Annotated in this window: 79 protein-coding genes, 1 tRNA gene and 4 pseudogenes; 34 read left to right on the top strand and 50 right to left on the bottom strand. The window is 57.8% G+C overall.

The genetic code is table 11. The features are described from left to right. Positions 1–244: 244 nt before the first annotated feature. From J2Y56_RS21440 to J2Y56_RS21425, 4 genes and pseudogenes are all read right to left on the bottom strand, one after another. On the bottom strand, positions 245–664 hold the full coding sequence (locus J2Y56_RS21440; protein ID WP_338010173.1) for an AraC family transcriptional regulator: 420 nt from the start codon (positions 662–664) through the stop codon (positions 245–247). 66 nt (positions 665–730) lie between these two features. Next, positions 731–1,009, bottom strand: a pseudogene (locus J2Y56_RS21435) (DUF4113 domain-containing protein); the annotation flags it as partial. Beyond that, positions 985–1,551, bottom strand: coding sequence for a transposase (locus J2Y56_RS21430; protein ID WP_310352534.1), 567 nt, complete (start codon positions 1,549–1,551; stop codon positions 985–987). The gene J2Y56_RS21430 and the pseudogene J2Y56_RS21435, both read right to left, overlap by 25 nt. A 947-nt stretch (positions 1,552–2,498) precedes the next feature. Then, positions 2,499–3,164, bottom strand: a pseudogene (locus J2Y56_RS21425) (DUF3833 family protein); the annotation flags it as partial. A gap of 135 nt (positions 3,165–3,299) precedes the next feature. On the opposite strand from J2Y56_RS21425, the gene J2Y56_RS21420 reads away from it, so the two are divergent. From J2Y56_RS21420 to J2Y56_RS21385, 8 genes and pseudogenes are all read left to right on the top strand, one after another. Then, positions 3,300–3,572 carry a heavy-metal-associated domain-containing protein gene (locus J2Y56_RS21420; RefSeq protein ID WP_007943079.1) on the top strand — a complete coding sequence of 91 codons (273 nt, stop codon included), beginning with the start codon at positions 3,300–3,302 and terminating at the stop codon, positions 3,570–3,572. A 264-nt stretch (positions 3,573–3,836) separates the two neighbouring features. Continuing rightward, positions 3,837–5,612: a copper resistance system multicopper oxidase gene (locus tag J2Y56_RS21415; RefSeq protein ID WP_007943077.1), complete on the top strand. Its 1,776-nt coding sequence runs from the start codon at positions 3,837–3,839 to the stop codon at positions 5,610–5,612. Positions 5,613–5,621: 9 nt separating this feature from the next. Further along, positions 5,622–6,530, top strand: a complete 909-nt coding sequence (locus J2Y56_RS21410) for a copper resistance protein B (RefSeq protein WP_405046877.1) — start codon at positions 5,622–5,624, stop codon at positions 6,528–6,530. A 77-nt stretch (positions 6,531–6,607) separates the two neighbouring features. Further along, a complete protein-coding gene (gene copC / locus J2Y56_RS21405) occupies positions 6,608–6,994 on the top strand; it encodes a copper homeostasis periplasmic binding protein CopC (protein ID WP_150778364.1) in 387 nt (128 codons plus the stop codon). Positions 6,995–6,997: 3 nt separating this feature from the next. Beyond that, positions 6,998–7,936: a copper homeostasis membrane protein CopD gene (gene copD / locus J2Y56_RS21400; protein WP_310352530.1), complete on the top strand. Its 939-nt coding sequence runs from the start codon at positions 6,998–7,000 to the stop codon at positions 7,934–7,936. An 82-nt stretch (positions 7,937–8,018) separates the two neighbouring features. After that, a complete protein-coding gene (locus J2Y56_RS21395) occupies positions 8,019–8,390 on the top strand; it encodes a hypothetical protein (protein ID WP_007943073.1) in 372 nt (123 codons plus the stop codon). A gap of 29 nt (positions 8,391–8,419) precedes the next feature. Beyond that, a pseudogene (locus tag J2Y56_RS21390) lies at positions 8,420–8,530 on the top strand (DUF1289 domain-containing protein); the annotation flags it as partial. 60 nt (positions 8,531–8,590) lie between these two features. Continuing rightward, the gene (locus tag J2Y56_RS21385; RefSeq protein ID WP_007943072.1) at positions 8,591–9,406 is read left to right on the top strand and encodes a DUF1206 domain-containing protein; all 816 of its coding nucleotides are present in this window, start codon (positions 8,591–8,593) and stop codon (positions 9,404–9,406) included. A gap of 49 nt (positions 9,407–9,455) precedes the next feature. Here the strand turns inward: J2Y56_RS21385 and J2Y56_RS28535 are convergent, their stop codons facing one another. Continuing rightward, the gene (locus J2Y56_RS28535) at positions 9,456–9,623 is read right to left on the bottom strand and encodes a hypothetical protein (protein ID WP_405046876.1); all 168 of its coding nucleotides are present in this window, start codon (positions 9,621–9,623) and stop codon (positions 9,456–9,458) included. A gap of 206 nt (positions 9,624–9,829) precedes the next feature. Between J2Y56_RS28535 and J2Y56_RS21375 the strand changes: the two genes are divergently transcribed. Then, on the top strand, positions 9,830–11,134 hold the full coding sequence (locus J2Y56_RS21375; protein WP_310352526.1) for an MFS transporter: 1,305 nt from the start codon (positions 9,830–9,832) through the stop codon (positions 11,132–11,134). Positions 11,135–11,196: 62 nt separating this feature from the next. Here the strand turns inward: J2Y56_RS21375 and J2Y56_RS21370 are convergent, their stop codons facing one another. The 3 genes from J2Y56_RS21370 to J2Y56_RS21360 form a co-directional block, all read right to left on the bottom strand. Continuing rightward, positions 11,197–11,637 (bottom strand): CBS domain-containing protein, encoded by a 441-nt coding sequence (locus tag J2Y56_RS21370; protein WP_150778368.1) that lies wholly within the window; start codon positions 11,635–11,637, stop codon positions 11,197–11,199. 420 nt (positions 11,638–12,057) lie between these two features. Continuing rightward, positions 12,058–13,365: a C4-dicarboxylate transporter DctA gene (gene dctA, locus J2Y56_RS21365; protein WP_007943069.1), complete on the bottom strand. Its 1,308-nt coding sequence runs from the start codon at positions 13,363–13,365 to the stop codon at positions 12,058–12,060. 102 nt (positions 13,366–13,467) lie between these two features. Further along, complete coding sequence (locus J2Y56_RS21360; protein WP_310352520.1) at positions 13,468–14,637, bottom strand: mandelate racemase/muconate lactonizing enzyme family protein; 1,170 nt, start codon at positions 14,635–14,637, stop codon at positions 13,468–13,470. A gap of 99 nt (positions 14,638–14,736) precedes the next feature. Here J2Y56_RS21360 and J2Y56_RS21355 point away from each other — a divergent pair, with 99 nt between their 5' ends. From J2Y56_RS21355 to leuD, 4 genes are all read left to right on the top strand, one after another. After that, a complete protein-coding gene (locus J2Y56_RS21355; protein WP_007943067.1) occupies positions 14,737–15,615 on the top strand; it encodes a LysR family transcriptional regulator in 879 nt (292 codons plus the stop codon). Positions 15,616–15,659: 44 nt separating this feature from the next. Beyond that, positions 15,660–16,409, top strand: a complete 750-nt coding sequence (locus tag J2Y56_RS21350; protein WP_310352517.1) for a sulfite exporter TauE/SafE family protein — start codon at positions 15,660–15,662, stop codon at positions 16,407–16,409. 149 nt (positions 16,410–16,558) lie between these two features. Beyond that, positions 16,559–17,980: a 3-isopropylmalate dehydratase large subunit gene (leuC, locus tag J2Y56_RS21345; protein ID WP_150778372.1), complete on the top strand. Its 1,422-nt coding sequence runs from the start codon at positions 16,559–16,561 to the stop codon at positions 17,978–17,980. Positions 17,981–17,983: 3 nt separating this feature from the next. Then, positions 17,984–18,592: a 3-isopropylmalate dehydratase small subunit gene (gene leuD, locus J2Y56_RS21340; protein WP_310334629.1), complete on the top strand. Its 609-nt coding sequence runs from the start codon at positions 17,984–17,986 to the stop codon at positions 18,590–18,592. Between the two features lie 49 nt (positions 18,593–18,641). On the opposite strand, the gene J2Y56_RS21335 is transcribed toward leuD, so the two are convergent. Next, positions 18,642–19,559: a LysR substrate-binding domain-containing protein gene (locus tag J2Y56_RS21335; protein WP_007943063.1), complete on the bottom strand. Its 918-nt coding sequence runs from the start codon at positions 19,557–19,559 to the stop codon at positions 18,642–18,644. Between the two features lie 129 nt (positions 19,560–19,688). Here J2Y56_RS21335 and J2Y56_RS21330 point away from each other — a divergent pair, with 129 nt between their 5' ends. Both J2Y56_RS21330 and J2Y56_RS21325 read left to right on the top strand, forming a co-directional pair. Then, positions 19,689–21,035: a 2-hydroxycarboxylate transporter family protein gene (locus J2Y56_RS21330; protein WP_007943060.1), complete on the top strand. Its 1,347-nt coding sequence runs from the start codon at positions 19,689–19,691 to the stop codon at positions 21,033–21,035. Positions 21,036–21,608: 573 nt separating this feature from the next. Then, positions 21,609–21,948: pseudogene (locus J2Y56_RS21325) on the top strand (SDR family oxidoreductase); the annotation flags it as partial. 115 nt (positions 21,949–22,063) lie between these two features. Here the strand turns inward: J2Y56_RS21325 and J2Y56_RS21320 are convergent. Then, a complete protein-coding gene (locus tag J2Y56_RS21320; RefSeq protein ID WP_007943058.1) occupies positions 22,064–22,495 on the bottom strand; it encodes a general stress protein in 432 nt (143 codons plus the stop codon). Between the two features lie 264 nt (positions 22,496–22,759). On the opposite strand from J2Y56_RS21320, the gene J2Y56_RS21315 reads away from it, so the two are divergent. After that, entirely contained in the window at positions 22,760–23,317 is a 558-nt protein-coding gene (locus J2Y56_RS21315) for an ATP-dependent Clp protease proteolytic subunit (RefSeq protein WP_007943057.1), read from the top strand. Positions 23,318–23,597: 280 nt separating this feature from the next. Here J2Y56_RS21315 and J2Y56_RS21310 read toward each other — a convergent pair whose 3' ends face one another. Together J2Y56_RS21310 and J2Y56_RS21305 are read right to left on the bottom strand one after the other, a co-directional pair. Continuing rightward, positions 23,598–23,855 (bottom strand): hypothetical protein, encoded by a 258-nt coding sequence (locus J2Y56_RS21310; RefSeq protein WP_007943056.1) that lies wholly within the window; start codon positions 23,853–23,855, stop codon positions 23,598–23,600. Further along, positions 23,852–25,486 (bottom strand): S8 family serine peptidase, encoded by a 1,635-nt coding sequence (locus J2Y56_RS21305; RefSeq protein ID WP_310334623.1) that lies wholly within the window; start codon positions 25,484–25,486, stop codon positions 23,852–23,854. Before J2Y56_RS21305 ends, J2Y56_RS21310 begins: the two co-directional genes overlap by 4 nt. Before the next feature lie 281 nt (positions 25,487–25,767). On the opposite strand from J2Y56_RS21305, the gene J2Y56_RS21300 reads away from it, so the two are divergent. Continuing rightward, a complete protein-coding gene (locus tag J2Y56_RS21300) occupies positions 25,768–31,383 on the top strand; it encodes a putative Ig domain-containing protein (protein ID WP_310352509.1) in 5,616 nt (1,871 codons plus the stop codon). Between the two features lie 74 nt (positions 31,384–31,457). On the opposite strand, the gene J2Y56_RS21295 is transcribed toward J2Y56_RS21300, so the two are convergent. Both J2Y56_RS21295 and J2Y56_RS21290 read right to left on the bottom strand, forming a co-directional pair. After that, positions 31,458–32,828 carry an HlyD family type I secretion periplasmic adaptor subunit gene (locus J2Y56_RS21295; protein WP_310334619.1) on the bottom strand — a complete coding sequence of 457 codons (1,371 nt, stop codon included), beginning with the start codon at positions 32,826–32,828 and terminating at the stop codon, positions 31,458–31,460. Next, positions 32,821–34,542, bottom strand: coding sequence for a type I secretion system permease/ATPase (locus J2Y56_RS21290; protein WP_310352507.1), 1,722 nt, complete (start codon positions 34,540–34,542; stop codon positions 32,821–32,823). Before J2Y56_RS21290 ends, J2Y56_RS21295 begins: the two co-directional genes overlap by 8 nt. 551 nt (positions 34,543–35,093) lie before the next feature. Between J2Y56_RS21290 and J2Y56_RS21285 the strand changes: the two genes are divergently transcribed. After that, positions 35,094–35,534 carry a hypothetical protein gene (locus tag J2Y56_RS21285; protein WP_007943044.1) on the top strand — a complete coding sequence of 147 codons (441 nt, stop codon included), beginning with the start codon at positions 35,094–35,096 and terminating at the stop codon, positions 35,532–35,534. A gap of 95 nt (positions 35,535–35,629) precedes the next feature. Here the strand turns inward: J2Y56_RS21285 and J2Y56_RS21280 are convergent, their stop codons facing one another. After that, complete coding sequence (locus J2Y56_RS21280) at positions 35,630–36,532, bottom strand: LysR substrate-binding domain-containing protein (protein WP_007943043.1); 903 nt, start codon at positions 36,530–36,532, stop codon at positions 35,630–35,632. A gap of 112 nt (positions 36,533–36,644) precedes the next feature. Here J2Y56_RS21280 and J2Y56_RS21275 point away from each other — a divergent pair, with 112 nt between their 5' ends. After that, positions 36,645–37,919 (top strand): glucarate dehydratase family protein, encoded by a 1,275-nt coding sequence (locus J2Y56_RS21275; RefSeq protein ID WP_007943041.1) that lies wholly within the window; start codon positions 36,645–36,647, stop codon positions 37,917–37,919. Positions 37,920–37,995: 76 nt separating this feature from the next. Here J2Y56_RS21275 and J2Y56_RS21270 read toward each other — a convergent pair whose 3' ends face one another. Both J2Y56_RS21270 and J2Y56_RS21265 read right to left on the bottom strand, forming a co-directional pair. Then, the gene (locus J2Y56_RS21270) at positions 37,996–38,211 is read right to left on the bottom strand and encodes a hypothetical protein (protein WP_007943040.1); all 216 of its coding nucleotides are present in this window, start codon (positions 38,209–38,211) and stop codon (positions 37,996–37,998) included. Positions 38,212–38,318: 107 nt separating this feature from the next. Further along, entirely contained in the window at positions 38,319–39,092 is a 774-nt protein-coding gene (locus tag J2Y56_RS21265; protein ID WP_310352503.1) for a ParA family protein, read from the bottom strand. 322 nt (positions 39,093–39,414) lie between these two features. Between J2Y56_RS21265 and J2Y56_RS21260 the strand changes: the two genes are divergently transcribed. Then, positions 39,415–40,752 (top strand): MFS transporter, encoded by a 1,338-nt coding sequence (locus J2Y56_RS21260; RefSeq protein WP_310352500.1) that lies wholly within the window; start codon positions 39,415–39,417, stop codon positions 40,750–40,752. Between the two features lie 232 nt (positions 40,753–40,984). On the opposite strand, the gene J2Y56_RS21255 is transcribed toward J2Y56_RS21260, so the two are convergent. Then, a complete protein-coding gene (locus J2Y56_RS21255; RefSeq protein WP_310352497.1) occupies positions 40,985–41,383 on the bottom strand; it encodes a hypothetical protein in 399 nt (132 codons plus the stop codon). Between the two features lie 333 nt (positions 41,384–41,716). On the opposite strand from J2Y56_RS21255, the gene J2Y56_RS21250 reads away from it, so the two are divergent. Beyond that, complete coding sequence (locus J2Y56_RS21250; protein ID WP_310352542.1) at positions 41,717–42,889, top strand: DUF1624 domain-containing protein; 1,173 nt, start codon at positions 41,717–41,719, stop codon at positions 42,887–42,889. A 170-nt stretch (positions 42,890–43,059) separates the two neighbouring features. On the opposite strand, the gene J2Y56_RS21245 is transcribed toward J2Y56_RS21250, so the two are convergent. Together J2Y56_RS21245 and J2Y56_RS21240 are read right to left on the bottom strand one after the other, a co-directional pair. Then, complete coding sequence (locus J2Y56_RS21245; protein WP_310352495.1) at positions 43,060–44,331, bottom strand: Rid family detoxifying hydrolase; 1,272 nt, start codon at positions 44,329–44,331, stop codon at positions 43,060–43,062. A 259-nt stretch (positions 44,332–44,590) separates the two neighbouring features. Further along, a complete protein-coding gene (locus J2Y56_RS21240) occupies positions 44,591–44,818 on the bottom strand; it encodes a DUF3079 domain-containing protein (RefSeq protein ID WP_007943032.1) in 228 nt (75 codons plus the stop codon). Positions 44,819–44,967: 149 nt separating this feature from the next. Here J2Y56_RS21240 and J2Y56_RS21235 point away from each other — a divergent pair, with 149 nt between their 5' ends. The 5 genes from J2Y56_RS21235 (at position 44,968) to J2Y56_RS21215 (ending at position 49,927) form a co-directional block, all read left to right on the top strand. Next, entirely contained in the window at positions 44,968–45,312 is a 345-nt protein-coding gene (locus tag J2Y56_RS21235; RefSeq protein ID WP_007943030.1) for a hypothetical protein, read from the top strand. A gap of 299 nt (positions 45,313–45,611) precedes the next feature. Beyond that, complete coding sequence (locus tag J2Y56_RS21230) at positions 45,612–46,277, top strand: hypothetical protein (protein ID WP_310352489.1); 666 nt, start codon at positions 45,612–45,614, stop codon at positions 46,275–46,277. Positions 46,278–46,689: 412 nt separating this feature from the next. Further along, the gene (gene acnB, locus J2Y56_RS21225) at positions 46,690–49,290 is read left to right on the top strand and encodes a bifunctional aconitate hydratase 2/2-methylisocitrate dehydratase (protein ID WP_310352488.1); all 2,601 of its coding nucleotides are present in this window, start codon (positions 46,690–46,692) and stop codon (positions 49,288–49,290) included. 178 nt (positions 49,291–49,468) lie between these two features. Then, a complete protein-coding gene (locus tag J2Y56_RS21220) occupies positions 49,469–49,726 on the top strand; it encodes a hypothetical protein (RefSeq protein WP_310334678.1) in 258 nt (85 codons plus the stop codon). A 24-nt stretch (positions 49,727–49,750) separates the two neighbouring features. Continuing rightward, complete coding sequence (locus tag J2Y56_RS21215; RefSeq protein ID WP_007943824.1) at positions 49,751–49,927, top strand: hypothetical protein; 177 nt, start codon at positions 49,751–49,753, stop codon at positions 49,925–49,927. A gap of 19 nt (positions 49,928–49,946) precedes the next feature. Here J2Y56_RS21215 and J2Y56_RS21210 read toward each other — a convergent pair whose 3' ends face one another. Next, a complete protein-coding gene (locus tag J2Y56_RS21210; RefSeq protein ID WP_310352485.1) occupies positions 49,947–50,222 on the bottom strand; it encodes a hypothetical protein in 276 nt (91 codons plus the stop codon). Positions 50,223–50,273: 51 nt separating this feature from the next. Further along, positions 50,274–51,056 (bottom strand): DUF72 domain-containing protein, encoded by a 783-nt coding sequence (locus J2Y56_RS21205; RefSeq protein WP_310334600.1) that lies wholly within the window; start codon positions 51,054–51,056, stop codon positions 50,274–50,276. A 173-nt stretch (positions 51,057–51,229) separates the two neighbouring features. Here J2Y56_RS21205 and J2Y56_RS21200 point away from each other — a divergent pair, with 173 nt between their 5' ends. Beyond that, positions 51,230–51,679, top strand: a complete 450-nt coding sequence (locus J2Y56_RS21200; protein ID WP_310352483.1) for a short chain dehydrogenase — start codon at positions 51,230–51,232, stop codon at positions 51,677–51,679. A gap of 37 nt (positions 51,680–51,716) precedes the next feature. Here J2Y56_RS21200 and J2Y56_RS21195 read toward each other — a convergent pair whose 3' ends face one another. From J2Y56_RS21195 to fdnG, 11 genes are all read right to left on the bottom strand, one after another. Next, entirely contained in the window at positions 51,717–53,063 is a 1,347-nt protein-coding gene (locus J2Y56_RS21195) for a glutamine synthetase family protein (protein WP_310352539.1), read from the bottom strand. A 23-nt stretch (positions 53,064–53,086) separates the two neighbouring features. Then, positions 53,087–53,644, bottom strand: a complete 558-nt coding sequence (locus J2Y56_RS21190) for a helix-turn-helix domain-containing protein (protein WP_007943819.1) — start codon at positions 53,642–53,644, stop codon at positions 53,087–53,089. Positions 53,645–53,786: 142 nt separating this feature from the next. Further along, a complete protein-coding gene (locus J2Y56_RS21185; protein ID WP_310352536.1) occupies positions 53,787–54,929 on the bottom strand; it encodes a patatin-like phospholipase family protein in 1,143 nt (380 codons plus the stop codon). Positions 54,930–55,667: 738 nt separating this feature from the next. Beyond that, positions 55,668–56,756, bottom strand: a complete 1,089-nt coding sequence (locus tag J2Y56_RS21180) for an AI-2E family transporter (RefSeq protein WP_007944952.1) — start codon at positions 56,754–56,756, stop codon at positions 55,668–55,670. A 162-nt stretch (positions 56,757–56,918) separates the two neighbouring features. Beyond that, positions 56,919–57,014 (bottom strand) — tRNA-Sec (locus J2Y56_RS21175). A 6-nt stretch (positions 57,015–57,020) separates the two neighbouring features. Further along, positions 57,021–58,928, bottom strand: coding sequence for a selenocysteine-specific translation elongation factor (selB, locus tag J2Y56_RS21170; protein WP_310352479.1), 1,908 nt, complete (start codon positions 58,926–58,928; stop codon positions 57,021–57,023). Further along, positions 58,925–60,346: an L-seryl-tRNA(Sec) selenium transferase gene (selA, locus tag J2Y56_RS21165; protein ID WP_310352477.1), complete on the bottom strand. Its 1,422-nt coding sequence runs from the start codon at positions 60,344–60,346 to the stop codon at positions 58,925–58,927. Before selA ends, selB begins: the two co-directional genes overlap by 4 nt. Positions 60,347–60,394: 48 nt before the next feature. Further along, positions 60,395–61,321 carry a formate dehydrogenase accessory protein FdhE gene (fdhE, locus tag J2Y56_RS21160; RefSeq protein ID WP_007944949.1) on the bottom strand — a complete coding sequence of 309 codons (927 nt, stop codon included), beginning with the start codon at positions 61,319–61,321 and terminating at the stop codon, positions 60,395–60,397. Between the two features lie 4 nt (positions 61,322–61,325). Then, positions 61,326–61,979, bottom strand: coding sequence for a formate dehydrogenase subunit gamma (locus J2Y56_RS21155; RefSeq protein ID WP_007944948.1), 654 nt, complete (start codon positions 61,977–61,979; stop codon positions 61,326–61,328). Further along, the gene (fdxH, locus tag J2Y56_RS21150) at positions 61,976–62,911 is read right to left on the bottom strand and encodes a formate dehydrogenase subunit beta (protein WP_310352473.1); all 936 of its coding nucleotides are present in this window, start codon (positions 62,909–62,911) and stop codon (positions 61,976–61,978) included. Before fdxH ends, J2Y56_RS21155 begins: the two co-directional genes overlap by 4 nt. Continuing rightward, a complete protein-coding gene (gene fdnG / locus J2Y56_RS21145) occupies positions 62,912–65,977 on the bottom strand; it encodes a formate dehydrogenase-N subunit alpha (protein WP_157214424.1) in 3,066 nt (1,021 codons plus the stop codon). 309 nt (positions 65,978–66,286) lie between these two features. Between fdnG and J2Y56_RS21140 the strand changes: the two genes are divergently transcribed. From J2Y56_RS21140 to J2Y56_RS21120, 5 genes are all read left to right on the top strand, one after another. Next, positions 66,287–67,441, top strand: coding sequence for a PatB family C-S lyase (locus J2Y56_RS21140; protein WP_310352470.1), 1,155 nt, complete (start codon positions 66,287–66,289; stop codon positions 67,439–67,441). Positions 67,442–67,667: 226 nt separating this feature from the next. Further along, on the top strand, positions 67,668–68,525 hold the full coding sequence (locus J2Y56_RS21135) for an SDR family oxidoreductase (protein WP_310352468.1): 858 nt from the start codon (positions 67,668–67,670) through the stop codon (positions 68,523–68,525). Between the two features lie 164 nt (positions 68,526–68,689). Then, complete coding sequence (locus tag J2Y56_RS21130; protein ID WP_007944942.1) at positions 68,690–70,027, top strand: sodium:proton antiporter; 1,338 nt, start codon at positions 68,690–68,692, stop codon at positions 70,025–70,027. Between the two features lie 130 nt (positions 70,028–70,157). Beyond that, complete coding sequence (locus J2Y56_RS21125; protein WP_007944941.1) at positions 70,158–70,451, top strand: hypothetical protein; 294 nt, start codon at positions 70,158–70,160, stop codon at positions 70,449–70,451. A 276-nt stretch (positions 70,452–70,727) separates the two neighbouring features. Next, a complete protein-coding gene (locus tag J2Y56_RS21120; protein WP_007944940.1) occupies positions 70,728–71,204 on the top strand; it encodes a hemerythrin domain-containing protein in 477 nt (158 codons plus the stop codon). Positions 71,205–71,283: 79 nt separating this feature from the next. Here J2Y56_RS21120 and J2Y56_RS21115 read toward each other — a convergent pair whose 3' ends face one another. From J2Y56_RS21115 to J2Y56_RS21100, 4 genes are all read right to left on the bottom strand, one after another. Further along, entirely contained in the window at positions 71,284–73,206 is a 1,923-nt protein-coding gene (locus tag J2Y56_RS21115; RefSeq protein ID WP_310352464.1) for a PAS domain S-box protein, read from the bottom strand. Positions 73,207–73,280: 74 nt separating this feature from the next. Beyond that, complete coding sequence (locus J2Y56_RS21110) at positions 73,281–74,180, bottom strand: zeta toxin family protein (RefSeq protein ID WP_310352462.1); 900 nt, start codon at positions 74,178–74,180, stop codon at positions 73,281–73,283. A 128-nt stretch (positions 74,181–74,308) separates the two neighbouring features. Next, positions 74,309–76,588, bottom strand: a complete 2,280-nt coding sequence (locus J2Y56_RS21105; protein ID WP_310352459.1) for an ATP-dependent DNA helicase — start codon at positions 76,586–76,588, stop codon at positions 74,309–74,311. Continuing rightward, positions 76,585–78,252 (bottom strand): VRR-NUC domain-containing protein, encoded by a 1,668-nt coding sequence (locus J2Y56_RS21100; protein ID WP_310352456.1) that lies wholly within the window; start codon positions 78,250–78,252, stop codon positions 76,585–76,587. The genes J2Y56_RS21105 and J2Y56_RS21100 overlap by 4 nt, the downstream gene beginning before the upstream one ends. A 170-nt stretch (positions 78,253–78,422) precedes the next feature. On the opposite strand from J2Y56_RS21100, the gene J2Y56_RS21095 reads away from it, so the two are divergent. Further along, positions 78,423–78,650 (top strand): YgdI/YgdR family lipoprotein, encoded by a 228-nt coding sequence (locus J2Y56_RS21095; protein WP_007944935.1) that lies wholly within the window; start codon positions 78,423–78,425, stop codon positions 78,648–78,650. Between the two features lie 128 nt (positions 78,651–78,778). On the opposite strand, the gene J2Y56_RS21090 is transcribed toward J2Y56_RS21095, so the two are convergent. From J2Y56_RS21090 to J2Y56_RS21030, 13 genes are all read right to left on the bottom strand, one after another. Continuing rightward, on the bottom strand, positions 78,779–80,467 hold the full coding sequence (locus tag J2Y56_RS21090; protein ID WP_310352455.1) for a polyurethanase: 1,689 nt from the start codon (positions 80,465–80,467) through the stop codon (positions 78,779–78,781). Between the two features lie 21 nt (positions 80,468–80,488). Then, a complete protein-coding gene (locus tag J2Y56_RS21085; protein WP_310352454.1) occupies positions 80,489–83,536 on the bottom strand; it encodes an autotransporter domain-containing protein in 3,048 nt (1,015 codons plus the stop codon). 184 nt (positions 83,537–83,720) lie between these two features. Then, positions 83,721–86,666: an autotransporter domain-containing protein gene (locus J2Y56_RS21080; RefSeq protein ID WP_310352452.1), complete on the bottom strand. Its 2,946-nt coding sequence runs from the start codon at positions 86,664–86,666 to the stop codon at positions 83,721–83,723. A 109-nt stretch (positions 86,667–86,775) separates the two neighbouring features. Continuing rightward, entirely contained in the window at positions 86,776–88,137 is a 1,362-nt protein-coding gene (locus J2Y56_RS21075; protein ID WP_310352450.1) for a TolC family outer membrane protein, read from the bottom strand. Between the two features lie 2 nt (positions 88,138–88,139). Beyond that, entirely contained in the window at positions 88,140–89,453 is a 1,314-nt protein-coding gene (locus J2Y56_RS21070) for an HlyD family type I secretion periplasmic adaptor subunit (protein WP_310334565.1), read from the bottom strand. Further along, the gene (locus J2Y56_RS21065; protein WP_310352447.1) at positions 89,450–91,225 is read right to left on the bottom strand and encodes a type I secretion system permease/ATPase; all 1,776 of its coding nucleotides are present in this window, start codon (positions 91,223–91,225) and stop codon (positions 89,450–89,452) included. The genes J2Y56_RS21070 and J2Y56_RS21065 overlap by 4 nt, the downstream gene beginning before the upstream one ends. A 152-nt stretch (positions 91,226–91,377) precedes the next feature. Then, a complete protein-coding gene (locus J2Y56_RS21060) occupies positions 91,378–91,791 on the bottom strand; it encodes an AprI/Inh family metalloprotease inhibitor (protein WP_310352446.1) in 414 nt (137 codons plus the stop codon). Positions 91,792–91,852: 61 nt separating this feature from the next. Further along, positions 91,853–93,310: a serralysin family metalloprotease gene (locus J2Y56_RS21055; RefSeq protein WP_310352444.1), complete on the bottom strand. Its 1,458-nt coding sequence runs from the start codon at positions 93,308–93,310 to the stop codon at positions 91,853–91,855. 401 nt (positions 93,311–93,711) lie between these two features. After that, complete coding sequence (locus J2Y56_RS21050; RefSeq protein WP_310352443.1) at positions 93,712–93,963, bottom strand: hypothetical protein; 252 nt, start codon at positions 93,961–93,963, stop codon at positions 93,712–93,714. 102 nt (positions 93,964–94,065) lie between these two features. After that, the gene (locus J2Y56_RS21045) at positions 94,066–95,151 is read right to left on the bottom strand and encodes a polyamine ABC transporter substrate-binding protein (protein ID WP_007946076.1); all 1,086 of its coding nucleotides are present in this window, start codon (positions 95,149–95,151) and stop codon (positions 94,066–94,068) included. Between the two features lie 47 nt (positions 95,152–95,198). After that, complete coding sequence (locus J2Y56_RS21040) at positions 95,199–95,540, bottom strand: cupin domain-containing protein (protein WP_007946075.1); 342 nt, start codon at positions 95,538–95,540, stop codon at positions 95,199–95,201. 30 nt (positions 95,541–95,570) lie between these two features. Continuing rightward, a complete protein-coding gene (locus tag J2Y56_RS21035) occupies positions 95,571–96,977 on the bottom strand; it encodes an FAD-binding oxidoreductase (RefSeq protein WP_007946074.1) in 1,407 nt (468 codons plus the stop codon). Between the two features lie 50 nt (positions 96,978–97,027). Further along, positions 97,028–97,843, bottom strand: coding sequence for a nuclear transport factor 2 family protein (locus J2Y56_RS21030; RefSeq protein ID WP_310352440.1), 816 nt, complete (start codon positions 97,841–97,843; stop codon positions 97,028–97,030). 241 nt (positions 97,844–98,084) lie between these two features. On the opposite strand from J2Y56_RS21030, the gene J2Y56_RS21025 reads away from it, so the two are divergent. Beyond that, positions 98,085–98,360, top strand: coding sequence for a DUF1652 domain-containing protein (locus tag J2Y56_RS21025; protein ID WP_027923219.1), 276 nt, complete (start codon positions 98,085–98,087; stop codon positions 98,358–98,360). The last annotated feature ends 127 nt before the right edge of the window (positions 98,361–98,487 follow it).

The raw sequence follows: 98,487 nt of genomic DNA, 5'->3' as shown, positions 1-98,487 counted from the left end.
TGCCTATCGCGAAAGGCTAAAATCGGCCAATTTCTGCCATTGGGGACAGACAAAAAAAAGGCCAGTTTCTGACTGTCCCCACCGGCCGCTTAGGGTCGTTTTCTGCCTCTCGCGACGGACAGGAAACGACCCAAAGGATCCGCTCAGAAGCGTCTTCGATCTCTGGACTATTTACATATCAATAGGGCTTATCGCCGATAATGGCCGCGCGCTCCATCATGCGATGGCAAGGCGGGCCAACGGATTAAAGCGGCAGTGTCGCCTTGCTCTCTCGGTAGGCGGCGGCCCAATCCGAGGGTGTCTTGCCGAACTGGCTGCGGAACCAGCGTGAAAAGTCACCGGCTGAGGAAAAGCCGAGGAGTTCGGCCACTTCGTACAATCGGCGTTTGCTGTTGGCCAAGTACTCTTCGGCGAGTTCAGCGCGCACAGCGTTGATGATCTTTGTGACGCTTTCTCCCTCGACCGCCAAGTGTCGGCTAAGGGTACGTCGATGCATGCCAAGATGCTGGGCAATCCCATCGACAGAACACAGTCCGCTGGGCAGCAGCATCTTGACGATCTGGCGTACCCGCTGCGCCGGCTCGTCGCGCTGGGTAGTCAATTGCATGTCCAGCGATCGCTTTATTTCGCGATGCAATGCTGGGTCAGCCGCAGGAATGGGCATGTCCAGATCGCGCCTTCGGCAAACGATGGCATTAAACTCCTGGGAAAACTCAATGGCTGTGCCCAGCACGATTTCCCGGCGCATCCCCCAATCAGGATCGGTCGGCACGCTCGCCAAGCGCAGTGTTCCCCTACCCCATCGCTCATTGATGGAATCCAGCACGCCCATGACTTTCTCAGTCGCGACCGATTGAGAGATGGAAAACAGGTCATCGGTGTACTCGCCTTTCTGGCAAAGGCTGAGCAGTAGCACCTCTGCTTTGCTGTACTTGAACCCTGGTTGGAACACACGATCAACAGCCTCTACCGCCGCCTACGTCATCAATCGAACATCATCAGTTGGGTAGCTTCGTCGACCCGGACTCGATCAATCACCTCACGGCCATATTTAGCCACCACATGAAAGAGGTCGTAGATCACTCGTGCGTTCGGGCAATGCTGGCGAACCTCCAGGTCAAACGCGGTGTTCATGTCCATCGCGACCGCTTCAATTTGAGCGCAACCTTGCGACCCCAGCTCTTCGAAGAACGGCCTGACTGCCGCTCGGCTGCGGCCTTCACCGATCCACAGCACTCGCCGGGTATCGGCATCCATGACAACGGTGGCGTAACGATGACCTTTGAATAACGCGAACTCGTCCATCACCAGGCGTGGTGGTTGCGCCTTGGGCAAAACACTCAACGCCACTTGCAAGGCTCGACGCTCCAGCAGTCGAACGCTATCCCAATGCAAACCAAACAGCTGAGCGACATGTAACGTGGGAAGGCGCTCGCAAGCTTGAATGACGGCATCGGCCAGACGGCGCGTCATCCGGGCATAGCGATCCAGCCAGCTGACGGCCTCCATACGTTTGCCGCAATCACGGCAACCGACACGTCTAAGCAACACGCTGAGGCGCACCACACGGCCGAGAATAGGCAAATCACGAATGACTCGTTGGCAGTACTAATGCGTGGTTGAACAAGGTTTTTGACAGCCGCCGCAGGATGGAAATCGGGTGGCCTGGGGTGTCAAATCAATCTGAAGGGCGTCGCCATCAGGCTTGATCGTGACGACAGAAAGCCCTCCAAAAAGGGAAGAAAAGTATTAATATCGGGCATAAGAACGCTGGTTTGTTAGATGTGTTTGCTCGCACGAACATCATCAACCAAATCGGCGTTTTTGTTTCTGTGTTTCGGGATTCCGTGAAGAACCTTATATGCGTTGTTGCTAAGCGCTGAAGGTGCATGCAGTACTAAATGTACTGTTTGCTCGCTGAAATTCCATGCTCAACTCGCCCCCATCTATCCGGCTTCGTCCGAACCGCCTATCCGAACGTACCGGGCTTCGTCATAGAAGTTCGATTAATTAACCAAACGCTGACACCTTCATGAAAGCGACAGACGTTAATCACTCGATAGCTAGTTTCAGCAATGCGAACTGCGGTTCTGTAAAACAAAATGCGACTTTCATGCAATCCAGGTCAAATAAAAATGCACTTCCCCCTAATGTTTCTGAAGTAAAAATGAGACTTTCAACATACAAAGTCGCATCATTACTCTCCGAAACAAAGAAAGCTAGAAATTTCAGTCAATTACAGTCGATCGCATTAATTCTCGATTGCCGCACCTAGAACTCCGAATTAACAAATTGAAAACTAGAGAACTAATTTTTTGAAAAAACGGTTTCCGTACTTTCGAGAAATTTTAGTTGTAGTCGGTCATTTATCGGTTTGGTCTCCCAAGCCACGTGTATCTACGTAGCATTAAAAGTCCGGAGAATCACCAGCCGATGATCGACGGGCTTTAGGTTGCTAGCCACAGAGCACAGAGCACAGAGCACAGAGACAGTGCTCACCCTCCCTCATTGGCTCCAGAGGTCATCGGCTTGGGCACATAGGCGGTGATGCCTGCATCGTGACAGGCCAGGATTTATTCGCTTTTGAAGTAACCTCGATTAGCCGACAACGTATCTGACGCCATCGCCTCGCGAGCCTGCTTGGCCATCGAGCTGAGTTGATCGCGGTCGGAACCGACGTTAGTCACCTCGTGCGCAACGATCAAATGGTGTTGAGTATCGACCGCTGTCTGCACGTTGTAGCCGACGATTCCTGTGCCGCGCGTCATCATGGAACGGGCGTCTGGATCGGTCAGTGAGACCTGTTTATCCGGCGATTCATTGAGCTGGATTTCGATCGCTTGAAGCTCCTTCATTTGAGTTTTGAGCTTGGCGATTTTCTCTTCCAGCCGCACTACGTCGTCCGCACGACCACGCCAACGCCCGGCACCGGCTGGCTGCAGCGTCCCGACGCGGCGCTGACGCGTGCCATCGCTGTAGAGAAAACGTTCGAGGATCAGCTGCTGGCCTTCTTCGCGGCTCTCGATTTGAACATGGAAACGCTTGACCACTTCACCCGAGCGATTCTGGAACAGACCCCGAGCCTGTACCGGCCTTGAGAAGAACGCCACGAGATCCAGCGTCGGTTGCTCTTGGGCGTATTGCTCCACGGCAACGCTTTGCACCTGCGCCGCATTGCGATTGTTTGGGCCATAGAACCTGCTTGACCTTACTACCGTGACAAGGTTGAGGATAAACCAAGGCCACAAAAAGCCGGATACATCAGTATCTCTACGACTATTTTTCGTGAGGAATCATCTATGAAATCCGTTGAGTTGCAAGTACAGGGCATGAGCTGCGGCTCTTGCGTCAAGCATGTAACCGAAGCGTTGCACGCACTCGATGGAGTCAGTGAAGTGGCCGTCGATCTGCAATCGGGTCGGGTGAAGGTCGGCGGTGATTCGGACTGCAATGTATTGCTTGCAGCCCTGGAAGAAGCTGGCTATCCCGCGCAGTCTTCGGCAAATGCCGTCCAAAAAGAGAAGAAAACCTCAGGTTGTGGCGGGAACGGCTGCGGTTGTTGCTGTCAGTAAGCGCTCTGTTTAAAACTGGAGAACCCCTGAAGACCAACCAGACAGGGCCTGTCGAAGCATCACAAGCCAATGGGTACTGCTCAAGCGCAGCACCAGTCGGGCTACCTTTTGCCAACCTTACGGAAATGTAATCACCGGCCTTCCGTTCATGTGGCATCTTGCGCGCTAGATAGCGGCTGGCACCGCACTCCTGAAGCGCACCCTGGCCGCACTGGGGCAGCGGATCCGCATTTGCCTGGATTCTGACTTATTGGAAACCCCTCCATGCATTCCAAAACATCAAGACGCACTTTCGTGAAAGCCTTGGCGGCAGGTGGGGTACTCGCGGGCTTTGGGCTGTGGCGCAACCCGGTGTGGGCCATTACCAGCCAGGGGCAGCCGAATGTGCTTGCCGATACTGATTTCGAGCTATCCATCGGTGAGATGGGGGTGAACTTCACGGGCACGCCCCGCACCGCCATGACCATCAACGGCAGCCTCCCAGGTCCGATACTGCGCTGGCGCGAAGGCGATACGGTGACGTTGCGGGTCAGGAACCGGCTCAAGGAAGACACCTCGATCCATTGGCACGGCATCATTCTGCCCGTGAATATGGACGGTGTACCGGGTCTGAGTTTTCACGGCATCGAACCGGGCGGCATGTACGTTTACTCGTTCAAGGTCAAACAGAACGGCACGTACTGGTATCACAGTCATTCCGGTTTCCAAGAGCAGGTCGGAGTTTATGGGCCTCTGGTCATCGATGCAAAAGCCCCCGAACCCTTCACCTACGACCGGGACTATGTGGTGATGCTCTCCGACTGGACTGATGAAGACCCTGAGCGGGTCATGAAAAAGCTCAAGAAACAATCCAGTTACTACAACATGCACAAGCGCACTGTCGGCGATTTCATTGATGACGTGAGCAAAAACGGTTGGTCTTCCACCGTCGCGGATCGAAAAATGTGGGCTGAAATGAAGATGAATCCCACGGATCTTGCCGACGTCAGCGGCGCCACTTACACCTACTTGCTCAATGGGCTGGCTCCCGACAGCAACTGGACAGGTATTTTCAGGCCTGGCGAACGGCTGCGTCTGAGATTTATCAATGGCTCGGCCATGAGCTACTTCGATGTGCGCATTCCTGGCCTGAAGATGACCGTCGTCGCAGCAGACGGGCAATACGTGAATCCGGTCAGCGTCGATGAGTTCCGCATTGCCGTAGCCGAAACCTTTGATGTAATTGTCGAACCCACCGGAAACGCATACACCTTGTTCGCCCAGTCGATGGATCGCACCGGTTTTGCAAGAGGTACGCTGGCTGTACATGAAGGGCTTTCGGCCCCTGTGCCGCCCTTGGATCCACGTCCGTTGATCACGATGAGCGACATGGGCATGGGTGATATGGCTGGCATGGATCACGGCAATATGACGGGCAAGGACCAGGACTCGATGCAAGGCATGGATCACAGCCAGATGCCAGACTCGACAAGCATGTCTGGCCACTCGATGCACAGCATGAACGGCACAGTTTCGATGGAGCCGCACCCGGCCTCGGAAGCGAATAACCCACTTATCGACATGCAGGCGATGAGCCCCACGCCGAAACTCAATGATCCGGGCATGGGACTGAGAAACAACGGTCGCCGGGTACTGACTTATGCAGACTTGAAGAGCACCTTCCCGGATCCCGATGGCCGGGAACCGAGCCGCACCATCACCCTGCACCTGACCGGACACATGGAAAAGTTCTCTTGGTCTTTTGACGGTGTCAAATTCGCGGATGCCGAGCCGCTCCATCTCAAATATGGAGAGCGCATCCGAGTAGTTCTAGTCAATGACACCATGATGATGCACCCCATTCATCTGCATGGCATGTGGAGTGACCTGGAGGATGAAAACGGTGATTTCATGGTTCGCAAGCACACCATTGACATGCCGCCAGGCAGCAAACGCAGCTACCGCGTGACTGCCGATGCTCTGGGGCGATGGGCGTACCACTGCCACCTGATGTATCACATGGAAATGGGCATGTTCCGCGAAGTCCGTGTGCAGGAGTAGGAGCCAGACATGAACTTTCAACGAACCGCTAAACCGATACTCGCCGGCTTGGGCATCCTGGGGATGGGGATCATGCCGCTTGCGTATGGGGAGAACGAGCCGATGCAAGGTATGGACGGCAAACAGATGCAGGACATGGATCATTCCCAAATGCAGGGTATGGATCACTCCCAAATGCAGGGAATGAAACCCGCCGCGCCCCAGCAAAACCGTACACCTATCCCGGCGCTCACTGATGCTGATCGCGCAGCGGTGTTTGAAAGCCATGCCGGCCATCAGATGCACGACCGCTCGATCAACTCGTTTTTCCTGATCGATCAACTCGAATGGCAAGACGCCAACGAGGGCAGCGCACTGCGTTGGGAAGCCAACGGTTGGATTGGCGGCGACACCGATCGTCTTTGGCTACGCAGCGAAGGTGAGCGAACCAACGGCGTGACTGAAAGCGCTGAGCTTCAAGCGCTCTGGGGGCACGCCATCAGCCCTTGGTGGGATGTGGTCAGTGGTGTGCGACAAGACTTCAAACCTGGCGCACCCCAGACTTGGGCTGCACTTGGGCTGCAAGGCATGACACTTTACAACTTCGAAACGCAAGCCACCGCCTACCTGGGCGAGGCAGGCCAGACCGCGCTGCGGCTAAAGGGCGAATACGACATTTTGCTGACCAACCGTTTGATTCTGCAGCCCACTGCTGAAATGAACCTCTATGGCAAAAACGATCCACAACGTGCCACAGGCTCCGGACTGTCTGACACAGAGGTTGGCCTGAGACTGCGTTATGAAATACGCCCCGAGTTCGCTCCTTACATCGGCGTAACCTGGAACCACGCCTACGGAAAAACAGCGGATTACCTCCTTGAAGAAGGTGAAGAGCGCAGCGATACACGTTTTGTCGCCGGTGTGCGGATGTGGTTCTAAAACTGAGAGATACGTGCATCCCAACGCAACTCAAACAAAAAACCCCGATCCACGGCTCAGGCCGTTAGGAGCTTTGCATGTCACCTCTGAAAACCCTCATCACTGTTGCTGCACTCAGCACCGGTCTGTTGTTGAGTGGTGTTGCCCAAGCGCATCCAAAATTGCTGTCCTCTACCCCAGCCGAAGGCACTGCGGTGGCTGCACCAGCAAAAATCGAATTGAATTTCTCAGAAAATCTCACCACCCAGTTTTCCGGCGCAAAACTGATCATGACCGAGATGCCGGGTATGTCAGCGCACTCCCCCATGGGTGTCAAAGCCAGTGTCGCGGGCAGCGCCGATCCGAAAATGATGGTCATCACCCCGGCAGCACCGCTTCCACCCGGCACCTACAAGGTTGAGTGGCGCGCCGTATCTTCCGATACACACCCAATCACAGGCGCCATGACCTTTAAAGTCAAATGACCCATGGATGATTCAATCTACATCAGCCTTCGCTTTGCGCTCTATATCGACTTGATGCTGCTCTTCGGGCTGGCCCTGTTTGGCCTGTATAGCCTCAAAGGAAAGGAGCGCGCAGACGGTGCCGTATTGAACTTTGGGTCGTTGCTGGTAGGAACGGCAGTTATCGGCATACTGTTATCGATGACGGCCATGCTGCTCATGGCCAAGACGATGAGTGGTGTGCCCAGCGTCATGGAGCTGCATTACCACATCCTGCAAATGATGCTGATGGAAACTGACGTCGGGTTGACCTGGATGGTTCGAATAGCGGCATTGACAGTGGTGGTCATCGCCGCCCCGCTCAATCGTCGGGCACCGGCATTGAGCCTCTGGCTGGTCTCACTATGCGGGGCCATCGCCTTGGCGACGCTGGCCTGGACAGGACATGGCGCTATGGATGAAGGCAGTCGACGCTACCTGCATTTCACCAGCGATATCGTTCATCTTCTGGGTGCCGGCAGTTGGTTGGGCGCGCTCGCCGCATTCGCGCTTTTATTGCGCGCAAATAACCTCACTGGCGATCTGCAGATACGATTGCTGGCTCGAACGCTGAGTGGTTTCGAATCAGCGGGGGCAATTATCGTCGCGACCCTGGCTGTCACCGGAATCATCAACTATCTGCTGGTTGTCGGGCCAGCATTCGAGACGTTGACCACTAGCACTTACGGGGCCCTGCTGTCTTTAAAGGTCTTCTTGTTTGCGGGGATGCTGGTATTTGCGGCGGTGAACCGCTTTCACCTGACCCCGCTGCTCGAGCGATCCATTCAGGCAGGTACTCACACCGTCGCCATCAACTCATTACGCCGCAGCATGATTCTAGAGTTCTCGGTCGCGGTTATCATTATGGGCCTGGTTTCCTGGCTCGGCACCCTCAGCCCAGAGATGGAGATGTCAGCTGAGTAGGGGCTCTCATTGAGTACCTTTGTTGTCTCCCTACACTCGGTGCAGAGTGCCTCCCATTTTTTGGTCTCCAAAGGAGCCCGCTATGCCCTTAGGTAAACGTGAACTTGCACGGATTGAGCGCCGTTTAATTACAACGCTTACCGATGCATGCGAGACAGCAAAAGGTGAGATCAAAGGCTTTACCTGGCTTACCCACACAGCAGATTTGAATGCGCTGCCTGAAACCTTGAAGGTGACCTGGGTATTCGAAACGCTAGCCGAAAAAAAGCTCGCCCAGGCTAACGCGAAGGCGCGGATCTTTGAGCTAACAGCGATCGCGCTAAACGAGGCAGGCGTTGATTGGGGCCCATCAGATCACACCGTCCGATTCGACTCTGAGGAGGAGTGCCAACGCATCCATGGTGGCGATTGGCAGAAACGCCTGGCGCAATCACGCGTGACCAAAGGTTTTTGACGATGGCTAAAGAAATCTAAAATCCATGCATTTCGGTTTGCCAGTTGAGCGGCGATCTTTGTGTGAGCTGCGGACGTAGCAAGGAAGACATCAGGAAGTGGAAACGCATGAAGCGGCCTGAGAAAATGGCCGCGGTGCAAATATCGAACCTCTCCCGAGGTGATAGGTCTGCTCCTGTATATCTCCTCGGAAATAATCCCATGTCTGCGCAACACACCCTTGTCGTACTCGCTCGGGGCGGATATGCCGCTCGAGGTGTTCTGTATCTGATCATAGGTATCTTCGCTCTCCTGGCGGCTCAAGACTCGACAAAACCGAAGGACAGTCACAAAAGCCTTGAGGCGTTGTTAAGCCAGCCATTCGGATATGTCCTGGTCGGGCTAGTGGTGGCTGGTTTGCTAGCCTTTGCCGGGTGGCGCGTGCTGCAAGCAATTGGCGATGTCGATCATCACGGTACGAAACTCAAGGGGTTGGTGATTCGTGCAGGTTTGTTGGCGGGAGGTTTGGTTAATGGCGCTCTTGCGTTTTTTGCATTGGGCCTACTCATCACCGGAGTTAGGAGTTCAGGCAGTTCCGGAGGTGGGGAGACAAAGGATTTACTGGCGCATCTTTTGTCTTGGGATCATTCAAACGTGTTGGTTTACCTCGTGGCGCTCGTCCCACTAGGCGTAGGTATTGCTCACATCATCAAGGGATGGAAGGCTTCGTTCGAGAAGTACTTTGAGGCTGACGAAGACGTGATGCGCTATATACGCCCGGTGTCTCGGATTGGACTCATAGCCCGAGGTGTGGTGTTTATTGAGATAGCGCTGCTACTGGCGATCAGCGGCTCCCGTTATAAAGCCATGGATCCTCCTGGCATGAAGGAAGCCCTCGATGCTCTCCAGAACCTGCCAGCCGGAGGTTTGATTCTGATGGTAATGGCTTTGGGGTTGATTGCCTTTTCGGCTTACTGCTTTTCCGAAGCCGCTTGGCGCAAAATAAACATGGATGTGCCTGGGGTACCGACATCATAGTCGCTACGTGATGCTGGTGTAGGTTGCCGGTAACACGCCGAGGCGGTCATCAACCCCTGATCGAAAACGCCCATGAGCTCCACCAGAACTTTGCAATCGCTGAGGTGAGAAGGAGCGCCGGCATCATTCCGTTCCCTGCGGTGGATCGGTCTGCAACTCTCGCTAATCGCATCGTCCCCCTGCCCCATCGTCCATTGATGGCATCCAAAACGCCCATCACTTTCTCAGTCGCTTCATGCTGAGAGATCGAAAAGAGATCTTCGGTGTACTCGCCCTTTTCAACGGAACGTCCCGCTAGAAGCTATTGCTGAATCTTTATCACAGGCCTGCGCACTACTCGATGGGTAATCAATCCAGGCACCGTGCACTAAAGTGAAACCATACCCACAAGGAATAAATAAAAATGACGAATGTAACAATAGTGTGAGCATTTCCAGTCCTCGCGCCGCCCGGGCGATCAATGCGCTGCCCGGCGAATTGCTCCCTGCATTCGCCGGTTTTGCTTTGTTCCTGTGCCTGTTCGGTGGTTATTTCATGTTGCGGCCCATTCGCGATGCGATGGGTATCCAGGCCGGCGTCGACAATCTTCAATGGTTGTTCACAGCGACGTTCGTACTGATGCTGGTGGCCGTGCCGCTTTTCGGCTGGCTCAACTCCGTAGTGCCGCGCGCGCAGTTCGTCGACTGGGTCTACGGTTTCTTCGTGCTTAATCTCGTTGGCTTCGCGTCAGCATTCGCTCGGCACCCTGACAGCGTGTGGCTGGCCCGCACTTTCTATGTATGGATTTCGGTCTACAACCTGTTCGTGGTGTCAGTCGCCTGGAGCCTGATGGCCGATGTGTTCGACAGAGCCCAGGCGCGGCGCCTGTTCGCCTTCATCGCGGCGGGTGCCAGCGTTGGTGGTCTTCTTGGGCCAGCGGCCAGTGCGCTGCTGGTCAACTTTCTGGGTCAAGCCGGGCTGGTACTGGTGAGTGCGCTCCTGTTGGTGCTCGCGTTGGCGTTCAAGCGCTACCTGATGGCCTGGCGGGCATCAGGCGGTGCCGGAAGACCCGGCGCGGCGCCTGGCGAAAACCCACAGCGGCCGGTGGCGGGCAACCCCTTTAGCGGCCTGACCAAGGTGCTGCGCTCGCCTTATCTGCTGATGGTCTGCCTGTTCGTGGTGCTGTTGGCCACCACCAGCACCTTCCTGTATTTCGAGCAGGCCCGGCTGGTCTCGCAACGTTTCCCGACGCGCGAAGAACAGGTACGCGTGTTTGGGATGATTGACGTCGCCGTACAGGCCGGCGCACTGGGCTCGCAACTGTTCATTACAGGCCGCCTGGCTCAACGTTTTGGCCTGAGTAGCCTGCTGGTAGTGGTTCCCGGCCTGGTGTGCGCAGGATTCATTGGCCTTGCCTTGGCGCCCAGTTTCGCCATGCTCGCTGGCGTGATGATCGTGCGCCGTATTGGGGAGTACGCTTTTGTCCGCCCTGGGCGCGAGATGTTGTTTGCGCCACTGGATGCCGAAACCAAATACAAGGCGAAGAACTTCATCGATACCGTAGTTTACCGGGCGGGTGATGCTGTCAGCGGTTGGGCCAAAAGCTTCCTTGACCTGCTGGGACAGGGTGCCGTGTTGGCCGCTGTGGTCGGCGCGCTCTGCGCGGGCGTGTGGGCGTTGACAGGTTGGTATCTTGGAAGAGAGCGGGTACTTGCCGGTGCCATCGGGGCACCCGATACCGACAAGTAACCCGATGCGGCGCGACTCCCCTCTCAACGACAAGTAAAAACAGTACAAAACCCCTGATCGCTTTAATGCCCGCGAATATAGTGCTCCAGTTGCCGGATCAGGTCGGCCTGCTCGACGATGGCTTCTTTCACCAAATCACCAATCGACAAGAGGCCAATCAGTTGATCGCCTTCCACTACCGGTAAATGGCGCAGATGACTGTCGGTCATGACCACCATGCAACGCTCAATGCTGTGCTGACTGTCAGCCGTCACGACCGGTGCGCTCATGATGGCCCTGACCGGCGTACCGACCGAAGAGCGTCCCTGTAGAACGACCTTGCGCGCATAGTCGCGTTCGCTGATCACGCCAACCACCTGCCCGTCCTCTATTACGGGTAGAGCCCCCACGTTCTTTTCAGCCATCATCTTCAGGGCTTCAAGTACCATCTGATCTGGCGCGATGCTATGTACCTGCTGGTTTTTCATGACCTTCAGTTTCAGCAATTGTGCGGCTGTTTTCATACACACCTCAGAAGATGATTACGATTAAAGAAGCAAAAAAAACGCCTGAAACCCTTCGGTTTCAGGCGTCTTTGCCTGTTCTTTTACGGTGTTGGCAGACTTCCCTGCCCTGTATCCATGACCTGTTCGACCCATCGATCGTCGTTGATCGAGGGGCTGTCCGGTGGAATACGTTCCAGGTGGACCTGATGCAAACCTTGCAGCCTTTGTGCCAGTCGGTAGTTGAGAGATTTCATCGTGTGTGGAGGCTTTGGCCAAGGGGAACAAAGCTAGACGTGTTTGCTAATGGAGGCTTCGTGTTCTGCTTCTAGCTGGTGCACGTTGTCATGCATGGCGCTTTACAAAAGTGCAGAAAGGACAAAAAAGGCGCCCGGTCATTGCGCCCTGCTCTATGGAGCAATGACCGGAAAGCGATGCGGGTTATTTTTGCGTGACTAACGCTTTACGCGCCGCCGTTTCGCTTTTCATTGCGGCCATTTCACGTTCACAGGCTTCTGCATCGAACGAGTTGTCCCATTTGGCAATTGCGATGGTGCCGATACCGTTGCCAATCAGGTTGGTTACAGCGCGCGCTTCGTTCAGGAACCGGTCGATGCCCAAGAGCAATACAAGGCCTACCAACGGAATGGAGTGGATGGTTGTAAGCGTTGCCGCCAGTGTTATGAACCCGGCACCCGCCACGCCAGCGGAGCCTTTGGAGGTCAACAGGAACACGCCCAACAGGATCATCTGATCCATAAACGTCAGTGGCGTATTGGTTGCCTGTGCGATAAAAATCGCCGCCATGGTGAGGTAAATGCAGGTGCCATCCGCATTGAAGGCATATCCGGTTGGCAGCACCATGCCCACCACTGACTTCCTGCAGCCCAGCTTTTCAAGTTTCACCATCATTCGCGGAAGCACCGCTTCAGTCGAGCAGGTTCCAAGCGTGATCAGAATCTCGTCCTTGAAGTAGCGGAGGAACTGAAACAAAGGCATTCCTGACCATCGAGCAACGGTCCCCAGCACTATCACAATGAATATCAAGGTGGTGACGTAGAGTGCAATCAGCAACTGCCCAAGTGACAGCAAGGTACCAATGCCGTATTTGCCGATAGTGAACGCCATACCTGCCCCGGCACCCAGCGGAGCCAGACGCATAACCATTGCCACGATCTTGAACAACCCTTGCAGAAACAGGTCGATGGTATTGATCAGCGGTTTGCTGGTTTCGCCCATTTGAACGAGGGCAACGCCCATCAAGACCGAAAGCAGAATGACCTGAAGCATGACGCCATTGGAGAATGCGCCAATGAAGGTACTCGGGATTATGTTGAGAAAGAATTCGATTGTCCCGCCCTGCTCACTGGCGGCCTGGCTGTACTTGGCGATAGCACTGGCATCAAGCGTATTGGCGTTGATATTCATCCCGACGCCTGGCTTTACGACATTGACCACAATAAGGCCGATGACCAGCGCAATGGTGGAAAGGATTTCAAAGTAGATCAGCGCTTTGACGCCAATACGCCCGACTTCCTTGATGCTGCCCATCTTGGCGATACCAACGACGACGGTACCGAAAATGATAGGCGCCAACAGCATTTTGATGAGCTTGATAAAGCCATCTGCAAACGGTTGGAGCTTGGCTCCGATTTGCGGTTCAAAGTGACCGATTGCTGCACCGATGATGATACCGATCAGCACCTGCACATATAGTTGGCTGTACCAGCGAGACTTGGAGATTTCCACGGGAGCACCTCATTTTATTTTTGTGATGGGCGTGTGGCGTGGCGTCAGTGAGTGACGCCTGATAACGGCGGCCTCTTGCAAGGGACCGCCGTTCGGGGGCTATCAGCCTTCGCCCAGCTCGCGCATCACGGCGTACAAGGCGGACTTGGCTTCGAAGCCAACACCCGGAATATCCGGCAAACCGACGTAGCCGTTTTCCACACGAATCCCGTCAGCAAAACCGCCAAATGGCTGGAACACGTCCGGATAGGATTCGTTACCGCCCAGGTGCAGGCCTGCGGCGATGTTCAGGGACATCTGATGGCCCCCGTGCGGAACAACGCGGCGTGACGACCAGCCCATTTCTTCCATGACTTTCAGGGTGCGCATGTACTCGACCAGACCGTAGGACAGAGCACAGTCGAACTGAACGTAGTCGCGATCAGGACGCATGCCACCGTGGCGCAGCAGGTTCCGGGCATCTTGATGGGAGAACAGGTTTTCACCGGTGGCCATCGGCAGGTCGTAATGATTAGCCAGCTCAGCCTGCAAGGCATAGTCGAGCGGATCACCTGCTTCCTCGTACCAGAACAGGTTGTAGGGTTTCAGCGCTTCGGCATAGGCAATGGCGGTCTGTTGATCGAAGCGACCATTGGCATCGACGGCCAGGCGACGGCCATCACCCACGACTTTGAGTACCGATTCGATGCGACGAATATCGTCGGCCAGTGGTGCAGCACCGATCTTCATTTTGACCACGTCATAGCCGCGATCCAGATAGCTGCGCATCTCGTCTTGAAGCTTGGCGTCGTCTTTGCCCGGGTAGTAGTAACCGCCGGCGGCGTAGACCCAGACTTTGTCGTCAGCCACACCGTTGCGATAACGGTCAGCCAGCAGGCGGTACAGCGGCTTGCCTTCGATCTTGGCGACGGCATCCCAGACGGCCATGTCGATGGTGCCGACGGCAACCGAGCGCTCGCCATGACCACCTGGTTTTTCGTTGGTCATCAGAGCTTTCCAGATGGCGAACGGATCCAGGTTGTCGTGCTCTTTATCGAGCAGGGATTCCGGGTCGGCTTCGGTGATCCGTGCCAGGAAGCGATCACGCATCAACGCGCCTTGACCATAGCGACCGTTGGAGTTGAAACCGTAGCCGATAACAGGTTTACCATCGCGAATCACATCCGTGACGACAGCAACGACCGAGCAGGTCATTTTCGAAAAATCGATGTAGGCATTGGCGATTGGGGAAGCGATAGAAACGGTTTTTTCACGGATGTCGACGATACGCATGACGGGTTCCTCTTGTTGTTGGTGGCCCCACGTTATGCTTTGCGATGACACCCGCCCAATGCTATTAATGCCGCGCCCTATGCACAGGAGGCATTGCCCTTGGAACTCGTTTGGCTCGAAGACCTTTCAGCGCTTGCGGAGTACGGCAGCTTTGTTCGTGCGGCTGAAGCGCGGCACGTGACTCAGCCGGCATTCAGTCGCAGAGTCCGGTCACTGGAGAATTGGATGGGCGTGGAGTTGTTCATTCGCACGCCACAAGGAGCGACGTTGACCGAGGCCGGGAAGCAAATTTTGCCCAGTGCCCAGGAGACTGCCAGGCGCTTGTACCGAATGCGCAGCGAAGCCCAGGAAGTGGCGGGAATGGCTGCCAAGACTCTGCAATTCGCTGCAACCCATTCGCTATCGTTCACGTTCTTCCCGAGATGGCTAAGAAGCACAGAAAATGGAGCCCCCATTGAGGCTGTCCGACTGCACTCCGACAGCATGGCGGTCTGTGAGCAGATGCTTATTCAAGGGCAGGTGCAGTTTCTGCTTTGTCATCGTCACCCGGATGTTCCTCCGCTGTTAGCTGCCGATCAGTTCATAGGCAAAAAGGTCGGCGAGGATGTGCTTGTTCCACTGGCAAGCGCTGCGGCCAACTTTGGCGATTCACCCGCATCGCTGCCCTACCTGGCGTATACCCAAGAGTCCGGATTGGGCCGAATCGTCGCTCACCGACTGCATGGCAAGGAAGATTACCTTCACCTCAAACCACTTTTCAGCAGCCACCTGGCGGCGGTGCTGATGTCCATGGCCCTGGAAAGCAAAGGCGTGGCGTGGTTGCCCAAGAGCCTCACCGAACAGGAAGTAACGGATGGGCGCTTAGTCAGAGCGCTGGACGAAAGCTGGGATATCCCGCTGGAAATTCACCTGACGCGGCCAACGGCTTCAATCAGTCCGTCTGCGGAAGAGTTCTGGGCCAGGCTGGGAAGCGGCTGAGAGTGCTGATCGATTAGTTCCATATTCAATGACTAGAGGCCGAAATGATCGAATGGGCAATGCACCTGCTACTGGGCGCAGCGATAGGTACCTTGGGTGGGATTTTCGGGATTGGTGGTGGACTCATCGCTATCCCTGCGTTGGTATTGATGTTCGGGATGGATCAGCAAATAGCTCAGGGGACGACTCTAGTCATGGTTGTCCCCAACGTGACGCTCGCGATGTGGCGTTACCACCAACGAACCCGAATCTTGTTGCGTCATGCAGCGCCGTTGGCCGCGGCAGGTTTGGTTTTCGCATGGTTGGGTTCCCTTATTGCCGTGGGCCTGGATCCTGATGCCATGCGGACAGCCTTTGCCATCTTCATGCTGGTGCTGGCCGCATACACCTATTTGCAGATGTATCTTCGTAAGCCGCCGCCCAGCGCTGAGCTACGCCAACCTTGGCCATGGCTGATGGTTCTGGGGTCGGGCTCCGGCATTCTGGGTGGCTTTTTTGGCTTAGGAGCATCAGTGCTCGCCACCCCCGTTTTATCCACCGTCTTTGGTGCTACACAGGTGGTCGCGCAGGGTTTATCCCTGGCCCTGGCCGTCCCCAGTACGGGGGTTACCCTGATGACTTATGCCTTACATGAGCATGTCGATTGGCACATTGGCATCCCAATGGCGCTAGGTGGACTACTGAGTGTCAGTTGGGGTGTCAGGCTCGCTCACGCTTTACCCGAAAAATCACTTCGCACAGGGTTTTGCTTGTTTCTAGTGCTCTGCGCTGCATTGATGATTTTCAAAGCTTGAAGCTTGTTGGGCGCTACAGTTCTATTCCGATTGCTCACACATCGTGTTTAACGCGTTCACTTTCATGGTCTTGATGCGCGATGAGGGATCAATATGCTGTAGGCATGTTGAACCCGTGATCTCGAACAAGACAGAGAAAGAACCCAGCCATGAACAGCCCTCGAACGCTCTACCAGAAGCACATCGATAGCCACACGGTTTGCCCGCTTGATGATCAAGGCCATGTGCTTCTTTACATTGATCGCCAAGTCGCCAACGAATACACCAGCCCCCAGGCGTTCAGCGGTTTGCGCGAAGCAGGTCGTAAAGTCTGGCGCCCGAGCGCTACGCTGGCGGTGGTCGATCATGTGAATCCGACTGCGCCGGTTCGTATCGCAACCATGCCTGATGCGGGTGGCGCACAACAGGTCTCGTACTTCGAAGAAAACTGCCGCGACTTCGGAATCGAATTGTTTGATGTACTCGACAAACGTCAGGGCATCGAACATGTGGTAGCGCCCGAGCAAGGTTTCATTTTGCCGGGCATGGTCGTCGCTGCAGGTGATAGCCATACCACGACCTATGGTGCGTTGGGTGCGTTCGGATTCGGCATCGGCACGTCTGAAATCGAGCACCTGCTGGCCTCGCAAACCCTGGTTTATAAGCGTTTGAAGACCATGCGAGTCACGGTACAGGGACTGCTGGGCACCGGCGTCACGTCCAAAGACATCATCATGGCGCTGATTGAAAAAATCGGCGCTTCGGGTGCCACCGGATATGCAATCGAGTTCGCTGGGCCGGCGATCACCGACCTCAGTGTCGAAGCCAGAATGACTATCTGCAACATGGCCGTTGAAGCAGGCGCCAGGGGTGCGTTCATGGCGCCGGACGACAAAGTCTTGGCCTATCTGCAAGTCAAACCACGCGCACCTCAAGGCGAATTGTGGAAGCAGGCGGTTCAAAAATGGAAAGAACTGTATAGCGATGAAGGCGCTGTCTTTGATCGGGAAGTGGCACTCAATGTTAATGATCTGGAGCCCATGGTCACCTGGGGTACCAGTCCTGATCAGGCAGCACCGGTGGGTAGTCATGTCCCCGACCCTGCTGCCCAACCTGATTTGATTTTACGCCAAGGCATGCAGCGTGCCCTTGACTACATGGGCCTGGAGCCGGGCATGCCGCTCAGCGATGTGGTGATCAGCCACGCATTTATTGGTTCATGCACGAATGCACGGATCGAAGACTTGCGAGACGTTGCGCGCGTCGTGCGCGGCAAGCGAGTGGCTGCGCATGTACGGGCAATGATTGTTCCTGGCTCGACGCTGGTTCGTAACCAGGCTGAAGACGAAGGGCTTGCGCAGATTTTTCTGGATGCCGGTTTTGAGTGGCGCCAATCGGGTTGTTCAATGTGTTTGGCCATGAATGACGATGTCCTGGCTCCAGGAGATCGCTGTGCATCGAGCACCAACCGCAACTTCGAAGGTCGTCAAGGCGCAGGCGCGCGTACACATTTGATGAGCCCGGCCATGGTCGCCGCTGCCGCTATCACCGGCCACCTGACAGACGTTCGCTCTTTCGCTTTGGAGGCTTGAAGCATGCAACCTTTCGACACAGTAAGTGGCGGTGCCGCCCCGTTTCTCGCATCCAACATCGATACCGACGTCATCATGCCCAAACAGTTCCTCAAGGGGATCGATCGCAAGGGACTGGATCGGGGCCTGTTTTTCGACCTGCGTTTTCTTGACTCAGGTGAGCCCAATCCCGAGTTCATCCTTAACCAGGCCGCCTGGATCGATGCTGCGTTTTTGGTGGTAGGCCCGAACTTTGGGTGCGGGTCGAGTCGCGAGCATGCGGTCTGGGGTTTAAAGCAAGTGGGCATCAGAGCGCTGATCGGCACCAGCTTCGCCGGGATTTTCTACGACAACTGCCAGCGCAATGGTGTGTTGGCGATTCAGCTTTCGGAAACTCAGCTGAAGCAAGTTGCAGCCGTCATCAGTAACCCGGTGACGGCGCGCATCAGCGTGAATCTGCCAGAACAAACGATTGAATTGGCTGACGGCACGCTGATTCCCTTCGAAATCGACGAGCTGCGCAAGCAGTCCCTGCTTCTGGGACTGGATGCGATTGGCGCCACGCTGCAACGTGCCGAGCAAATTCGAAGTTTTGAAACTCGGCACCTGGCGGAAAATCCCTGGTTGAGCTGATCAAAAATGCCTGGCGGCAGTTCACACGCTTGAGCCTGCCGCCTTGGTGTCAACCAACGGATAGATCACGCAAGTACTCTTCCAGAAACTCGACGCAGATACGCAACTTTGCCGATTCGCTTAACCGGGTTGGATAGACGGCCCAGACATTGGCGCTCTGGGTGTACTCATCAAGCACTTGCACCAGTCGGCCCTGCTCCAACATGGGTTTCACATCCCACATCGAGCGCAACAGGATCCCGCCACCGCTCAACGCCCACTCCAATACAATCTCGCCACTGTTTGAGGACAGCGGGCCGCTGACATGTATGGACTCCTCCCGCCCGTCCTTCGTCAGGTTCCACACGCCGAAGGCGTTATTGCGTTCTTTCAGCACCAGGCAATCGTGGTGTTTCAAGTCATCCAGCGAATGTGGCGTGCCCCGTCGTTCCAGATACGCGGGTGTCGCGCACAACACCCGGCGATTACTGACCAGCTTGCGTCCCAAGTGTTGACCCGGAAGATCATCCCCCACTCGAATCTCCAGGTCGAAACCCTCACCGACGATATCGACAACGCGATCGAAGACGTCCAGGCGGATATCGAGCTTGGGATAAGTCTGTGACAGCTTGCAGATTGCCGGCGCAACATGGTTTCGCCCGAAACCAAAGCTGCTGCAAATATGCAACGACCCCATGGGCTGGTGCCGGGCCTCGGAAATTTCACCGACAAAATCATCGAAATCCCCCAGTAATTTCTCGGCCCACCCCCTCACCCGCTCACCATCATCGGTCAACGCAATACGCCTTGTCGTGCGATGGAGCAGCCGTGTTGAAAGCGTGGTTTCGAGCACCGATATACGTTTGCTGATATACGCCGGCGAATAGCCCAGCTCTTCGGCAGCGCTGGCGAAGCTGTTTTTGCGAATGACAGTAAGGAAAACCTTGAGGTCTTCAGGCAAGGGGAATTGGTCACGTTTCGTGTTCATACACCGCATACTTCCGCTGTTTATCACGCTATTTATGAAGGATACCATCGCAATACCGAGTGGCAAACAAAGCCCGGTTAACCGTGGTTTCTGAATCCTCGATAAAAACAACATGAGGAAAATAGCATCATGAACAATTCATATGAGCAGCCCCTGAAAGTCGATAGCACCCGCGATGTCGGTATTCTGCAACGCCTGCGTAGCCTATGCGCCTACGAAATCGGTGTTATCCCTCTGCCGATATTTCTCGGCATCGCCTTGATCGTCTTTCTCTCGGCGCACTGGGGGTTCCTGCCCAAAAACATGATCGGTGGACTTGCCGTCATCATGACGATGGGCGTGTTTTTCGGTCAATTGGGTTCGCGTCTGCCGCTACTGAAGGAAATAGGTGGAGGCGCCATTCTGTGCTTGATGTTGCCGTCGGTGCTGGTGTTCTACGGTTTCTTCGGGGCCGCCACGATTGACGCAACCAAAATGCTGATGAAGGAAGCCAACTTCCTGTATTTCGTCATTGCCAGCCTGGTCGTCGGCAGCATTCTCGGGATGAGTCGCTTTATTCTCGTTCAGGGCATGATCCGCATGTTCATCCCCTTGCTCGTGGGTACCCTGGCCGCCGTGGGCAGTGGGCTGCTTGTAGGCAAGCTCGTCGGCTACAGCTTCTACCACACCTTCTTTTTCATCATTGTTCCGATCATTGGCGGGGGGATTGGTGAAGGGATCCTGCCACTGTCGCTGGCCTACTCAGCGATCCTCGGTGGCACGCCGGACATCTACGTTGCTCAATTGGCGCCCGCCGCTGTGGTCGGCAACATTGCTGCGATCATCTGCGCTGGCTATCTGGCTCGTCTGGCGCTCAAACGCCCGCACCTCAATGGCGAGGGGTCATTGATTCGTGCCAAAGACGAGAATGACAAATTCCAGGTCAAGGAAGAGAGCAGCTCGGTTTTCGATTTCAGACTGATGGGGGCAGGCGTTTTGATCATCTGCGCCTTCTTTGTCCTGGGCGGTCTGCTTGAGAAAGTCGTGGGAATCCCCGGCCCCGTCATGATGATTCTTGCTGCAGTACTCTTTAAATACGCCCGTGTTCTGCCCGAAAAACTGGAAAAAGGTGCAAACAGTTTCTACAAACTGGTTTCCGCCGCCTTCATCTGGCCAGTCATGATCGGCCTGGGCATGCTGTATGTCCCACTGGACAGCGTCGTAAAAGTCTTTTCTTTCGGTTACGTTCTGGTCTGCGTGTCGGTCGTGGTCTCGATGACCGTCGCAGGTTTTTTCATCGGCAATCTGATGAAAATGTACCCCATCGAATCGGCCATCGTGACCTGCTGCCACAGCGGCCTTGGAGGCACTGGCGATGTAGCGATTCTGTCAGCGTCCAATCGTATGTCGCTGATGCCATTCGCACAGATCTCTACGCGCATCGGCGGTGCTTCGACAGTTATCCTGGCGACCATTCTGTTGCGTATTTTTGCTTGATAGCGAGTGCATAAAACCGATACATAAATCTTTGATCAATCAAAGTGGCGCTCCCCTTGCGGTGAGCGCCATTTTTGTTTTATTCGGAATACTCAGCCGTTCGACCGTTGCTCGTTTTTAGGCATGTGCACCTGTAATACATCTTGCAATAACTCATCTCGCGTCTTCCTGGCGCGAAGACACGGCTGGACGCCAGTCAAACCGCCAAGCCCTTCTATTCATGAGCAGAGCACATGACTGTATGAGCGAATATTGCAAAAACTTTCTGCAATCATGGTGATCACTCTATTTGAAGAGTACTGCGTGTTGCGTTGCCTAGCGGACAGCAAAGATCCGCACTGCAATGCCGCCGGAAACTTAACCGCTGCCGCTTATTTGGGACTTCAATCAATGAATGATCTCAGACTGCCAATCGCTATGGACCCTGGTGATCCTCAGGTTTCATCGTGGCCAACTTCGGTCGCCGCATTAGCCGATGGATCCCTGTGAATCCAATCAAGCCTCACAACGGATAACTTATGAAAAAACTTGCGAAAGTCATTGTCGTCATCGGAGCCGGTTCAATAGGCCAGGCCATTGCACGCTTACCAGATATCCAAACGGGGCAATTCGTTGCGGGTCATGGCAGAGGCTGTGCGCTGGGGCAAACGCGGTGCGCGGGTCAATACCATCAGCCCGGGCATCATCTTTACGCCGCTGGCTCGAGACGAGTTGAACGGCCCACGGGGTGAGGGTTATCGGCGCATGATCGAGCAGAGCGCGGCCGGTCGAGGTGGCACGCCCGACGAAGTGGGTGCAGGCAGTGGGCGCGTTGCTGATGGGCCCCGAAGGCACCTTCATTACCGGCAGCGACTTTCTCATGGATGGCGGCGTCACGGCGGCCTATTGGTATGGCGATCTGGCGCCGAAATAGGCGTGCGACGCATTTGTAAGCGCTGCTCATGACTCCATCCAGTTTGGTGCAGGAGCCCGGGCGCAGTATCGAAATCAAGCCCCGAAAAACTCGGGGCTTGATGGGTCAGACGACCTCAGGATTTGCGTCCTCCACCGCCGCTCATCCCACCATCCTTGCGATTCGTATCAGATGATTGATCGCGGTCATCGGCCATATCGGAACCGCCTCCGCTTCCTTGCCAACCGCTGGACGACTGATCAGCCTTGTTGGATTGCTGTCCGCCTGATGCCTGGCCGCCTTTTTGGCCTGGTTTGGTCATATTGTCTTTATCGTCGGCAAATTCACCTCCGCGATTCGTGCCCTGGCCGCCTCCGGACATGCGATCGCTATCGCGCGATTGTTGTCCGCCAGAAGCCTGACCACCTTTTTGGCCTGCTTCAGACGCCCGTTGCGGATCGTTGGCAAAATTTTCGCGAGAAGCTTCTCCACCTTTCTTGCCGGCTTGAGAAGACTTGTCTGGGTCGTTAGAAAAATTGCCTGGATTTTTGTTTCCTGTATTGGCCATTTTCGTTCACCTCAACATCGTTAATTCGAGCATGGAGCTCGTTTAATTCGGAGGACGCACGAAACAGAAAGTTTGAACGGAAATATTGGACTCGCGACGAGCGGATTCGGGGCTTTGGTTCCATTGAATATGCGCTAATTCGATGGACGGCGTTGGCGTTATGGAGGGGGCAACTGACGTCAGAGCCCAGATGAAATGATCGATGTTTACTAGACTTGATAAATCGTGGAAGTCCTCCATGCATCACACTCAGGACGTCAATCGATGACTGAACACATCGTGCATTTTCATTGCCAGATCGATCAAGGAACGACTGAGCGCTTCCGGGACTGTTGCCTCGAAGCCATCGAACAAGGTGCCACCTCCTTGCTCCTCAATCTTTCTACAAGCGGAGGGAGCACTAACTTTGGCTTCACGCTCTACACGTTCCTGAAATCATTGCCGGTACCGCTATGCGCAATTAATGCGGGCAACATCGAATCAATGGGCATCATTATGTTTTTGGCGGCAAACCGCCGTATCACCTCGCCCCACTCACGCTTCCTGATTCACCCGATGAATTGGTACTTCAGCCAAAAATCAGTCGACCATCAGCGCCTGCGTGAATACCTGTCGAGCCTCGACAACGACCTCGCGCGTTACGTGCAGATATTCACGCTTGAAACGGCTGACGCAGAGACCAAGCTCGATATTTTTCATTGCCTTTCAGCCGAAGAAAAAGTCATCGCCGCGCATGAGTCTCTGGCCTATGGCATTGCCCATGAGATGAAACAAATGATGTTTGCAGACGATGTCAAACACTGGAAAGTCAGCGGAGGATGAGCCGCGTGTATTTTGATTCGCGGAACGGAACCGGAATCGGAGGTGTCCGTTGTATTAGATACTTAGCGTATCAATCCTCTGGAACTGGAAAGGTGGGTTTATGAACAATATCATCTACATCGTCGGAGCAGTCGTGATTGTCCTGGTTATCCTTTCGTTTGTCGGAATCGTATAGCCTTCGCTGCTTCAGACGTCACCTTCATGGTCAAAGGGCAGCAGGGAAGCTGCAATGCCGATGAACCCGCCGCCAAAGCTTCAAGCAGCGGCAACGCTCGGGCTGTCATTTCATTTCAAGCGTTTTATCGCGAAGTTTGTTCCAGTTTGTGCCCGGTTTACGAATCTCGGCGTAGGACGGGAAAGTCACTTGCCATTGAGATTCTCCAGCGATAATCGACAGCTGCCGTTCATCGACCTGGGCCTCGAACAGATCAGTCGCCCTGCAGACAAAGTCTGTGCAATCGAGCTTCTGCCGCAGGCGCAATTCTGCTTCCTTTCTCTCTGAAGACGGGCCTTTGTAAGTCAAAACCACGCTAGTCATTTCAGTACTCCGAAACCTTCGTAGTCATTGCTCCAGCCGACCTTCCGTGTCGATTCGAACAGCATCTTGATGATCGCGTCTGCACGCTCTGGCCCGCGTGCCATGGCAAGGATCTCAGGGTGCTTCGACAGCAGGCGAGCCGCCATGCCGCTGGTGAATGGCGTCGCCATTGAGGTCCCTGACATATTAGCATAGAGCCCCTTCGGGTAAGTCGAGATCACCGCCACCCCTACTCCGATGAAATCGGTTTCCCTTCCATAGTTGGAGAACACGGCAACAAATTCATTCCCTTTCCTGACTGGGCTTTCATGGTTCACATCAGGGCTATCGAGTGGAAATGTTCCGTCTCGTCCCAATGCTCCTACCGCCAGACTATGGGCGTAGCGGGCCGGGTAGCGAATCGACGGTTCGCCGTCGTTTCCCGTCGCGGCAAATACAACCATGCCCGCGTTACGCGCCTGTTCCAGAATGCCGGGAACTTCAGGCATGGGCTCAAGACTCCCCATGCTGATATTCACCACATCGCACCCATCGGCGATCGCCCTCTCAATGGCGGCAGCTATTTCAATAGACCTGGCTCGTCCACGATTTCCAGTCTTCGGGCACACTCGGTAAGCGAACAGCCGACACGCCGGAGCGACGCCATACACCTCTGTTCCAGGCAGTTTCTTTGCAGCGATGGTTCCGGCGACATGAGTGCCGTGGCCAAGGCCGTTATCAAGGTAGTCCGCCGCGTTTTCACCCGGCACCAGGCACGCCCCTCCGGCCAATTCCAACGCGTCGTGAGGCCCCACACCACAATCGATGACACCGACGCTGACGTTCTCGCCAGCGTTTTCTTCATAGGGTGCGTAATGGTTGATCAAGCCAAAGCCATAGGGCGTCAATGCCTTCAGCTCAATACTCACCCGCTTTGGCGCTGCGACGCGCTCGAAACCGGAAACGAACACTGACCAATAGGTGTGCTCAGGCTCGACAATGAGGAGTTCGATTTTGGGGTAGGAAAGAGGGATTGAAAAAAGAGCAATGCCCTGACTGTCAGACTCGACGCTGGCATGGGCTCCATTCCAGTCCAGCAGTGCGCGCACTTTGACCTTTGCCACCGGCTTGCCTTCTGCGTCGGTCAGCTGTACTTCGAAGCGTTTGGCCCTCATCCCTTCGCTCACTTGTATCGCGAACGCATCCAGCTCATCTCCCATCGGTCGGATGTACTGTGGGTAGAGCCATGTTGCGGGAGTGACTTTCAGCCCGGGTGAGTTGCTACGCACCGCCATTAGAGCTGACCTGTTCGCTTTAACGGCCATCGAGCCACGGAACTGATGTATCAAATCCATCTTGGGCGCCGCCCTCTTCCCTCCTTTAGCGAAGGCCGTGGAAGTGTTGCCGAGTCCTAAAACCGAAGCTGACTGAACTTCAGGACTATCTGCTGATACTTCATCAGACAGACGCACAACGACGACGTCATCCGAATATCGTTCTTCTTCGCTTATGCGCGCCTGTCGAAGTTGCTTCACCAGTTGCTCAAGCCGCTCAAGCTGTCCGCCGTCGGCAAAATCAACTTTACCATTGAGCGTATCAAGCTCATTCAAGACGCTTGGCTTGGCCTTGCGGGGCTTTGGCTTGGCAGGCATGTCGTGAATCTCCATTTCGTTAGAGTCAAGATCAAGTTGATCTGAGCCTAGCACTCGCCCCTACTTTCGATAGGCGGCGTATTTGACGTAGCACTGCGCGAAAGGTCTGGCTCGCCACCCAAGAAGCGTCAACAGAGCGTCACTTATGCGCAATTCTTCACAACCGCTGATCAGTTAGTTTGTTTTCTGTCACAACTTTTACGCTCCGCTGGGTCATAACACGTGGTCGTCGATGGAATATTGGCACCTACCGAGGTTTTAGTCTGACACGGAGTAAGTTTATGATTTTCAACGTACAGAATTTTGGCGCCAAAGGAGATGGCATCACAGACGACACGGCAGCGATACAAAGTGCGATTGATGCAGCGGCTGCCGCAGGCGGGGGGCAGGTGTATATGCCCACCGGAACTTATATCGTTACGGGAGGTGAGGAACCCTCCGACGGTTGCCTGATGCTCAAGAGCAACGTCTACCTGTACGGCGACGGCATGGGCGAAACCACTGTCAAGGTAGCTGACGGCACCGACACCAAAATCACAGGTGTCATCCGCTCGGCCTATGGCGAGGAAACCCACGACTTTGGCGTCAGCAACCTCACCATCGACGGTAACCGCGACAACACCACTGGCAAGGTCGACGGATGGTTCAATGGCTACATTCCCGGCGTAGAAGGCTACGACTCCAACGTCACCCTCGACAGCGTCGAGATAAAGGATTGCTCCGGGTACGGTTTCGACCCCCATGAGAAAACCGTCAACATGGTCATCAAGAACAGCGTGTCCCACGGCAATGGCCTGGACGGTTTCGTTGCTGACTTCCTCAGCGACAGTACCTTCGAAAACAACGTCGCCTACGACAATGACCGCCACGGTTTTAACGTCGTCACCAGCACCCACGACTTCACCCTCACCAACAACGTGGCCTACAACAACGGCAGTACGGGCATCGTGGTGCAGCGCGGCAGCGAGAACATCCCCTCCCCCAGCAACATCACCATCACCGGTGGCGCGGTGTATGGCAACGGCGCCGAAGGGGTGCTGATCAAGCTGTCCAGCGACGTGACGGTCAGCGGCGTCGATATCCACGACAACAACAGCGCCGGGATCCGCATCTACGGCAGCAACCACGTCGAGGTCATCGACAACACGCTCAATAACAATTCCCTGGGCAGCCCCGTACCGGAAATCATCATTCAGTCCTACGACGACACCCTGGGCGTGTCCGGCCAGTACTTCAACGGCAGCGACAACACGATCCAGGGCAACATCATCAGCGGCAGCAACCTGTCGACCTACGGTGTTGCAGAGCGCAATGAAGACGGCACCGATCGTAACGCCATCATCGGCAACACCATCAGCCACACCAGCAATGGCGCCACGCTGGTCTATGGCGACGGCAGCTACGTCAGCGCCACGGTGCCGATGACCACCGTGCAAGGCACAGCTGGCAATGACACCCTGCTGGGCAGTGCGGCCAGCGAGATTTTCTTTGGCGGCGCCGGTAACGACACGATCAATGGTGGCGCCGGTGGCGACATTCTGGTGGGCGGTGCAGGCATCGACAAACTCACCGGCGGTACCGGCGCCGATACGTTCCGATTCGCCGCTCAATCGGACAGCTACCGCAACGCAACTTCAAGCTTCGATGACACCATCACTGACTTCGACGTCACCCAGGACAAGATCGACCTTGCCGGCCTCGGCTTCACCGGCCTGGGCAATGGCCGTGGCGGCACCCTGCAGGTCAGCTACAACGCCAGCAACGACCGCACCTACATCAAGGACTACGATGCCGACGCCAGTGGCAATCGCTTCGAGTTGATTCTCTCGGGCAACCTGGCCAGCACCCTGACCGCCAGCAACTTCATATTCAATCGGGTGGTCACCGGCACCAGCGCCAGCGACTCGCTGTTGGGCAGTGATTCGGCAGATACTCTGCTCGGCCTGGCGGGCAACGACAGCCTCAATGGTGGCGCGGGCGACGACAAGCTCGACGGTGGCGCCGGCATGGACACCCTCACAGGTGGCACCGGGGCGGATTCCTTTGTGTTCTCCAATCGCCTGGACAGTTACCGAAACTACAACACCGGCGGTGCCAACCTTGGCGACCTGATCACCGACTTTGATATCACCGCCGACAAGGTCGACCTCTCGGCCATGGGTTTCACCGGCCTGGGGGACGGCAAAAACAACACCGTGTACCTGGCACTCAACAGTGCCGGCACCAAGACCTACATCAAATCCCTGACCGCCGACGCCAATGGCAATCGCTTCGAAGTGGCACTGGACGGCAACTACCTCGACAAGCTGACCAGCGCCAACTTCGTCTTCGCCACGTCGTCACCGACCAACCAGGCACCGGTGGTGGCCACGCCGCTGCTGGATCAGAACGCCACCGAAAACACCCCGTTCAGCTATGTGGTGCCAGCCACCAGTTTTTCTGATCCGGACAACGACAGCCTCAGCTACACCGCCAAACTCGCCAATGGCAGCGCCCTGCCCGCCTGGCTGACCTTCGATGCCGCCACCCGTACGTTCAGCGGCACGCCAAGCGACACGGCATCGGGGACCTATTCCATACAGGTCACCGCGTCCGATGGCAGCAATGCCACCGTCAGCGACAGTTTTACCCTGGCCGTACAGGACGTACCCGGCGCACCCACGGTGATCAATGGCACGCCGAACAACGACACGCTGACGGGCACCGCTGCCAACGAACAACTGCTCGGTGGCAGTGGTAACGACACCCTTAATGGCGGCGCCGGCAACGACATCCTGGTCGGCGGCACTGGCGTCGACAAACTCACCGGAGGCGCGGGTGCCGATGTATTCCGCTACACCTCAAAGCTCGACAGCTACCGCACGGGTACCACCAGTGCCAGTGACCAGATCCTCGATTTCGACGTAACCGCCGACAAGATCGATGTCTCGACGCTCGGCTACACGGCCTTGGGCAACGGCCTGAACGGCACGCTGCAAGTGACCTACAGCGCGTCTACCAACCGCACCTACCTCAAGGATCTCACTGTCGACGCCAACGGCAACCGCTTCGAAGTGTCGCTGGCCGGTAACTTGTTAAACAGCCTGACGGCGAGTCATTTTGTCTTCGCCGACCAGAACACCCCCAGCAATATCGCGCCGGTGGTGACCATCCCCCTCCTCGACCAAAACGCCACCGAAAGCACGCCATTCCAGTACACCGTGACCCACGACAGCTTCACCGACGCCAATCAGGATGTGCTGGCCTACACCGCGACCCTTGCCGACGGCAGCGCCCTGCCCGCCTGGCTGAAGTTCAACACCACCAGCCTGACGTTCAGCGGCACGCCGACCAGCACGGCGTCTGGCAATTACAACGTACTGGTCAAGGCCACCGATCCTTCAGGTGCGTCTGTGAGCGACAGCTTCGCCCTGGTGGTGGCCGATGCGCCCGCCAACACCATCACCGGCACCAACAACGCTGAAAGCCTCACCGGCACGGCAGCCGCAGACCTGATTCTCGGCCTCGGTGGCAACGACACCATCAAGGCCGGCACCGGCGCGGACATTGTCGACGGCGGTGCCGGACGCGATTCGCTGTACGGCGGCGACGGTGCCGACACCTTCCGCTACACCAACGTACAAGACAGCTATCGGGACTACGACACCGGCGGCGTCACGGCCACCGACACGATTTATGACTTCACCGTGGGCGTCGACAAGATCGATGTTTCGGGCCTTGGCATCCTCGGCTTAGGCGATGGCAGCAACGGTACGTTGTATATGACCCTCAATGCGGCCGGCGACAAGACCTACATCAAATCCGCCGAGGCCGACGCCGATGGCAATCGCTTCGAAATTGCCCTCAACGGCAACTACCTCAACACCCTGACCGCCAGTGATTTCGTGTTCGGCGAGCGAGCCCAGCAAGACATCCTCTACCTGCCCACACTCGGCCAATCCAATGCGCGCCTGCTGCGTATGACGGAGGACGACGATCAGTCCGGCACCTCGATGCTGGTCAACGACCTGGACCGCTACACCCCCTATGACGTACGCAGCCAGTTCACTGATGCCGACGGCAACGGCATAGACATCGCCGTGGGTGGAAGCACTGTCAACGGCCTGTCGACCCTGAGCCCCGAGGAACTCAAATTGTGCTGGTGGCTGACCGACACCAATCAACCCGGGCCTGCGTTGTTGCGCGCCGTGGCGTTGCTGCAAGACCAGCTCACCGAACTCAAAGCCGTCGATAACGTCACCATGGGCATCATTTGGGGCCAGGGCGAGGAAGCCGCCCAGGAGATCGGCCGCGCCACCGACAAGGCAGGGGCCGCAGCGGCTTACAAGGCCGCAACCTTGAAGGTGTTTGATTACCTGCATGCCCAGTTCGGCAACTTCAGCGTGTACATGATGGAAACCGGTCACTACGAGCAGGATGCGGCGCGTGCCCGTGGTTATTCGGAAGAAAAGATTGCCTCCATCGTCGAAGGAGTCGGCTATGTCCGCGCCGCCCAGGAAGCCATGGCCGCCGAACGCGCCGACGTCAAACTGGCGGTGGACTACAACGACCTGCCCTTGCGCTATGAAGTCGATCCGTTGGTGTATCCGGATGACGTCTGGCACCTGCACGAAGAATCGGCAGAAATCGTCGGCCAGCGCCTGGCCGACTACATCGCCACCGACCTTGGCTTCCAGGGAAATCCCAACGACAACAACAGCGTGCAGGACATTTTCGACAACGCTCAGAATCAGGGCGGGATGATTTCCGGCACCGATCAAGCGGATACCCTGGTGGGCAGCTCGGGCAACGACACACTGGATGGCGACCTGGGCGCCGACACCATGACCGGGGGCGATGGCAACGACATCTACGTGGTCGATAACGCGTTCGATAGCGTGGTGGAAACCAACACTTCGACCGCGCAGATCGACACTGTGCAGGCATCTGTCAGTTGGACGTTGGGCGCCAATCTCGAAAACCTGGTGCTCACTGGTGTGTCGGAGATCGATGGCACCGGCAATGAGCGGCGCAACTTCATCACCGGTAATGACGCCGATAACGTGATCGATGGTGCCGCAGGGGCCGACAGCATGAGCGGTGGCGATGGCGACGACACCTACTATGTCGACAATGCCGACGACACCGTGATCGAGACCAACAGCAATGGGGTGCCTGGAGGGATCGACAGCGTGCACAGCAGCCTGGCGGCCTATTCCCTCGCCAGCAACGTCGAGAATTTGTATATCGATAGCGCTGGCGCCGCCAATGGCACGGGGAATGCGTTGGACAACACGCTGTTTGCCGGTGCCGGCAACAATGTGCTGGACGGCCGCGAGGGTAAGGACACCGTGTCCTATGAGCGCGCGTTGGCGGGGGTTACCGTAACCCTCTCGACATCCGCACAACAAAACACCGTGGGTTCCGGACTCGACACCCTGAAATTCTTCGAGAACGTGACGGGAAGCGCTTACGCCGACACGCTGTCGGGCAACAGCTCAGGGAACGTTCTGGACGGTGGTGCGGGTAACGATTCGCTAGTGGGTGGTTCAGGCGATGATCGACTGATCGGCGGTGCAGGCACCGACAGCCTCACCGGCGGCACGGGTGCGGATACTTACGTGTTTAGTGCCTTGTCGGACATGGGCATCGGCGCTTTGCGCGATGTGATCAGCGGTTTCAAGGCCACAGAGCTTGATCAACTGGATCTGACCGGCCTGGACGCCAACCCGCTGACTGCCACCGTCGACGCCTTTACGTTCATTGGCAGCAACGCCTTCAACCCCACCAACGCCACCGGCCAAATTCGCTTTGCCGATGGCATCCTCGAAGGCAGTGTCAACGCCGACGCCACCCCTGAGTTCCAGTTCGAGCTGGTGGGTGTCAAGGAGCTGCACGCCAGCGACTTTACAGCCTGAGTTGCACTTGCTCGCGATAGCGGTGGATCAGCCTACAAGCTGATCCAGCGCCTTCGCGAGCAAGCTCGCTCTGCTCACTCCTCTTTGAACGCCACCAGCAAGCGTTCACGCAACGGCTTCATCAGGTAATTCATCAACGTACGTTCCCCCGTCACCACCGTGACATCGGCGAGCATGCCGGGGCGCACCAGCAGGCCGGCGGCCTGCAGCGAGGCGACGGTGTCGGCGGGAATGTCTACCTTGGCGGAAAAGTACGGCTGGTGTGTCTGTTCATCGATCAACTGGTCCGCCGACACCGTGGCCACCGTGCCGGTGACGGTCGGCGTGTCCACCCGTTGCAGCGCCGTAAAATGCACATGCACCGGCAGCCCCGGGCGCAACTTATCGGCCATCAGCGGCTCGAAACGCGCGGTGATCGCCATCGGCGCATCCAGCGGCACCACCTGCATCAGGGTTTGACCGGCCTGCGCGACGCCCCCGACCGTATGAACGCTCACGTCCATGACCTGCCCGGACACCGGCGCACGGATCGCTCCGTTGTCGACTTCAAACTGCAAGGCATTGATCTGATCAGCATAACCGGCCGCCTCGGCAGAGACCTCGCTGAGCTGGGTTTCGGCATCGCGGCGAAATTCCTGCTGCGCCTGCAAGGCCTTGAGCCGGCTCTCGTTGATCGCTTGGCGGGTCCTGCCGACATCGCCCACCCCGGAGGCAATCTGCCCGGCCAATTGGGCGGCGTTGCGCTCGGCCTCTAAAAGCTTGTTACGCGGAATGTAGCCTTCACTGGCCAAATCACGCAGGCCTTTCAGTTCCTGCTGCTGAAAGTTCATCTGCGAGTCGTAGTTGCGCTTGAGACCTTCGTAGCCCAGCAATTGCTGCTGCAATGCCTCGACTTCGTGCTCGATGATCTGCAAGCGGCTGCCCAGTTCTGCGCGGCGGGTCAGAAACAACTGGCTCTGCAAGTCCATGGCGGCCTTGACCCGTGGCTCGTCGACGCGTTCCAGCAATTGCGCGGGCCATTGGATCTCGCCTTTGCCCAGGCGCTCGGCAATCAACCGCGCCTCGACGCTGCGATCATTGAGCAACTTGCCCAGGATCACGTCCCGTTGCGACTGCGCCTGCACCGTATTGAGTTGCACCAGCAACTGTCCCTGGGTGACGCGATCGCCATCGCTGACCAACAGCTTCTCCACCACCCCACCGACCAACGACTGCACGGCCTTGCGTTCGCCTGCTACCACCACGGTGCCGCTGCCCACGACACCCTGGTCGAGCGGTGCCAGGCAAGCCCAGAGCAGGAAGCCGCCCAGCGTCAGGACAAGAAAACCCACGCCATAGCGAGCCGCTCCCCCGGCGTCCGTACTGGCAGTGGGCAGCGCTGTGGCGCCGCGTACGCTCAGGCCCTGCTCGCTGTACATTTGTGTTCCTGGGGTCAAATCACGCATTTCCGCCAGCCTCCCTCACCACGGCCGGTTTAGGCCCTGGCATTAATGCGTTGAGCACCCGATCCCGTGGACCGAATGCTTGTTGAGTGCCGTCCTTGAGCACCAGGATGTGATCGACCACCGCCAGCACATTAGGCCGGTGGGTAATCAGCACCACGGTGTTGCCAGCAATCTTGAGTGCACTGATGGCCTGCACCAGCGCCAGTTCTCCGGCTTCATCGAGGTTGGAATTGGGCTCATCGAGCACAATCAGCGACGGGCACCCATAGAGCGCGCGAGCCAGGCCGAGGCGTTGTTTTTGTCCACCGGACAAGCCAAGCCCGCCGGGGCCCAGTGGCGTGTCGTAACCCTTGGGGAAATTCAGGATCATCTCGTGAATGCCGGCATGGCGCCCGGCGGCGATGATCTTGTCCGCGTGCTGTTCACCGAAGCGGGCAATGTTGTCGGCCACACTGCCGTCGAACAGCTCGATGTCTTGGGGCAGGTATCCAAGGTGCGGGCCCAAGGCGTCGTGGGACCATTGACTGATCTCGGCGTTGTCCAGACGCACCGACCCGCCCATGGCCGGCCATACCCCGACCAGCGCTCTGGCCAGCGTTGATTTACCACTGGCACTGGCGCCAACGACGGCGAGCACGTCCCCTTTGGCCAGGCTGAAATTGATACCGCGCAAGGTAGGTTGCGAGGCGCCAGGCGGGCCGACATATAACTGCTCCAGGCGTACCGCGCCGGTGGGGGCTGGCAAAGGCATGCGCAGGCGCTCGCGCGGATGTTGGGCCAGCAGTTGGCTCAAGCGCTGGTAGCTCTGGCGGCCGGAGGTGAATTGCTTCCACGAACCAATGGCGATTTCCACGGGCGCCAGCGCACGCCCCAGCAGTAGCGACATCGCAATCATCATGCCCGCCGACAATTGGCCTTCCAGCACCAGCAACGCCCCCAGCCCCAAGGCCAGAGACTGTCCGGAGATGCGCACGAAGCGGGTCGTCGAAGTGATACGCGCGCTACGATCGCTGGCATGGGCCTGAGCGGCGATGATGCGTTGTTGCAGCAGGCTCCAGCGCTGGCGCAACGGTCCGAGCATGCCCAGCGCCTGGATAACCTCGGCATTGTGTAACGTACTATTTACATAGGTCGACGACTGCACGCCCAGACGATTGGCTTCGCTCAAGCGCGTGCGAGTCGCCAATTCGCCCCACAGCGCCAGGCCAATCAGCACCAGGGCCAGGACCAGCGTCAGCAGGCCGAACCAGGGGTGAATGATGAACGCCACCAGCAGGAAGATGGGCAACCACGGCGCATCGAGCAAAGCGATCAGGCCTTGGCCGGTGATCAATTGGCGCAATGTCGCCAGATCGGTGAGCACCTGCGCCGGGTTTGCGTTGTGCTCACGCAGGCTACGAGCGAAGGCTGCGTCGAAAATCCGCTCGCCCAAGGCATCGTCCAGCCCCGCGCTCATGCGAATCATTACCTCGCCGCGTGCCCACTCAATCAAGCCGCTGAACATGAACAGTCCCAAGGCGATCAGCGTGAGCATGTACAAGGTGGTTTCGTTGCGGCTGGTCAGCACCCGGTCGTATACCTGCATCATGTAGAGCGACGGCACCAGCACAAGCAGGTTGATCACCCCACTGAACAGCGCCAGCGACCAGAACACCCGGCGATAGCTTAATAAAGCGGCATCAATGTCATGACGCGGATCGAGAAGCAAACCCATAAAATGTCGCCCGCAAAAGGAATAGTCAGTCCAGGTAGCAATCCATCGCGAGTCTTTTTTGCCCTGAGGCATTGGAGAAAACACCAAACGTAGCCTGACTTGCCGCTGTCCGAGACGGTCCTTGTCGCTACAGGCGCCATTTACTGACAACGGGGGCACGGGTTAGTGCCAGTTCGACCGGCTAGGGTGTCAGGGGGGTGACGGGCGGGAGTGTTGCATGCCCTCAAGTGGATTGAAGGCTCAGCGCGGCATCTTTTGCGGGCTAAAAAGCATTTCAAAGGCCGGTAGAACCAGAGATTCTAGGACGCTCGGGAGCCTTTGTGAGATGCTTTTTTGAAACCGCGCGCGTTCATGCCTGGATGTGCACTACGATAAAAGAACCCGGTTCATTTGTTCCGGGTTATGCAGTCAGTCATCCGGTTTCCAGGTCGCACGGTCTGAGACAGGAGATCGACAGCCCGTAAACGGATGCAAATGCTACGATTCAATTAATTCGAGAAGAGATAAAGCGACCCAATCGAAACCTCACTTCATAGGAACCAAGAGTGGCCATGAAGCGGATCCTGAGCGGTGCTATCACCCTGGCAATAATCGGTACGTTGACCGTTGGACTAGTCCAATGGAGAGCTGTGGCAAAGCAGAGTCAAGACGTTTCGTGCAGTGAAGCCAGGCACACCTTGAAAGGGGTGGAAATTCGAGCGCGTGCGCTGGCGGCCGGAATGACCGTGGAGGCCTACGCGAGCGCTGAAGAAGAGGAAGTGGCGAAACTGATCCGCGCGCTTGAAGGTGCGACTAGCGCGGAGGATATTGATTCGGTCATGGCGAGTCACTCTGCCGCCATAGAAGCGGAGGATGCCGCTGTTGAGGCAGAGGTGGACACTCGCGGCGATCAAGCATTCCTTGAACAACGATTGAAGAAGCAGCGCATCCCCGTCGATGTCAAACAGCAGCTCGAACGTGCCGCAAAGGCCGTCAGTCTCACTTGTAGCTAGCGCTGCGCTGACCAGCCCTCCCCTCAAAAAAGCTGCAAAAGGACAGTGTCGAGACGCTCGGCCGGACAGCCAAGACCCATCTCCCGCCCACCCATTCACACCCCCCATCCCTCCCTCACAGCTTTGCGAATCCCCTCCAGCAACATTGCAAACGCCGGATTGTCATTATTATCGCGCCAGATCAAATGCAGCTCACTCTGTACGCCCTCCCCCAGATCGATATCCCGAAACACCACGTTTTTGAACACCACACTGGTGGCGCAGCGAGGGACCAGAGCCAGGCCCATTCCAGCGTTGACCAGCGCCAGAATCGTCAGTGACGAACCGAGCCATTGCACGTACTCGGGAGCGACCCGGGCTGAACGCAGCATACCGGTCAGTAGTTCGTTGAACGGCGGATAGGCGGCGTGGGAGTACATCAGGAACGGTTGCGCTTCGAGGTCTTTGACGGACACGGTTTCGGTACTGGCCAGCGGGTGGCGACTGGGGATAGCCAATACAAATGGTTCGCGCACCAGGCACTCAGTGGCGTAGCCCGGTTCCAGCAAGGGCGCGCGGACGATGCCCAGATCGATCCGCCGGGCGCGAAGGGCTTCGTGCTGTTGGTAGGTGTTCATCTCCGACAGATCGATTTTGACATGGGGCTGTTTGAGCCTCGCTTCAGCAATGACCTTGGGCAGAAACTCGTACACCGCGCTGCCAACGAAACTGATGTTGACCGAGCCGATGTCGCCTTCGGCAAATCGCCGGGCAGTGACGGCGGCTTGCTGGGCGCGCTCCAGCAGGTTCTGCGCTTCGATGAAGAACGCCCGCCCGGCAGCAGTGAGGGTCACGCTGCGGGTGGTGCGGGTGAACAGCTCGACACCCAGGTGGTGCTCCAACAGTTGGATTTGTCGGCTGAGAGGCGGTTGCGTCATGTTCAGGCGTTCGGCGGCGCGACGAAAGTTGAGTTCGGTGGCCACCGTGGTGAAGCAGCGCAGTTGAGTCAGTTCGAACATTGATCTAATCCGGGTATCAATCGAATGCCAGTTTAGATTAGACGGGATCAATTGCCACCTCCATGATCGGCTCGTCCTAAAAATCAACAAGCCTTTCAAAGGGAGCAGCCTCTTGAAAATCAAACGAGTCACCGTTACCCCCATCGCTTTCCGTGATCCGCCACTGCTCAATGCCAGTGGTATCCACGAACCGTTCGCGCTGCGCTCGATCATCGAGATCGAGAGCGACAATGGCTACATTGGCCTGGGTGAGAGTTACGGCGACGCTCCGGCGCTGGCGATCCAGCAGCAATTGCAAACCAAGCTGATCGGCCTCGACCCGTTCAATCTCAATCAGCTGCGCGCCATCGTGCAGGCCACCGTGGCGTCGAACAAACCGGCAAACATCGCCGGCGCAGAACTGGCGCCCGGCTCTCACGCCAGCAAAGCGGTGAGCAATGCGTATTCGGCGTTCGAAGTGGCGTTCCTGGATTTACAGGCACACTCGCTGAACGTGCCGTTGGTGGATTTGCTGGGCGGTGCGATTCGTGACGAGATTCCGTTCAGCGCCTATCTGTTCTTCAAGTACGCCCAGCATATCGATTCGCCATACAAACCCGACAGCTGGGGTGAAGCGCTGAACGAAAAGCAGATCGTCGCCCAGGCTCGGCGCATGATCGAGACCTATGGTTTCAAGAGCATCAAGCTCAAGGCTGGCGCGCTGGAGCCGGAGCATGAGGTGGCGTGCATCAAGGCGCTGAAAAAGGCCTTCCCGGGTTACCCGCTACGGATCGATCCGAACGCTAACTGGTCCATGGAAACCTCGATTCGCATGGCCGAACTGCTGGGCGACGACCTGCAATATTATGAAGACCCGACGCCGGGCCTTGAGGGGATGTCCGAACTGCACAAACGCACGGGTCTGCCTTTGGCGACCAATATGGTGGTCACTGATTTCGATGAGTTTCGCCGCAGTGTGGCCTTGAACAGCGTGCAGATTGTCCTCGCTGATCACCACTATTGGGGCGGTCTGCGCGACACTCAGGCGCTGGCGAAAATGTGCCAGACCTTTGGTGTAGGCGTGTCCATGCATTCCAACTCGCATTTGGGTATCAGCCTGATGGCCATGGCCCATGTCGCCGCCTCGGTGCCCAATCTCGATTACGCCTGCGACACCCATTACCCTTGGCAGGAGCCGGATGAAGAGGTGATCAAGGGCGGCAAGCTGCCCATCGTCGATGGTTGCGTGAAAATTACCCGAGCGCCCGGATTGGGCCTGGAGCTGGATCACGATCAATTGGGCAAGCTGCATGACCAATACCTGACGTGCGGCATTCGCCAGCGCGATGATGTGAAGCAGATGCAGCGTTACAAGCCTGAATGGAAAACCATCAAACCGCGCTTTTGAGGGTGTCCGGTGCCTGGCGGTCAGGACCAGGCACTGGTTTTTCAGCGCCGATAAAAAATATGAGGATGCCAACTACTTACGCGAGCTTTATGGCGCCGCCCTGAATATTGTCGCGCGCCATTCGCAAGTCATTGGCGTCCTGGTTGAGCTGGTGAATCATGTTGAGCAACCGTTGACGAAGCACTTCGTCCTTGAGCTGCTCTGCTGCGCGCATCACATCGAGTGCCGCTACCTCATTATTCGATGCGACGGAGTCAAGCAGTTTGCGCATGCTTCTTGATGGCCTATTCATCTCCACCCCCTTAGGTTTCGGTGAAGCGAATCATAGGTCTGGAATGTTTCGTCATTGTTTCAGCGGCACGAACTTCAGGCGCAACCGGAGGGGCCGCCATCTGTGAACTAAGCAGCCCGTTCCAGGGCATCGAGCAAACCGACAAATTCCAGCGAAAGCTTATGACGAGGAGCCAAATGAATGAGGGGGACTGACACCTCGTGAGATTCGCGCATCTTGACGGAGCTGCTCAGGTATACCGGCAGCACAGGCAAACCTTCTGCCAGCAACTCATCCACAAGACTTTGGTGCAAGCCAGTGTGTCCAGTGAACTGGTTAACCACCACGCCTTCCACTGTCAGTGATTCATTGTGATCACAACGTAGATCTTCTACCTGCGCGATGACGTGATACAGCGCCTGACGAGAAAAACTGTCGCAGTCGAACGGAATCAGCAACCTGTCTGCCGCCACCAGCGCGCTGAAGGTGTAGAAATTCAGTGACGGAGGTGTATCGATGTAGATGCGCTCATAGTCCTCGGAAAGCTCGACCAGTAACTTGCGCAGCTTATTGATCTTGAACTTGCTCTCCAGTTTTGACTGGAGCTCTGACAGTTCAGGGCTGGCAGCCACCAGATGGAGGTTGTCGTAACGGGTCTCGGTGATATGCACGCGACTCTTTCTGCCTTCGAAGCCGCCAGACAATGTCTGTTTGAAAAAATCGGCGATGCCCGCTGGAATGCGCTCGTTGATCAAGCCAGTGAGGTAGTGAGTCGAATTTGCCTGGGGGTCGAGATCTACCAGCAGTGTTCGGTAGCCTTCGGCAGCGCTCACAGCGGCAAGGTTGCAGGCAATGCTGGATTTTCCAACGCCACCTTTCTGATTGAATACGACACGACGCATGGGGCTTGCTCATCCGTGAAAAAGGCCAGAGGCCATCTTAGGTGAAGTGTAAGAACTCGTGTCAATTCTATGACCGTAACATGACAGTTTTACGACAGAGATCAGCCAAAGCTGCGAACTAGAGCGTTTTGACAACCAATGCGTTGCCATGCGCGCCTCAGCGCAGGACCTTGTTTGCCAGTCCACCTCGCGAAGGCGCGAGTAATGCCTGATTCAAGCGCATGAAGTCGGTCCTGACTATGTGGATGACACTTTTGAAGCAAACCGCCGTGGTGCCTGCCCCGATAATCGAAAGCTTACTAACGAACTATCGAGGTCCAGCATGACGAGCGCAACGACAGAACAAGTCAGCCCAGGAACGCTCCGAAAAGTGATTGTGGCCGCCGGCATCGGTAACTTCGTCGAGTGGTTCGATTTTGCCGTCTATGGCTTTTTGGCCACGACCATCGCCCAGCAATTTTTCCCAAGTGGCGATGCCAGTGTCGCCCTGCTGAAAACCTTTGCGGTATTCGCCGTGGCGTTTGCGTTTCGGCCCCTTGGCGGGATTTTCTTCGGCATGCTGGGCGACAGGATCGGCCGCAAGCGAACCCTTGCGATGACAATTCTGCTGATGGCCGGTGCGACGACCTTGATCGGTCTGCTACCCACTTATGCCACGATCGGGGTCTTGGCGCCGATTCTGCTTTCCCTGATCCGTTGCGCCCAGGGCTTTTCCGCCGGGGGAGAATACGCAGGTGCCTGTGCCTATTTGATGGAGCATGCGCCGCACGATAAACGCGCCTGGTATGGCAGCTTCATTCCGGTGTCGACATTTTCCGCCTTCGCTGCGGCAGCCGTGGTGGCTTACGCGCTTGAGGCGTCATTATCGGCCGAAGCGATGGGTAGCTGGGGCTGGCGTTTGCCGTTCCTGATTGCCGCGCCGCTGGGCCTGGTAGGTCTTTACTTGCGCTGGAAGCTCGATGAGACACCGGCGTTCCAGGCGGTGACTCAAGAACATGCAGTGGCCCATTCCCCGCTTAAGGAAACCTTGCGCAACCATGGTGCCGCAATCTGCTGCCTCGGCGCTTTTGTGTCGCTCACCGCGCTATCGTTTTATATGTTCACCACCTACTTCGCTACTTACCTGCAAGTCGCGGGGGGCCTGAGCCGCGCCACTGCGTTGCTGGTGTCACTGACTGCCTTGCTGTTCGCTGCGGCGATCTGCCCACTGGCGGGGCTGTATTCGGATTGGGTCGGGCGTCGAAAAACGGTGATGACCGCTTGCGCCCTGTTGATTGTGGCCGTGTATCCATCGTTCCTGATGGCCAGCTCCGGCTCGTTCGCCGCCTCCATCGCCGGGGTTATGCTCCTGGCGATTGGCGCGGTGTTGTGCGGTGTGGTTACGGCGGCCTTGCTCTCGGAAACGTTCCCGACCCGTACCCGATACACCGCATCGGCTATCACCTACAACATGGCGTATACCCTTTTCGGCGGCACCGCACCGCTGGTGGCGACGTGGCTGATCAGTACCACCGGCAGCAACTTGTCGCCGGCGTTCTATCTCATCGCGGTGGCTTTACTCGCGCTGGCGGGTGGACTGGCATTGCCGGAGACTTCAAGGATCTCCCTGCATGACATTCCGTCGCAGGGAAAAGGCGCGGGCGTGAGCGCTGCGGCCTGAAACACGAAACGAGCCGAGACGGTGGGTCGACCTATTCTTGCCGACGATCCACCGCACGGCTATGCCGAAGTGCCCGCGTCGTAAGCGGTGCCAACGGCTTCAACAGCGGCCGAACCACCCGGATCGGCTTATTCGCTGGTGGAGGAAGTGGTGGTGCGGTTTCGTACTGAGTCGTGAGTCGGACGAGGACAAGCGCCCTTGTTGCAGGCGCATTTACCCCATTGGCTTCGCACTAGCGACGATAGTAGCGGTGGTCGTCCTCGTAACGGTGCCGCATGGCCCTATCATTGTGACGATCCCAGTCACGATGGCGCTCGGCTTCACGGCGAGCTTGCTCTCTACGCCATTGATCTCTGCGCCAGTTGTCTCGGCGCCAATCGTCCCTGCGATCGTGCCAGCGGTCGTCATGCCAATATCGGTCGTCATGGGCGAGCAGCGGCCCTGACTGGATGCCGCCCTTACTGGCCAAGGTCGGCCATGGGTTTGCGGGAACCTCGACAGGAGCCTTAACGGTTGCGACTTCAGTTACGAAAACAGGGGTTGAGGTCTTCATCTGTGTTGCTGATGCCGAGCCCACTGCCGCGAACGCGAACAGGCCGAACAGCACCATCCGTGGATCATGGAATTTCATGAGCGAAGACAACCTCTGATTGACAATTTGACGTGTGGCCATCCGACTGCGTTTACCGAGTGGATGTGCCTATCCACATAGACCGATAAATAGGAAAAAGTTCTAGGACGCCGTTGTTTAAATAGCCAACGGGCTCTGTGTTCGGACCGACAGCTGTTTGCCAGTCTGACGTGGGCGACTTTGCTGAGTTCGGCATGTCCGCTCGCTGACACCGAGTCGCCGAGGGGCCTGCCGGAAAGCATTACGGTCAGAATGTGGCGATATGTTATGTTATATCGATTGCTGATCTGTCGATGTAATGACAGCTATATCCACCCCTGCCTGCGGCTTTCGATGACGAACTTTACTCATATCGCCCCCACCCCGAGCGCAAATAAACGCCTGCTATCCATAGACGCCCTTCGGGGATTAGTGATCATTTTCATGCTACTGGATCACGTGCGCGAAACGTTCCTGCTGCACCGCCAGGTTGTCGACCCGATGGCCATCGACACCACCGAACCCGCAGTATTTTTCAGCCGGACGCTCGCCCATTTATGTGCGCCAGTGTTCGTACTGCTGACTGGATTGTCCGCCTGTTTGTACGGCGAAAAGCACCAAGGCAAAAGCGATGTGGCGGCCTTCCTGTTCAAGCGAGGTCTATTCCTGGTACTGCTGGAGTTCACCTTGGTGAATTTTGCCTGGACATTTCAGTTCCCGCCCAGTGTGATTTACATGCAGGTCATCTGGGCCATTGGCGTCAGCATGATTTCCCTCGCCATACTGGTCTGGCTACCTCGGCCAATCCTGTTTGTTCTGAGCCTGGGCATCATCGCCGGGCACAACCTGCTCGATTCACTGCACTTTCCGGTTGATTCAGCGATGCACGTGCCCTGGGCCATTCTGCATGATCGCGGCTGGATCGAATTCTCAGACGGCTTGCGCCTTCGCAGCTCTTATCCTGTGCTGCCATGGATCGGCGTGATTGCCCTGGGTTTCTGCATCGGCACCTGGTTCTCCCCCTCTGCGTCCGTCACCACGCGTCAGCGATATCTGTTCCTGGCAGGGGCCGGCGCGTTAGTCAGTTTCGTCGCGCTGCGTCTGGTTAATGGTTATGGCGAGGCTCATTGGGTGGCCTATGGCAGCACAACACAAACCCTCATGAGTTTCTTCAACATTACCAAATACCCGCCTTCCCTATTGTTCCTCTCACTGACGTTAGGGGTAGGCCTGTTGCTGCTTCTTGGCTTTGAACGGGCTCAGCAACGCAAGTGGATCAGCACGTTGGCGGTATTTGGTGCGGCGCCGATGTTCTTCTACTTGCTCCATCTATACGTACTGAAAGTGCTGTATCTGGTGAGCATGGCGCTGTTCGGTTTGAATCAAGGCAATTACTTCGGTTTCGACAGCGTTTGGGCTGTGTGGCTGACGGCGGTACTCTTGGCTTGGGCGCTATATTTACCCGTGCGCTGGTTCGCCACATTGAAGGCGCGTCGTCGCGATATCGGCTGGCTCAAATATTTCTGATACATCCCCACTCAGAAAAGATATAACGCTGTTGCTGTATCGATTATAAAAAAAGGAAGCTGGATACCATTCCAGACTTCCCTTTTTTATTCTTGTTATCTATGAACTTTCGCACACACCATCAGTATTAGCAGAAACCGCCACTACTTCTGCATTGACAAGAACTTCTGTCATGATGCTGGAGGCGTGCCCTCGGCGTTGGCTACAACTGCTTCTATTTGAATTAAAGCACTTTTAGGCAACTCTGATACACCCACTGTCCTTCGTGCAGGAACACCACCGGGAAAGAAGGTCGTGTACACCTCATCCACAACACCAATGTCCTCGATATTCTTAAGAAAAATATTGACCTTAACCACATCATCCAAAACGTGGTCGATACTTTCGACAATGGCCTTGATGTTTTTCAAGCACTGTCCAGCCTGCTCTTTTACACCGCCCGCTACCACCTCCCCCGTCTTTGAATCTAAAGGCAATTGGGCCGAGATATGGTTGTAATGAGAAAAAGCGACAGTGTGTGTAGATAGAAAGCCTGTTGGCGCATTTTCCGTATTGTTCGCTTTTATGATGAGTCCATGCCTGTCTTCGACAGCTTGCGGCGGCGTGCCATCTCCGTGCGACACAACGGCTTCGATTTGTACCAAAGCATCCATCGGTAGAGCCGACACTGAAATGACTGTCCGTGCAGGAATATAGGCTGCGGCCCGGGCTATCGCCGAGTCCGGAAAAAATGTTGTATAAACTTCGTTTACAGCTTCAATATCCGATAGGTTTTTTAGAAAGATATTTATTTTGACGATATCGTCAAAAGGAACGTCGATGCTTTCCAGAATTGCCTTGATATTTCTCAAGCACTGTTTGGCTTGCTCTTTTGCACCACCCGCTACCAATTTTCCAGTTACTGGATCGATAGGTAATTGCGCGGAAAGGTTGTTGTAATGAGAAAAAGCTACGGCTTGCGCAGACAGAGGGCTAACGGGTGCGTTTTCCGTGTTTTTTACCACTTTTACAAGATCGCCTGCCTGCGGTGCATTCGGGATTGTGCCCTCGCCATTTGAAACCAACGCTTCAATTTGCACCAAAGCACCCATAGGCAAAGCGGCAACGGCGACTGTCGTTAATGTAGGGACATAGTCAGGAAAGAAAGCTGTATACACTTCACTCACAGCTTCAACGTCTGAGATGTTTTTAAGAAATACAGTAACCCTGACCACATCATTCATAACATGGTCGATGCTTTCAACAATGGCCTTGATATTTTTGAAGCACTGCCCAGCCTGCTCCTGCACCCCGCCAGTTACCAATTTGCCAGTTTCTGGATCAATCGGTAATTGAGCTGAAAGATTATTATAATGAGAGAACGCTACAGTTTGTGAATACGGGCCTATGCTTTTTGGAGCACTTTCTGTATTTCTTGCCAATACTGCGTTATAGCCACTCATAATAACACTCCCTTCTTTTACTGCGATTTCGCTGGTTGCGTGGCAAACACGTATTCCACTTCGCTATCGACAGTTGCCACCGTTTATCCGGGCGACGGACATCAAGTCCACGCAGGGGTTGGATAGTAAGTGCCCGGGGTACTTCATGGAGCAGGTGCTAGTGTAGTGGTCTCTGCGTACTACGCCATTGCACAATCGCTCCCGATCAGCTTTTCTCGCGAGTTGAACTCAGTGAATCCTGGTCTGAAAACGCCGACTTCTATCCGTTTTTCAGCGGCTTAAGCGAATGAGCGGCTGGAAGCTGCGGTGGCGACATCTCTATGCCCCAGTCGCCAGGCACGCACCAATCCTCTCCAAACAGTTCGGCCGGATGCATCGTACGTTCAGAGCCGTTGCCGCAAGCCAACGACTTGGCCGGACAATATCGGTCGCACCCCCAGCAGATCCGTTCGGGGTGTTTGGGGTTGACGGGGAAGTTCTTGGCCATGCCGGTCTCCGATGAGTGAGAGGCGTTTTTCCACCCTACAGCTTATGCGCAGCGCCCTCCTTGATCGATATCAACAAGCGGCTGCCCTCCCCCCATCGCGATCCACGGACTAAGCTTCTAACCGCAGAACAGCCTTGGAGACCACGTACATGCTCAATAAAAATCCTTTCCCGAACACTGAGACACCAAACCATCCACCGTTGTCGACATGGGACGATCAAGCCGCAGCCACATCGATCGATGAAGATGCGTTTACTGCCCCGCCCGCGCTGACCAACGCCGAACTGGTTCACTTGCGTGTCCGGGTCATTGCCCTGGAAAACCTGGTCATCGCGCTGCTGGCCGAAGGCTCGGAACGTCAGCTCGCCATTGCCCGGGAAATGGCCGATTACATTACTCCCCGACCCGGTTTTACCCAGCACCCCTTGACCGTCCACGCGGCTGCACAGATGAACCACAGCGTCGAGCGAGCCCAACGATTTCGCCAGGAATAGGAACCACAGCTGTGTCCGGGGTTGGAAGTCGGGGCGGTGATTGACGGTTGCCCGGAACGCAAGGGGTGCTGATGGCTCCATGCGGCAATAATCCAGGCGGCCGTTCATCGCGAGTCTGTTGCGCAGTTGCTGCAACAAAACGTCGTTTGCCGGCGCCGCTACCGCCATGGCTCAGCTGCGACTATATTAAGTCTGATATTTAAATGTCATCCGCGCCAAAAGCTTTGCTATTGGAGGAACAATACGGTGACCACTTGATCCTAAAGTCCTGTTCAGTAAATGATCCGGGTGACATCAACATGAAAACGGTCACGGCCCTTTTCACCTGCCTTCTCGTCAGCGTATGCGTGGCGACAATTCCTTGTGCCAATGCTGCCAAGAAATCCAAGCCTTCACGAACCTACAAGACCAGCTTCGACTGCGCCAGCGCCAAGGCACGCGTAGAAAATCTCATCTGCCACGACCCGCAACTGGCGCAGATGGATATTGAACTGATGCGTCTCTATCGCCTGGCGCTCACGGATGAACGTTCCGTACCCCCTCCCGAAAAAGTCATGATCGACCAGCAGTTCTGGATCGATGCCCGCAACCAGTGTGGCACCGCGCCGGAGCCCAAGGCCTGCACGGTCCGAAGTTATGCCGAGCGTGCGCACCAGCTACGCCAAGGCTCGGCCATTGTGAGAACCAAGGATCCCGACAGACTGACCGATGGCCCCCTGACGTTACGTTGTAGCGGACTCAACGGGCCGATTGCCGCCACTTTCTTTAACACGCAACCAGGTGTCGTTTACCTGAAATGGGCAAACGCCTCGATTACCTTGAACCAGATGCCCAGTGATTTGGAAACCCGCTACATCGGCAAGGATTACAAAGGGAACTACAGCTTCCGACAAAGCGTAAACGGGGTGTTTTTCCAGAAACCAGGCGCTGGGGAGATGAGCTGTACGGTCGAGCCGATCGGCTGAGGGCTCTGGGACGCCTGCAACAGGCGTCCTCACATTGTCGACACCTTGTGCGATCAATCAAATTTACAGCCCTTTCAACCGCCATTAACGGCGCCACACTTTGGGTGACACTCAAAATGTGTCGACAATCCTGTTGATTGCCCTCCAATAAATCATTATATTTCGGCTCGATCACGAAATAGTGTCGACAATGAGTGTCATTGGCGAACATCTCCGATGGGGACAGACACCGATCTGTGCCTTCCGGCTTCGAGACAGAACACCTTTTGTAGGAACAGTTGATCCGGTGGTTTTGGGTGGTCACCCTCGATTGCCGAACGACTGTTCCTACCTTTATTCAGTGAACCAATACCGGGTTGCTTTGCACCTTCTTCGTTCACTCAACAACACGCGGTATGACAGGAGAAGCCCAGTGCTCGAGACCTACGTACAACAATTACAAGCACGTGCCGAGCAAGGGCTTCCACCCTTGGCGCTTAATGCCGAACAAACGGCTGGCCTGGTCGAGCTGCTGAAAAATCCTCCGGTTGGAGAAGAAGCGCTCCTCGTTGACCTGATCACCCATCGCGTTCCGCCAGGTGTGGACGAAGCGGCCTATGTAAAGGCCGGCTTCCTCTCCGCCATCGCCAAAGGCGAAGCCGATTCCCCTCTGATCGACAAGAAGCGCGCAGTTGAACTGCTCGGCACCATGCAGGGCGGCTACAACATCGTCACGCTGGTCAACCTGCTGGACGACGCTGAACTGGCCCCGGTCGCGGCCGAAGAACTCAAGCACACCCTGCTGATGTTCGACGCTTTCCACGACGTCGCTGAACGCGCCTGGAACGCTAACGTTCACGCCAAAGGCGTGCTGCAATCCTGGGCTGACGGCGAGTGGTTCAAAAACCGCCCTGTGCTGGCCGACAAGATCAGCCTGCGCGTGTTCAAGGTCACCGGCGAAACCAACACCGACGACCTGTCCCCTGCCCCGGACGCCTGGTCCCGCCCGGACATCCCGCTGCACGCCCTGGCCATGCTGAAAATGGCTCGCGACGGCATCGTGCCGGACGAACAAGGCGTCACCGGCCCGATGAAGCAGATCGAAGAAATGCGCGGCCAAGGCTTCCCGATCGCTTACGTCGGTGACGTGGTCGGTACCGGTTCGTCGCGTAAATCCGCCACCAACTCGGTGCTGTGGTTCTTCGGCGATGACGTGCCTTATGTGCCGAACAAGCGCGCTGGCGGTTTCTGCTTCGGCAACAAGATTGCTCCGATCTTCTACAACACCATGGAAGATGCCGGCGCCCTGCCAATCGAATTCGACGTGTCCAATATGCACATGGGCGACGTGATCGACCTGTACCCGCATGCTGGCAAAGTCTGCAAGCACGGTACCGATGAAGTCATCACCACCTTCGAAATGAAGACCCCGGTGTTGTTGGACGAAGTCCGTGCCGGCGGTCGTATTCCGCTGATCATTGGCCGTGGCCTGACCGAGAAGGCGCGTGCCGAGTTGGGTCTGCCGCCGTCGACTCTGTTCAACAAGCCTGAAGCGCCGGCTGAAAGCACCAAGGGTTTCACCCTGGCACAGAAAATGGTCGGCAAGGCGTGTGGCGTGACGGGCGTTCGTCCGGGCACTTACTGCGAACCGAAAATGACCACCGTGGGTTCTCAGGACACCACCGGTCCGATGACCCGTGACGAACTGAAAGACCTGGCGTGCCTGGGTTTCTCGACCGATCTGGTGATGCAGTCCTTCTGCCACACCGCGGCTTACCCCAAGCCAGTGGACGTGACGACTCACCACACGCTGCCGGATTTCATGCGCAACCGGGGCGGCGTTTCGCTCAAGCCGGGTGACGGCATCATCCACAGCTGGCTGAACCGCATGCTGCTGCCGGACACCGTCGGTACCGGTGGTGACTCGCACACCCGTTTCCCGATCGGCATTTCGTTCCCGGCCGGTTCCGGTTTGATCGCCTTCGCGGCCGCCACCGGCGTCATGCCGCTGGACATGCCTGAATCGGTGCTGGTGCGTTTCAAAGGAAAAATGCAACCGGGCATCACTCTGCGTGACCTGGTCCATTCGATTCCTTACTACGCCATCAAGGCCGGTCTGCTGACGGTAGAAAAGAAAGGCAAGATCAACGCCTTTTCCGGCCGCATTCTGGAAATCGAAGGCCTGGACAACCTGACCGTCGAACAGGCTTTCGAGCTGTCCGACGCCTCGGCTGAACGTTCGGCTGCCGGCTGTACCATCAAACTCCCGGAAAAGGCCATTGCCGAGTACCTGACCTCCAACATCACCCTGCTGCGCTGGATGATCGGCGAAGGCTACGGCGATGCGCGCACCCTGGAACGTCGTGCTCAAGCGATGGAAGCCTGGCTGGCCAACCCTGAGTTGCTGGTTGCCGATGCTGACGCCGAATACGCTGAAATCATCGAGATTGACCTGGCAGAAATCACCCAACCGATTCTCTGCGCACCGAACGACCCGGACGACGCTCGTCTGCTGTCGACCGCTGAAGGTCAGAAAATCGACGAGGTGTTCATCGGTTCGTGCATGACCAACATCGGTCACTTCCGCGCTGCCGGCAAGTTGCTGGAGCAGGTCGACGGCCAGCTGCCAACCCGTCTGTGGCTGTCGCCGCCGACCAAGATGGACGCTCACCAACTGACCGAAGAAGGCTACTACGGCATCTACAACAAGGCCGGCGCGCGCATGGAAATGCCGGGCTGCTCGCTGTGCATGGGTAACCAGGCACGTGTAGAACCGAACTCGACCGTGGTGTCGACGTCGACCCGTAACTTCCCGAACCGTCTGGGTGACGGCGCGAACGTCTACCTGGCCTCGGCCGAGCTGGCGTCCGTGGCTTCCATCCTGGGTCGCCTGCCGACCGTCGAGGAGTACATGGAATACGCGGGCAAGATCGACAGCATGGCGGCCGATGTCTACCGCTACCTGTCCTTCGACCAGATCGCCGAGTTCCGTGAAGTGGCTGCGAACGCCAACATTCCGGTCGTTCAAGCCTAACGCTACAACGCAATGAAAAACGCCGCCCATCGTGAGATGGAGCGGCGTTTTTTTATGCCCTGAAGAAGACCGCGTTATCGTTCATCGCGGGCACGTGCTGCCGCTCGTCAGCGAGTCAGCACCTTTGCCTCATCCTGATTTTCCAACGTTTTATAACCCACTCAGGAAGACTCAGATGATGAACAAAACAATAACCTCACTCTCGTTCGCAAGCCTGCTGGCGATGGCCTCATTTTTCGCATTGGCAGCTGAAACGACGTCCCCACCTACCACTATCCCCGGCGTTAACCAGGCCCAAGCCGCCGAATCCAACGAAGAGAAAGCCAACAAAAAGGGCGAGGAAGCAGCGGGTTCAAACTCCGGCGCCGATGCGCAATCCCTGGAAAAAGAGGCGGCATCTTCGAGCGACTCGAAAGACCTGGAAAAAACCAAGTGAAGGCAGTCAACAGAGGTAAGAGACATGAACGACGATGACGATGTCAAAGACACCCAAGCACCCACAGACGACCTGACCACTGATACCGAGGCCGTTGACGAAACCCTCACGCCCTCTTCGCCCCGTGCCAAGGAGCAGGCCACAGAGGAGCTCGACGAGAAAATAGCGGAGATAGAACGCCACGTGGCGGATGGCAACTAACCCCCCTGTTCTGCGGTGTTTAACCTTCGGCGCCGGACGCCGGACCCACAAAGTCCTGGGCGCCGCAGCACAGCAAGATGTCAGACACGCGCATCATTGGCAGCGGGTCGGTTGCTTTGCGTTCTTGAATCCATTTTCGACTGCGCCTGACATCGAGTTGCAAATTCAACAACATCATCAGGTTCATTAGCTCTTGCGATACACGTCCGTTGCCGCATTCAGGGCAATTGAATTCCTGCCAAACGCCCGCGCAGACTGTTCGAGCAAAAGGGTTTTCACAAATCACACACAACATGCTCAAGCTCCACTCAATGAAAGGTAATGAGCCCTGAGTGTTGAGAGGCGTTCAGCGTGGCCGACAAACGGTCATGTCCGCAGGATCGCCACGTTCATCGAGCCATTTCGCGAGCGTCAAGGCATTGCCCAGCGCCGCACCGCTGGCAGTGTTGTCAAACATGCACCACGTCGATTCGCCAGCAGCGTTGGCTGTCTGCAGCTGGATCGCCAGAGCTTGCAGCGCCGGCACTTCATAGTCGCTGGAGTAGATTCGGGGCGACCCATGCAATCGCCAGTACCTGAGCCCCGGCCAGCCTCCCGGCAAATTGTCATGACTGATGCGTGACGGATCGACCGCTGCCCGGGCAATCCGGTGCTGCATCAATAACGGCTCGGCATCGAGCCAGGAGTCGTGCCGGGGCTCCAGCACCACAGGCCCGTCATAGTGAAATCTGAGTGCAAAGAAAAAGGCTTCGGCAACTGAATAATCAAAGGCCAATGAGGGAGGCAGCTGCACCAGCAAGCAGCCCAATCGATCGCGCAAGCCTGAACACTGCCCGACAAATTCATCCAGTGCCGGGCCGCAATCCCCCAAGCGCCGTTCGTGGGTGATGTGCTTGGGCACTTTTACACAGAAGCGAAAGCCGTCCGGCACTGAGTCAGCCCAACGCGCGTAGGTTTGCCTGCGATGTGGACGATAAAACGAGCTATTGATCTCGACGCCGTTCAATTGCGATGCATAGCGCTGCAAGTGCGTGCCCTCAACTGAAAACCGTGACACAAAATCGCGCCCTAGGCTCCAGCCTGCGCAGCCGATGAAAATCGGCGGGCTGTTCAATACGCGCTGGCTCATTCGATCACTCTCCACGCCAAGGAAAATCGTCCAGGGCTGTCCCATCCAGAGTTGAAATGCACGGGGCTGCGGAGTTCGAATTCTTTTTCGCCCCGTGCCTTTTGATCAATCCAATGGAACCTAAGGATTCAGCCTGTTCTCTATCGCAGAACCAGCAGCAGGAGGACTTCACCATGATTGACCCAGCAACCGGTATGAGGCCGGGCGAGCGCTACAACGTCGAAAGCCTTGAACGCACGCCGCATTTCCCCGGCTTCTTTCTCGATGGAAAGTATTACCTGGGGCCCGAGTTGCAAACGGCGGTGGGCTGGCTCGAAGGCCAACAATTTCTGTATGACCTACTCGATCCGACCGGTGAGCCGGTGTACCCCGGCCGGGTCGTCGGCACCATTGAAGACCTGACGTTGACCTTGGGCGATGGCGCGCGCCTGGCATTGAACACCGTGCCGTATGAAGCGCAGCAATATCTGCCCACCCAAATGACGGATGACATTCTGGGCGATGCCGGGGCCGAAAGGTTGCCGATTCGACCCTCTGCGTTGCTGGTAGTCGGTGCCGCGCTGTTGGTCAGCGGCTGTCTGCTTGCGTTCAATCGTCTGGGACACCGACGGTCTGCCCGTTAGATCTTCGGGGAATCGTCGAGATCGTCGGTTCCCCCGATTACAGATACCAGCGGTATTCCCGAGCGCTGATTTCCTGCATGAACGCCAGATGATCCTGACGTTTGTTCTCGCAATAAACATCCACGAATTCCGCCCCCAGCCCCTCACGCAGGTGCGGCTGATGCTGCATGGCGCGCACGGCTTCAAGCATTTCCAATGGGAAATCGACGCCACTGTTGCGGTCTTCGTTCAACGGCGGGATGGGTTCTTTGCCCGCATCCAGCCCATGTTCCAGGCCGACCAGAATCGCCGCCAACACCAGATAGGGATTGGCATCGGCGCCGGCCAGGCGATGTTCGATGCGCAAGTTCTTCGAATCCGACTCTGGAATGCGCAGGCACGCATCACGATCTTCAAAGCCCCAGCTCGCTCGCGTGGCGATGTTTGTGGTGCCGCCCAGACGGCGGTAAGCGTTCTGGTTCGGTGCGAAAACCGGCATGCAATGTGGCAGTAATTCCAGGCAGCCAGCCACCGCGTGCCGCAAAGGCTGCTGCTGGTTGGCCGCCAGGAGGTTGTTGCCGTCCGCGTCGTAAAGACTGACATGCACGTGCATGCCGCTGCCCGGGTGCTGCAAGTAAGGTTTGGCCATGAAACTGGCACGATAACCATGCTTGAGCGCCACGCCACGGCTGCTGCGACAGAACAGCGCCGCCCAGTCGGCTGCACGCAAGCCATCGTCAAGGTGCCCGAAATTGATTTCGAACTGACCCGGCCCAAGTTCGGCGGTAATCACCGTGCTGTCGATGCCTTGAGCCCGCGAGGTCTCGACCATGTCGTCGAGTACCGGTGCAAAGCGTGAGAGGCGCTCGATGTGCATGTTGGGTTGGTCATCGGCATCGTCCGTCAGCTCGTCGCGGGGAAACTGCGGCAGCCCGTCGCGCAGCTTTTTATCAAACAGGTAAAACTCCAGCTCGAACGCCACAACGGGATGAATGCCTTTGCCGGCAAGCCTGTCCAGGACCTGCGCGAGGACCTGGCGCGGTTCAAACACGATGGGGTTCTCAGTGCCGTCCGACGTGATCAGCATTTGCCCCAGCGGTTGGCCTTCCCAGCTCACCGGTTTCAGGGTTCCCGGCACCAGACGACGCAGTGCATCCGGATCGCCATCGTTAAAGCAGTAATCACCAATCTTGAACAAACCGCCCTGCACGCCCAGCAGCACGCAGTTCTGCGGCAGTTTCAGCGCGCTGCCGGCCGCGACCTTTTCCAGCATGTCCACGGGGTAACGCTTGCCGTAGAAATGCCCCGGAATATCCAGGGAAATCAGGTCGATATAACGCACTTCGGGATAGCGTTGGCGAAAGGCCCGAACCTCAGCCAGCAGATCAGAGCAGGTAGCATCCATCATTGTTGGTCCTTTTCTTTTCATCAGGTGTAAACCCAAAGCACCCGCGTGAGGTGCCCGGTGAGGTTGCCATAGCGGCAACGGGTATGGCTGTCGAACTGAAAACTGTCGCCAGCCACCAAGGTAACGGGGTCTTCGTCTTCGCCCAGCCACAGCGTCAGCTCGCCTTCGAGCACGTAGCCGCCCTGCTCCGAGCTGTCACTCATGTGCCGGTCGCCGCTGCTGGCGCCAGCGTCGAGATGACTTTCGAGCATGGAAAAGGATGCGCGTATTTTTGGCGAAACCAGAATGTCGGTAATACCGTTGGCGAAGTACAACGTACGGCGTTCATCCGGGCGCGTGACCCACGGCAATTCCTTGGGTTTTGGCAGGCTGTAGAAGTAAGTCGTCGGTACGTCCAGGGTTTCACTGATTGCCGTCAGGTCTGCCACGGTGGGCCGTGACAGACCGCGTTCGACCTGCGAGAGAAAGCCGACGGATCGGCCGATTTTGTCGGCCAGTTCCTTCAAGGTGTATTTCTTGTGCTTGCGCAAATCGTGAATCAGGATCGCCAGCGCGGCGATTTCTTCTTGCTTGTTCATGCGTGCAATGCCGGATGATGTGTGGACTGCAGGAACATACGGGCTCTCATGAAATTATGTTTTTATAATTTCATGAAAAACTACAGCATTAATTTCACAAGAGCAACTGGCGGCGGATAAGCGCCAGTACACCTGACAGGTGTCAGCTATCGGGGGATTTATGCCACGGGTAGCCTTTCGCGCTGAGCTCAAAGGCGTAATCGAACAAACGCTTCATGTACTCGCCATCGAACTGATGATTGCGAAGGTGATGAAAATCGGAACCGATGTACGCAAGATTGAAGTCGGCCCCGTCTTGCTGGGCGATTCGGTAAATCCGGTCGAGGTCGCTGATCCCCTGCGTCTGAATCAACGCGCTGATGGCGCGACCGCCGATGTTCAACGTGCGGCGTTTGGTCCCGGACCACTGCGGCTCCATTTTCCCGTTGCGAATCACGTAGAAATGCCGATCACGGCGCAAGCGCGCGCCCGTGACGTTACTCAGCGCCATGACGGTGCCGGGGGGGTAAAGAAATACCTGCGTGATGACGCCGCCGTCCACGTGCATTTCCTGGAACGGTTGGCCGTTGACCTCCACGTCGATCATGACGGGTGAAACGGCGCCGGGAATACTCATCGACGCGATCAGGATCTTGCGAAACAGGTCGAGTGCTCCCGGCGCGCCGCTTGCGGCAATGGCGCCCATGTTCCAGGTCACGGGCCGCCCTGCATCGAGGTCGGTGGTGCCGATCATCAGGAGTCGTCCATTGGCGTATTGCGCCGCAATCGCCGCCAGAATGTCAGCGGTAATGTATTGCGCGACGAGCCGCGACAGTGGCTTGCTGTCCGCCATACCGTCGCTGGCAAGCCGGGTCAGCACATTGCGCGAATGGAAAATGTCTTTGGGGCCGACGGCGCTGCAGATGCGCAGAATGATGCCGTCGTACTGAGACCCCAGGTACGCGAACGGGGCGACCAGGGCGCCAGCGCTGATGCCCGTGACAATTTTGAACAGTGGCCGCGTCCCATGCAGCGACCATCCCGCGATGATGCCCGCAGCAAAGGTGCCCGCGTCACTACCACCGGACACCGCCAGCATGCTGGCCAGCGGTAGCATGTCATGCGGCTCCCCGACTCTGGCAAGCGCTTGCGCCTCTCGAAGGTTGGCCTGATGCACGTCCCGAATAAGCGGAGCGATGTCCCGGTCCAGCCAGTAACGCGCCTCTGGAATGCCGGGCACGACCGCCAGTTCCGTCAAGGTCGGCGGCACGGCTGCCCGGCGTTGCAGGCACGCTTGGCGCAACATGTTCCAGGTTGAGGCCCCCGTACCGGGCAGGAATGGTTTCAAAACGCCTCCTCCGGCTCCGGCCGTTGACAGAGCCCGCGGGCATTGCAACGTGCATTACGAGTAGCTGATGTCGCTGAGGTCGATGGCTACCAGTAACGCCTTCGTGTCTGGCTGACCTGATGCCGAGAGTTCTTCTGTAACGATAGCCGGCAGCTGAACTGGAAGGGCATGGTCAGCCAGGTCCACAACGCTTAGCCGTTGAAGTATACGCGGCGCAGGAGGTCCCAAGGGGTAATGCCGATCTAAGCCATAACGCTGTCCGTAGCAGCTGGCGAAGCCTGCGTTCGGCTGCGCAGCAGTCGTGAAATCAGGCGATGGGGTGTTCCAGAAAGACCGAAAACTCAGGTTTTACGACTGCTGCGCAGCCGAACGCAGGCTTCGCCAGCTGCTACAACAATTGCGTTACCGCAGAAATTGCTTAACTGACCGACATTAGCCCAAGGGGTATTTTTTCGTGACTAGAAAGGAGAACCGGGGGCTGATCGTACGGTAATGACCTGCCCTTCGGTCTTTTCTATGGCGATTCTGTCAAGTGTGCAGGCCGTCTACTGATCAGCCCTTTCATGGCCCACAACGCGCCACCCGTCACGAGGGTGGTGTCTACTTTGCTGAAACTGTTCCAGCGTTCGACACCACCATGGGCGGATAATACCCGGTCCAGCAACTCGTGATTTGGCGCGTTCATGGTTGAGGATTTTATACCCCCTCCGGCCGATCCTGAACCCACTGCCAGAACAATTGATAGCCAACCGCAAGCACCACCGGCCCGATGAACAGGCCCAGGATACCGCTCGTGACCATGCCGCCCAGCGCGCCAATCAACACGACCGGCATCGGCACATCCACACCTCGTCCCAGCAACAGCGGTTTGAGTACGTTATCCACCAGGCCGGCAATGAACACAAAGACCGAGAAGATAATGGTCCTTGTGTTGGGCCCCTCGGTGCCCAGCACATAGATGATCACCGGCAGCGTAATCAGCGTGGCCGGTAACTGCATGATGCCGAGCAGTAACACAAAGATGGCAAGGATGCCCGCGCCCGGGATGCCTTTGAGCACGAAGCCTATCCCCACCAGCAACATTTGAATGAAGGCGATGCCGACCACGCCGAGCGCAACGGCGCGGATGGTTGCAGTGCACAGCTCGGCGATTTTCGGACCCTTTTCAGGACCGCTTATGCGCGACGCGATATCGACCGCACAGCGGCTGCCGGCCTCACCATGCGCCATGAAAATACCGGCGATGATCAAGGCAACAATGAACATCAACAAACCCGCACCGACGCCGGCAATTTTGGTCAACAAGCCCAGACTTGCGTCTTTTATTTGCGGCAAGTACTTAGCTATCAGGTCCGGAAGATCGGTTGAGGCCTGCAGCCAGACTGACGATATCGTTTTACCCACGATTGGCCACGTGGCGACCGATTCGGGCGGCGGCGGGATGCTGAAGGTACCCTCCTTCACCAGGTCGATGACCTGTGCGACTGATGCCGCAATCGATGTGCCCAACAGATAGACCGGCACCACCAGAATTGCGATGGCAATCAGTACAATTGCCGTCGCGGCACGCCCTTCGCTACGTCCGAACGAGCCCATCAATCGCAGTTGCAACGGGTAGAGCGTGATCGCCAGGATGATGGACCACAGCATCAGGTCGCGAAACGGACGGAATATCTCGAAGCAAAACAGCACCAGAACAACAATCAACCCGGCACGAATCAGGACATCGAGCATGCTGCGGGTTAACGATTTCTCGGTCAGCGGTGTGGGCAGTGTGGGCACCATGGATGACTCCTTGCTCATGCAAAGCAGGTAGGGAAGCGGTAAGGCCAGCATAGACGGTGATTTAACAGTGCGACGTGATCTGTGTGCTCTGCATCGCAGCACTTCGAAAAAAAACTGAAAATGCGGCACATTGACTCAATATTCACGCCTCAATCCAGAAAATGGCGGAAGGCAGCCGGAGTCGAACCGGCCCGGGAACGGATGCCGTCCCCAACCGGGTTTGAAGCCCGGCCGCGCCACCGGGCGCGATTGCCTTCCTTGAAATCAGTCGTCTTCCTTTCGGGCCAAGGCACTGTCGAGACGGATTTGGCGCTTGTCGCCCAGGCGTCGGGTCAAGCCGATGCGGTCGAAGTACTCCAGAATCTGAATGCTGCGCTTGCGACCCAGGCCAACCGCATCGCGAAACGCCGCGACTTGAATCACCGGGTTGTGTTCAGCCAGTTGCAAGAGCATAGCCGCCAATCGACGGATGATCGCGTCGGTGTAGAACAGGTCCCGGACCACTTGGTGCAGCAGCCCCAGCCGCGCCATTTTGCGCAACAGCAGGCGCACGGTTGCCTCGTCGTTCCCCAGTTTGCGCACCCATGGAGGATCGAACCCAGCCTGTTCGAACAGCGGTTGTATGCGGTTCCACAGGGCTTCGTCTTCTTCACTCAAGCGCACTTGGTGCTCGGGTATATGCAGCCAAGGCCCACTGGCGACGATGGCACCGCTGGCAAGTAACTCGTCGAGCAGGCGGATGAAGGTCGAACGTTCCAGCGAGGATGCGGTGAAGCGGCGCAGGCGATCCCTGTCCGGGCCCATTTGATCCGGTTCAAGTAGATGAAAGCGTGCGAGTTGTTCCAGCAAGGGAGCTTTCAGCGCCTCCCAGCGTGGCGCGCTGAACAACAAAGGACCTTGGCGGGTCTCGATCAAGCGCACGTCATCGGGCAATACCCAGGTAGCGCGTGGGCGGTTGAACTGACGCTCCAGTTGCCTTGGATCGAGGCCGGTGTCGCTGTTGGCCAACAACGCTGGCAAGAGTGCTTCCAGCCTATTACTGCTGGCGAGGGCCTGTAGTTGTGCCAGGCGTTCGGGGCTGCGTCGGTGTCGAGAAGGGGCAAACGGGTCGAGCACCCGGCCCCCGCCCAGGGTACGTTGCGCGCTCTGATCCCGCAGGATCAACGGATCGCCTTTCACCGCCTGTACCGGAGCATTGAGCAGGATTTGCGCAAACATCCGCCCACCCGGAGCCAGGCTTTCGCCTTCCAGCAACGCCACTCGCCCCGTCACATCCTGAGTGCCGAGGTGCACATGCACCGGCTGAAAGTGTTCGAAGGCTTTGGCTTCGCTGGCCAGCAACCTCAGGTCGATGTCCAGTCGCTGAGTCGGGGCGTACAGCCACTCGGCCAGCAGCCATTGGCCACGGTGAATATGCTCCAGCGCCAGACGCTCGGCACTCAGGTTCAAAGCGACGCGTTGGCCGGCATACGCGGTGTCTGCGGCTTGATTTTGCGCGTGCAAACCGCGCACACGAACAGGTTTGCCCAGCGGGCTCAGCATCAGTGTGTCACCCGCTGTCACTTGCCCGGACAATGCCGTGCCGGTCACCACGATACCGGCCCCAGCCACGCTGAACGCCCTATCAATGGCCAGACGAAAACCACCGCCGGTGCAGCGTTGAAGGACATCGTGCTGTGCATCGAGCAGCGCCTGGCGCAGTGCCTCGACGCCCTCCCCGGTCACACTCGACAGCGCAATCTGCAACGCATCGGCATAGGGTCCGGGTGCCAGCAGTGTGGTCATCTGTTCATGGACGGCTTGCACCCGGGCCGGATCGACCCGGTCGCACTTTGTGATAGCCACCAGCGCCCTGGGAATGCCCAGCAGTTCAACGATCGCCAGGTGTTCGCGGGTTTGCGGCATCACGCCGTCATCCGCGGCGACCACCAGCAACACCAGATCGATGCCCTGCGCCCCGGCCAACATGTTGTGGGTGAAACGCTCGTGACCGGGCACGTCAATGAACCCGGTCAGCTCGGCGCCCGGTTCCAGCGCCGCATAGAGGTAGCCGAGGTCGATGGTCATGCCGCGTTCACGTTCTTCGCGACGACGGTCGCCGGATTGGCCCGTCAGCGCTTTAAGCAACGAGGTCTTGCCGTGATCGATATGCCCTGCCGTGCCGACGATCACCCCGGCACCTTCAGTTGATCGAGTTGCGCCAGCCAGGCAGCCTCGTCATCCAGTTGGCGCAGGTCCAGCCACAGTGCGTCGTCGTCGATGCGGCCCAGTACTGGAATGGCCAACAGGCGGAACGCGGCTTCCAGCCCGAGCAGTTGCCGTCCGCGCAGACGTTTGGACACCTTGGGCCGCAGGCATAACGCTGCGCTCGGCAAGCGTGCCACCGGTTGGCTGCCGCTGCCGATCATGCCCAGCGCGGGCAGCGCACTGACGCTCCAGCCGTTACCCACAGCAAGTGCCAGCGAGGGTTGTAGTCGTTCAGCCTGGGCGAGGATATCGGCCTGCGGGCGGGTCATCAGACGCAGGCTCGGCAGTCGCTCGGCCAGTCGCCCGGGATCGCGGTACAAACCCAGCACGGCTTCGAGTGCGGCGAGGGTCATTTTGTCGACCCGCAACGCGCGTTTGAGCGGGTTTTTCTTGATCTTCGCGATCAGGTCCTTGCGCCCGACAATCAATCCGGCCTGCGGTCCGCCTAATAACTTGTCACCACTGAAGGTGACGATGTCCGCGCCATCGAGCAGCGCCTGGCGCACCGTCGGCTCGGCGGGCAGGCCCCAGCGGGTCAGGTCCAGCAGGCTGCCGCTGCCGAGGTCTTCAAGCAGTGGTAACCCATGCTGGTGCGCGAGTTGCGCCAGTTCGGCGGTGGGCACCCGTGCGGTGAACCCTTCAATGCTGTAATTGCTCGCATGCACACGCATCACCAGACCGCTGCGCGGGCCGATGGCGGCTTCGTAATCACGGGCATGGGTGCGGTTGGTAGTGCCGACTTCATGCAGTCGGACCCCGGCCCGCGCCATGATGTCGGGAATGCGGAAGGCACCGCCGATTTCAATCAGCTCGCCCCGGGAAATAATCCCTTCCTTGCGCGCGCCCAGGCTATTGAGTGTCAGCAGCACGGCCGCTGCGTTGTTGTTGACTACCGTCACCGCTTCGGCGCCCGTCAGTTCGCGGATCAGGCCTTCGATCAGGTCATCACGGTCGCCCCGCTTGCCGCTGTGCAGATCAAATTCCAGATTGAGCGGATAGCGCGCGGCCATTTGCACCGCTTCGATGGCGACTTCCGGAAGCAACGCCCGCCCGAGGTTGGTGTGCAGCACGGTCCCGGTCAGGTTGAACACCCGGCGCACATGACTTTGGTGGTGTAGGGCCAGACGCTCACCCGCCCGCCCCGCCAGCACGTGCGGGCTGATTTCCACGTGACTCAGTTGCCCGGTCAGCACCGGTTCGCGCAAGTCATCGAGTAATTGCCGCAGGCTCGCCAGCAGCGACTCCCGGCCATAGCGCTCTGCCAGCGGTTGGCAGGCGGGATGGCGCAGCAGACTGTCGATGGAAGGCAGCCGCAAGGTTTGACTGGCGGAGGTTGAAGGCATCCGGCGCTCCTGGAAACGATTGACCGTCGCGCCTGAGTGTAGATGCGTTCAGTCGCCACCGGGTGCCAGCAGCAGATTGGGCGCGAGACGCAGGTAGCCCTCCTGTTCCAGGCGCATGTCGAGGATCAGGCTGGCCAGGTCCGCCGACAGCGCTTCGGCCTCGGCGTCGTTTTCCAGGTACAGCAGTTTCAGGTAGCTGCGACAGCCGGGACAGGTTTCGGCGCGCAACGGTGCTTGATTGGCGGCGTAACGATCATCCTCCTGACTGAAGTATTCCAGCCCTTTGCTTTGCTCGCAGTACACACATTTGACCCGCACCACATGCCATTCGCAGGCACACAACGAGCACACCAGATAACGCAAACCGTTGTGTTTGCCCCGTTGTCGAATCACGCCAGCCATCGCCGGCGAACCGCAGGCCGGGCATTGGCTGAGACTGTCACCGGGTTTGAGCGCCAGGTCCGGTGTGCTCAGCAACCAGTGACTCCAGGCCGCTTGCAAGGCGGCGCCGAGAAACGGCACCAGGGCCGCTGGCAACAGCGTGAACTGGCCACTGACCAACGCCACTGCCCAGGCTTTGCGCTGTCCGGCGTCGCTATGGCGCAACGTCGCCAACGCTTGCTCTACGGCGGCTTGCGGTGGTGCCTGGTAGCGTTGCAACAAGGCGTCGAGGTACGGCAACCAGTGCCCCTCGCGCACCAGCGTGTCGGCGGCAAGCGGTGGCAGGCCATGGGCCTGGCAGACTTTGATTCGCTCGGGATCGGGCAAGGTGGTGACGGGCGGATCGTCCATCAGACTTTGCTGCACATGACACAGACCGGCCACCAGTCGCAGGTAATCGGCCAGCGCATGCCCCTCGGCCAACCGCTCCAGACGCAATGCGCGCAAAGTGAACAGGTTGTGCGGCGGCGGGAACAAAAACGGCGGAGAAGTCGCCGCCGCTTCAATCTCCCCAGGCTCAAGAATCGTCGCCAAGTGCTTATCCTTTTTTGCTGATCGGCCGGTCGGGGTGTTCGTCGCGAGTCACTTCGCGGTACCAGAGTTCATGGTGTTTTTTCGCCCAGGGGCGGCTGACCCAGCCATGCACCATGGCGCTGACGGAGCCCCTGATCCAGATCCCGGCGTAAATGTGCACGATGATGCACAACACCAGCACAAACCCGGCCAACGCGTGCAGCAGCATCGCCCAACGAATCGAGGTAATGCCAAAAAAAGCGCTGAAATACGCGCGCCAGATCACCAGTCCAGTGAACAGTAGCACCAGCATGCAGGCCAGCAAGGTCCAGAACAGCAGCTTCTGCCCGGCGTTGTACTTGCCAACGGGCGGCACGCCCTCTTCCTCGTTCTTGATCACCCTCCCGACGCGCTTCAGCCACAACCGATCATTGGTGATGAAGTAATTCGCCCGCCAGAATTGCAACACCAATCCAAGGAACAGTACGAACATCACCACGCCCATAAATGGATGCAGGATGCGTGTCCACGGACCACCGCCAAACAGGTTGCTGAGCCAGAACAGCGCCGGATGAAACAGCGCCAGGCCGGAGAGTGCCGCCATGAAAAACAGGATCGCCACCAGCCAGTGATTGGTGCGCTGGCCGGCGGTGTAGCGCAGGATGGTTTTGTTGCTCATGGCCTGTCCTCCCGCCGCGGATCATAGGTATGAACCGATGGGTCAATCTCATGCACGGCCGGGTCCTTGCCTTCGCGATGTTCGTCCTCTTCTACCACTTGCGGCCCCACGCGCACGTAATGGAAGAACCCGGCCACCACCGCCAGGCCCATGGCCAACAGGCCTAACGGCTTGCTCACGCCTTTCCACAACCCCACCAGCGGACTGATCGCCGGCGCGTTCGGCAGGCCGGCGTACAACGACGGTTCATCGGCATGGTGCAGTACATACATCACGTGCGTGCCGCCCACACCCGCAGGGTCATAGAGACCGGCATGCTCGAAGCCGCGACTCTTGAGGTCGACAATGCGTTCAGCGGCGTGTTCCTTCATGTCTTCCTTGGTGCCGAACACAATCGCCCCGGTCGGGCAGGTTTTCACGCAGGCCGGCTCCAGCCCGTACTCGACCCGGTCCGAACACAACGTGCATTTGTAGGCCTTGTGATCCTTTTGCGAGATACGCGGAATGTTGAACGGGCAGCCGGTGATGCAGTAGCCGCAACCGATGCAGTGGTCCTGGTTGAAATCGACAATGCCATTGGCCAGCTTGATGATCGCCCCCGGGCTCGGGCACGCCGCCAGGCAACCGGGTTCGGCGCAATGCATGCAGCCGTCCTTGCGAATCAGCCATTCGAGGTTGCCGGCATCGGTTTCATGCTCAGTGAAGCGCATCAGCGTCCAGGTTTCCGCGCTCAGGTCTTGCGGATTGGTGTAGGTGCCCAGGTTGAAGCCGACTTCGTCGCGCAGCTCGTTCCATTCCGAGCAGGCGACCTGGCAAGCCTTGCAGCCGATGCACTTGGTGGTGTCGATCAGCTTGGCCACTTCATCCTGAATGCGTACCGATGGCGACGGGGTCGTGGTGGCCGACCGGGCAATAATGTCTTGGCTGGCCATTTAGATTTTCTCCACGTTGACCAAAAATGACTTGGATTCCGGGGTCTGCGTGTTGCCATCGCCGAGGAACGGTACCAGGGTGTTGGTCAGGTAACCGTGACGCGTTAGTCCGGTAAACCCCCAGTGCAACGGAATCCCGATCTGGTGCACCACCTGGCCGTTGACCTGCAACGGACGAATCCGCTTGGTCACCACCGCCACAGCTTCAATGTGCCCGCGCTTGCAACTGACGCGCACGCGATCGCCGGAAATGATGCCTTTCTCCTTCGCCAGCACCTCGCCGATTTCGACGAACTGCTGTGGCTGGGTAATCGCGTTGAGCTTGCAGTGCTTGGTCCAGAAGTGGAAATGCTCGGTCAAGCGGTAGCTGGTGCCCGCGTACGGGTAATCCTTGGCCACGCCGAGGGAATCCCACACCGAATCGAAGATCCGCGCCGCCGGGTTGCTGGTGGCTTTCTTGTTGTCCGGGTGCAGCGGATTGATGCCGATGGGCGTCTCGAACGGCTCGTAGTGCTCGGGGAACGGGCCTTCGTTCATCTTGTCGACGGCGAAGAACCGCGCCACGCCTTCGGGGTTCATGATGAACGGATTCATCCCCGCTTCCGGCGGCACGTCGGCCTTGTAGTCGGGCACATCAGTGCCACCCCAGACCTTGCCGTTCCACCACACCAGGCGTTTTTTCGGATCCCACGGATTTCCTTTCAGGTCGGCAGACGCGCGGTTGTAGAGAATCCGTCGGTTCGCCGGCCAGGCCCAGGCCCACCCCAGGTGTTGGTGCGTACCCCACGGATCACTGTTGTCGCGACGGGCCATCTGGTTACCGGTCTCGGTCCAGCTGCCGCAGAAAATCCAGCAGCCGGACGCGGTGCTGCCGTCATCCTTGAGCTGACTGAACGCAGCCAGTTGCGCATTGCCCTTGATCGCCGCCCCCGTGGCGTCGGTGAAGTCAGTGGTGGCGTAGCCGTTGATTTCCTTGGCCAGCTCTTCCGGCGAGGGTTCATGGGCGATCTTGTACGGCCACGACAGTTTGAGGAGCGGAGCGGGATAGGCGCCACCCTGCGCCTGGTAGCGCTGACGCAAACGCAGAAACAGCTCAGCCATGATCCGAATGTCAGTGTGCGCTTCACCCGGGCCGTCGGCGCCTTTCCAGTGCCATTGCAGCCAGCGACTGCTGTTGACCAGCGAGCCATCTTCCTCGGCAAAACAGGTGGTGGGCAGGCGAATCACTTCGGTCTGGATGTCGGCGCTTTTCACATCGTTGTACGGCCCGACATTGCGCCAGAACTCTGAAGTTTCGGTGGCCAGCGGGTCCATCACCACCAGCCATTTGAGTTTGGCCAGCGCCACCATCACCCGGTTCTTGTCAGGCAACGCCGCGATGGGATTGAAGCCCTGGCACATGTAGCCGTTGACCTTGCCCTGGCCCATCAGGTCGAACACCTTGAGGATGTCGTACTGGGGGATGTCCAGTTTCGGCAGGTAGTCGTACGCCCAGTTGTTCTCCACTGTGGCATTGACGCCATACCAGGCTTTCATCAGGCTGACGTGGAATTTGCCGTAGTTCTGCCAGTAGGACAGTTGCCCCGGCCGCAACGGTGTCTGCGTACGTTTGGTAATGAAGGCGGCGAAATCCTGTTCGGCGTCGCCTGGCAGCGTCAGGTAACCGGGCAACGAGTTGGACAACAGTCCCAGATCGGTCAGGCCCTGGATATTGGAGTGCCCGCGCAAGGCATTGACGCCGCCTCCCGGCATACCGACGTTGCCCAGCAGCAATTGCACCATCGCCGCGCTGCGGATGATCTGCGCGCCGATGGAGTGCTGGGTCCATCCCAACGCATACAGGATGGTCATGGTCTTGCCCGGGGCCGAACACGTGGCAATTTCATCCCATATTTTTTGCATGGCATCGACGGGCATGCCGCAAATCTGGCTCGCCAGGTCAATGTTGTAGCGGCTGTAATGCTGCTTCATCAATTGAAAGACACACCGTGGATCCTGCAGGGTCGGGTCGACTTTGACAAAGCCGTCTTCACCGAGCTCATAACCCCAGCCGGACTTATCGGTGTAGGTGCGCTTGGCCGCGTCATAACCGCTGAAAATCCCGTCCTCGAAGCCATACCCGGCTTTGACGATGAACGACACGTCGGTGTAGTTGTGCACGTACTCGTGCTGGATTTTGTCCTTGGTCAGCAGGTAATTGATCAGCCCGCCCATGAAGGCGATGTCGGTGCCGGTGCGAATCGGCGCGTAATAGTCGGCCACCGAAGCCGTGCGGGTAAATCGCGGGTCGACCACGATCAGTCGCGCGTTGTTGTGCGCCTTGGCTTCCGTCACCCATTTGAAACCGCAGGGGTGCGCTTCTGCTGCGTTGCCGCCCATCACCAGAACCAGATTCGCGTTGGCGATATCGGTCCAGGTATTGGTCATGGCACCGCGGCCGTACGTCGGGGCAAGACTTGCCACCGTCGGGCCGTGTCAGACACGCGCCTGGTTATCAAACCCCAGCATGCCGAGACTGCGAATGACCTTGTGGGTGATGTAGCCGGCTTCGTTGGAGGCCGCCGATGCCGCGAGGAAACCGGTGGTGAGCCAGCGGTTCACCGTTTGGCCCTGGGCATTCTTCTCTATGAAGTTGGCGTCGCGGTCGGCCTTCATCAGGTCGGCAACGCGATCCAGCGCTTCATCCCAGGAGATGCGCGTCCACTCGCTGCTGCCGGGCTTGCGCACCTGCGGGTATTGCAGACGATCGGGGCTGTGAATGAAATCGAGCAAACCCGCGCCTTTGGGGCACAGGGTGCCGCGGTTGACCGGGTGGTCGGCGTCACCTTCGATGTGGATGATGTTTTGCGCGACATTCTTGGCGTTATCGCCCTGGCTGTACATGATCAACCCGCAACCGACCGAGCAATACGGGCAGGTGTTACGGGTTTCATGGGTGGCGGCAAGCTTGAAGTGGCGCACCTGCTCGGCGAAGGCCAGCGTGGGGGCCATACCCAACGCGCCCAGGCTCGAGCCTGCAAGGCCGATACCAGCGACCTTGAAGAACTGACGACGGCTGAGGTCCATCGTGCACTCCTGATCAGGTGGAAATCCGGGGCTTTGCCGGATTTTCTATGCAATCACGGTGGCGGCAGACGGGCTGCCGACATTTGAAACTCTAGTCAACGCAGGCGTGACCTGTGTGAAAACCGACCGTCGGGCACTTATCCGATACGCGCCACACCAGCGAACCTGTGGGAGCGAGCCTGCTCGCGATAGCGGTGGGTCAGACAACATCAATGCCGGCTATACCGGCTTCATCGCGAGCAGGCTCGCTCCCACAGGGGGTTGGCGATTATCATGGGCCATTCCAATCCTGCATTCACGAGACCGCGCATGACTTTCGATTTTGATCAGGTGTTCGACCGCCATAACACCGGTAGCACCAAATGGAGCCGCTACCCGGTCGACGTGCTGCCGATGTGGGTGGCCGATATGGATTTTGCTGCGCCGCCGATGATCATCCAGGCCCTGCAAAAACGCCTGGAACACCCGATGGTTGGCTACAGCGTGGCCCCGGATGACTTGCGCGATGCCATCGTGGCCGACCTCTGGAACAAATACGCCTGGCGCGTCGAGCCGCAAGAGCTGATCTTTCTGCCGGGAGTCGAGTCGGGCTTCAACATGGCGCTCAAGGCGCTGGTCCAGCCGCCACAGAACGTCGTGGTGCAGGTACCCAACTATCCGCCACTGCGCCACGCGCCGGGTCATTGGGGTCTGAACAAGGTCGAGTTGAATTTCGACGAGCAGGCTGACGGCACTTACACCACACCGCTCGCCACCCTCAGTCAGTCGCTGCAAGGTGGCGGCGCGCTGCTGCTGAGCAATCCGCACAACCCGCTGGGCAAGGCCTTCCCGCGGGACGAATTGCAAGCGATTGCCGACATCTGCCTGGAACAGGGCGCCTGGATCATCTCGGACGAAATCCACGCCGAGCTGTGCTTCGACGGGCGCAAGCATATTCCGATGGCAACCCTGAGCCCGGAAATCGCCCGGCACACCATCACATTGATGTCGGCGAGCAAGGCCTACAACATCGCCGGCCTGAAAACATCGTTCATGATTATTCAGGACCGCGCGTTGCGCGAAAAGGTCAACCACGCCCGTTGCGGCATGGTCGACAGCGTCAACCCGCTGGGCCTGTTAGCCACCCGCGTCGCCTACAGCGAAGGCGGGCCATGGCTGGCGGAACTGAGCGCCTACCTGCAAAGCAACCGCGATTACCTGGTCGACGCCGTCCGCACCCGCCTGCCAGGTGTCACCATGAACGTGCCGCAAAGCACCTACCTGGCGTGGCTCGATTGCTCGGCATTGGGACTGGACAACCCGCAGCAGTTCTTCCTGGAACAGGCCAAAGTCGGATTGAGTCCTGGCCTGGATTTCGGCGATGACACCGGGCAATTCGTGCGCCTGAACTTCGGCTGCCCACGCGCGTTGCTTGAAGAGGGTATTGCGCGGATGGAGCGCAGCTTGCGCAATCGCAAGGCCTGATCCTCTCTCAACTTCACCACATCCCCCTGTGGGAGCGAGCCTGCTCGCGAAAGCGTCATTCCAGTCGACATTGATGTTGGCTGACATACCGTCTTCGCGAGCAGGCTCGCTCCCACAGGGATTTGTGGGGCATTTGGAATTATCGGCACCTGAAATCCAACCGAACTCAAGACAAAACCCAACGGTCAACCCTTTGACCCGATTGCCTTGAACCCGGAGATTGAAGATGACTGACTATCCAAAACCACCCTTCCCCAAACAAGCCCAAGCCGTCCCCGGTTCCCAGCGCAAGATGGACCCCGTCCCTGACTGTGGTGAGCAGTCCTATAAAGGCTCGGGCCGGTTGCAGGGCAAGATCGCCCTGATCACCGGCGCCGACAGCGGCATCGGCCGCGCGGTGGCCATTGCTTTTGCCCGCGAAGGCGCGGATGTCGCCATCGCCTACCTGAATGAACACGAAGATGCGCAGGAAACCGCACGCTGGGTTGAAGACGCCGGTCGTCAAACCCTGCTGCTGCCTGGCGATATCGCGCACAAAGCCCAATGCCAAGCCCTGGTGGACAAGACCGTCGAGCGTTTCGGCCGCATCGATATTCTGGTCAATAACGCCGCGTTCCAGATGACCCACGAAAACCTCGAAGACATCCCGGATGAAGAATGGGTGATGACCTTCGATGTCAACATCACGGCCATGTTCCGCATTTGCCAGGCCGCGCTGGAGCACATGAAACCGGGCAGCTCGATCATCAACACCAGTTCGGTCAACTCGGACATGCCCAAACCCACCCTCCTCGCGTACGCCACGACCAAGGGCGCAATTGCCAACTTCACCGGTGGGCTGGCGCAAATGCTTGGACCGAAGAATATCCGGGTCAACAGCGTGGCGCCGGGGCCGATCTGGACGCCGCTGATCGTCTCGACCATGCCTGACGAAGAGGTGCAAAACTTTGGTTCTCAAACTCCGCTTGGCCGCCCCGGCCAACCGGTAGAGGTGGCGCCTATTTATGTATTGCTGGCGTCGGATGAAGCCAGTTACATCACGGGGCAGCGTTATGGCATTACGGGCGGCAAGCCAATGCTCTGAAGGGAACCTGTCGACCTGTTCAGAACTCAACCGATCTGTTGGTGACTATTCTGATGGGAATGATTCTGGTGTAGTCCAACCTGCTGTCGCCTGAGTACCTGCGCGCGACCGACCGGTTGCTTCCCGGAGCCCTGCATCGCGACATCTGCCCGGCGAGTCAAGACATGAGTTTCATTCTATGGGTGGCGGTGCTGGGTGCCGTGCTGCTGACGCTGGCACTGACCTCGTCGTATCTGCGCTGGATGCCGGTGACCACGTCGGCGGTGTGTCTGGTGCTGGGTGCTGCGATTGGGCCCGGTGCACTTGGTTTATTGAAACTGAACACCGATGACGCCGCTGGCTGGATGGAGCACCTGACGGAAGTTGCGGTGCTGTTTTCGTTGTTTGTCTGTGGTCTGAAATTACGCTTGCCGCTCAAGGACAAGACTTGGCGAATCGCATTCGGGCTGGCCGGGCCGGTCATGGTCTTGACCATTGGCGGCGTGTGTTTGCTGCTGCACTACGGGTTCGGCGTGTCGTGGGGCGCCTCCGTGTTGATCGGCTCGGTACTGGCACCGACCGACCCGGTGCTGGCCGCCCTGGTGCAAGTCAATGATGCACGGGATGACGACCGTGTGCGCTTCGGTCTGTCAGGCGAGGCCGGGCTGAACGATGGCATCGCGTTTCCCTTCGTGATTCTCGGATTACTTTTGTTGCAGCACGACGGCGATCCCGGCTGGGTGGGTGACTGGGCGCTTAAAAGTCTGCTCTGGGCCGTTCCCGCCGGTTTGCTCACGGGCTACTGGATGGGGCGCGGTATCGGGCGCGTGACGTTGACGTTACGTATCCAAAACGATGACAGCACGCTATCCCCGAATGATTACCTCGCCCTCGCCTTGATCGCGCTGGCCTATGTTGGCGCCGAATTCATTCATGCCTATGGGTTTCTCTCAGTATTCGCCGCCGGCCTCGGCTTGCGGCGGGCCGAGGTCAAGACGGCCGGCGAATCGCTAGAGCCCGCCGAGCACCTGGTCCAGCCAGTGGTGGGTCACCAGAACGTCGAGCCGCAACATGCCGTGCGTGGCAATACCGACCATCTGGAGGACGGCCAGGTCGCGGCGGGCATCATGATGAGTGACATGCTCGCCTTCGGCGGCCTCGTGGAGCGGGCCATGGAAGTGTTTCTGGTGACGCTGCTGGGCGTGGTGCTGATCGCTCACTGGGATTGGCGCGCCTTGCCCATCGGCGGCGTGCTGTTTTGCCTGATCCGGCCGCTGAGCGTGGCCGTCATGCCGTGGGGGCGCCTGCTTGACTGGCATCAGCGTGCATTGATTGGCTGGTTCGGCATTCGCGGCATCGGCAGTCTGTATTACCTGTTTTACGCCTTGAACCACGGGCTCGGTCAATCGGTGGCGACGCTGTGTACCGACCTGACGTTATCGGTGGTCGCCCTGAGCATCCTGATTCACGGCTTGACGACCCAGCCCACCCTCGCGCACTACGAGCGTCTGAAAAAAAAATGAATTCCCCTTTTCACCCGGCAGTCACAGCTTTAATCCCGCTGTGTTTGTGCATCGCGGGATCCGACAGATTCGGTTCCACTGTGGCAACGACGCCTATTTAAAGGGACCCCGAAAAAAGGTGCCGGTCATCATGCAATATTCCTCCCCTGATCAAATCAAAGCCTGCCGGGCACTCGCCCTGGAACGTAACCGTCATATGTTCGAAGAGGCCCAGAACCTGAGCCGATGTGCTTTCGAATTGCTCGATGGCGGCGACCTTGATGCGCAGTTGTTTGATCGTTATCAAGCACTGCGCCGCAAAGCTGATTTGAAATTTCAGGAAGCGATTGAGCATCTGCAGCTACTCAACGAAGATTTCCCGCCGGTGCCACTGTCCACCAGCAACTCTCGTCAATTGCGCGAGCGGCTTGAACATCGAGCCTGAGCGAGAAAGAAGCCCGGCGATTGCCGGGCTTCTTTTTCACTGCAAAAAGACGGTGATTCAAGGTTGCTCGCACTGTGCCGCGAACTGCATGAGAAAAATATCTAACTCATGCAGCCTGCATGACCGCAGTTAGCCATCAAGCTGTTTAACTATTTGATTTGTATGGGCAATAACTCTCTCCAAAAGTCGGCACGACTCCTGCTCAATCAACTCAAGCGACTATCGGCCACTGAGACCGTTCGCGCTCACCCCTGTGATGACTTGAGAGACTTGACCATGAACGCCATCGATCTGTTGAAAGCTGACCATGAACGTGTAAAAGGCATCCTGAGCCAATTGAGCGAATCCACTGAACGCGGTGTTAAAAAACGCACCGAGTTGTTGGCCAAGCTGGAGATGGAAATCAGCATTCATACCCGACTTGAGGAAGAAGTCCTGTATCCGGCTTATAAAAAAGCCGGTGGCAAGGAGCAGGACGTGATGTATTACGAAGCCAAGGAAGAGCACCGTACTGTGGACTCGCTGGTGCTGCCGGACCTGAAAGTCACCGACCCTTCCACCCCGGAGTTTGCAGGTCGAGTCAAAGTGGTCAAGGAACTGCTGGAGCACCACATCGAGGAGGAAGAAACGGAAATGTTCCCCCAGGCGAAAAAGCTCCTGGGCAAAGCGACCCTCGAAGAATTGGGCGCACAGATGGAAATGTTGAAGGCTCAATACAAAAAAGAACTGAGCGACGGTAATCTCGCTGCTTGACTCGATCTGTAGCAGCTGGCGCAGCCTGCGTCAGCTGCTACATAAAGCATTTCCGTGTAACTGAATGGGGACTTGGAATTCACTTCATTGCCTGGGCAATGACCTCCACCAGATTGAGCTGGGTATAGGGTTTGGACAAACGCGGGAGCATGGTGGCGAAACCTTCGAGGCGTTCGGCGTAACCGGTGGCAAGGATGATCGGCAGATCGGGTTGCTTGAGCCGGATAGCCTGTGCCAATTGCGCGCCGTTCATGTGCGGCATGGCCATGTCGGTGATCACCAGGTCGATGTGCTGCTCGGTTTCGAACACTTCAAGCGCTTTGGCACCGGACATCGCCGCGACGACCCGGTGACCCAGATCCTCCAGCAACAGCCCGGTACTGGTTAACACCAGGCTGTCGTCGTCCACCACCAGTACACACAACTGGGCCACTGGCGCTGATTGTTCTTCGCCGATGACGGGCCTGATGTCCGATGCAGGGGTGGCGACCGGAATCCAGAGTTCAGCGGTGGTGCCTATGCCCTGGTGGCTCTTGAGTACGAACCGTCCACCCAATTGTTCAATAAAACCATGCACCATCGACAGCCCCAGGCCTGTGCCTTTCCCCACCCCTTTGGTGGTGAAAAACGGGTCCATCGCCGACGAGAGTGTTTCCTCATTCATTCCTTCGCCGGTATCGGTAACGCTCAGGCAGACATAAGCGCCTTCCTTCAGGGATAAACGAGTTTGATCGCGCGGCTCGGCTTTCCTGGCGCTGATGACGATTTCACCGCCATCGGGCATGGCATCCCGGGCATTGGTGACGAGGTTCAAAATGGCCAGTTCGAGCTGGTTGACGTCAGCGATGACCGGCTCAAGTTCTGCTGAAAAACGCGTCTCGAGGACCACTGAAGGCCCGAGTGAACTGCGTAACAACCCACTGATTCCTTCAATCAACGTGGGTATTTCCACCGATTCGAATTTGAGTTCCTGACGCCTGGCAAAGGCCAGCATGCGCTGAGTCAGGGACACACCGCGCAAGGCGCCTTGGCGGGCATTGTCGACCAAACGGGTCAGTTTAGGATCTTCCCCTATCCGTTTGCGCACGATTTCCAGATTGCCGAGGATCACCGTCAGCAAATTGTTGAAGTCGTGGGCAATCCCGCCGCTGAGTTGGCCGATGGCCTGCATTTTCTGCGCCTGGAACAACGCCTCGCGAGTGCGCTCAAGGTCTTGTTGGGCCAGGGTCGCCTCGGTGATATCACGGGTAATCTTGGCAAAGCCCAGCAGCGTGCCGGTATCGCCCCAGATCGGGTCCACCACGACGTGAGCAAAAAACCGTGTACCGTCCTTGCGCACGCGCCATGCCTTGTTTTCGAATCGCCCTTCCCGTCTGGCCGTCTCCAATGCCCGTTGCGGTTCGCCGGCTTCGCGGTCTTCAGGGGTATAGAACATCGAAAAGTGCTGGCCGATGACTTCTTCTGGGCGGTACCCCTTGATTCGCTGGGCGCCCTGATTCCAGTTGGTGAGGCGCCCATCCGGGGCAAGCATGTAAATGGCGTAGTCCGTGACGCTTTGAACCAGCAACCGGAACTGCTGTTCACTTTGCTTGAGGGTTTCCTCGGCCATTTTGCGGTCAGTGAGATCGCGGGTGATCTTGGCAAACCCCAGCAACTTGCCGGACGGGTCGCGAATCGGGTCGATCACCACGTGCGACCAAAAATGCGTGCCGTCCTTGCGCACCCGCCAGCCTTCACCTTCGAAACGCCCTTCATTAATCGCCGTGTCCAGCGCGCGCTGGGGTAAACCGGCACGACGATCTTCTTCGGTATAGAACCGCGAAAAGTGCTGGCCGAGAATCTCCGCTTCCTCGTAGCCTTTGAATCGACGGGCGCCGGCGTTCCAGCTGGTGATGATGCCGTCGGGATCGATCATGTAGATCGCATAATCCACCACAGCATCAATCAACAGGCGAAAGCGCATCTCCTCGATGGAGTTGGTTTTGGACGGCACATCACTCATCGATTACACCCGCAACTATCGTTTTAATGGAGTATGCGGTAAACCGTGAGTTTGAAAAGCCGTAATACGCTTGTTTATCGGTACACGTATTTGGCGATGTAGGCATGCAGGTCGTTGTAGACGAAGTCAGGCACCTGTGCCGCGTGTGCCTGGGTTTTGAGTAACGCCAAGTGGCATGTCTTTACCATCTCGTCGCGCTCCCTCAGGGTGGAGACGTGATTATTGATAATGCTGGCATAGGTGCTGCACGCGGTCGGTGCCGTTGGAGGGGTTATCTCGGTCGTGTCTTTTGTATACGTCTTCTGGAAGCGCGAAACCCGCTCTTTCAAACCGCCGAGCCCGCGTTCATAGACCGTGATCTGTGAGCCGCTGACCGCTTTCGAGGCGGTTTCAAAGGCCAGGATGATCGCCTGTGCGTGACTCATGCTGGCCTCCAGCGCCGAAGAGGTGACAAACCTTTCGAGTTCCTGCTTTTTAAGGCTGTTTAGGGCTCTTTTGATGCTCGACACGTGAGCGAACGCTTGATTGCAGCCAACGATATGCGTCTCGAACTGATACCCGGCGGCGGTTGCCAAAGGGGGAAAGGCGGCAAATTCGAGGCTGTCGAACGCACACTCCATGATGATGTTGTGTTTGAGGGTGAAGGCTTCGGTGAAAATCTTGGCGCACACCTCACGGACAAAGACCTCCGTGTGCTCATAGGCATGCAGGACTCCGAGCTTGATCATTTCGGCGTACTGCGGGTGTTTTTGTCGATACTCGGGCAAGTAAAGACGAACAAAACACTGATATCGGCTGGAAGGTAGAAGGCTTTTTTCCAGTAGATAGGTTTTGCCTGAGCCTTGCAGCCCGGCAACGATCAGTATTTTGGGGGTTGCCTGGGCGGTGATGCCACGGAACAACGTCGTTTTGATTTCATTGAATGCGGCAGTGACCTGCTCCGGAGTGTAAGCGTAGGTTGGTGCAACTGACATATCTTGATTTCCTTATCAAAGATTCGCTTGAAAGTGATGGCCTGCCCTTTGACTAAAGCGTTGATTAGACGATTGTTCAAATCGGCGTGTCTTTCAAGATATGTCGCTGTTTTATAAAGTAAAAAATCCTACTCGATCGCGCGAAAATGCGTCGACTCCACCGACCACCAACGTGGCAATAACTGTTTAACCTTGCTGTCACCAAACCGGTCATCGATGAGCATCACAACCCCTTGATCCTGCTGGGTGCGAATCACCCGCCCGGCGGCCTGCACCACTTTCTGCACCCCTGGAAACAGATAGGTGTAGTCATATCCGGCACCGAAAATGGCAGCCATGCGGTGTTTCAACTGTTCGTTGACCGGGTTGAGTTGCGCAAGACCCAAAGTGGCAATAAACGCGCCGATCAACCGAGCGCCAGGCAAATCGATGCCTTCACCAAACGCACCGCCCAACACCGCAAAGCCGATGCCTTGGCTGTGCGTGGTGAACTGGTCGAGAAAGTCCTGACGCTGCGCTTCCCCCATACCCCGAGACTGGGACCACAGGGTGATGTGCGGATGACGCTCGGCGAGCACCTGCGCCACTTGCTGCAAATAATCGAAGCTGCTGAAAAACGCCAGGTAGTTGCCGGGGCGCTCGCCAAATTGCCGGGCGATCAGCTCGACAATCGGCTCAAGGGACGCCTGCCGGTGGACGAAGCGTGTCGAGATCTGGCTGATGATGTGTACTTGTAGCTGATCAGCATGAAACGGCGACTCGACATCTATCCACACCGTATTCGCGGGGGTGCCCAGCAGGTCGGCGTAGTAGTGCCGGGGGCTCAGCGTTGCGGAAAACAGCACGGTACTGCGCGCAGCGGTCAGGCGTGGGCGGATGAAACCGGCCGGCACCACATTGCGCAGGCACAGCTGTGACAGTGGGCGCGGACGGTCGAGGTCACGTTTGCTGATGTCGAACAGGAACTGTTCATCGAAGAGTTCGGCCACCCGACAGAATTGCAGCATCTCGAAGTAGAAACTTTGCAGCGAGCTGTCCAGGCCCTGGGGGTGATCGTTGAGGTAGTCACCCATGCTCGCGCTGCACGAAGAAAAGGCCTGGAGCAGTTTTTCCGGAGGCTTGTCGTACGCCTGATACGCGCCGGATTGCAAGTTATGCAGCGCATTCCATTCCCGATTGACCCGCTGCAGGGATTTTTTCAGCGGCTCAGGCGCGGTTTTTCGTACGCCGTTGAGGGTCGACTGGTCGAGAATGGCGCTGTACATCTGCCGGCCACGCTCCACCAGGTTGTGGGCCTCATCGACCAGCACCGCAACGTTCCAGTTATTGGCTTGGGCGAGCCCGAACAGCAACGCACTGAAATCGAAGTAATAGTTGTAGTCCGCAACCACTACGTCGGCCCAACGGGCCATTTCCTGGCTCAGGTAATAGGGGCAAACCTCATGCGCCAGTGCCACCTCGCGCAACGCGCTCTGATTCAACAGGCTCAGCTCACTGGCGGCCTGTCGAGCGGCGGGCAAACGATCATAGAACCCTTGGGCCAAGGGGCAGGACTCGCCGTGGCAGGCTTTGTCCGGATGCTCGCAGGCCTTGTCCCGGGCGATCATCTCCAACACCCGAAGTGGCGGCGCATCGGCGCTTTGCAGAATCACCTGTGCCGCGTCCAGAGCGAGCTTTCGCCCCGGCGTCTTGGCGGTGAGAAAAAACACCTTGTCCAGTTGCAGCGGCGCCAAGGCCTTGAGCATCGGGAACAGCGTGCCCACGGTTTTGCCGATGCCGGTCGGCGCCTGGGCCATCAGGCAGCGCCCGGTGCTGACCGCTTTAAACACGGATTCGGCCAGATGCCGTTGCCCCGGACGAAACCGGGCATGGGGAAAGGCCAATTGCTGCGCCGCTTGATTGCGCGCCGTACGATGGGCCATTTCCTGCTCGGCCCAGTGCAAAAACAGCGCGCAATGATGTTCGAAGAACTGTTGCAGTTGCTCAGCGCTGAACGCCTCGACCAGACAGGTTTCCTTTTCGCTGACGATGTCGAAATACACCAGCGCCAGGTTGATCTGCGCCAGTTCCAGCTTGCGGCACATCAGCCAGCCGTAGACCTTTGCCTGCGCCCAGTGCAGCTGGCGGTGGTTGGACGGTTGTTTGCTCAAGTCTCCCCGATAGGTTTTGACTTCTTCCAGGCAGTTTTGCCCGGGATCATAGCCATCCGCCCTGCCCCTCACGTTCAAGGTTTTGTACGTGCCTTCAAGGGCGACTTCACTTTGGTAACCTTCGCTGCGCCGGGACGCGACCGTGCGGTGCCCGACGATGCCTTCCAGTGCCGTCGGTGACGGGGTGAAACGCAGGTCCAGGTCGCCGACCTTGGCGGTGAATTCACACAGCGCACGTACCGCGATGCTGTAGTTCAAGCGTTCTGCTCCGCCCATTGCACATAACAGACGGCAATGGGCATCTGATGCTCATGACAGAACTCCAGCCAGCGCACCTGGTTGTCCTGCAGGCGGTCGCCGGGGCCTTTGACTTCGATCATCCGGTAGGTCTTGTCCTGCGGCCAAAACTGGATCAGGTCCGGCATGCCGGCGCGGTTGGCCTTGATGTCCAGCAACAGGCGGTTGAACCAGTGCTTGAGGTGTTCCGCCGGAAGGCAGTCGAGTGCCTGATCGAGCAACGTTTCGTTGAGTACGCCCCAAAACACGAACGGCGACTGCACGCCCCACTTGGTCGCATAACGCTCACGAATCGTCTGCCGGTAACGACCGTCATCGAGTTCAGCCAGGCACGCCTCAAACAGTTCGGCACGGCGCGCGCAGAAGTCTTCATGCAACAGGTCGACCGGTCCACGCTGGAACGGGTGAAAGAACGCCCCTGGCAGCGGCGCGAAAATGGCCGGCCAGCACAATAAGCCGAACAGCGAGTTGATCAGGCTGTTCTCGACGTAATGCACCGGCGCGTGTTCTTCCGCCAGGTGTGCCTGCACGTAATTTTCCACCGACAGCGCCAGATCGGTTCTGGGCAGTTGAAGTTCCAGGCGTTGCATTGCTCGCGGGGCTGGCCGCTTCAGCGCCGGCCCGCCGAGTTTGCGCCGCAGTCTGGGCAACACGCGCAGTACATGCTGATGCTCGGCGGCGCTTTCCGGTGATTGCTGCGCATGGGCAGCCAGGTCCAGGGCGAGCTGAAAGTCACCGCAACGTTCCAGCACCCGAATCAGCCTCACGCGTGCGCCGGGATAGGCGCAGTCGCGATAAATCGTCAGCGCGCTGGCGAAATCGGCGATGCGCTCGCAGTGCTGCCCCATCTGAAACAGCAATTTGCCGCGACGACGCTGAAGCCACGGATTGCTGAGTGTCAGCCCATTGATGTGCTCGACGATGGACGCCAGCGGCTCTCCCGCCTCGAAATGCTGCTGGCATTGGTGCAGGAACAGGCACGCATCGACGTCCTCCCGGCTGCGCAAGCCCCTGGATTCAGCGCTGAATTCAACTTTTTCATAGGTAAAAATGCCGAGATCGGCCAGCACGAACTCCGACCAGTCCTGATACAGGTTGCCGAAGAACATCAGGCGAAACCGGTCACACAGGTCCATGACGGTCAGGGTGAACAGCCGGTCATTCAGTGCAGGGCACCATTGGGCAAAGCTTTGTGGCTCGGGAAACTGTTCGCTCAGCAGGGGGAGCCAATCACTTTTTTTGCCTTTGGGTTGATCAATGGCAGCGCCAAAGCACTGAACAATCTCAGCCTTGAGCAGCACATCGAACAATTCCTCAATGTGCAAGGGCGATACTTCATCGATCCAGCCTGCCGCCAGCAACGGCTCGGCAGCGCGGGCGATGTGACCGATCTCGACATAATTCAGTTTGCCGGCCCTGAAATGCACGCCCTTGCGCATCACCATCCTGACCAGCAGCGCCCGCGACTCCCTGGATAGTCGGGAGAAATCACAGATGAAGGTTTGTTCTTCAACGCTTAATAGATCGGCATATCGATGTTCAAGCCAGTCAAGCACTTGCATGAAGTTGTTAAGGTAATAGAACGGATCGTCGAGGGGATTTGCAGTCACAGGGAAAAGCGCCATGGCAAGCGAGTACTGGTTATGCGTACAGATAACAGCTACCCGCGGTGCGGTGCAAACGGAAAAGGATAAGCGGCGGCGTTATTCGGTCATTTTCAGGCGGGCATCGAACTATAGTTGATCAATAGCACCAACCGGCATCGAGGTCCTTTTCAACATTGTGAGAGGTCAATATGAACATCAGAACACTGGGTTTGCCGCTGACCATTGCAGCGTTGTCGGCCTTGGCCGGCTGCTCGACGCCGACGGTCGTTACCCTGCAAAACGGCACCCAGTATTTAACCAAGGACATGCCGGATACAAAAAACCCGGACGGCTTCTACGAGTTCGAGGATATTTCAGGCAAGACGGTGAGGGTCAATGCCAAGGAAGTGGCCACGATTCGCCCGGAAGAAGATTGAAGACCGCGTATCGTTTATCGTCGGAACGCCGCCCGGAGCCGGCTCGCTCCCACAGGGATCTTGTGAACACCAGAGATTCACTGTGCGAGCCTGCTCGCGAAGGGGCCCTTACCGGCGCCCCATAACCATCAGGCAATCACAATCCCTGAGCCCGACAAACTGTCCAGCCCGACGCCGACCAGCGTCACCGCAAAGTCACCGACCTCAAGCACGGTGTCATGGCCCGACTGCGAAGCATGCTGCTTGTAGTCATAACCCTGCCCCGCGCCTTGAATGCCCATGAACACCAATTTGTCGCTGCCCTGGTAGCCGTTGATCGAATCGAAACCGAAGGCACCGCTGAACAGAAACGTGTTCTGACCACCGACGGTGTGCATGACGTCATTACCCGTGCCACCGACGAAGGTCACGTGGCTTTTGTCGCTGCGCAGCAAGTCGTCGCCGGCATTGCCGAACAACCAGTCACCGTCGATGCTCGCCGTCAGCGTGTTGCCGTAGGCGTCCCCGTTGAGCGAATGGTTGTAGTGAGTCAGCTCGGTGCCGTTGAGCAAACCGTTGGCGGTAACGTTGTACGTCACGTCCTGGGTGCTCCACCACGAACCGGACTCCTTGCCGACCAGTGCGCCGATGTCGCGGGTCATGCTGATGCCGCCGTAGGCATCGCGCACATACAGGGTGCCGTCGCCATCGTTGGCTACGCTGAAGTTCTGTAGCGGCTTTTGCAATTCGAGGGTATTGCTGCCCTTGCCGCCCAGCAGGATGTTGTAGCCGCCGTCATCGCGGAACCGGTCGTTGCCGTCACGGCCTTCGATGAAGTCATTGCCGGCGCCACCCTTGAGCAGATCGTTGCTGTCGGTGCCGATGATGAACGTGCTGCCGGTATGGGGCTCGCCGCTGCGGCCAAGGTCCTCGACCCAGGTCTTGCCCCGGGCCGATTCCGTCAGGTTGGAAACGATCAGCGTCGAGTCCTTGCTGGTCAGGTCGTAGAAGCGCGAGTCGATCACCCGGTTCAGACCGTCGGCATACCCCAGCGAACCGTGCGCCGACCAGTTCAGCGGATTGAGGATGCTGAACGGCAGCAGATTCTGCGCGGTGGACGCGTACTGGTCATTGAAGTTGACGATGTTGTTGGTCGCCGACGCTTGATGACCGTCGTGCTTGCCCAGCGAACCGCTGCTGAACGTGGTGCCGTCGAGTACGCGAAAGACCGGATCGTTCTCGTACCCGATGTTCAGCACCCGGTCGCCAGTGGCGCTTTGGGTCGGCGAGGCGAAGGCCACGTAGTTGGCATCCTTGAAGAATCCGCCCCAGTTGTTGCCGCTCAGCTCGGCGAGGCTGTTGACCCCCAGCCCGCCAAGACTGTGGCCGCTGACCAGCACATCCTTGGCTGTGATGCCATGGGCGATGGCAAACGCGGCAACGTCCTTGAGCAAAGTGTCGAACGCATTTTTCGTGTAGCTCTTCGCATAATCCACCGGTCCGATGGCGGCCAGCAGGTTGTTTTTCATGTCACCGAAGGTGTCGCCATACCCAAGGCCGCCGGTGCCGCGAAAGGCTATGCCGATCCCGATCAGCTTGCCTGCCGCGTCGTATTTGCCAAGCACTTCGGCCTCGGCGCTGGTGAAGCCAGCCTTCTCACCATAAAAGGTGCCTTGTGCGCCGACCTTGCCTTGATAACCCAAAGCCGCCGCTTGTATCGGCGCCCAGGCGGTCGCCGGCAGCGGCTGGCCCGTTGGCGTATATGCATACAGCGTCAACGCGATGGCATCGCTGTACAGCGCTTTGCCATCGGCCTGTTTGTAATCAAAAATTCCCATGTTGTCGCTTCCTTTGGGTGATCAGAACTGCCAGTCCAGTGTCAGGCCCACACCGTGGTCTTTCTCGTTGGAACCGACCAGGCCGTTGTAATCCAGGCTCACACGCACATCCTGAGCTACCGCCAAACCGGCGCGTGCACCAATGACGGCGGCGTTGCGGTCCAGCGACACGCTTTGCACGCTGAACGCGGTATTGCCGCTGGCAAACGCCAGGTGATCTTCGGACTGGGTGCTGCTCAGGTTGCGCTGCCAGCCCAGCGTGCCGGACAGTTCCAGCTGCTGTTTGTCCGACAGGACAATCGCTTTGCTCGCCCGCAGGCCCAGGGTTGAAAGCACGGCGTCACGGTTGTCTTCACCGCCCTTGAGTGCGGCCGCGTCACCTTTTTCGGTGAAGCTGTCGCTGTTCAGGTGCACATACGCCAGATTGGCGAACGGTTCCAGCGCCAACGGTTGTACGTCCAGGCGATACGCTGCCTCAGTAAACAGTTGCGCAGTTGTGGCATCGTTTTTGGACTTTTGTTTGCCGCTCACGTCACCCAATTGCAGATTGCGTTTCACGTCGATGCGATGCCAGCTGTAAGCGCCACCGACGCTCAATCGCAGTGCGTCGATTTCATGGCCCAGGTAAGCACCCAAGTGATAGCTGTCGACCGAGGCTGACGAATGGGTGCCATCGCCCATGCTCAACGAGCTGTCGCTATAACCGGTGACGAAGCCCAGCCGAGTATCTTCAGTGATCAGACCGTCGACCCCGGCCAGCAAACCGCCGATGGAGCTGTTGGAACTGGCGTTGTCATGCCCGCCATCGCTCTTGCCCCAGGCGCCGAGCACTTTGAGCCAGGCATTGCTGCGGTTATCGGTTGGCGCGGCGGCGTCAAACAGATCGTGTTCACGCAAGCGCTCACCGACGGCATCGCGCAGGTAACGGCTGTCGTTGATCAGCAGCGTACCGATGGCCGGATAGATTTCGCCGGACAGTTGCTGGAAGGCTTGTTGAGCCACGGCGGCGCTTGGCGACAGCAGCAAGGTTTCGTACAGCGCGTTGCCTGCCCCGAGTTGCTCGACGGCAGCGGCGACCGCACGTTGGTTCGGGGTTTGGCCGACGCTGGCGAAGGAAGCGGCGTTACGCTCGACGGCCAGGTGAATGCCGCTGGCCGAGTAGTCGAGTGATCCGCCAATGAACAGGTAATTGGGCACCACCGCACCGAAGCGCCCATCAATTCCGCCGGCCGCTTGCAGAATGTTGTACTGATTGCCGAGCAAGGATTTCACTTCGCCGGCGGTCAGCAATGTCGGGCTGTTTTCCAGGGACAGGCTGACGGTGGCGCCGTCGATGACGGCTTTGCCGCCGGTAACGATCTGGTCGCTGCTGGTGGGCGATAATTCCACGGCGTACGTCGAGCCTGGTTCGAAGGTTACATCGCCCGCCACTTGCAAGGTGCCGATGGAATTGCCCGGCGCCACGGTGCCGCCGCGTTTGGCGGTCAATCCGCCGATGCGACCGTTGCCGCCGAGGATCCCGCTGTCATTGACGGTGACCGTTGAAGCCAGCGAACCGTTGATCGCCAATCGGCCCTGATTGACCAGCGTCGGCCCGGCGTAGGTGTTGGCACCAGTCAAGACCAGCGTACCAATACCCTGCTTGGTCAGGCCGCCATGACCGGAGATGTCGTTGCGCCAGACGTCGAGTCCGCAGTGCACGTCGTTGCACACACGCTCGGTGGGTTTGCCAGCGTCAATGATCGCACCGATGCCCGGTAAATCGGCAACAAACTGGCTGGAGCCGTAGGCCCCCTGAATGCGGAACTCCTCAGGAATATCCTGCCCGGTGACGAACATCCCCGGGCCGTCGATGCCTTTGCTCAAGTTGATCATGCCCCAGCCGTACAACGCGTCGACACCCGGTGCGCCCAGGTCGGTGGCTGTGGTGCGCAGTACGGTGGCGACCTGCGCACCGGTCAGGTACGGGAAGCGTTCCATCAGCACAGCCATGGAGCCTGCGACATGCGGCGCGGCCATCGAGGTGCCGTTGTAGTTGGCGTAACCGGTGGTGAGGTTTTCGGTGTTGGTGCCACCGATAACCGAGCTGTAGATTTTGCTGCCGGGCGCCGACACGCAAAAGCTGGCGGTGTAGCCGCAGCGCGATGAGAACGTACTGATGGTGTAGAGGTTCGAGCTGGTGAGGTCCGGGTTCTTTTGCAATGCTGCGACGGTGACCCAGTTCGGCGCAATGTCCGGAACGAAATAGCCCAGCCCGGCGATGGCGTCCGGGTTGTTGAGGTTGTAGTCATTACCCGCGGCGAATATCGTCACGATGCCGCTACGCGCGGCGGCAATTGCACCGTCATAGGCACCGCCCGGTTTGGTTCCGAGCAGAGGCTGGATCTCGTTGAACTGCAACTGCGCATCCTGCACGGTGAAATGCGGGTACGCCGGGTCGCGTCCGCCGAGGTCGAAGCGATCCGTAATGCCAATGCCCCAGCTGTTGTTGATGATCCGTGCGCCGCTGGCGATAAGGGCATCCCAACCGGCCTTGTACACCGCGCCGTCGTTGCCGCGAATAATGCCGTCTTCCGGGCCCGGGTCGCCGTTATCGGCGCTGATGATTTGCGCGCCGAACGCGACACCATGCATCGGGCCACCATCGCGGCTGCCGGCTGCGATCCCGCCAACGTGGGTGCCGTGAGCACCGAGCTTGCCGTTGGAGCCGACGGTGGGCGTGCCGTCATACCGAAACGCCTCCCCGGCTTTGACCGGAATGTACGGGTCGGTGTATTCGCGGATGCCGCTGGTGACCAGCGTGTTCACTTTATTGGCACCGGAAAACTCCGGGTGTTTGGCGTAAACCGGCTGGTCGAAAATCCCCAGCTTCACGCCTTTACCGCTGTAGCCGGCGGCGTAGGCATCTTGTGCGTTGATCGCGCCCAGGCCCCAATCGGCGCTGAATTCGGCGCTGCGCCAGCTGTTGGGGTCGCCCGTGCGGCCGCTTTCCTCGTAGAGCGCGGCGTGCGCTGTGCCGAGTGTCGCCAGTGCGCAGAGCACGGTCAGTGTGTTGTGCTTGTTATTCATCCAGCTACCGTCCTTAGTTGTGTTGCAAAAATCCCTGCGCCTTGAAAAGCACCTTCAAATTCACCCACATCCCCGTAGCAGCTGCCGAAGGCTGCGTCCGGCTGCGCAGCAGTCGCAAAATCTCTCAGGGTTTACGACTGCTGCGCAGCCGGACGCAGGCTCCGCCAGCTGCTACAGGGTTGCGTTAAAACTGCCAATTGAGGCTGAGCCCTACTCCGTGGATGTTCTCGCGGTTGGACAGTTGCCCGGTGTAATCGAGGTTCAAGCGCATGTCCCGGCTCAGAGCCAGGCTGGCATGGGCGCCGACCAGTGCCGCATCACGCACCATGGGTGAGCTTTGCACCAAAAACGGCGTGCTGGCGCTGGCGAACGCCAGGCGTTCCTCGGAATCGGTATTGCTCAGGTTGTGTTGCCAACCCAGGCTCGCGCTCAGGTCCAGCTGCTGTGCGGACAGGTTCACCGTTTTCAGCGCGCGCGCACCCAAGGTGCTGAGCACCGCGTCGCGCGTGTCACCGCTGCTTTTCAGTGCGGCCGCATCACCTTTCTCGGCGAAACCTTCAGTGTCGAGGTGCACGTAGGCCAGATTGGCAAAAGGCTCCAGAACCAAGGGTTGCAGGTCCAGTCGATACGCCGCTTCGCCGAACACCTGGGTGGTTGCGGCATCGATTTTGGTTTTCTGTCTGGCGCTGACTTCGCCGTATTGCAGGTCACGCCTGACGTCGGCGCGATGCCAGCTGTAGGCACCGCCAGCGCTCAGGCGCCAGGCACCCGACTCGCGGCCGGCGTAAGCGCCAAGGAGATAACTGTCGACCTGGGCCGATGAATGCGTGCCCGAACCCATGCTCACCGAGCTGTCGCTGTAACCGGTAACCAGTCCGATGCGGGTTTGCTCATCCAGCGCCCCATCGACACCGGCGAGCAAGCCGCCAATCGACGTCGTATAACCGGCGGTGTCATTGCGGTCATCAGTCTTGCCCCAGGCACCCAGCGCCTTGATCCAGCCATTGCCTTGAGTGCCTTTGGCCTCCACCAGGCGTTCACCCACGGCATCACGCACGTAACGACTGTCATTGATCAGCACCGAAGCCAGCGCCGGGTAGATTTCACCGGACAACTGCTGGAACGCCTGTTGTGCCGAACGGGCGGACGGCGACAGCAACAGGCTTTCGTAGACTGAATCCCCCACCCCCAGCCCTTCAATGGCAGTGGCAACGGCGCGTTGATTGGGCGTTTGCCCGACGCTGGCAAAAGACGTGTCGTTGCGTTCGACACTCAGTTGAACACCGCTCGCGGCGTAATCGAGGCTACCGCCGATAAACAGATAGTTGGGCAACACCGCGCCGAACTGGCCTTGAACACCGCCCGCCGCTAGCAGGATGGTGTATTGGTGCCCGAGCAGGCTTTGCACTTCAGTGGCGCTGAGCAAGGTTGGGCTGTTCTCCAGCGACAGTGCCACCGTCGCACCGCTGAGCGTGGCTGTACCGCCGGCCACAATGCGGTCACTGCTGGTGGGTGAGAGTTCGACCGCGTAAGTCGAACCGGGCGCGAACGTCACGTCACCCGTGACCTGCAAGCTGCCAATTGAATTGCCGGGCGCCACCGTTGCGCCGTGATGGGCGGTCAATGCACCGATTCGCCCCGAACCACCGAGCGTACCGCCGTCATTGACGGTCACACGGGAGGTCAGTGAGCCGTTGACCGCGAGTAAGCCGCCGTTGACCGTGGTCGGTCCGCGATAAGTATTGTCGCCGGTCAGCATCAGTCGCCCGTCGCCGGTCTTGATCAGACTGCCTTCGTAAACGCGGCTGGCGGCAGCGGCATCGCGCGTCATGCCGACCGCGTAATCCGTCTGATCCTGCTGACTGGCGCCCACCGGAACGCCGTTTTCCCAGCCTTTGTTTTTCAGCGTCTGCTGCCAGGCACTGTGTTCGGCGAGGTCTTCTGTTTGACGTTGAATCAAGGCCTTGTCGGTGATGCCATTGCTCCAGACATCGCTCTGCCCTGCCCCCAGATTGGCATCGAAACGCCCAAGCAACTGCCCCGGCCCTCGCATCGCTCGATCAAGATTGGCCACGCCCCAGCCCACTCGAGAGTTTGGTGCATCGGTGATCGAACCATCGAGTTGAGTGGCCGTGGTCAACAGCGTTTCAAGTGCCTGTTGGTTGCTCATGTACGGGTAACGTTCCATCACCAGCGCCAGTGCGCCGGTCGCATGGGGCGCCGCCATCGAGGTGCCGGATTTGATCGCGTAGCCGCCATCGGGAATGGTGCTGTCGATCTTCGCGCCGGGCGTGGTGATGCACCAATACTTGGCGAGCCCGCACTGGTTGTATTTCTGCTGATTGCCTTGATCCAGCCCCGACACCGCCAACCAATGGCCCTCCAGATCCGGCTGAAAATACGGCAACGCCGAGCGTACGCTGGCGTTCGGATAGCCGCTATTGCCGGCGCTGAACACGTTGATCACGCCACGCCGCGAAACCTCGGCGGCAGCATCGAGCCAGGTGCCTTTGTTCCAGTGTTGGGCGTAGGCCGCGTGCAAGTCGGCCAGGGTGCGGTAACTGACGTCCGGCGGCTGGCTGCCCCAACTGTTGTTGATCGCTCGCACACCGGCATCGGCCAAGGCGTTGTAGACCGCTTTGAAATAGTGCGGATCGGGATTGGGACCGAACAGGAAACTGTCGTTCTTGTTGGTGTTGCCGACAAGGAGCTGGGCGTTATACGCCACGCCGTGCATGCCGATGCCATCGCGAGAGGCACCGATGGTGCCGGCGACGTGGGTGCCGTGGGAATCGTTGTTGGGGTTGAGCGTGCCGTCGACATTGAACACCGTACCGTCGACATAGCTGCCGCTGGCGGTCACCGTGCGGTAACGATCGCTGGCAAATTCTGGATGGGTGGCATCGAAACCGGAGTCAAGTTCACCGACTTTCACGCCTTTGCCGGTGATACCAGCAGCGTACGCCTGATCCGCCTGCATGCGGGCCAGGCCCCAGTCACGCAGGAATTCTGCACTGCGCCAACTGTTCGGATCACCTGTGCGTCCGCTTTCCTCGTAGGGTGCGGCATGCGCAGTGCCGAGTGTCGCCAGTGCGCAGAGCACAGTCAGTGTGTTGTGCTTGTTGTTCATCCCGCTACCGTCCTTAGTTCTGTTGCCAAATCCCTTTTCGCCTTGAAAGGCGCTTACACATTCACCCGCTCTGTAGCAGCTGCCGAAGGCTGCGTTCGGCTGTCCATCATTAGGTCCTCGGTCCCTGACCGAACGCCTCGTCGACCCTGGCCAGATCCTGTTCATTCAACGTTCCGGCGTAGTAGTGCAACCGGGTCCAGGCCATCAAGTAGTCGTAGCGTGCCTGTGCCAGATCGCGGCGGGTGGTAAATAGTTGTTGTACGGCGTTCAGCGCATCCAGGTTGACGCGCTCACCGCCCAGGATGCTTTGCCGGGTCGACACCACCAGCGCTTCGGCAGCCGTCAGGGCCTTTTGGTAGGCGCGCAGCTTGCTTACACCCGACAGGCAGGCGCTGAACTGTCGGCGCAGCTCGATCAGGGTTTCGCGGGTCTGGCCATCCAGTTCGTACTCGGCCTGTTCCATGCTGCGGCTGGCCTGGCGAGTGGACGCCGACACCCCGCCGCCGGCATACAGCGGCACGTTGACTTCGATGCCAATGGTGTTGGTGTCGTAGCGCTGGTTATAGGTATTGCCGCTTTCCGATTCGTTCTGGCGCACCGAAGCAAAGGCACTGACTTTCGGCAGATGCCCGGCGCGGTTGCGTTCGACTTCGTAACGCGCCACTTCCACCGCCTGGCGCTGGGAGGCCAGGTTCGGGTTGTTGGCCACAGCCATTTCGTGCCAGGTGTCGTAGTTGGCCGGTTGCAGACTGAACGTCTGGAAGTGCGGGGCCAGCGGCGCCAAGTCTGTGATGTCGATCACCGGCACGCCAATCAACGCACCGAGTTCGCGCAAGGACGCGTCTTGCTCGTTGCGCGCCTCGATTTCTTCGGCGGTGGCCAGTTCGTAACGGGACTCGGCCTCAAGAATATCGGTGCGCGTGCCTTCGCCCTGGTGAAACAGCTGCTCGTTCTGCTGGAACTGCTGTTCGTAGGCTTTCTTCCTGGCCAACGCAATGTCGATCTGATCCTGAGCAAACAACGCCTTGGTGTAGTGCTCCAACACACGCACCAGCAATTGCTGGCTCTTGCCGCGAAACGCTTCATCGGCAAACAACGACTGGGCCACGCCTTTGCGGTACGCCGCATAGGCTTCGTAATCGATCAAAGGCTGTTGCAGGGTCAAGGTCGAACCGTAACTGTTGTAATGACGGTCATCCGTCTGATTCTGCCGGTGCTCATTGAGGTAGGTGGCCTTGGACGAGTTGCGGCCCTTGTTGTAGTCGTACCCCACCCTTGGCAGCAAGCCAGCCCGGCCGATGATGCGGTTTTCAAGACCAGCCTCACGTTCCTTGAGCGCGCCCAGGAACACCGGGTCATTGCGCAACGCTTGCTCGTAAATATCGAACGGCCCCATGGCCATCACGCTGTTGCACGTCAGCAACGTCAGGGTCGCTGCGAGCCTGGAAAGCTTATTCATACCACCGGACATCCTTATTCCTCGGTCAACGCGGAGCCGGCCCGGTCGAGTAGCGGCTTGAACAGATAGTTGAGGAGTGAACGTTCACCCGTACGCACGAACATTTCCGCCGGCATACCCGGTTTGATCACCAGGCCATTGAGCTTTTCCATGGCCTGGTCACTGACGCTGCTGCGCAGCACGTAGTACGGCGCGCCGGTTTTTTCGTCGACCATCTGGTCGGCAGAGATCAGGCTGACTTCGCCGGGCACTCGCGGCGTGCGGCTCTGGTTAAACGCGGTGAACAGGATATCCACGGGCAAATGGGGGCCGACCTTGTCGACCAGATTGATCGGCAAGTGCCCTTCCACCTCCAGGCGGGTGCCCTGCGGCACAATTTCCAGCAAGGTGTCGCCCTGGCGCACCACCGCGCCTTCGGTGTGCACCCCCAGGTTGACCGCGATACCGTCGGCGGTGGCGATGATCTCGCTGTGTTGCAGGTTGAACCCGGCGGAGGTCAGTTGCTCCTTGAGGGTCACGCTCTTGAGTTGCGCGTCGGCCAGTTGGGTGCGGACCTCTTTCTGATACTCCTCGATGTGTTGTTGCAGCTTGAGTTTCGCTTCGAGGATGCCCTGCTCCACCCGGCCGCTTTCGCCGGTGTTCTCGGCCAGTTGCTGTTGCACCTGCGACAGTTGACGCTGGTATTCCATCAACCGGTTGCGCGGGATGTAGCCGTTATCCGCCAAGGGCTGAAGATTGCTCAGTTGTTGTTGCAGCGAGTTGGCCTGGGCCATCAGGTCGGTACGTGCGCGACGCATGCCCGCCAATTGCGCGGCGGCGCCTTCCATGTTGGCGCGCAACCCGCCCTGCTCGCGGAAGTAGGCTTCGCGGCGACTGCTGAACAATTGCTGTTGGCCTTCGAGCACCAGCGCCAACCGAGGGTCGGCGTCCTTAATCAATTCGGCCGGGAAATTCACTTGCTTGAGGTTGTCCCGTTCGCTTTCCCAGCGCGCAACGCTGGCCCAGGCCATGCGGTACTGCGCCTGTAGCGAATCGACGTCAGCCGCGACCTGAGTCTGGTCGAGTTGGAACAGCGGCTGGCCCAGTTTCACCACTTGCCCCTCACGCACCAGAATCCGGCTGACCACGCCGGGGGTCATCGATTGCACGGCTTTGCGCTTGCCCGATACCACGACCGTGCCTTGCACCGGTATGCCTTGATCGAGCGGTGCGAGGCTGGCCCAAGTGAAAAAGCTCCCGGCGCCAACAAGCGCCAGCATCCAGCCCATGCGGGCGAAGAAACGCGCATCACGCTCGTGTTCCAGCCTGGCTTCGTTGCACTGATTCATACGCCCGAACTCCTTGTCGAGGGCTGATACTGTCGGCTCATGCTCAGTCCGCCGGGTGCCTGCGGCGGTTTTTCCCGCAGGTGTTCCTGGGCGCCGGACAGTGCTTTCAATACCTCCTGGCTCGGGCCGAACGCCTGCAAGCGCCCGTCGTTCAGCACCAGCAATTTGTCGGCCTGAGCCAACGCCGAAGAACGGTGGGTGACCAGAATCACGCTGGTGCCTTGGGCCTTCATGTGTGCGATGGCACTGGCCAACGCGGCTTCGCCCACGGTGTCTAGATTGGAGTTCGGTTCATCCAGCACCACCAGCCGTGGGTGGCCATACAGGGCGCGAGCCAATGCCACCCGTTGCTTCTGGCCGCCGGACAAACCGCTGCCATCTTCACCCAGCACCGTGTCGTAGCCTTGCGGCAGGCGCAGGATCAGTTCGTGGACGCCGGCCTGTTGCGCGGCTTCAACGACTTTTTGCGGATCGGTTGCGCGAAAGCGGGCGATGTTTTCGGCAATGCTGCCGCTGAACAATTCGATATCTTGCGGCAGATAGCCGATGTAGGGGCCGAGGTCATCGCGGTTCCAGCGATGAACGTCCGCGCCGTCGAGTCGAACCGTGCCGCCGAGGGTGGGCCACACGCCGACCAGCACCCGGGCCAGTGTCGATTTGCCTGAGCCGGAAGGGCCCAGCACGCCCAACACTTCCCCTGCGCCAAGGTTGAAGTTGACCAGGTGCAGCGTCGCCGCACGCTGCCCCGGCGGCGCGGCGCTGACCTGTTCGAAAGTGATCTGCCCTTTCGGCGCTGGCAGCGCCATGGCCTCGTCACTCGGTGGAAAGGCTTGCAGCAATGCATCCAGACGACGGTAGGCCAGCTTGGCGCCGCTCCACTGTTTCCAGACGGCAATCAACTGATCGATGGGGCTCAGGACGCGGCCCATCAGGATCGAACCGGCGATCATCATTCCGGCGGTCATGTCGCCCTTGATCACCAGCAGCGCGCCCAGTCCCAGGACCAGCGATTGCAGGCACAAACGCAAGGTTTTGCTCAGGGAACTGATGACCGCGCCGGTGTCGCTGGCCTGATTCTGCAAGCCGAGAAAGCGTGAATGCACGTCAAACCAGCGCTTGCGCAGCGCGCCCAGCATGCCCATCGCCTGAATGGTTTCGGCGTTATGCAGATGGCTGGTAGCCAATTGGCTGGACTGCTGGGAAAAACCGGCAGCTTCGCCCAAGGGCTTTTTGGTCAATGCTTCGTTAAGGCATGCGAGGCCAATCAACACCAGCGCACCCACGGTCGCGAACACCCCGAGCCATACGTTGAACAGGTAGATCACCAACAGGTAAACCGGAAACCACGGTGCATCGAAGAAGGCAAACAGCGCCGGGCCGGTGACGAACTGGCGGATGTGCGTCAGATCCCCCAGCGATTGGCCTGCGTTGCCCTCACCCTTGAACAGGTTGCGCTCGAATGCGGCTTGATACACCCGCAGATTCAAGCGCCGTTCCAGTTGGCTACCAATGCGGATGACGATGAAACTACGGACGATCTCAAGCAAACCGATGAAGGCAAAGAAACCGACCACCATGAGCGACAACATGGCCAAGGTCGTTTCGTTTTGCGAAGACAATACGCGATCATAGACTTGCAGCATATAAATCGACGGGACCAGCATCAGCACGTTAATTAATGCGGTAAAACAACCGACGCTGATCAGGATGCTCTTGTAGTCGCCCAATGCTTTGTATAACGGTGCACTGACCGGGCTCTTTGACATCTTCATGGGCTCTTCCTGAGGTATTATTCCTCGTCATACGTGACGAAGTTTCCATTCGCCGTACTCGCAGGCACGGATGTGCGTTGTGCGCACTAGCGCCTACAAACAAACTACAACTTAATTTCGTTATGGTTCTATAACGAAACGCTCATTTTTTATTAATTCGCCTGACGCACGAGTTTTATGACCAGCGTAGATTTCAAGTTTGCTCTATAGGAACCATCACGCTGGCGACTGAAAAACAGAATCTTCGAGCCTTCGTTGCCGGTGATCGCAATGCCGTCCGGCTCGGTAAACCAGCCGATGGCTTTTTCGCCTGCAAGCCATGCACTTAAACAGTCGGCGCCCTCACCCAGTGTTTGCTCGAGCTGCAATTCGATGACACAGACGTTGGAAGGCTTGTCCTGCATTGTCTGAGTCTCTGGCGCGTCGTCCCGGGTGCTCAGGGTGGCCTGCCATTTACCGGCCAGTTCCGAGGGGTCTGCTAATTTCAGGCTGCTCGCCATGGCTGCTTCTCCAGAAAAAATCATGAACATCGCCAAGAGCCATGCGGCAAAGGCATTAGTGGCCATCTTTGTTTTACTCCAGCCACAGAGGGCAGCGCATCGGCGCCACCCTCCTTATCGCCTTACATCAGGCTGCGATGTCCGAGAACGCAGCCTGGCCGACGGTGCTGACCAGGAAATCAGCCACGCCGTGCCCGGAGAAGTCCACCGACAACAGGCTGTTACCGCCCGAAGTGGTCAATACGGCATCACCTGACGCACCGGTGAACGAGCTCACGAAATGCAGGCCTGCGCCTTGGGTGATACCGGTCAGGTCGATCTTGTCCAGGCCGCTGACAAAATCGAGGATCTGATCCGCGACACCCGGTTTGGAGTCACTGCTGGCGGCGAACACAAAGGTGTCCGAACCGGCACCGCCCCACAATTTGTCCACACCGCCGGCGCCGTAGAGGATGTCGTTGCCGGCACCGCCCTTCAGTTCGTTGGCGACGGCATTGCCGATTAGCAGGTCGTTGCCCGAACCGCCGATCGCGTTTTCGATGATTGCACCCTTGGCAATGGAAACGTTGCCCACCAGGCCACCAACGTCGGAGAACGAGGCTTCATTGAGGTTGATTTTCTGGTTTTGGGTGAAACCGGAGAAATCCAGAGTATCTTTGCCGCCTGCATCCCACACCGAAAACACAACCTTGTCCGACATTGACGAAGCGCTCAGGAAGTCGCGACCGGCGTTGGAGTTGAAGCCGTACGTGGTGTCACCGGTACGGATGGTGGTATTGGCTCCGTAGAGCTTCTGAATGGCGGCAATGTCGTCCATCAGCGGGCCGGACGAATACGCTTCGACACCGCCCTTGCTGAAATTCTGGGTGGTATTGCTTTCACTCCAGTAACTCATGACGCTGTAACCGCGGGTGTCTTGCCCGTAGGTGGCGTCATTGTAAGTCGGCGCGCCCTCACCGGCGTTGTAGTCGCCCGGGTGGGCCAGGCCCAACGAGTGACCGATTTCGTGGGTCAGTGTTTGACGTCCGTAATTGTTCAAGTCCGGCGTCTTGTTAGGCGTGTAGCTGCTGTTGGTCAGATACCAGGAAGTACCGTCATACCCCCGGCCCGTGCCGGGCAGATAAGCAAATGCCGCAGCGCCGTCCTGGCCACCGCTGTAGTTGCCGAAGGTCATGTGACCGTCACCACCCGTAGACTTATTGGTGAAGGTAACGTTGGCTACATCAGCCCAGGATTGCATGGCGAGTACCGCCTGGGCTTTTTGCTGCGTGCTGAACTGACTGAAGCCGGTAATCCCGTGCTTGTTCATGGTGCTCGATGACGCCGATGTCAGGAACGTGTAGGTCAGTTCGATTTTGCCGCTGCCGTCCTTGTCCTGGTAGGCAGCACCGTCGCGCAGCAATTGGGTCGCTGCCTGGTCGACGGAGTATGAAGGTTTGCCATTGACCGTGAGATTGCCACCGCGGTCATACTGATGGCTGAAACTGTCGATCTGACTAAACGCAGAACTCGGCGCAGCCAATGCTTGCAAGGGGGTTATGGCCTGTTCGGCCAGATCAATAGCATTGTTCTTTACTTTCGACATAAACACACTTCCTTGTTTGGCTATGGAACAGTTTTTGTCAGATAGCGACGATCTCTGGCGAGATCGTCCTATCACTCGCCCAATGAAAGGAGAAATAAAACTGACACAAGTTGAAATCAAACGTCTAGTGTTTTTTTACGTCAAACTGTGCGAATCCAGCAAGCGCCCGTCATTGACGCCTGTGCTGTCGAAAGTTTGTTTAGGTTTTATGAATTTGCGCAAATTGTATGACAATTAGTCATTTAAATATTAAATACAACAAGATTGTTTTTTGTCTAGTGTGTCTCATTTTGTTGGACTGATTAATAGAAGTGCCAGTGTATTGATATCAACGAAGCATAAGCAAAAAAAGCAGTAGCGGGGAAGCGTGGCTTCCCCGGCGCTGTGTGGCAAATCATCCGCTAAGCTGCAATTCCAGAGAAAATTGTCTCGTTGCCATCGAGCACCCTCAACAGATGGAGAATATCGTTAAACGCGCCCCACATTCCGATGTCTTCGGGCGTCGTCTTGTTGTCCAGCGTTCGACGAAGGCTCAGTAATACATTCAATCGCCCGAAAGCGATGTCATCGGATGTGGTGCCTTTCGCCATGAAGTTCCCGGCTGCGTCGTCAATTTCATCTTCGATCATTTTTCTGAATGCTGACTTTTTCATAGAGCTCTCTCCTGCAGGCTCCATGCCTGCGGGTTTAACTCTATGATTTGCTTCGGCGAGCATCTACTGTCAGAAATTACAGGTAGGGGCCAATAGGGGTGACTAACTCCCCGTCCGAATCTTGTTCCACACCCGCGTACGAACCCGGTCAATATTTAGCGGCATCGCCTCCAGTGCGAACAGCTTACCCATCATCTCGGGGCTCGGATAAACCTTGGTGTCGTTCTTGATTGTCGGGTCGATCAGGCTGTCGGCCTGTTCGTTACCGTTGGCGTAGTGCACATGGTTGCTGACACTGGCCATGACGTCCGGGCGCAACAGGTAGTTCATGAAGGCGTAGCCGGCCTTCTCGTCCGGGGCATCGGTGGGCATGGCGACCATGTCGAACCAGATGGCGGCGCCTTCCTTGGGAATGGCGTAACCGATGTCGATGCCGTTGTTGGCTTCCTTGGCGCGATTCTCGGCTTGCAGGATGTCACCGGAGAAGCCGACCGCCACGCAGATGTCGCCGTTGGCCAGGTCGCTGGTGTACTTGGACGAATGGAAATAGCTGACGTAAGGCCGGACTTTAAGTAGTAGCGCTTCGGCCTTTTTATAGTCTTCCGGGTTTTTACTGTGAGGCGGCAGGCCCAGGTAGTTCAGGGCTGCGGGCAAGATTTCCGGGCCGTTGTCGAGGATGGCAACGCCGCATTTTTTCAGCTTTTCCATGTTCTCGGGTTTGAAGATCAGATCCCAGGAATCCACCGGCGCGTTGTCGCCCAGCACGGCCTTGACCTTGGCGACGTTGTAGCCAATACCCGTGCTGCCCCACAGGTACGGAAAACCATGCTCGTTGCCCGGATCGTTGGTCTGCAACGCCGTGAGCAGCACCGGGTTGAGGTTCTTCCAGTTCGGCAGCTGATTCTTGTCAAGTTTCTTCAGTGCGCCCCCTTCAATCTGTCGCGCCATGAAATGGTTGGATGGGAACACGACGTCGTACCCGGATTTGCCGGTCATCAACTTGCCGTCGAGGGTTTCGTTGCTGTCGTAGACGTCGTAGGTAAAGGCGATGCCGGTTTCTTTCTGGAAATTTTTCGTGGTGTCCGGGGCGATGTAGTCGGACCAGTTGTAGATTTTGACCGTCTCGGCCGCCTGGCCAAGGGTCGCGACGAGTGCAAGTGGCGCCAGTGTCAGTGTCTTTCGGATCATGGGTCGATTCCTGTAGGGGCTTTTGTTATTGGCAGGCAATCAGAAGATCAAAAAATCAAAACGTAGGTTTTGCGCACGGTTTCCTGGATATCCCAGATGCCGAGACTGTTGGCTGGCAACATCAGTGCATCGCCAGCTTCTATGTAGAGGGGTTCACCGCCGTCCGGGGTGAAGGTGCAACGGCCCTGGATGAAGTGACAAAACTCCTGAGCCACGATTTGCCGGCGCCAACGTCCGGGGGTGCATTCCCAGACACCGGTTTCGACACTATCGTCGCGCTCGACGCTGGTGGTCGAAGCCACTGCCACGGGTAATCCCAGTGGCACAGCAACCGGGTTGGATTCTTCGAGTTTAAGGCTGGCGGTGTTCTTGAATTGCGTGATGCTCATGGGCGTACCTGTCGATGGAGAAAGCGCTGTTTATTGCATGAAACCTTCCATGAACCCCGCGACCCCGCTGGCCAGCTTGCGGCGCCAGGGTGCGGTAGCCGGGTTGGCCAGGGTCTGGTCCTCGTGGACGAAGCTGCGGATGATCGCGTTGTAACCGAGCCAGCGGCAGGGTTCCGGCTCCCAGGCCTTGAGTGTGTCAAGCCCGCCCTGCGGCGTGACCCACGGCTGGCGCACCAACTCGGTATCGCGTTCAAGAATCAGGTCAGCGAGGGTTCTGCCGCCCAGGTTGCTGGCACCGACGCCTTCGCCGCCATAACCGCCAGACAAGGCGATGCCGCTGGCGCGATCGCAGAGCATGTGCGGTTTGAAGCGCCGCGACATGCCAAGATTGCCGCCCCAGGCGTGAGTGATTTGCACATTCTTCAGTTGCGGGAAGAGCTCGCCGAACAGATAGCGTCGTAACTCCACTTCGCCGGCCGTCAGGTCGAAGTCATGGCGTAACTTGCCGGCAAACTGGTAACCACCCCGCGCCCCGAACACCAGCCGGTTGTCGGCAGTGCGTTGGCCGTAAGTCACCTGGCGGCTGCTCTCGCTGAAGGCCTGGCCGCGACTCAGACCGATTTCGTCCCAGGTCGCCGCGGACAGTGGCTCGGTGGCGACGATCAGGCTTTGCACCGGCATTTGATAACGCCCCAGCGGCGGCAGTGTCGTCGCGTAACCTTCTACGGCCGGGACAATCCAACGACTGCGAACCGCCGCCTTGGCGGTGTGCAAGCTCCCCGACTGCCACTGCATGACCGCGCTGTTTTCATAGATTCTGACCCCCATGCTCTCCACTGCCCGGGCTAAACCACGCACCAACTTTGCCGGGTGGATGGTCGCAACGTGCGGTGCATAGATACCGCCATAAGGCTTCGCAACTCTGATCTGTTGCGCCAATTGCTCGGGGCTGAGCCAGCGGTAATCACTTTCGGTCAGGCCCTGGCGGTAGAGGTCATCCAGATAGCGGCGCAGGCTGGCTTCCTGCTCGGGGTAGCGTGCGGCACAGTAAAGCACCCCGCCTTTGCGGAAATCGCAGGCGATGCCTTCACGCTCCAGCACGACTTCTACTTCATCAGGAATGCTGTGCAGCAAGTCAAATGAGGCGCGGCGTTGGTCCTCAGACAAGCCGGCGAGCAAGCGGTCTTCACCCAACAGATTGCCCATCAACCAGCCGCCATTACGGCCCGACGCGCCGAAACCGGCGGTTTGCGCTTCGACAATGGCGATGTCCAGTCCCGGCGCCAGACGCTTGAGGTAATACGCGGTCCAGAGCCCGGTATACCCCGCGCCAATGATGGCCACGTCGACGTCGAGATCGTGCTCCAGTGCCGGTCGGGCCAACAGCGGCTCGTCGAGTTGATCCATCCACAAACTGATAGTGCGCCACGCCGACATGCAAGACTCCGCCACTCAAACTACGATGACGTCGATCCTAGTGCGTGGACTCAGTGGCTGTCTTGCGCGCGGGCACGCAAGGAAATTTGTTTGGCGTACGCCTTGGGCGTCAGACCGGTGTGCTGGCGAAAACAGGTGTAGAACGCCGACAGCGAATTGAACCCCGCGGCAAATGCCAGCTCGTCGATGCGCAACGGCGGCGCAACATTGTCCAGCATGCCGAGCAAGTGTTGCAGGCGCGCCAGGTTAACGTAGCGATAGAAACTCTGGCCCAGCACTTGATTCAACAAGTAGGAAATCTGGTTGCGACTGTAGCCGCACTCCTTCGCCACCCGTTGCAGATCGAGTTCGGGGTCCAGATAGGGTTGCTGGCGCTGGAAATACTGTTGCAAGTCATCAGCCATGACGCTCAACTGGCGCGGGGACAGCCCGAGTCGACTGACGGCCGGACGCAGGGTCTTCGTTGCCTTGCTGGATGACTGCTCATGGACCAGCGTGGCGTATTCGTTGACTCGCCAGATCAACCCGTCACGGACCGTGATTGCCTCGCTGGTGTGAAAGGACACCAGCCCCTCGCCACCACGCAACGTCATCCGGTATTGGATAAATGCGGTATTGCCGTCCAGGCGAATCCGGTCGGAATGCTCCAGCGCTTCACCCGGATTACGAGGCATGTTGACGCGCACGTACTCGCGCAGTTCGGCGAGCCCCATCACTCGGTTCTGGAAAAAATCGTGATACCGGATGTCTGGGTGATAAAGCGCCATCACACCGTCCAGATCGCGGTGTTTCCAGCACAAGTGGTAGCGCAGGACCGTCTCGCCCGTGGCCCGGGTTTGCTGTGGCCCATCTTCTTCGGGGTGCATAAAGATCTCAACGGGAAAACGCCGAGCTTGCCGAACTTCGCCACTGGGTTCAATGGCTGAAAAAAATGGCCAGGTGGCCTTCACCAAATAGAATCGACGACCCGCCCAACGGCCTAAAAAAAATCACATGAATTTCACATTCGAGTGCTACTTTTAAAGGCAGTCACCGGTTGAGCCATTGAAGGTTCTTCCCTCCTAACATGAGCTAAAGGAAGCGCTCGATGAAGAAGGCGGGCTATATATGAATAAAGGGTCTTTCAGCAAAGTTACGTTTCCGAACGCCTGCCAGCTGATGCGCTGGCATTTTCATCCCATGGGATTCGAGGCGAGCATGGACGCACCGGGCAGCATGATTGCCCGGTTGTTTGATCGCGCCAGTGGCGAGACCATGATCGCCATTGCCGGTATTCCTTGCGCAACGGTCATGAATGCGGCGGATGTCGAGCGAATCATTGAAGCTGTCGAGGATGAGCTTGAGGCATTCATTCCACCTGTGGCGCTCAGAAGTTATGCCTGAAGGCTGAACACTTAATTAATAGCCCACTTTATCAGACTGTGTGAAAACACGCTGAAGGCGATCCAAGCAAACGCCCCGACTTGTTCGGGGCGTTTGCTTTTGTGCAGGTAACAGGCGAAAAAAGGCT

This window comes from Pseudomonas sp. BE134, assembly GCF_031456105.1.
In the GTDB taxonomy this organism is placed as follows: domain Bacteria; phylum Pseudomonadota; class Gammaproteobacteria; order Pseudomonadales; family Pseudomonadaceae; genus Aquipseudomonas.
The sequence above is the reverse complement of the archived record's forward strand: the minus strand, read 5'-3'. Positions and strand labels throughout refer to the sequence as shown.

Coding starts and splice junctions, on each gene's coding strand:
- J2Y56_RS21295 (WP_310334619.1), bottom strand. CDS start 32,828: ATGCGTGATTTGACCCCAGGAACACAAATGTACAGCGAGCAGGGCCTG.
- J2Y56_RS21440 (WP_338010173.1), bottom strand. CDS start 664: ATGCCCATTCCTGCGGCTGACCCAGCATTGCATCGCGAAATAAAGCGA.
- J2Y56_RS21045 (WP_007946076.1), bottom strand. CDS start 95,151: ATGATCCGAAAGACACTGACACTGGCGCCACTTGCACTCGTCGCGACC.
- J2Y56_RS21100 (WP_310352456.1), bottom strand. CDS start 78,252: ATGGCGCTTTTCCCTGTGACTGCAAATCCCCTCGACGATCCGTTCTAT.
- J2Y56_RS21200 (WP_310352483.1), top strand. CDS start 51,230: ATGATTGACCCAGCAACCGGTATGAGGCCGGGCGAGCGCTACAACGTC.
- J2Y56_RS21300 (WP_310352509.1), top strand. CDS start 25,768: ATGATTTTCAACGTACAGAATTTTGGCGCCAAAGGAGATGGCATCACA.
- J2Y56_RS21215 (WP_007943824.1), top strand. CDS start 49,751: ATGAACGACGATGACGATGTCAAAGACACCCAAGCACCCACAGACGAC.
- J2Y56_RS21130 (WP_007944942.1), top strand. CDS start 68,690: ATGAGTTTCATTCTATGGGTGGCGGTGCTGGGTGCCGTGCTGCTGACG.
- J2Y56_RS21205 (WP_310334600.1), bottom strand. CDS start 51,056: ATGAGCCAGCGCGTATTGAACAGCCCGCCGATTTTCATCGGCTGCGCA.
- J2Y56_RS21075 (WP_310352450.1), bottom strand. CDS start 88,137: ATGTCCGGTGGTATGAATAAGCTTTCCAGGCTCGCAGCGACCCTGACG.
- J2Y56_RS21025 (WP_027923219.1), top strand. CDS start 98,085: ATGAATAAAGGGTCTTTCAGCAAAGTTACGTTTCCGAACGCCTGCCAG.
- selA (WP_310352477.1), bottom strand. CDS start 60,346: ATGCCTTCAACCTCCGCCAGTCAAACCTTGCGGCTGCCTTCCATCGAC.
- J2Y56_RS21280 (WP_007943043.1), bottom strand. CDS start 36,532: ATGTTCGAACTGACTCAACTGCGCTGCTTCACCACGGTGGCCACCGAA.
- J2Y56_RS21305 (WP_310334623.1), bottom strand. CDS start 25,486: ATGCCTGCCAAGCCAAAGCCCCGCAAGGCCAAGCCAAGCGTCTTGAAT.
- J2Y56_RS21080 (WP_310352452.1), bottom strand. CDS start 86,666: ATGAACAACAAGCACAACACACTGACTGTGCTCTGCGCACTGGCGACA.
- J2Y56_RS21285 (WP_007943044.1), top strand. CDS start 35,094: ATGAAGCGGATCCTGAGCGGTGCTATCACCCTGGCAATAATCGGTACG.
- J2Y56_RS21035 (WP_007946074.1), bottom strand. CDS start 96,977: ATGTCGGCGTGGCGCACTATCAGTTTGTGGATGGATCAACTCGACGAG.
- J2Y56_RS21410 (WP_405046877.1), top strand. CDS start 5,622: ATGAACTTTCAACGAACCGCTAAACCGATACTCGCCGGCTTGGGCATC.
- J2Y56_RS21230 (WP_310352489.1), top strand. CDS start 45,612: ATGAAAACGGTCACGGCCCTTTTCACCTGCCTTCTCGTCAGCGTATGC.
- J2Y56_RS21070 (WP_310334565.1), bottom strand. CDS start 89,453: ATGAATCAGTGCAACGAAGCCAGGCTGGAACACGAGCGTGATGCGCGT.
- J2Y56_RS21290 (WP_310352507.1), bottom strand. CDS start 34,542: ATGGGTTTGCTTCTCGATCCGCGTCATGACATTGATGCCGCTTTATTA.
- J2Y56_RS21395 (WP_007943073.1), top strand. CDS start 8,019: ATGCCCTTAGGTAAACGTGAACTTGCACGGATTGAGCGCCGTTTAATT.
- J2Y56_RS21110 (WP_310352462.1), bottom strand. CDS start 74,180: ATGTCAGTTGCACCAACCTACGCTTACACTCCGGAGCAGGTCACTGCC.
- J2Y56_RS21095 (WP_007944935.1), top strand. CDS start 78,423: ATGAACATCAGAACACTGGGTTTGCCGCTGACCATTGCAGCGTTGTCG.
- J2Y56_RS21190 (WP_007943819.1), bottom strand. CDS start 53,644: ATGAACAAGCAAGAAGAAATCGCCGCGCTGGCGATCCTGATTCACGAT.
- J2Y56_RS21415 (WP_007943077.1), top strand. CDS start 3,837: ATGCATTCCAAAACATCAAGACGCACTTTCGTGAAAGCCTTGGCGGCA.
- J2Y56_RS21350 (WP_310352517.1), top strand. CDS start 15,660: ATGATCGAATGGGCAATGCACCTGCTACTGGGCGCAGCGATAGGTACC.
- J2Y56_RS21115 (WP_310352464.1), bottom strand. CDS start 73,206: ATGAGTGATGTGCCGTCCAAAACCAACTCCATCGAGGAGATGCGCTTT.
- J2Y56_RS21090 (WP_310352455.1), bottom strand. CDS start 80,467: ATGGGAATTTTTGATTACAAACAGGCCGATGGCAAAGCGCTGTACAGC.
- J2Y56_RS21255 (WP_310352497.1), bottom strand. CDS start 41,383: ATGAAATTCCATGATCCACGGATGGTGCTGTTCGGCCTGTTCGCGTTC.
- leuD (WP_310334629.1), top strand. CDS start 17,984: ATGCAACCTTTCGACACAGTAAGTGGCGGTGCCGCCCCGTTTCTCGCA.
- J2Y56_RS21050 (WP_310352443.1), bottom strand. CDS start 93,963: ATGAAAAAGTCAGCATTCAGAAAAATGATCGAAGATGAAATTGACGAC.
- J2Y56_RS28535 (WP_405046876.1), bottom strand. CDS start 9,623: ATGGGCGTTTTGGATGCCATCAATGGACGATGGGGCAGGGGGACGATG.
- J2Y56_RS21055 (WP_310352444.1), bottom strand. CDS start 93,310: ATGTCGAAAGTAAAGAACAATGCTATTGATCTGGCCGAACAGGCCATA.
- J2Y56_RS21220 (WP_310334678.1), top strand. CDS start 49,469: ATGAACAAAACAATAACCTCACTCTCGTTCGCAAGCCTGCTGGCGATG.
- J2Y56_RS21060 (WP_310352446.1), bottom strand. CDS start 91,791: ATGGCCACTAATGCCTTTGCCGCATGGCTCTTGGCGATGTTCATGATT.
- leuC (WP_150778372.1), top strand. CDS start 16,559: ATGAACAGCCCTCGAACGCTCTACCAGAAGCACATCGATAGCCACACG.
- J2Y56_RS21155 (WP_007944948.1), bottom strand. CDS start 61,979: ATGAGCAACAAAACCATCCTGCGCTACACCGCCGGCCAGCGCACCAAT.
- J2Y56_RS21135 (WP_310352468.1), top strand. CDS start 67,668: ATGACTGACTATCCAAAACCACCCTTCCCCAAACAAGCCCAAGCCGTC.
- J2Y56_RS21385 (WP_007943072.1), top strand. CDS start 8,591: ATGTCTGCGCAACACACCCTTGTCGTACTCGCTCGGGGCGGATATGCC.
- J2Y56_RS21320 (WP_007943058.1), bottom strand. CDS start 22,495: ATGGCCAATACAGGAAACAAAAATCCAGGCAATTTTTCTAACGACCCA.
- J2Y56_RS21210 (WP_310352485.1), bottom strand. CDS start 50,222: ATGTTGTGTGTGATTTGTGAAAACCCTTTTGCTCGAACAGTCTGCGCG.
- J2Y56_RS21250 (WP_310352542.1), top strand. CDS start 41,717: ATGACGAACTTTACTCATATCGCCCCCACCCCGAGCGCAAATAAACGC.
- J2Y56_RS21270 (WP_007943040.1), bottom strand. CDS start 38,211: ATGAATAGGCCATCAAGAAGCATGCGCAAACTGCTTGACTCCGTCGCA.
- J2Y56_RS21195 (WP_310352539.1), bottom strand. CDS start 53,063: ATGGATGCTACCTGCTCTGATCTGCTGGCTGAGGTTCGGGCCTTTCGC.
- J2Y56_RS21235 (WP_007943030.1), top strand. CDS start 44,968: ATGCTCAATAAAAATCCTTTCCCGAACACTGAGACACCAAACCATCCA.
- J2Y56_RS21360 (WP_310352520.1), bottom strand. CDS start 14,637: ATGCGTATCGTCGACATCCGTGAAAAAACCGTTTCTATCGCTTCCCCA.
- J2Y56_RS21370 (WP_150778368.1), bottom strand. CDS start 11,637: ATGAAAACAGCCGCACAATTGCTGAAACTGAAGGTCATGAAAAACCAG.
- J2Y56_RS21265 (WP_310352503.1), bottom strand. CDS start 39,092: ATGCGTCGTGTCGTATTCAATCAGAAAGGTGGCGTTGGAAAATCCAGC.
- J2Y56_RS21140 (WP_310352470.1), top strand. CDS start 66,287: ATGACTTTCGATTTTGATCAGGTGTTCGACCGCCATAACACCGGTAGC.
- J2Y56_RS21185 (WP_310352536.1), bottom strand. CDS start 54,929: ATGTTGCGCCAAGCGTGCCTGCAACGCCGGGCAGCCGTGCCGCCGACC.
- J2Y56_RS21040 (WP_007946075.1), bottom strand. CDS start 95,540: ATGAGCATCACGCAATTCAAGAACACCGCCAGCCTTAAACTCGAAGAA.
- J2Y56_RS21335 (WP_007943063.1), bottom strand. CDS start 19,559: ATGAACACGAAACGTGACCAATTCCCCTTGCCTGAAGACCTCAAGGTT.
- J2Y56_RS21180 (WP_007944952.1), bottom strand. CDS start 56,756: ATGGTGCCCACACTGCCCACACCGCTGACCGAGAAATCGTTAACCCGC.
- J2Y56_RS21260 (WP_310352500.1), top strand. CDS start 39,415: ATGACGAGCGCAACGACAGAACAAGTCAGCCCAGGAACGCTCCGAAAA.
- J2Y56_RS21125 (WP_007944941.1), top strand. CDS start 70,158: ATGCAATATTCCTCCCCTGATCAAATCAAAGCCTGCCGGGCACTCGCC.
- J2Y56_RS21085 (WP_310352454.1), bottom strand. CDS start 83,536: ATGAATAACAAGCACAACACACTGACCGTGCTCTGCGCACTGGCGACA.
- fdxH (WP_310352473.1), bottom strand. CDS start 62,911: ATGGCCAGCCAAGACATTATTGCCCGGTCGGCCACCACGACCCCGTCG.
- J2Y56_RS21120 (WP_007944940.1), top strand. CDS start 70,728: ATGAACGCCATCGATCTGTTGAAAGCTGACCATGAACGTGTAAAAGGC.
- J2Y56_RS21310 (WP_007943056.1), bottom strand. CDS start 23,855: ATGACTAGCGTGGTTTTGACTTACAAAGGCCCGTCTTCAGAGAGAAAG.
- J2Y56_RS21240 (WP_007943032.1), bottom strand. CDS start 44,818: ATGGCCAAGAACTTCCCCGTCAACCCCAAACACCCCGAACGGATCTGC.
- J2Y56_RS21330 (WP_007943060.1), top strand. CDS start 19,689: ATGAACAATTCATATGAGCAGCCCCTGAAAGTCGATAGCACCCGCGAT.
- J2Y56_RS21245 (WP_310352495.1), bottom strand. CDS start 44,331: ATGAGTGGCTATAACGCAGTATTGGCAAGAAATACAGAAAGTGCTCCA.
- J2Y56_RS21030 (WP_310352440.1), bottom strand. CDS start 97,843: ATGCACCCCGAAGAAGATGGGCCACAGCAAACCCGGGCCACGGGCGAG.
- J2Y56_RS21315 (WP_007943057.1), top strand. CDS start 22,760: ATGACTGAACACATCGTGCATTTTCATTGCCAGATCGATCAAGGAACG.
- J2Y56_RS21420 (WP_007943079.1), top strand. CDS start 3,300: ATGAAATCCGTTGAGTTGCAAGTACAGGGCATGAGCTGCGGCTCTTGC.
- copC (WP_150778364.1), top strand. CDS start 6,608: ATGTCACCTCTGAAAACCCTCATCACTGTTGCTGCACTCAGCACCGGT.
- copD (WP_310352530.1), top strand. CDS start 6,998: ATGGATGATTCAATCTACATCAGCCTTCGCTTTGCGCTCTATATCGAC.
- J2Y56_RS21065 (WP_310352447.1), bottom strand. CDS start 91,225: ATGAAGATGTCAAAGAGCCCGGTCAGTGCACCGTTATACAAAGCATTG.